This window comes from Streptomyces sp. NPDC103540, from assembly GCF_055584445.1.
Genome location: NZ_JBVJMA010000010.1, coordinates 109,917 through 220,205, shown reverse-complemented (window position 1 = coordinate 220,205; position 110,289 = coordinate 109,917). Strand labels below are relative to the sequence as shown.

Below are 110,289 nucleotides of genomic sequence, written 5' to 3'. Positions count from 1 at the left end.
CCAGCATGTCCGCGCACAGGTGCCCCACCGCCTGGAAGGCCCCGATGGGCCGGCCGAACTGCTCGCGCTCGCCGGCGTACCGCACCGCCATGTCCAGCGTCGCCAGCGCGCTCCCGACCTGGAGGGCCGCCGTGAGCAGGGCGCCCGCCTCCCGGTCCGCCGGCGCCGGGGCGCCCGCCTGCGCGTCCGCGGGCGCGACCGCGTACAGCGGCGTCAGCGGATCCGCCGAGCGAACCCGTTCGCCGGGCGGGAGCGGCCCGGGGGCCGTGCCCAACACCGCGTCGGCCTCGCCCAGGTGCGCGACCAGCGGCCCGTCCAGGTCGTGGGCCGTGACCACCACCGTCCCCTCGGCCGCGCCCGGGACCCGTCCGGCGGCCAGGTGGGTGGCCACCAGCGGGCCCGGCAGCAGCGCCCGCCCGGCCTCCTCGAAGACGAGGACGGCCTCCGGCAGCCCGAGCCCGACCCCGCCCGCCTCCTCCGGCAGCCGCAGGGAGAAGAGGCCGGCCGCGCCCAGCTCCCGCCACAGCTTCCGGTCCACGGCCCCGCCGGAGTCCAGGCCGGCCCGCAGCCCCTCGCGCCCGAAGCGGCCCGCCAGCAGGTCCCGTACGCCCGCCCGCAGGTCGAGCTGGTCGCGCGTCGGCTGGAAGTCCATGCCGCTCACCGCCCCTTCGGGAGGCCGAGGATCCGCTCGGCGACGATGTTCCGCTGGATCTGCGAGGTGCCCGCCGCGATCGTGTACGACAGGGACGAGAGGCGGTCGAGGACCCATTCCTCGTCCAACGCGAGGGAGTCCGCGCCCAGCACCTCGGCGGCGGCCTCGTAGAGCTCCTGGCGCGCGTGGGAGTAGGCCAGCTTGAAGACGCTGCCCCCGGTCCCGGGGACGCCGCCCGTGCGCTGCGCCTCGGCGACGTTCCACTGCGTGAGGCGCCACAGCGCGCCGAACTCTCCCGACAGGCGGCCCAGGCGGCGGCGGAGCACCGGGTCGTCCCAGCGGCCGTTGGCCCTGGCCGTGCGGGCGAGCGCGGCGAGGGTACGCCGGCAGGCGACGACCTCGCCGACGAAGGCGGTGCCGCGCTCGAAGGAGAGGGTGACCATGGTGACGCGCCAGCCGTCGTTCTCCTCCCCGACGCGGTTCGCGACGGGGACGCGGACCTCATCGAGGAACACCTCCGCGAACTCGGTGGAGCCGGCGAGGGTGCGCAGGGGCCGGACGGTGACGCCGGGCGCGTCCATCGGCAGGGCCAGCCAGGAGATGCCCCGGTGCCGGGGAGCCGTCGGGTCGGTGCGGACCAGCAGCTCGCACCAGTCGGCGACCTCGGCGTGCGAGGTCCAGATCTTGGATCCGGTGACCACGTAGTCGTCGCCGTCGCGGACGGCGCGCGTGCGCAGCGCGGCCAGGTCGGATCCGGCTTCGGGCTCGCTGAAGCCCTGGCACCAGACCTCGTCGCCGCGCAGGACGGGCGGCAGCCAGCGGGCGCGCTGTGCGGGCGTGCCCTCGGCGGCGATGGTCGGTCCGGCGTGCAGCAGGCCGACGAAGTTCGCGCCGACGTAGGGGGCTCCCGCGCGTTCGGTCTCCTCCAGGAAGATCAGGTGCTGGGTCGGGGTGGCGCCGCGCCCGCCGGCGTCGACCGGCCAGTGCAGGCCCGCGTAGCCGGCGTCGTGGAGCCGGCGCTGCCAGCCGGCGTCGTAGGCGCGCCGGCCGGGCCAGTCGTCGGGGGACGGTCGGGCGGGTAGCTCGGGGAGGACCTCGGCGAGCCAGGCGCGCAGCTCGGCCCGGAACTCCTCCTCCTCCTCGGTGTGGGTGAGGTCCATCAGCGGTCCCGGTCGAGGTCCAGGCCCAGCATGCGGATGGCGTTGCCGCGCATCAGCTTGTAGACGGTCTCGTCGTCGAGGCCCTTGACGTGGTCGAGGGCGACCTCCTTGGTGTGCGGGAACGTCGAGTCGACGTGCGGGTAGTCGGTCTCGAAGGTGGCGTTGTCGCGGCCGACCACGTCCAGCGAGGCGATGCCGTGCTTGTCGCGGAAGAAGCAGCAGAAGATCTGTCGGTAGTAGTACGAGGACGGCGGTTCGGGGATCAGGTCGCGGACCCCGCCCCAGGCGCGGTGTTCGCGCCACACGTCGTCGGCGCGTTCCAGGGCGTAGGGGATCCAGCCCATCTGCCCCTCGCTGTAGGCGAGTTTGAGCGTCGGGAACTTCACCAGGACCCCGCTGAAGAGGAAGTCCATCATCGAGGCCATCGCGTTGTTGAAGCTCAGGGCGGCCTGGACGGCGGGCGGGGCGTCCGGGGAGGCGGCGGGCATCTGGGAGGAGGAGCCGATGTGCATGTTGACGACGGTGCCGGTCTCCTGGCAGACGGCGAAGAAGGGGTCCCAGTGGCCGGAGTGGATGGAGGGCAGGCCGAGGTGGGTGGGGATCTCGGAGAAGGTGACGGCCCGGACGCCGCGGGCCGCGTTGCGGCGGATCTCGGCGACGGCGAGGTCGATGTCCCACAGGGGGATGATGCACAGGGGGATCAGCCGGCCGCCGCTGTCGCCGCACCATTCCTCGACCATCCAGTCGTTGTAGGCGCGGACGCAGGCGAGGGCGACCTCCTTGTCGCGGGCCTCGGCGAAGGTCTGGCCGCAGAAGCGCGGGAAGGTGGGGAAGCACAGCGAGGCCTCGACGTGGTTGAGGTCCATGTCGAGGAGGCGCGCCTTGGGGTCCCAGCAGCCGCGCCGCATCTCCTCGCGGGTGATGCCCTCCAGGGTCATGTCGTCGCGGTCGAAGCCGACGGCGGCGATGTTGCGCTTGTACGGGAACTTCAGGTCCTCGTAGATCCACCAGTCGGTCGGCGGGCCGTCGGGGTCCATGGAGATCACGTACTTGCCGCCGACGTACTCCAGCTCGCCGATGCCGGCGGTGAGGGGCTTGGGGCCGCGGTCGCGGTACCTGGCCGGCAGCCAGACGTCGAAGAGGTGGGCGGGCTCGATCACGTGGTCGTCGACGCTGATGATCCGAGGCAGTTCCATGGTCTCCCCAATCCGACCGCATCTGATGGGTCGTCAGAAACAAGCTAGCCCCGCCACCCCTGGACCGACAAGCGTCGGCGCCCTACGCTCTCCGCCTGATCTGACCAACCGTCAGCTGTGTGCATCGAGGGAGGACCGCGATGACGGACACCACGAACCGAGAAGGCCGGCCGCCGCTCCGCTGCGCGACCCTGTGGGAACTGGTCGCCCACCGGGCCGACCTCACCCCCGACGTCCCGGTGCTCATCGAGGCCGCCGACGACCCCGCCGACGACCGCACCCTGACCTTCGGCGCCCTGCGCGAGCGCGCCGAACGCGTCGCCGCCGGCCTCCACGACATGGGCGTGCGCCCCGGCACCGTCGTGGCCTGGCAGCTCCCGACCCGCATCGAGACCGTCCTGCTCTCCCTGGCCCTGGCCCGGATCGGGGCCGTCCAGTCCCCCGTCATCCCCTTCTACCGCGACCGCGAGGTCGGCTTCGCCCTGCGCGAGTCGAAGGCCGAGTTCTTCGCCGTCCCCGGCGTCTGGCGCGGCCACGACCACACCGCGATGGCCGAGCGCCTCGGCGCCCGCGGGGTCTTCGAGGCCTACGCCTCCCTCCCGGACGGCGACCCGACCGTCCTGCCCCCGCCCCCCGCCGACGGCACCGCCGTCCGCTGGATCTACTGGACCTCCGGGACCACCTCCGACCCCAAGGGCGTCCTGCACACCGACCGCTCACTGATCGCCGGCGGCTCCTGCCTCGCCGACGCCCTGCGCCTGACACCGGACGACGTCGGCTCCATGGCCTTCCCCTTCGCCCACATCGCCGGCCCCGACTACACGGTGATGCTGCTGCTGTACGGCTTCCCCGCGGTCCTCTTCGAGAGGTTCGCGATGCCGGACGCCCTCGCCGGCTACCGCCGCCACGGCGTCACCGTCGCCGGCGGCTCCACCGCCTTCTACTCGATGTTCCTCACCGAACAGCGCAAGGACCCCACCACCAAGCTCATACCGAGCCTGCGCCTCCTCGCCGGCGGCGGCGCCCCCAAACCGCCCGAGATCTACCACGCCGTCGTCCGCGAACTGGGTTGCCAGCTCACCCACGGCTACGGCATGACCGAGGTCCCCATGATCACCATGGGCTCCCCCGACGACACCCCCGAGAACCTCGCCACGACCGAGGGCCGCCCCCCGGCCGGCATGTCCATCCGCATCACCGCCCCCGACGGCTCCCCCCTGCCCCCGCACACCGACGGCGAGGTCAGACTGCGCGGCGAGGCCGTCTGCCGGGGCTACCTGAACCAGGACCCCTCGACCGAGGTCTTCGACTCCGACGGCTACCTGATCACCGGGGACCTCGGACACCTCACCACCGAAGGCCACCTCGTCCTCACCGGACGCGCCAAGGACGTGATCATCCGCAAGGGCGAGAACATCTCCGCGAAGGAGATCGAGGACCTCCTGCACGGTCTTCCCGGGGTCGGCGACGTCGCCGTCGTCGGCCTGCCCGATCCGGAACGCGGCGAACGGGTCTGCGCCGTCGTGGAACAGCCCGCCGGCGCCGCCCCGCTCACCCTGCCGCAACTGACCGCCCACCTGCGGGCGCAGGGGCTCTCCCCCCACAAGCTGCCCGAACAGCTCGAACTCGTCGACGCGCTGCCCCGCAACGAGGCCCTGCGCAAGGTCCTCAAGTACCGCCTGCGCGAACGGTACGCCTGACCCCGCGCGGGTCCGCGCGGGCACGGTCCGTGCCGGCACCGGTCCGGGTCCGATCCCGTACGGGTCCGCTCCCGCGCGGGGCGGACCCGTACCGGCGGGCTACAGCCGGCTCAGCGAGGCCGCCGCGAACAGCACGTCACGGATCGCCTCCCGGTCGCCGATCTGACCCGCCGCGGCCTCCTCCGGGGAGATGTGCCCGGCCGCCAACTGGCAGAACTCCAGCCCGTCCAGGGCCACCTCCGCCACCGTGTGCTCCCGCGAGGGCCGCGCCGCCGGCGAGTCCAGGGCGATGTCCCAACCACCGCCGCCCGCGCCCTCGATCTCCAGGTGCAGGGTCCGCCCCGGAGCCCCCGCCGCGACCAGCCCGCGCGCCGGCGCCGCCAGCCCGGCCCGTCGCCGCTGCGCGAGCGCGCCCGGCAGCAACCGCGCCGCGAGGTCGATCATCCGGTTCAGGTGCGGACCCGACGGCGGCTCGTACGGGTAGTCCACCGCGTCCGCGATGTCCCAGGCGTGCACCCAGCACTCGAAGGCCCGCTCCAGGAAGGCGTCCCCGAGCGGCAGCGCGAACGCACCGTAGTCCACGGCCAGTTCCGCCACGCCCCGGCCCGCGAAGGAGACCGTACGGACCAGGGTGTGCCCCTGCTCCCGCCACGGCGTGCGCACCCGTCGGGTCGGCGGGTGCGGCAACGAGCTCCAGAAGTGCTCCGTACGGTCCGTGGGCCCGCCCGGCGGCGCCTGCGGACCCAACGGATCGTCCAGGCCCAGCGCCGTCGCCACCAGCCCGTCCACCGTCATCAGGTGACCGATCACGCCCGCCACCGTGGTCCGGTGCGTACGCCGCTCCTCCTCCTCGAACCACTTCAGCCGGACCGGCGTGTGCCACTCGGAGTCCCCGAAGTCCCGCAGCAGCGCGTCGAGCCGCGCCGTCTCCGTGTCGTACGGGCTCGCCCACACCGGTACCGGGATCCGCGCCGGACGCTTGCCCAGGCAGTCCTCCAGCACCCGCGAGCGCAGCAGCGGCTTCAGGTCGAGGCTCTCCTCGGGGTGCAGCAGCCCCACCGCGTCCCGCAGCCGCAGGGCCTCCTCGGCGCAGGGCGCGCATTCGGTGAGGTGGTCCTCGACCGCCCGGGTCTCCTCGGCGGAGCAGGCGGCCAGCGCCCACGCGCCGAGCAGGGACTTCAGCACGGCGTGCGAGGGCGGCTCCGACACGGGCGTCGGAGGGGTCGCGGGCGTCGAGTCCGGCGCGGGCGGGGTCGGCGCGGGCGGGGTCGTCGGGGTCGGCGGCATCGGGGTGGTCGGCGGCGGCGCCAGGTCGTCGCCGGCCGCCCGGGGGCCCGGTATCCGCGCGGGACCGACCGGGGGCCGCTCGTACGCGTCGTCGGGGGTGTCTTCGGAAGGGCCGGTCATCGGGGCGTTCCATATCCGCTGGGGCCGTACCCGGGCGGCGCGTCGTCCTCCCGGGGAAGGAGGTTGGCGGTCGACAACAGCTGGAGGCCGAGCCGCAGCCTGCGCCGCGCCTCGTCCTCGCTGATCTTGAGGTCGGCGGCGGCCTGCCGGTAGTCACGGCGTTTGAAATAGGCCAGTTCCAGGGCGGCGCGCAGGGGCGCGGGCATCGAGGTGACGATGTAGTCGGCGCGGGCCGCCGCGTTGGCGCTGCGCACCTTCTGCTCGAGCTCCTCGCGCGAGCCCCGGCCCAGTTCGGCCTGGCGCAGCCGGGCGACGGCCTGGCCCTGGGTGATGCGGGCGACCCAGGAGCGCATGGAGCCCTGCTTGGGGTCGTAGGCGTCCGGGTTCTCCCAGATGTAGCCGAAGACCTCGCGGGTGATCCGGTCGGCGGCCTTCTCGTCGCCCAACACGCGGTGCGCCAGGCTGTGGACGAGCGACGCGAACCGGTCGTAGAGCTCGCCGAGCGCGGCGGCCTCCCCGCGGGCGAGGCGCTGCTGCATACGACGGTCCCAGCGCGGTGGAACATCCTTCGCCATCGTGCCCCCAGCCATGTGTCGACCCGTCGAATGTAGTCCGCACCCACCCTGACGCGCCTGTTTTGGCCGAACCTCACCCTTGAGGAGTGGCCGGCGTGCTAGTGCCTGTCGTCGAAATCCCGCCCGCCCCTTCCGGATCCTGCCCGACCCTCCGCGCCCGACAGGGCACTTCGGGCGCCGGCGCACGCACGGGCGGGCGCGCGTCCGCCCGGGGGAACACGCGTACGCGCCCCACCGCGCTCCCCGTGCGCGGGTTCGATGCGGCCACCTCTCCGACCACTTCGCTTAACGCGCAGGCCACGAAGGGCTTACGCTCCTGCCTGTCTTGAACTGCACCCCCACCGCAGCCCATCGCACACGTGAAGGCGGAACGCCGAACATGGACAGCGCAGAATACGAGCGCAAGATCGCCGCCCGATTCGCCACCTTCGACCAGGACGGGTCCGGCTATATCGACCGGGAGGACTTCAGTACCGCCGCGAGGGCCGTGCTGAGCGAATTCGCCACCGCCGCCCGGTCGGACAAGGGTCAGGCCGTCTTCAACGGCGCCGAGGCGTTCTGGCAGGGCATGGCCGGCATCGCCGACGTGGACGGGGACCAGCGGGTGTCCCGCGAGGAGTTCGTCACCGGCGCGGCGAAGCGGCTGCGGGACAACCCGCGGCGGTTCGCCGAGATCGCCCGGCCGTTCCTGGCGGCCGTGATCGCGGTGGCGGACGAGGACGGCCGCGGCACCACCCCGGCGGGCGCGGCCCGCGTCCTGCGCGTCCTGGGCACCCCGGCCGAGGTGGCCGGCCCGGTCGCGGCGGCGCTGGACACCGACGGCGACGGGCGCATCAGCGAGGACGAGATCCTCACCGCCTTCGCGGCGTACTGCGGGGTCGAGGCCCCGGACGCGTAACCGGTCCGCGCACGGTCCCGGGCGCGTACCCGGGCGCGTACCCGGGCGTGCCGGCGATCCCCACGCCCGACGGCCCGCCGGTCGCCGGCCCCGCGCCCGCCGGTCCGGGCCCGCCCGGTGTCCGGGCGGGCCGCACGGCGGGGCGGGCGTCAGGCGAAGACGACCGTGCGCGTGCCGTTGAGCAGGACGCGGTGCTCGCTGTGCCACTTCACCGCGCGGGCCAGCGCCTGGCACTCCACGTCACGGCCGATGGCGACCAGCTGGTCGGGCGTGACCTCGTGGCCGACGCGCTCGACCTCCTGCTCGATGATCGGGCCCTCGTCGAGGTCGGCCGTCACGTAGTGCGCCGTGGCGCCGATCAGCTTCACACCGCGCGCGTGGGCCTGGTGGTACGGCTTGGCACCCTTGAAGCTCGGGAGGAAGGAGTGGTGGATGTTGATGATCCGGCCGCTCAGTTCCTTGCACAGGGTGTCCGAGAGCACCTGCATGTAGCGGGCGAGGACGACGAGCTCGACGTCCCGCTCGCGCACCAGCTCCAGCAGCTGCCGCTCGGCCGCCGCCTTCGTGTCCTTGGTGACCGGAATGTGCACGAAGGGGATGTCGTACGAGCCGACCAGCTCGGAGAAGTCGGTGTGGTTCGAGACGACCGCCGCGATCTCCACGGGCAGCGCGCCGATCCGCGAGCGGAACAGCAGGTCGTTGAGGCAGTGTCCGAACTTCGAGACCATCAGCACGATCCGCATGCGCTCGTCGGAGCGGTGGATCTGCCAGTCCATCCTGAAGGAGTCGCCGATGGCGGCGAAGCTGGCGCGCAGCTTGTCCACGGTCACCGGGTCGTCCGCCGAGAAGTGGACGCGCATGAAGAAGAGCCCGGTGTCGTGGTCACCGAACTGCCTGCTGTCCTCGATGTTGCATCCGGTCATGAACAGGTAGCTGGACACCGCGTGCACGATGCCCTGCTTGTCCGGGCAAGAGAGGGTCAGGACGTACTGCTGCGGCTGGGGCCGCGGGTGGTCGCTCATGACCGCACAGCCTTTCACACCGCGCGGGTCACACCGCGCCGGTGAGGATCCGCAGGACGTCCACGGAGCGGGGGGCCTCGTCCGGGTCGTCGCCGTCCGCCGTCGCCATCCGTACGTGCGCCTCGCGGGCCGCGCGGACCGCCTCGGGCCAGGCGTGGTGTTCCAGGTACGCGGAGACGGGGGCGTCGGGTCCGACCTGGTGCAGGATGCGCAGCACCCGCAGCACGGCGACGTCGACGGTGGCGGCCTCCTGCGAGTCGCGGAAGATCGTGCCGACGTACTTCTCGGCGGACCAGCTGTCGAGCCAGGTGTCCTCGACGAGGCGGTACACGGCGTCGGTGACGTCGCCGTAGCCCTCCGCGCCGGTCAGCCAGACCTCTTCCTGGAACACCGGGTCGGAGAGCATGTGCAGCGCCGAGCGCACGTTCGCGCGCCAGCGCCACCACGGCATGTCGTTCAGGGGCATGCCGCCCATGGTGGTGGAGCGGCCGCCGCGGCGGGAAGAGTTCTTCGAACCTTGGGCGAATGTCACGCTTTCGATCGTACGTTCCCGATGGGAACGATCTTCAGGCACCCGCGCGCCGGGGCCCCCGCAATTCACCTGCACGTCACCGAATGTTGTGTACACCTCACTCTTCAGTTCCCCGGCGGGCGGAAGGGTCGGTGGACATGACCCATCGGCGACGCACAACTGCCTTCTCCCGCACCCTCCTTGCCACGGCACTGGGCGTCTGCCTCACCGCCGGGTGTGGGGTGTTCACCGGCGGCCCGGGGGCCTCCGGCGACACCCTCACGGTCATGACCTTCGCCCCCATCGACACGAAGGCCACCAACATGCCCGGAATGCCCGGCATGGCCAAGGCCTACGAGCGCTGGGTGAACGCCAACGGCGGCGTCGGCGGCCGCAAGCTCCGCGTCCTGACCTGCAACGAGAAGAACACCCCGACGGGCGCCGCGGACTGCGCGCGCAAGGCGATCGCCGAGAAGGCCGTCGCCGTCGTCGGCTCCTACAGCCAGCACGGACGTGCCTTCATGGCCCCGCTGGAGGCCGAGGGCATCCCCTTCATCGGCGGCTACGGGGTCTCCGCGGAGGAGTTCCAGAGCACGCTGTCCTACCCCGTCAACGGCGGCCAGCCCGCCCTCCTCGCGGGCTCCGGCCACCAGCTGGGCCGGGTCTGCGGCCAGGTCACCCTGGTCCGCCCCGACACCCTCGCCGGGGACTCCATGCCGGTGCTGCTGAACGCCGGCCTGAAGGCCAACAGGATCCCGGAGGCCAACGACGTACGGGCCGCCGAGGACGCCGCCGACCTCATGCCCCAGGCCCGCGAGGCCCTCGCCGGCCCGGCCGCGCCCGTCGCCGCCGCCGCCCCGAAGGAAACCCCGAAGGACCCCGCCAAGGATCCCGCCGCGAAGGACCCGTCCCCGGCGGCCAAGGACACGACGGCGCCCAAGGACGCGGCGAAGGACACCGCCAAGGACGCGCCGAAGGACGGCAGGAGCTGCGTGACGGCCGTGCTCGGCTCGCGCACCGAGACCTTCTTCGACGCGTTCCGCCGCACGAGCGAGAGCATGCGCCGCAACCCGCAGATCTCCTCCGTCCTGGGCAGCGTCAGCCAGTCCCTGGTCGACCGCACCGGCGGCAAGGAGAGCCCCTTCGAGGGCGCCTACGTCACCAGCTGGTACCCGGTGGCCGGCGACCCGCTGTGGGAGCCGATGCGCAAGGTCATCTCCGAGCAGGCCTTCGGCGACGACACCGTCGACGCCGACGACAGCGGCGCGCAGACCACCTGGATCGCGTACAGCGTGCTGAACGAGGTCGTGCGGCACTTCGGGAAGGACGAGGACGTCACCGCCCGCAAGCTCGCGCGGGAACTGAACCGGTCCGAGGGCGTCAAGACCGGCGGCCTCACCCCCGACCTGAGCTGGCGCTACCAGGACATGCGGGCCGTGGCCGGCTTCCCGCGCCTGGTCAACGGCCGGGTCACCTTCCAGGTCGTCCAGGCCGGCCGGCTCGTGGCCCAGCCCGGCGAGCAGCCCCAGGACATGATCTCGACCCTGGAGCAGGCCCCCCGCTCGACGTGACCGACGGGAGGCCGGGCCGACGGGAGGCCGGGCCGCCGGGAGGCCGGGCCGCCGGGAGGCCGGGCCGACGGGAGGCCGGGCCGACGGGAGGCCGGGCCGACGGGAGGCCGGGCCGACGGGAGGCCGGGCCGCCCGTCAGGCCTCGTAGCAGTCCTCGCGGGGCCGCTGGTGGCCCCCGGGGCCCTGCTCGAAGCCGAAGATCCGCCCGAACGCGGAGCGCATGCTCACAGCTGCGAGGTGTCCCGTCTGGTCAGGCCGTACTTGGCCGCGATCGTGTTCCACATCTTCGCCGCCTGCTCCTTCGCCTTGGTCGCCTCGCCGCTCGACCGGTTGCCGTCCGCCGCGTTGTCGGTCGGCTTGGCCTTGCCGTCCTTGCAGCCGCCCTTGTCGTCCACGTCCTCCGCCCAGGCCGCGTAGCTGTTGTCGGCGGCGGCCGAGGACCGCCAGGCCTTCGTCAGCGCCGCCGACAGCTTCACGTGGTCCGGGAGCTTGTCGACCTTGAGCTCCTGGAGCCGGGTCACCAGCTCCTGGCGCTGTCGGGCGGCGTCGCGCAGGTCCTGCGCCGCCTGGTCGAGGTTGTCGCACCCCTTGATGTCGTCCACGGCCTTGATCACCGACGCCCGGCTGTCGTTGCTGTCCGCGAGCAGCTTGTCGAGCTGGACGGCCTGCGGACGGGCCGGATCCGACGCCGCCGGGGCGTCGGCCGCGCCGGCCGCCGAACCGGACGAGGTCGAGGCGACCGGCGCCACCGCCCCCGGGTCGGTGTTCTGCGCCTTGCCGTCGCTGAGCAGGGCGCCCACCCCGAGCCCGGCCACGGCCAGCCCGAACACCCCGGCCGCGATGACGGCGGGCGGGATCCGGCGCGCGGGCGCGGGGCCCGGCGGGGGCTCGGCGGGCGCGTACCGCTGCGGGTGCGGCGGCTGCTGCGGGGGCTGGGACCGGCGGTTCGGCTGCGCGCGGCGCTGCGGGGGCGCCGGGGGCGGCGTCCGGCGCGGCGGGGCCGCCTCGTGGACGGGCGTGGGGTGCGGGGTGTGCCCGGCGCCGGTGTCGCCGGCGGAGTCCCGGAACAGCGCGTCGAACCCGTCCCCGACCGCGGGACCGCCGGACGCGGGCGGAACGGGCGGGACGTACTGCGTGGCCGCCTCGTGCGGGGCGGCCTGCCCCGGGGCCGCGAACGGCTGCGCGGGGCCGACCGGCCCGGCCGGGATCGGGGGGATGAGCTGCGTCGCCGCCTCCCCCGCGCCTGCCGGGACCGGCGGGATGTACTGCGTCGCCGCGTCGTGCGGACCGGCGGCCGGAACCGGCGGGATGTACTGCGTCGCCGCGTCGTGCGGACCGGCGGCCGGGACCGGCGGAATGTACTGCGTCGCCGCGTGCGCGGGGGCCTCGTACGACGGCGGGCCACCGACCGGACCACCGCCCGGGACCGGGGGTATGAGCTGCGTCGCCGCGTCATGCGGACCCGCCCCCGGGACCGGCGGGATGTACTGCGTCGCCGCGTCGTGCGGGCCGGCGGCCGAAACCGGCGGGATGTACTGCGTCGCCGCGTGCGCGGGGGCCTCGTACGACGGCGGGCCACCGACCGGGACCGGGGACATGTACTGCGTCGCCGCGTCGTGGACGGACGGCTGGGGCGGCGCGGCGTTCGGGTCGGCGGGGACCGGCGGGACGTACGGCGCCGCCCCGTCCGGCAGCGGCGGGTAGCCGTAGCCGTGCGGGGCGCCGGGGCCCTCGTGGCCCGCCGGCGGGTAGCCGTACGCGGGCCCGTTCGGGTCCTGCTGGTCGTACTGCGGGTCGTACTGGGGCGGTGGGTACGCGTACCCGGGGGGCGGCGGCCCGTTCTGCTCGGCGCCGGGTTCCCCGACGCCGGGCCGATGGACGCCCCCTTGTCCGTACTCGGTCACCGAGACTCCCTCTCGCCTTCTCCGACGGCCGCCGCGAACCCGCGCGGCCGACGGGTCACGCTACCCGGTCGCCCCGTGGACACGTCAGACCGGCTGAACCTCCAGCCGCGCCCCGAACTCGCGCACCGACGCCTCCTCCCGGTACGGCTCCAGGCGCGTCCGGAAGTCGTCCAGGTACTCCGCGCCCCGGCGCGAGCGCAGCGTGCCCAGCAGTTCGGCGGCCTTCGTCGCCGTGTGGCAGGCCTGCTCGACCTCCCGCCGCTGCACCTGCGACGAGGCCAGCAACAGCAGCCCGATCGCGCGCCGGCGCGCCTTCGTCTCGGGCAGGCCGCGCAACGCCTCCTCGGCGCGCCGGCCCGCCGCCTCGGCCTGGCCGAGGTCCCGGTGGCAGTGCGCCAGCTCGTCCGCCAGGTAGGCCTGGTCGAAGTGCCGGATCCACACCGGGTCGTCGCCGGACTCCGGCTCCGCCCGCTCCAGCGCCGTCACCGCCCGCCCGGACAGCACCGCCGTGGCCCGGCCGTCGCCCAGCAGCGCGTGCCCGCGCGCCTCGGCGGCGTAGAACATCGCCTCGACCCGGGGGGTGACCTGTCCGCGCGTGCCCTCCTGGGCGGCCCGCGCCAGCTGCGCGATCTCGCGCGGGTTGCCCAGCTCGGCGGCGAGGTGGCTCATGGACGCGGCGAGGACGTAGCCCCCGTACGCCCGGTCCCCGGCGGCCTGGGCCAAGCGCAGGGCCTGGATGTAGTAGCGCTGGGCGAGCCCCGGCTGCCCGGTGTCGACCGCCATGTACCCGGCCAGTTCCGTCAGCCGGGCGACGGCCGCGAACAGCGCGCGCCCGACCGGCTCCCGGTAGGAGCCGCCGATCAGGCCGGAGACGACCGAGTTGAGGTAGTGCACCACCACGGGCCGTACGTGCCCGCTGCCGAAGCGGTGGTCGAGCTCGGTCAGGGCCTGCGTGGTGGCCCGTACGGCCTCCACGTCGGACATCCCCACGCGCGCCCCGCCGCTGCGGGCCACCTGCGGGTCGGCCCCGGTGATCAGCCAGTCCCGGCTGGGCTCGACGAGCGCGGAGGCGGCCACGCTCGACCCGGACAGGAAGTCGCGGCGTCCGACGTCGCTGCGCCACAGCTCGCAGACCTGCTCGATGGCGCCGAGGACGGTCGGGGAGAACTGGAGGCCGACGCCCGAGGCCAGGTTCTTGCCGTTGGCCATGCCGATCTCGTCGATGGTGACGGTGCGGCCCAGTTTGCGGCCGAGGGCCTCGGCGATGATCCCGGGCGCCCGGCCGCGCGGCTGTTGCCCGCGCAGCCAACGGGCCACGGAGGTCTTGTCGTAGCGGAGATCGAGGCCGTGCTCGGCCCCGCACATGTTGACGCGCCGGGCGAGCCCGGCGTTGGAGCACCCGGCTTCCTGGATGAGCGCCTGCAGCCGTTCGTTCGGCTGACGGGCGACGAGAGGCCTGGCTGCCATTGAAAACCCCCTGAAGCCACGGGAGAGCGATGGAATGATCACTTCCCGCCTGAAGTGCGGAGAATCTTCCTCTCTGCGACGTGTCGTTACCCAACGACCGCGCCCCGGCCTCCTACGCGCCCCCACGCGTGCACCGGTGCGCCCCGTATGCAGGATCGATGCAGCGCCCACCGGCTGGTTTACGCCCGTAACCGACGGTGCACGGTGGAGTTGTGAAGGGCGTGGAAGAGACCATCGGAGTCACGGAGACCGCGCCCATCCCCCAGCAGCGCGGCGAGCAGCTGCTGGACCATGCCGTGCGGTACGTGGAAGAACGGCACTGGGACGTCTTCGCCGGTACGTGGCTGGAGCCCGGCGACGGCCGGGAGTTGTGCTCGTGCGGGGCGGTGGACTGCCCCGCCCCGGGCGCGCACCCGGCGGTGAAGGACTGGGCTTCGCTGGCGTCGGGCAGTGCCGTGGGGGTGCGCCGGATCTGGGGCAAGCACCCGCAGGCCTCGATCCTGTTGCCGACGGGGCGGACCTTCGACGCGCTGGACGTCCCGGACTCGGCCGGGTTCCTGGCGCTGGCGCGGCTGGAGCGGATGCAGCGCACCCTGGGCCCGGTCATGCTGACCCCCGACCACCGGATGCTCTTCTTCGTCCTGCCGGGCGCCGGGGTGAAGATGGCCGACCTGGTGCGCAGGTCGGGGTGGTCGCCGTCGCAGATCGATCTGGCGGCGCGCGGTGAGGGCGAGTACGTGGCGGCCCCTCCGACCCGGTTCGGCGGCCGGGGCCCGGTGCAGTGGGCGCGCAAGCCCACGCCCGCGAACCGTTGGCTGCCGGACACGGAGGAGCTGATCGACGCCCTCGCGTACGCGTGCGGCAGCGAGGCGGCCGCGGCCCGGGGCCGCCGCAAGCCCTGACCTCGCCCGCGACCCCCTGACGGCCCCTTCCCCCGCGGGGTCCTTCCCCCGACGGCCCCTCCCGCGCGGACCGCGACGCCCCTGCCGGCTCTTCCCGACTCCCCTTCCCCGCCGCCCACCTGCGCCTTCATGACATTCGTAACTACTGCCCCCGCGCCCCGACTCCTATGGTGAGCAGAGCAGGACCACGGGGAACAGGACGAAAGGCAGGCGCATGCCGAACCAGGGTGATGCGACGGGCGGGGCGACGAACGGTACGGACGCGGCGGGTGGCGCGCGATCCGCGCCGGCCGCCGCCGTACGGGTGGAAGGCCTCTGGAAGCGGTTCGGCGAGCAGATCGCCGTCGGGGGGATCGACCTGGAGCTGCCCGCGGGCAGGTTCATCGGACTGGTGGGGCCGAACGGCGCCGGCAAGACGACGACCCTGTCGATGGTGACCGGTCTGCTGCGTCCGGACATGGGCCGGGTGCTCGTCGCCGGGCACGACGTGTGGGCCGATCCGGTCGAGGTGAAGCGGCGCATCGGCGTCCTGCCCGAGGGGCTGCGCATGTTCGAGCGGCTCTCCGGACGTGAACTCCTCGGCTACATGGGCCGCTTGCGGGGGCTGCCGGGCGAGGAGACCGACAAGCGCGCCACGCAGCTCCTGGACGTGCTGGACCTCGCGGGCTCCCAGCACAAGCTGGTCGTCGACTACTCCACGGGCATGCGCAAGAAGATCGGCTTGGCGGCCGCGCTGCTGCACAACCCCGAAGTCCTCTTCCTCGACGAGCCGTTCGAGGGCGTCGACCCGGTGTCGGCGCAGACCATCCGCGGAGTGCTGGAACGTTACACCGCCTCCGGTGCGACCGTCGTGTTCTCCTCCCACGTCATGGAGCTCGTCGAGTCGCTGTGCGACTGGGTCGCCGTCATGGCCGCCGGGCAGATCCGCGCCGCGGGCCCGCTGGCCGACGTACGCGGCTCCGCGCCCTCCCTCCAGGCCGCGTTCCTGGAACTCGTCGGCGCCCGCGACCGGGCCGACGGCGACTCCCTCGACTGGCTGGGCGGCGCCCGATGAGTGCCGACGCCACCGCCACCGCCCCCGCCGCCACGACCGCCGCCGCGCCGCAGGTGGCGCTCACGCCGCTGTTCGTCCGGCTGAAGCTGTCCCTGATGCGCAACGGGCTGAAGGGCTCCTCGAAGCGCAAGGCCGTCTGGATCACCAGCCTGGTCTTCTCGCTCGTCATCAGCGCCTTCGCCACCCTGGGCCTGGCGCTGCTGCACGGGCACGACCGGGCGGGCACCGTCGTCGTGCTCCTCGCCGCGATCCTGGCGCTCGGCTGGGCCGTGATGCCGCTGTTCTTCCCCTCCGGGGACGAGACGCTCGACCCGAGCCGGCTCGTGATGCTCCCGCTGCGTCCGCGTCCGCTCGTACGGGCCCTGCTGGCCTCCTCGCTGGTCGGCATCGGCCCGGTGTTCACGCTGTGCCTGGCCATCGGCTCGGTCGCGGCCGTCGCGCGGGGCGCGGCGGGCGTGGTGGCGGCCCTGGTGGGCGCCCCGCTGCTGCTGCTGGGCTGCGTGGCCCTGGCCCGGGCCACGGCGACGGCGAACGTACGGCTGCTGTCCAGCCGCAAGGGGCGCGACCTCGCCCTGCTCAGCGGCCTGGTGATCGCGGTCGGCGCACAGCTGGCCAACTTCGCGAGCCAGCGCCTGTTCGAGACGGGCGGCCTCGCGCAGCTGGAGCCGGCCGAGGCGGTGCTGCGGTGGGTGCCGCCGGCGACGGCCGTCGGGATGGTCGACTCGGCGAGCGAGGGCGCGTACGGGGTGGCACTGGCCCAGCTGGCGCTGACGCTGGCGGGCCTGGCCGGGCTGCTGTGGTTCTGGGAGCGGAGCCTGACGAGCCTGATGGTCAACCCGGACGGTTCGACGATCGCCTCGGCCGCGCCGCGCGAGCAGCGGGGCGCGGGCGGTTCGTGGGGCTGGCTGCCCGCCGGTCGCACGGGCGCGGTGATGCAGCGGACGCTGCGGTACCTGGTGCGTGACCCGAAGACGAAGTCGGCCACGGTGACGGCGCTGGCGATCGGCCTGATCATCCCCGTCTTCAACGCCCTCCAGGGCACCGGTTCGGTGTACCTGGCGTGCTTCGGGGCGGGCATGCTCGGCATGCAGATGTACAACCAGTTCGGTCAGGACACCTCGGCGTTCTGGATGGTCGCGCAGACCATCTCGACCCCGCGCGACGCCTACGAGGAACTGCGGGCCCGCGCGCTCGCGCTGGCCCTGGTCACCGTCCCGTACACGGTGCTGGTCACGGTGGTGACGGCCGCCCTGGTGGGCCGGTGGGGCAGCTTCCCGTCCGCGCTCGGGCTGGCGCTGGCGCTGCTCGGCTCGATGCTGTGCACGGGCGCTTTGGCCTCGGCGCGCTTCGCGTACTCGATCCCGACGGACGGCGCCTTCAAGAACGTCGCCCCCGGGCAGGGTGGTCTGGCGTGGGCGGGCATCGGCCTCGGCATGCTGTTCTCGACGCTGATCAGCGCGCCGGTGATCGCGCTGACGGTCTGGCTGAGCCTGGCGGACGGCCTCGACGGGCTGCGCTGGATCGTGCTGCCGGTGGGCATCGCCTGGGGAACCCTGGCCCCCTGGGCGGGACTGCGGCTGGCGGCGCCGACGGTGGCCCGCAAGCTCCCGGAGATCCTGTACGCGGTCAGCAAGGGCTGAGGCCACGCGCCCGGACGGCCACGGGGCCGGTCGCCGCTCCCCTCGGGGAGCGGCGACCGGCCCTCTTCGCGTTCCCGGGGTCAGGAGGCGGTCGGCACGGAGGCGGTGAAGGCGGCCGGGACGGAGACGATGTCGGTCCAGGCGCGCTTGCCGGGTCCGAACTCGTCGGCGCTCATGGCCCGCTTGCGGCCGGCGACGACCTCCCAGACGGTGTTGTCGCCCGGGGAGAGGAGCATCGTGCCGTCGGCCGGGGCCGCCTTGTCCCGCGCGGTGGTCAGCCAGGCGCCAGGGACGGCCTCCAGCGGCCGCTTGTCGTAGCCGAGGCCGGTGAAGTCCGCGTGGGTCAGCGGGACGGCCTTGCCCCCGGCGGTGACGAAGACGGTCGCGTCGGCGCCCGAGACGTCCTTGACGATGGTGCCGTCGGGGATCCGCTTGGCGACGGAGGCGCCGAGCCAGGAGCCGGGGACGCCCATGAGCGGGCGCCGGTCGTAGCCGTGGGCCGTCCACTCCTCGGCGGAGATGTGCAGGGCGGAGCCGCCCACCATCACGTACCGGGCCGGGTCCCGGTCGTTCTGGTTCATGACGACGGTGCCGTTGCCGGGGGCCTTGGCGACGGCCGCCCGGAGCCATGCGCCGGGCACGCCCATGAGCATGCGCTCGTTGTACCGGTCGGCCGTCCACTCCTCGGCGGAGATGTGCAGCGCGGCGCCGTCGACCATCACGTAGCGGGCGGGGTCCTTGCCCGTCTGGTCCATCACCACGAGGCCGGAGGCCATGTCGCGCTGCCGGGCCTCGTTCAGCCAGGCGGACGGGACGCCCATGTCGCGGCGCTGGTCGTACCCCGCGGCGGTCCAGTCCTCGGCGCCGATCCGCAGGGCCGCGCCGTCGATCACCACGTAGCGGTCGGCGCCGCCGGCCTGGTCGTGGACGACGGTGCCCGCCGGCGGGGCACTGGCCAGGGAGCGGAAGGCCGCGTCGTCGATCGTCACGATCCGGCTCAGGTCGTACTTGCCGGGCGTGACGTCGGAGGCGGCCACCGGGACGCCCGCGCCCTCGATCATCACCTTGACGGCGGGGCCGGCGGGCGACTTCACGAGGGTGCCGGCGGCCAGCGAGGCCGGGTTCGGGTAGGAGGGGGCGTTGCTGCCGGCGGGCGAGATGTAGCCGCTGATCCGCTGACTGCCCCACGGGACCTGGCCCACGCGCCAACTGGACGTGCGGTTGGTGGTGACCCGGCCCTGACCGCCGCCCTGGTTGCCGCCGGTGAAGGTGACGGTGGTGCCGTCGAAGCCGGTCACGAGGGCCACGTGGTCGTCGGAGTAGCCGCCGCCGTAGTTGAAGACGACGGCGTCGCCGACGTGCGGGGTGGAGGAGAGCGTGCCGTTCCTCTCCCCGTACGTGTAGAAGGACAGGGCCAGGTCGCTGAGGGTGCCCAGGTTCCTGACGCCGTTGCGGGCCCAGACCCAGCCGGCGAAGTCGGCGCACCAGGCGTGGGCGGTGCGGCCGTTCACGCAGCTGCTGTTCTGGTTGGGGCCGCCCACGTAACCGCCGTGGGCGCAGGCGCCGTTGCCCTCCTCGCCGCGCGCGGTGGCGGCTATGGCTCCGCCGAGGGAGTCCGCGGCGGCGGGAGCGGCGGTGACCATCGTGAGGGCGGTCGCGGCCACGGCCGAGGTCGAGGCGAGGCGGATGGCGATCGTCTTGAGGCGGGACATGGCGGGGCTCCATGAGTGAGGTGTGAAGGGAAGGACGCGGGGCCCCGGGGGCTACTCCCAGGCGGTGGTGAACGAGCCGGCCGCGGCGGCCTGGGCGGAACGGGTGCGCAGCATGAAAGTGCCCTCCGGGGAACGCTGACGGGTGGTCGCCCCGGCGCCGCGTCCCGCGGTGACGCCTCGTCCGGTGGCTCCGGTCGGGCCCCCGCCCTTCCGGTGGTCCCAGCCTCGCCGTGGCTCAAAGGGGTCGGAAGGGCTTTCGGGTGGACGGAAACGGCCCTGGCCCGATCCGGCCGCCGGCTCCGGGGACGGCCCGCGCGAGCTCCGCGAGGTACGGCGCGAGGAGGGGGACCCCGACGCCGGTGACGTGCCAGCCGCGCAGGGCCCGTACGTCCCGCACGGCGCGCCGGCAGAGGGCCTCCGTACGCCGCTCCGCCTCGTCCAGGGTGTCGGCGAGGACGTACACGCCCACCACGGGGTCGGGCAGCGCGTACGGGTGCGCCGACACGTGCTCGACCGGTCCGTCCTCGTCCGCCTCGGCGAGGGCGCGGATCGAACCCGCCACGTCCGGGGCGAGTCGGGCAGCACCGAAGGGGGCGCGGACGCCCACGTGAACGAGGTACATGCGCCCCACTGTGGGGGTCTGACCGCCCCGGTCGAAGCCGCCGGTGTGGACGGTTGGGGCCCTGGCCGGAAGCGGCCGGCCGCTGGTCCACCCGATCACCGCGTGCGATGATGCGCTCACCTTGATCAAAGGTCACACGGGGGGAACCGCTGTGCTAGCCACACTTGGCCTCGACGCGACCACCGAGGCCGTCTACCGAGCGATGCTCGCGTACCCGCGCGAGGGGGTCAAAGCCCTCGCCGCACACCTCGACACGCCCGAGGACGACGTCCGCCGCGCCCTCGACACCCTCAGCGAACTGTCCCTGATCCGGCCGTCCTACGAACAGGCCGGGGAGCTGCGCGCCGTCTCGCCCGAGGTCGGCATGGAGATCCTGATGGCCCGCCAGCAGACCGAACTGGCGGCACAGCAACTGCGCATCGAGGCCTCGCGCGCGGCGGCGGCGCAGCTCATCGCCGAGTTCGCCGACCTCACGCCGGCGACCACCAGCCCTGGGGTCGACCAGCTCGTCGGCCTGGACGAGATCCGCAACCGGATCACGGCCCTGGCGCGCGGCGCGCAGACGGAGCTGATGACCTTCGCGCCGGGCGGTGGCCAGCACCCGCAGACCCTGGAGGCGTCGAAGCCGACCGACGAGGCGTTGCTGGGGCGGGGGATCCGGATGCGCTCGCTGTTCCAGGACAGCGTGCGCAACAGCCGGCCGAACGTGGCGTACGCGACGTGGCTGACCGAGCTGGGCGGCGAGGTGCGGACCTCCCCGGACCTGCCGACCCGGATGATGATCTTCGACCGTTCCACGGCGGTGATCCCGGTGAGCACCGACGACAGCGCCGCCGGAGCGGTGATCCTCACGGGGAACGGCACGCTGACCGCGCTGTGCGCGCTCTTCGAGAACGTGTGGTCGGGCGCGCGCCCGCTGGGCGTGGCGCAGGACCGCGCCGAGGGAGCGCTCACGGCGCAGGAGGCCACCGTGATCCGGCTGTTGGCGCAGGGCCTGACGGACGAGGCCATCGCCAAGCGCCTGGCGGTGTCCCCGCGCACGGCCCGCCGACTGGCGGGCGGCCTGATGGAACGTCTGGGCGCCGTGAGCCGCTTCGAGTTCGGGGTCCGCGCGGTCCAGCACGGCTGGCTGCCGAACAACCCCTAGGTCGTCCGGTCAGCTCGCGCGGAAGGAGCGGCGGTAGGCCGTCGGGGAGACGCCGATCGAGTCCGACAGGTGCCGGCGCAGGGAGACGGCCGTACCGAAGCCCGCGTGGGCGGCGACCTCGTCGACCGGCAGTTCCGTGGTCTCCAGCAGCCGCCGGGCGTGGTCCACGCGCCGCTGGGCCAGCCACTGCCCCGGCGGCATGCCGACCTCCTCCCCGAACCGCCGGCAGAAGGTCCGCACGCTCATCCGGGCGTGCCGCGCCAACTCCGTCAGGGACAGCGGCCGGTGGAGCCGCTCCAGGGCCCAGGCGCGGGTCGCCGCCGTCGTGGCGGCCTCCGGCTCCGGCATCGGGCTCTCGATGTACTGGGCCTGCCCGCCGGCCCGCCACGGCGGGACCACGCACAGCTTCGCCACCCGGTTGGCGATCTCGCTGCCGTGGTCGCGGCGCAGCAGGTGCAGGCACAGGTCGACCCCGGCGGCGACACCGGCCGCCGTCAGCACCCGCCCGTCGTCGACGAACAACACCTTCGCGTCGACCTCCACGCCCGGGAAGGCCCGTTGGAAGTCGGCGGCGGCGTTCCAGTGGGTGGTGGCGCGGCGGCCGTCGAGGAGACCGGCGGCGGCGAGGACGTAGGAGGCGGTGCAGATCGACACGATGCGGGCGTGCGGCGGCAGCAGTTCCAGGGCCCGGGCCAGTTCGGCGGGCAGCCAGTCGCGCTCCTCGCCGGTGGCACAGGTGAACGGCGGGATGACGAGCGTGTCCGCCGTGGCCAGGGCCTCGCGGCCGTGGGAGACGCCGACGGTGAAGTCGGCGCTCGTGGTCACCGGGCCGCCGTCGAGGCTGCACGTGAGGATCTCGTAGAGCGGCTCCCCGGCCGGGCCGGCGGCCGTGCCGAAGATCTTCGCGGGGATGCTCATCTCGAAGGGGTAGACGCCTTCGAGGGCCAGTACGACGACGCGGTGCACGGCAGGATCCTACTGGCAAGATCTGTTCCGTTGTCGGCGTTCTTGCCGCTCGTCCCCTCTGCCCCGATGCGGAAATCTGATCCTCGTCCGGGCCGCGAGGGCCCGCTGAGCAGGGGAAACGAACCATGGGCAAGACGATGCGCGCGATCGGCCAGGACACCTTCGGCGGGCCCGAGGTCCTGAAGGTCGTCGAGACCGAACGGCCCGGGCCCGCCGTCGCCGAGGTCCTCGTACGGGTCCACGCGGCCGGGGTGAACCCGACGGACTCCTGGCACCGGGCCACCGGCGGGTTGGCCGGCGAGATCGTCCCGCTCGGCTGGGACCTGTCCGGGGTGGTCGAGGCGGTCGGGCTCGGCGTCACCACCCTCTCCCCCGGCGACGAGGTGTTCGGCATGCCCCGCCACCCCGTCCCGGCGGGCACCTACGCCGAGTACGTCACCTCCCCCGCCCGGCACCTGGTGCGCAAGCCGGCCGCGCTGAGCCACGTGGAGGCGGCGGCCCTGCCGCTGGCCGCGCTCACCGCCTGGCAGGCGCTGGTGGACACCGCCGACGTGCGGCCCGGACAGCGGGTCCTCGTCCACGCGGCGGCCGGCGGCGTCGGCCACCTCGCCGTGCAGATCGCCAAGGCGCGCGGGGCCCACGTCATCGGGACCGCCCGCGCCGCCAAGCACGACCTGCTGCGCGCGTGGGGCGCGGACGAGGTCGTCGACTACACGCGCACGGAGTTCGAAACGGCGACCGCGCCGGTCGACGTCGTCCTCGACACGGTCGGCGGCGAGTACGGCCCCCGCTCCCTGAAGGCCCTGCGCCCCGGCGGGTTCCTGGTCTCCCTCGCCTCCCCCGCCGAGGCGCACCTCGCCGAACGGGCCCGCCCGCTCGGCCTGCGGGCCGCGTTCATGGCCGTGGAGGCCGACCCGGCGGGGATGCGGGAGATCGCGGCGCTGGTCGAGGCCGGCCGGCTGCGGCCCGCGATCGACACGGTGCTGCCGCTGGAGCGGGTGGCCGAGGCGCACGAGCGCGCCGACACCCGCCGCACCACCGGCAAGATCGTCCTGTCGCTGACCGACTGAACCGGCCGGCCCGGGCCGGCTACGTGGTCCAGCGCTGGGAGGCCTCGCCGGCGCAGCTCGTGGTGTTCAGGCCGCCGGCCATCGGCAGGTCGAGGCAGCCGCCGCTGAAGTCGTTGCGCAGGCCGCCGTCCGAGGTCCACCGCCACACCATCGAGTTGCCCTGCTCGCAGTCCCCGACGAAGACGGCCTGGCCCAGGAAGTTGGCGTACAGGCAGCCGCCGGACTGTTGGTTCCTCAGCTTGAAGCCGCCGTCGGAGCGGGGTTGCGCGGTCCAGCGCGCGCTGCCGTCCGCGCAGGAGCCGGAGTCCGAGGAGCCGTAGACCTGGGTGACGCACTCCCCGTTGTCGCCGTTGCGGAAGGTGTGCGTGCCGGAGGTGGGGCGGGACGGCGGGGCGGGCGGTTTCGGCGGGGCGGCCGTGGGCGGCGCCGGGTCGTTGCCACCGGAGGGCGTGCCTCCCGGGTTGCCGGCGCCGGCCCCCGCGCCGCCTCCCGCGCCGTTCTGTCGGCCGGGGTCGGTTCCGGGGCCCTGTCCGGGGGCGGGACCGTTGCCCGTGCCACCGGCCGCCGGGCCCTGGGCGCCGCCGCCGGCGCCCGCGTTCCCCTCGGGGGCCGGGCTTCGGCCCTGTCCCTGCGCCTGCCCCTGCGGCTGTCCCGGGCCGTCGGAGGGCGACCCCGAGGGGCTGCCGGACGGGGAGGGGGTCCCGGAGCCCGCCGCCGGGGTCGGGGCGGCCCGGTCCGGCGCGCCCGCGGAGGGGCTCGCGGGCGCGCCGGCCCGGAGCGGTCCGGTGTGCGGGAGGTTCTGGACGACGAGCGTGGTGCCGCCCGCGACCACGACGACGGGGACGACGGCGAGCAGGATCCGGGTCCGGCGGTCGTGGCGGCGCCGCTCGGGGCGCCGCGCGTCCGCGACGGCCCCGGCCGCGGGCTTCTCCGTGGCCTCCGGCGCCCCGTCGGCGGGCGGCGCCGCGTCCGGGGCGCCCGCGCCGCCGCCGAGGGGCAGGGTGGGGACGTCGAGGTCCTGGACGGTCGCGACGAACGCGGCCCGTTCGGCCAGCCGCCCGGCGAGGGCCTCCGGCCAGGCCGGGGCACCGGCCGGGGTCTCGGCCGGGGTCTCGGCCGGGGTCTCGGCCGGGGCATCGGGGGAGGCGCCGGAGGGGGCATCGGAGGGGCCTCGGCGGGCCGCGCGTTCGAGGAGTCCGGCGGCGGTGGGCCGGTCCGCGGGCTCCTTGGCGAGGCAGTCCGCGACGACCCCGGCCAGCTCCGGGTCCACCTCCCGCAGCGGCTCCAGGTCGGGTTCCTCGTGCACGATCCGGTACAGCACCCCGTGCCCGGACTCCTCGCCGAACGGCGGCCGGCCGCAGGCCGCGTACGCGAGGACGGAACCCAGGGCGAACACGTCCGTCGCGCCGCTCAGCGGGCGGCCCGAGGCCTGTTCGGGAGCCATGTAGGCGGGCGTGCCCACGACCATGCCGGTCCGGGTCAGTTGGCTCTGTTCGGCGGCGCGGGCCACGCCGAAGTCGATGAGGGTGACGCCGTCGGGGGTGAGCATGACGTTGGACGGCTTCAGGTCGCGGTGCACCATGTCGAGCGCGTGGACGGCCGCGAGGCCCGCCGCGGCCTCGCGGAGCAGCGACCACAGGGCGGGCGCGGGCAGGGGGCCCGCGTTCAGCTCGACCGCCTGCCGGAGCGTGAGCCCGGGGACGTACGCGGTGGCGAACCACGGCGGGCGCGCGGTGCGGTCGCCGGCGAGCAGCGGCGCGGTGGCCTGCGCGGGCAGCCGCGCGAGGTTGTCCAGTTCGTGCCCGAAGCGGCGCAGGAAGTCCTCGTCCTCACCGACGACGGAGGCCAGCAGCTGTTTCACCGCCACGTACCGGCCCTCGTGCACCCCGAGGTACACCCGCCCCATACCGCCGGATCCGAGCCTGCCCGCCAGCGGGATCGGCCCTATTCGGCGCGGATCGTCCGCCTCCAGCGGCTCGGCTCCGCTCCCCCTCAGTTCCCACACGTCAGCCTCGGCCTCGTCAGCGTCGCGGTCGGTCCCCGGTCGCTGCAAGGTACCCGATGGCCGCGGATCGGCAACGCCCGGATGGGCGGGCGGAATTGGCGACCCGTCACCGGTGGCGGGTTTTCGCCGGTGACGGGTCGCAGGTGCGGCGGATGCGCGGCGGGGGTTCAGTGGGTGGCGACCGTGATGCCCTCCAGGAACGGTTCGAGGGCCGCGCGCCAGGCGGCCGGTTGGTCGTAGTGGAGGTAGTGGCCGGCGTCGGGGATCTCGGCGTACTGGCCGGCGGGCAGGACGCGGACCATCTCCTGGGCCTCCGCGCGGCCCAGTTCGCCGTCCAGCCCGCGCACCACGAGGGTGGGGCAGCGGACCTGGGCCAGTTCCTCCCAGTGGGCGTCGTGCACCCACGTCTCGCGGGCCGTCAGCATCTGGTCGCGGGAGAACAGCGGGCGCCAGCCGTCCGGGGCCTCGTGCATGACCTCGGCGAAGAAGGCGCCGCGGCCCGGGTCGGGGCGCTCCACCCGGGGGTCGTCCTCCCCGAACCAGCGGCGGGCGGCGTCCTGGGTGGGGAAGGGCAGCGGCCAGCGGCGGAACCATTCCTCCCACTCCGCTTGCGAGGCCGCCCCCAGGGCGGAGGCCCGCATGTCGCAGATGACCAGGGCCCGGACCAGGTCGGGGCGGCGGGCGGCGAGCTGCCAGGCGGTGAGGGCGCCCATGGAGTGGCCCACGAGGATCACGGGGGCGAGGCCGAGCTGCTCGACGGCGGCCTCGGCATCGGCCACGAAGGCCTCGCGGCCCAGCGGGGTCGTGGCGTCGGGGCCCGGATCCGGGCCGGAGCCCGGTCCTCCGCCCGCGCGGGATCCCGACGCCGGACCGTAAACGGAACGGTGCCGGCGACCGCGGTCGGGGTCGAGGTCGGGGCGGTGCCCGGGACCGTGCCCGGGACGGGGGACGGAGTGGGGGCTGGGGGCGGGGTCGGGTCCGGAGTCCGCGCCGGCCTCCGGCCGGTCGCTGTGGCCGTGTCCGCGCTGGTCGAGGGCGACCACCCGGCGGTGCTCGCCGAGCCAGCGCGCGGTGTCGGCCCAGTGGAGGGCGCGGCCCATCAGGCCGTGGAGTAACAGGACGCCGGGGGTCCGGGGATCCTCCGGCGGTTCGCGGAATTCCCAGGCGGCCAAGCGGAGGCCGTCGGCCCCCGTCACATCGATGCGTCGTACCACCGCGGATGCACCCCCTTCGCTCCCGGCCAGACTATCGAACCCGCATTCGAAAACGGGCGTCTCGCCGACAACACCGCTCTTTCGAGTGACCTTGCTCAAGGATTGGCCGCCGCTGCCGATGGAGATCCTTTCAGCAGGGAGGCGGGCCGCTCGGGGAAGACGGTCCGAAGGGGATGACCTTGAGAGCTCGGGGCTCCAGGTCAACCAGGGGAGGACGGGTCCCGGCGCCGCGAGGCGCCGGGACCTTCCGTTTCCACCGTTCCACCCATGGCCGGCCCGGCGTCGACCGACGCCGGACGCGGGATCAGCGCTTGGCGACGAACACGTGCGAGGCGATCTCCGCGTCCAGTTCGGCCGCCTCACCGCCACTGCCGACCAGCACCCCGCCGGGGGACTCCGTCACGCTCACCACCGAACCGGGCTGTACGCCCGCCCGGCGCAGCGTGTACATCAACTGGGCGTCCGTCTGGATCGGCTCGCCGATCCGGCGGACGACCACCGTCTTGCCCTCGGTGCCCGGGTCCAGCTCGGACAGGCTGACCATGCCGTCCTCCAGGAACGGATCGGCCTCGGCCTTCTCGCCCAACTCCTCCAGGCCCGGGATCGGGTTCCCGTAGGGCGACTCGGTCGGGTGGCGCAGCAGCTCCAGCACGCGCCGCTCCACCGCCTCGCTCATCACGTGCTCCCAGCGGCAGGCCTCCGCGTGCACCTGCTCCCATTCCAGGCCGATCACGTCGACGAGGAGACACTCCGCGAGACGGTGCTTGCGCATGACGCGGGTGGCGAGCTTGCGGCCCTCGTCGGTCAGCTCCAGGTGCCGGTCACTGGCGACCGCCACCAGACCGTCGCGCTCCATGCGCGCGACCGTCTGGCTGACCGTCGGGCCGCTCTGGTCGAGCCGCTCGGCGATCCGGGCGCGCATGGGGACCACACCTTCCTCTTCCAGCTCCAGAATGGTGCGGAGATACATCTCCGTGGTGTCGATCAGTCCGGACATTCGTGCCCCTCGGATTGCGTGCGCTGGCCCTGCCCCCAATTCTGACGCATCGGGCCGACAACCGTCCCGCGCCGAGCGTCAAGGCATGTACGGGACATCTCCCCCCGCACCGACCCGGGCCGTCCGGCCCCCGCCGCCCGGGACCTCGGTCCGGGGATTGACGCCCGTATTGACACGCCCTTGGTCCAGACCGCACGGTGAGCGGCGGACACCACGACGCACCCCCACCGCACCGCATCTGGAAGGGCCTACGGCGTATGAGCGAGAGCAAGCTGGCCGGGCAGTTCTTCGACGCCGCCATCGGCCTGCTGGAGCGGGTCCGCGACGAGGAGGGCCCGCGGATCGCCGAGGCCGGAACGGCCATCGCCGAGGCCGTCGCCTCCGGGAACCGACTGTTCGCGTTCGGCGCCGGACACTCCTCGCTGCCCGCCCAGGACGTGGTCTACCGGGCCGGCGGCCTCGCGCTGATGAACTTCCTCGCCGTCCCCGGCACCGCCGGCGTCGACGTCATGCCGGCGACACTGGGCAGCGCCCTCGAGCGGGTCGACGGTCTGGCCGGAGCGGTTCTGGACAGCAGCCCCGCCTCGGACGGCGACGTACTGGTGATCATCTCCCTCTCGGGGCGCAACGCGCTGCCGGTCGAGATGGCCATGAACGCCCGCGCGATCGGGCTCAAGGTGATCGGCGTGACCTCCCTGGCGTACGCGACGGAGACCCGGTCGCGGCACGTCTCGGGCACCTACCTGAAGGACCACTGCGACATCGTCCTCGACAGCAAGATCGCGGTCGGTGACGCCGAGCTGACGGCCGACGGCATCGACGCCCCGTTCGCCCCCGCCTCCACGGTGGTCACCAGCGCGATCATGCAGGCGGTCATGGCGGCGGCGGCCGGCGAGCTCGCCGCGCGCGGCCTGGAGCCGCCGCTGCTGCGCTCGGGCAACGTGGACGGCGGCCACGAGTGGAACGGCCGCGTGATGCAGGAGTACGGCGACCGGATCTTCTTCCGGCACTGAGCGCTTCGCCCGCCCCACGACCGGCCCGCGGGAGACCCCGGACCGGCTACGCCGGGCGCCCCGCCAGGTCCAGGTCCGCGGCGACGCGGGCGGCGACCTCCTCCGCGTACAGCGCGTCCGCGCGCTCGAACGCAGGCCGGGAGGGGCCGCGCAGGAAGGTGAGCGTGCCCAGGGTCCGGCCGCGGCTGCGCAGTACCGTGCACAGGGCGTGCGCGGCCCCCGAAGGCCACCGTCGGGCGCGGGCCCACGCCTCGGCCGCCTCGCCGCCGGGGGCCCCGGGGGCGCTGGCGCGGACCGGGCCGATCCGGTCCAGGGCCTGGAGCGCCGGGTGCGCGCTCTCGTAGCGGACCGGGATCGCGCCGGGTCCGGGCAGGGTCAGCGTCCGTCCGGACGGTGAGGGCGTCGAGCGGACGAGGCGGCGCCCCGAGTCGGCCGCGAGTACGTCGACCAGCGCGTGGTCCGCGAAGCCGGCCAGCGCGTAGTCCAGGCGGACGGCGGCGGCCTCGGTCGGGTCCTCGCAGTCGGCGGCGGCCCGGCCGGCGCGGTGGAGCTGGTTGGCCCGGAAGCGCAGCTGCCCGGTGTCCAGTTCGGCCTGCCGGCCCTCGGTGACGTCCTGGAACAGCCAGCCGACCCCGAGCGGCACCGGCTCCTCGGCGAGCGGGGAGGCCAGGCGCAGGAACCCGGACCGCCAGCAGCGCCGCCGCACCCCCTCGGGGGTGCGCACGGACACCCACAGCTCCAGCGGGGCGGGCGGCGCGCCCTCGGCGAGGACGTGCTGGAGCGCGCCCTCCAGTTCCTCGACGCCCTGTTCCAGCAGGTCTCCGAGCGGCCGGCCGAGCAGCGCGGCGCGGCCGGCCCCGAAGGCGCGGGCGGCGTGGGTGTTGACGACGGCCGGGCGCAGGTCGACGTCGACGAGGACGACGCCCCAGGAGGCGTCGTCCATCAGCGCCTCGCTGAGGGCGATGGAGCGTTCGAGGTCGATCTGGGCGTGGACCTCGCTGAAGGCGCAGTACACGCCGGCCGGTTTCCCGTCGGCGCCCGGCACCCCGGCGGACTGGGTGCGCACGAGGACGCGGCCGCCGTCCTTGGTCAGCAGGGCGAACTCGTGGACCCGCCGGCCCGGGGCGTCCTGCGCCGCCATGAGCCGGTCCTGTACGTCGTCGGCGTCGGCGGGGCGCACCGCCCAGCCGGCGAACCCGTGGCGGCCCACGGCCTCGGCGGCGGACCAGCCGAGTATCCGCTCGGCCTCGCGGTTCCAGTGGGTGATCACGCCGTCGGCGTCGAACGCGCACAGGGCGGCGTCCATCCCGTCCAGCAGCGCTGCCAGCAGATCGTCGGTGGTCTCACCACGTCCGGAAGCACTCACCCGGCACCCCCCGCAGGTGTTCGCGTGTGCGGCACGTCAGATCATTCAACTGGAACGTGACGCACACCACACGCACTTCCCGGAATCGTCCCGGAATGTTCCGCGCGATGCCGGCCGGCGGCCCGCGGCGTCGTGCGCGCAGGTCGCCGCGGCGGCCGTCAGTCGGCGGTGACCAGCAGGACCATCGCGACCAGGAAGGCCACCACGATCCCCACCGTGCCCCACATCAACGCGGCGACCGTCCGCCGCTCGCGCGCCGCCTGCCGGTCCATGCGGCGCAGCGCCGGCGGGTCGGCCTCCCAGTCGGGGCCGCGCAGCTCCTCCCAGGCGGCGCGCAGGGCGTCGACCTCGCGCCGCACGTCCACGTGGTTGTCGTCCACGTACATGAGCCGGAGGCGGCGCCCGGTGGAGTCGTAGGCGTACGAGACCAGGTTCGGCCGGTTCCCGGCCATGGCGGCGCCCGGATGGGGCACGGCCCGGATGTCCTGGACGTCCTCCCAGGCCAGGCGGCGGCTGCCGGTGAAGCGGCGGACCCGGATCCCCTTGAGGTCGGCGGAGGTGGAGCAGCGCTTCGACGCCCACACCAGCCAGCCGAAGAAGATCAGGATCACGGCCATGACCAGGGCCTTCACCCCGCCGGGGGCGTCGTCGAGGTTCATGACGGACAGGGCGACGCCGGGTGTGCCGATGCCGACGGCGACGTAGACGGCGGTCATCTGTCGGGCGTGGACGCGGTACTCGCGCGGCAGAAGTCGTGCGCTCATGACACCCCTCCCCGACGGCCCCGGTGCGGGAGGGTCAGTGTAAGGAGTAACTCCCTTGAGAAACAGGGAAGTTGCAGGGCATTTCGGGAGGTCGAAATCCCGCCCCGATAAATCGGTTGAGGCGCTCCCGGGGCGGGCCTAGGCTCTGCCGTACACGAGAAGGGAGGTGGTTCCCGAAATGTACGGAAACCGGACGCGTGAGGTGGCTGCGGGCTAGGGCCCGTCGTCAGCAACGCACCCAGTGCGGTGCCAGGCGTAGTGCCCGGTACCAATCCCAAGCAGTCACCCGACCCGCGGGCTCGCCGGCACGTCCGGCCGGCTCCTCTCACTGCAGGAGAGGAACCCGAGCCCGCGGGTCGTCTGCGTTCCCGGCGCCGAGGCCGGGCCGAGGCCGATCGCGGCGCCGGCGTCCCGGCCCCGAGGGCCTACGGGCAGAGCCGCTCGACCCGCCACTCGCCGTCGTCCGCGACGTAGCGCAGCCGGTCGTGCAGGCGGTTCTCGTGCCCCTGCCAGAACTCCACCGCGTCGGGCACCACCCGCACCCCGCCCCACTCGGGCGGCACCGGCACCTGCTCCCCCTCGGGGTAGCGCTCCGCGAGCTCGGCGTAGCGGCGGTCCAGCTCCTCGCGCGAGCCGATCACCCGGGACTGCTCGCTCGCCCAGGCGCCCAGTTGCGAGCCGTGCGGGCGGGAGCGGAAGTAGGCGGCGGTCTCGTCGCGGCCGATCCGTTCGGCGGAGCCCGTGACGACGACCTGGCGGGCGACGGTGTGCCAGGGGAAGAGGAGCGAGACGAACGGGTTCTCGTCGATCTCCCGCACCTTGCGGGATCCGTAGTTGGTGAAGAAGACGAAGCCCCGGTCGTCGAACCGCTTCAGCAGCACCGTGCGGGAGCTGGGGCGTCCGGCGGCGTCGGCGGTCGAGACGATCATGGCGTTCGGTTCGAAGACGTGCGCGACGGCCGCCTGCCGGAACCAGCGGGCGAACTGCGCCATCGGGTCGTCCGCGAGGCCCTCCTCCAGGACGATCTCGGAGCGGTACTGCCTGCGCATGACGGCGGGGTCAAGGTCCTGATGGGTCACGCCGCCATCCTGCACCAGGACACCGGCGGCCGGTGTGCCGTATGTCACGCTTCCGAACCACAAGCGGAACGGACAAAATCTTGGGGCCGGTCCGAGGGGCCCCGCGAGGGTGACCATCGGCCGTGCCGGGCATCAACGGGGATGACCGCGCCGGACCGCGAATCACGCCGGGAGCCGCGCGTGTTCGCACTATCTGAGGAGCCGCCTGATGTCCGATTTCGTACCCGGACTCGAAGGGGTCGTCGCGTTCGAGACGGAGATCGCCGAGCCCGACAAGGAAGGCGGGTCGCTGCGCTACCGGGGGGTGGACATCGAAGACCTGGTCGGCCACGTCTCCTTCGGGAACGTGTGGGGCCTGCTGGTCGACGGAGCGTTCAACCCCGGCCTGCCGGCCGCCGAGCCCTTCCCGATCCCGGTGCACTCCGGCGACATCCGCGTCGACGTGCAGTCCGCGCTCGCCATGCTCGCCCCGGTCTGGGGCCTGAAACCGCTGCTCGACATCGACGAGGCCACCGCCCGCGACGACCTCGCGCGGGCCGCCGTCATGGCCCTGTCCTACGTCGCCCAGTCCGCACGCGGCCAGGGCCTGCCCATGGTCCCGCAGCGCGAGATCGACAAGGCCGACTCCGTCGTCGAGCGGTTCATGATCCGCTGGCGGGGCGAGCCCGACCCCAAGCACGTCAAGGCCGTGGACGCCTACTGGACCTCGGCCGCCGAGCACGGCATGAACGCCTCCACCTTCACCGCCCGCGTCATCGCCTCCACCGGCGCCGACGTGGCCGCCGCCCTGTCGGGCGCGGTCGGCGCGATGTCCGGCCCGCTGCACGGCGGCGCCCCCTCGCGCGTCCTCGGCATGATCGAGGAGATCGAGCGGACCGGCGACGCCGTCGCGTACGTGAAGAAGGCCCTGGACCAGGGCGAGCGCCTGATGGGCTTCGGCCACCGCGTGTACCGGGCCGAGGACCCGCGCGCCCGCGTCCTGCGCCGCACCGCGAAGGAGCTGGACGCCCCGCGCTACGAGGTGGCCGCCGCCCTGGAGAAGGCCGCGCTGGAGGAGCTGCACGCCCGCCGCCCCGACCGGGTCCTCGCCACGAACGTGGAGTTCTGGGCCGCGATCATGCTGGACTTCGCGGAGGTCCCGGCACACATGTTCACCTCCATGTTCAGCTGCGCCCGCACCGCCGGCTGGTCCGCGCACATCCTGGAGCAGAAGCGCACGGGCCGCCTGGTGCGCCCGTCGGCGCGCTACGTCGGCCCCGGCCGGCGCGACCCGCGCGACATCGAGGGCTACGCGGACATCGCCGCGACCGCCTGATCCGGCACGGTCCGCGCACGACCACGGGCGCCGCTCCCCGCACCGGGGGGCGGCGCCCCGTCGCGTCAGGCCAGCGCGGCGTCCAGGATCCGGGACCACTGGGCGACGACGCGGGCCCGGCGGGCCGTGTCGTCGGTGAGCACGTTGGCCAGGCCGAGGCCCCGGGCCATGTCGAGCAGGCCCTGCACGGTCTCCCGTACGCCGGGCACGGACTCGTCGGCGCCCAGCAGCTCGACGGCGATGCGGTGGGTCTCGCGGCCCACGCGGGCCTCCAGCTCGGTGACCTGCGGGCGCAGCTGGTCCTCGTTGGAGGCGGCCACCCACAGTTGCAGCGCGGCCCGGAAGAGGGCGCCCGTGTACAGGTCGACGAGCGCCTCGACCACGGCCGGGCGGGGTGCGGGCGCGGTGTGGAACAGCTCGCGCAGGGCGGTGGAGCGCTCCTCGGCGACGTATTCGACGGCGGCCGTGAAGAGGGCCTCGCGGGTCGGGAAGTGGTGCTGCGCGGCGCCCCGCGAGACGCCGGCGCGTTCGGCGACGACGCCGACGGTGGAGCCGGCCCAGCCGTGTTCGGCGAGGCAGGAGACGGCCGCCTCCAGGAGGTGGCGTCGGGTGACCCGGCTGCGGGCCTGCTTGGGGCCGGTCACCGTACCCATGCGGCGTCCCGGCGCTCGAAGCGGGCGGTGATGCCCTCGCGGGCCTCGTCGGAGGCGAAGAGGCGGGCGGACAGCTCGCCCAGGCGGGCGCCGTCGCGTTCCAGCGCCTCCCGTACCGGCGCGCTGACCAGGGCCTTCGTCTCGGCCAGGGCCTGCGGTGCGGCCTTGCGCAGGCCGGCGAGGACGGGCGCGAGGGCCTCGTCCACGTCCCCGTCGGTGTGCAGGGTGAGGAGTCCGACGCGGGCGGCCTCGGCGGCGTCGAAGGCCTCGGCGGTCAGCAGGTAGCGGGAGGCCGCGCGCGGGTCGAGGCGGGGCAGCAGCGGCATCGAGATCACGGCCGGGGCCAGGCCCAGGTGGGTCTCGGTGAAGGCGTACGTGGACGCGGGCCCGGCGGCGGCGATGTCGCAGGCGCCGAGCAGCCCGAGGCCGCCGGCCCGCACGTGTCCGGTGACGCGCGCGACGACGGGCTTGGGCAGCGTGACCACCTCGCGCAGCAGGGCGAGGAAGTCGGCGGGGTCGCACGGGGACTTCAGGTCGGCTCCGGCGCAGAAGGTGGTGCCGGTGTGCGTGAGGACGACGGCCCGGGCCCCGGGGTCCGCGCCGGCGGCGGCGAGAGCGGCGCGCAACTCGGCGACGAGGCCGGTGGAGAGCGCGTTGCGGTTCGCCGGGGAGTCGAGGGTGAGCGTGGTGACGCCGTTCGCCTGGCCGGCTTGTACGAGTGGGGGCATGTCTCCTCCGGAGGGCGGGGCGCGGGGCGGACGGGCGGCGGGCCGGGACGGGCGGGGTGGTGCGGGAGCGGGGTGACGCGGTGCGGGTGGTGCGGGTGCCGTCCAGGGCGGGTGCGGCGTGCGGCGCCCCCTTGTGGATCAGAGTGTGCAAGCGGCGCCGCCCGCCGCCAAATCCCGCCCCGCGCCCCGGCTCCTCCCCCGGCCCCTTCCCACCCCTCCCGGGTGCCCCTAGTAGGACTTGGGCAGGCCCAGCGTCTGGTGGGAGACGAAGTTGAGGATCATCTCGCGGCTGACCGGGGCGATGCGGGCGACCCTGGCCGCGGTGATCAGCGAGGCGAGTCCGTACTCGCGGGTGAGGCCGTTGCCGCCGAGGGTGTGGACCGCCTGGTCGACGGCGCGCACGCAGGCCTCGCCGGCGGCGTACTTGGCCATGTTGGCGGCCTCGCCCGCGCCGAGGTCGTCGCCGGCGTCGTAGAGGTGGGCGGCCTTGCGCATCATCAGGCGGGCCAGCTCCAGCTCGATGTGGGCCTGGGCCAGGGGGTGCGCGACGGCCTGGTGGGCGCCGATGGGCTCGCGCCACACCTGGCGGGTCTTGGCGTAGTCGACGGCGCGGGCGAGGGCGTGGCGGCCCATGCCGATGGCGAAGGCGGCCGTCATGATCCGTTCGGGGTTGAGGCCGGCGAAGAGTTGCAGCAGGCCCGCGTCCTCGTCGCCGACCAGCGCGTCGGCGGGCAGCCGCACGTCGTCGAGGACGAGCTCGAACTGTTTCTCCGCCGCCTGGAGTTCCATGTCGATCACGGTCCGGCCGAAGCCGGGGGCGTCGCGCGGGACGATGAACAGGCAGGGCTTGAGGCGTCCCGTGCGGGCGTCCTCGGTGCGTCCGACGATGAGGGTGGCGTCGGCGATGTCCACGCCCGAGATGAACACCTTGCGGCCGGTGAGGATCCAGTCGTCGCCGTCCCGGCGGGCGGTGGTGGTGATGCGGTGGGAGTTGGAGCCGGCGTCGGGTTCGGTGATGCCGAAGGCCATGGTGCGGCTGCCGTCGGCGAGGCCGGGCAGCCAGGCCCGCTTCTGGGCCTCGGTGCCGAAGCGGGCGATGACCGTGCCGCAGATGGCGGGCGAGACCACCATCATCAGCAGCGGGCAGCCGGCCGCGCCCAGTTCCTCCAGGACGAGGGAGAGTTCGGCGATGCCGCCGCCCCCGCCGCCGTACTCCTCGGGCAGGTTGACCCCGAGGTAGCCGAGCTTGGCGGCGTCCGCCCACAGCTCGTCGGGGTGACGGCCCTCGCGGGCGGTGCGGGCGAGGTACTCGCGCCCGTAGCGCTGCCCGAGGGCGGCGACGGCGGCGCGCAGGGCGCGGTGTTCCTCGGATTCGACTTCGACGGCGGCGGGGCTCATGACGGCGTTTCCTCCTGGACTACGGCGAGCAGGGCGCCGAACTCGACCGGGCGGCCGAGGGCGGCGTGGAGCGCGGTGAGCGTGCCGGAGGCCGGAGCGAGGATGCGGTGCTCCATCTTCATGGCCTCCAGCCAGAGCAGGGGCTGCCCGGCGGTGACGGCGACGCCGGGGGCGAGGCCCTCGGCGATCCGGACGACGGTGCCGGGCATGGGGGCGAGCAGGGAGCCCGGTTCGGTGCGGTCCCGGTGGTCGGGGAAGCGGGGCACGGGCACGAGGGTGTGGGAGCCGAGGACGGAGTCCACGTGGATCTCGGGGCGCCCGTCCGGCTCGTTCGTCCGATGTTTCACGTGGAACATCCGCCGGACGCCGTCGACTTCGAGCGTGACGAGCTCCCGCCGGGCCTCGACGACCCGGACGCCGGGGTGCTCGATCGGCCGGTGGCGGGCCTCGAACTCGGCGCCGTCCACGGTGTAGCGGCGGCTCTGGGGCGCGGAACGGAGGTTGCGCCAGCCGCCGAGGCGGGCGGCGAGGGGGGCGCCGGGCGCGGGGGCGGCCTCGGCGAGGGCGGCGGCGAGGACCGCCAGGGCGGGGTCGGGGCCGCCGGCCGTCAGGGTGGGCAGGTGGCGTTCGTAGAAGCCGGTGTCGAGCCGGGCGGCGGCGAAGTCGGGGTGGCGCAGGGAGCGTACGAGGAGGTCGCGGTTGGTGGTCAGGCCGTGGATCCGGGCCCGGGACAGGGCGTGGGCGAGGACGCGCACCGCCTCGGCGCGGGTGGGGGCGTGGGCGATGACCTTGGCCAGCATGGGGTCGTAGTGGACGCCGACGGTGTCCCCGGCGGTGAAGCCGGTGTCGACGCGGACGGCCCCGGGGATGTCGAGGGTGTGCAGGGTGCCGGTCTGGGGGCGCCACTGCCGGGCCGGGTCCTCGGCGTAGAGCCGGGCCTCGACGGCGTGGCCTGTCGCGGTCGGCGGTGTGGCGGGCAGCGCGGCGCCCTCGGCGATCCGCAGTTGCAGGGCGACGAGGTCGAGGTCGAAGACGGCCTCGGTGACGGGGTGTTCGACCTGGAGGCGGGTGTTCATCTCCAGGAAGTACGGGCGGCCGTCGTCCCCGACGAGGAATTCGACGGTGCCGGCCCCCCGGTAGGAGACGGCCCGGGCGGCGGCCACGGCGGCGGTGTGCAGCCGCTCGCGCAGTGCGGCGGGCAGGCCGGGGGCGGGTGCCTCCTCGATGACCTTCTGGTGGCGGCGTTGGAGGGAGCAGTCGCGGGTGCCGAGGGCCCAGACGGTGCCGTGGTCGTCGGCGAGGATCTGCACCTCGACGTGGCGGCCCCGCTCCACGTAGGGCTCGGCGAAGACCTCTCCGTCCCCGAAGGCGGACAGGGCCTCGGCACGGGCGGTGTCGAGGGCCTCCTTGAGGGAGTCGAGGTCGCGCACGATCCGCATGCCGCGCCCGCCGCCGCCGGCCGCGGCCTTGAGCAGCAGCGGCAGGTCGGCGGCCGTGGCGGCGGCCGGGTCCACGGGCTCCAGCAGGGGTACGCCGGCCGCCCGTACGAGGTCCTTGGCCCGGGTCTTGGAGGCCATGGCCTCGATGGCCTCGGGCGGCGGGCCGATCCAGACCAGGCCCGCGGCCAGGACGCGGCGGGCGAAGTCGGCGTTCTCGGAGAGGAAGCCGTACCCGGGGTGGACGGCGTCGGCGCCGGCGGCGCGGGCGGCCTCGACCAGCAGGTCGGCGCGCAGGTAGGTGTCGGCGGGGGCGGCGCCGGGCAGCCGGACGGCGGCGTCGGCCTCCCGGACGTGCAGGGAATCGGCGTCGGGGTCGGAGTGGACCGCGACGGTGTGCAGGCCCATCGCACGGGCGGTGCGGAAGACGCGGACGGCGATCTCGCCCCGGTTGGCGACGAGGAGGGAGGTCAGGGAGATCGGGTTCTTCGGGGTGGTCGGGTTCTTCGGGGTGGTCGGTTCGGTCGGGTTCATCGCGTTCGTCATGTGCGGGCTCACATCCGGAAGACGCCGAAGCCGCCGCGGGCGCCCTCGACGGGGGCGTTGTGGACGGCCGACAGGCACAGGCCGAGGACGGTACGGGTGTCGCGGGGGTCGATGACCCCGTCGTCGTACAGCCGCCCGGACAGGAACATCGGCAGGGACTCGGACTCGATCTGGGCCTCGACGAAGGCGCGCATCCCGGCGTCCTGTTCCTCGTCGTACGGGAGCCCCTTGGCGGCGGCCGACTGGCGGGAGACGATCGACAGCACGCCCGCGAGCTGCTGGGGGCCCATGACGGCGGACTTGGCGCTGGGCCAGGCGAAGAGGAAGCGGGGCTCGTAGGCCCGTCCGCACATGCCGTAGTGGCCGGCGCCGTAGGAGGCGCCGATGAGCACCGACAGGTGCGGGACGCGCGAGTTGGAGACGGCGTTGATCATCATGGAGCCGTGTTTGACGATGCCGCCCGCCTCGTACTCCCGGCCGACCATGTAGCCGGTGGTGTTATGGAGGAACAGGAGCGGGATGTCGCGCTGGTTGGCGAGCTGGATGAACTGGGCGGCCTTCTGCGATTCGGCGCTGAACAGCACCCCCTGGGCGTTGGCGAGGATGCCGACGGGATAGCCGTGCAGACGGGCCCAGCCGGTGACGAGACTGGTTCCGTAGAGCGGCTTGAACTCGTCGAAGTCGGAGCCGTCGACGATGCGGGCGATGACCTCGCGGGGGTCGAAGGGGGTCTTCAGGTCGGGCGGGACGATCCCGAGGAGTTCCTCCGGGTCGTACAGGGGCTCGGCGGCGGCCGGCGGCTCCGGGTGGGCCCTGCGGTGGTTGAGGCGGGCCACGATGCGGCGGGCCTGCCGGATCGCGTCGTGCTCGTCGAGGGCGTAGTGGTCGGCGAGTCCGGAGGTGCGGGCGTGCAGGTCGGCTCCGCCGAGGGACTCGTCGTCGCTCTCCTCGCCGGTGGCCATCCTCACGAGCGGCGGGCCACCGAGGAAGACCTTCGAGCGCTCCTTGATCATGACGGTGTGGTCGGACATCCCCGGGACGTACGCGCCGCCGGCGGTGGAGTTGCCGAAGACGACGGCGACGGTGGGGATGCCCTCGGCGGAGAGCCGGGTGAGGTCGCGGAAGATCGCGCCGCCGGGGATGAAGATCTCCTTCTGGGAGGGCAGGTCGGCGCCGCCGGACTCGACGAGGCTGACGACGGGCAGGCGGTTGCGCCGGGCGATCTCGTTGGCGCGCAGCGCCTTCCGCAGCGTCCAGGGGTTGCTGGCGCCGCCGCGGACGGTGGGGTCGTTGGCGGTGATCAGGCATGTGACGCCCTCGACGGTGCCGATGCCGGTGACCATCGAGGCACCGACGGGGTAGTCGCTGCCCCAGGCGGCGAGCGGGGACAGCTCCAGGAACGGGGTGTCGGGGTCGAGGAGCAGTTCGACGCGCTCGCGGGCGAGGAGCTTGCCGCGGGCGCGGTGACGGGCGGTGTACTTCTCCCCGCCGCCGGCGAGGGCCTTGGCGTGCTCGACGTCCAGGGCGGCGAGGCGCTCCAGGGCGGCGGAACGGGCCTTCGCGTGCTCCGGGTCGAGCGGGTCGACGGTGGTGGCGAGGCGGGTCATCGGGTCCCCTCCGGGGCGGACGGCGGCAGGAGGTGCGTCGGGATGTCGAGGCGGCGGGCGCGGAGCCATTCGCCGAGGGCCTTGGCCTGCGGGTCGAAGCGGTGGCCGGAGGCGACGCCGTCGCCGAGGATCCCGGTGACGGTGAAGTTGAGGGCGCCCAGGTGGGGCAGCTCGTGCCGGGTGACGGGCAGCGCGGCGGTCTCGGGCAGCAGGGCCCGCAGGGTCTCGACCGTCAGGGTGTCGCGCAGCCACGGCCAGGCCTCGTCGGTCCGGGCCCAGACGCCGATGTTGGCGTCCCCGCCCTTGTCGCCGCTGCGGGCGCCGACCACGGCCCCGAGCGGGGCCCGGGTGGTGGGCCCGCCTGCGCCGCGGGCCCCGGGACGGGCGGGGCCCGCCTCGGCGCAGGCCGCGCCGGACGCGGGGGCGGGGGCGGGCGCCGCGTCGGGCGCGCGGGCGGGGGTGGGGGCGGGGAGGGCCGCCGGATCGGATGCCGGGGCAGCCGCCGGGAGGGCCGCCGCGTCGGGCGAGGGGGCGGGCGCCACGGTGGTCGCGGGCTTCCCCGGCGCGGGCGACGGCGGCGGGGCGACGCGCAGGCGGGTGCCGTCGGGGAGGACCGCCGTGTGGGGGACCTCGGCGGCCGGGACGAGGGCCGAGGCGAACACCCCGTACGGCTGCGCCGGTCCGGGCGGGGAGGTGACGTGGAAGCCCGGGTAGCTGCCCAGGGCGAGTTCGACGGCCGCCGAGGTCAGGGCCCGGCCGACCGGTTCCGGGTCCGGGTCGCGGACCACCAGCCGCAGCAGGGCACTGGCGGCCTCCTGCGTGTCGGCGTCCTCGTGGTCGGTGCGGGCCAGCGTCCAGGTGTGGGAGGCCGCGCCCTCCAGCGGCCCGGCCATCTGCTCGCGCACCAGCGCGGCCTTGGCCTCGACGTCCAGGCCGGTCAGGACGAAGACGACCTCGTTGCGCCAGCCGCCGATCCGGGTCACGCCCACCTTGAGGGTGTCCGGCGGCGCCTCCCCCCGCACCCCGTCGATCCGTACCCGGTCCGGGCCGTCGGGTGTGAGGCGGACGGTGTCGAGGCGGGCGGTGACGTCGGGGCCCAGGTAGCGCGCGCCCTGCGTCTCGTACAGCAGTTGGGCGGTGACGGTGCCCGGGGTGACGGCGCCGCCGGTGCCCGGGTGCTTGGTGACGACCGCCGAGCCGTCCTCGTGGATCTCGGCGAGCGGGAAGCCGGGCCGGCGGACGTCGTGGTCGGTGAAGAAGGCGTAGTTGCCGCCGGTGGCCTGGGTCCCGCACTCCAGGACGTGCCCGGCGACGACCGCTCCCGCGAGCCGGTCGTACTCCTCGGGGCCCCAGTCGAACCACCAGGCGGCCGGGCCGCTGACCAGGGCCGCGTCCGTGACCCGGCCGGTGACGACCACGTCGGCGCCGGCCCGCAGGCAGGCCGTGATCCCGGCGCCGCCGAGGTAGGCGTTGGCGGTGAGCGCCCCCTGCCCCCAGGGCATCAGGTCGTCGCCCTCGACGTGGGCCACCGAGATCGGCAGGCCCGCCTTCGCGGCGAGTTCCCGTACGGCGCCGGCCAGGGCGGCCGGGTTGAGGCCACCCGCGTTCGTGACGATCCGCACGCCCCGCTCGTGCGCGAGTCCGAGCCCGTCCTCCAACTGCCGCAGGAAGGTCTTGGCGTAGCCGAGGTCCGGGTTCTTCAACCGGTCGCGGCCCAGGATGAGCAGGGTGAGTTCGGCGAGGTAGTCCCCGGTCAGCACGTCCAGCGGGCCGCCGGTCAGCATCTCGCGCAGCGCGCCGAGGCGGTCCCCGTAGAAGCCGGAGGCGTTGCCCACACGCAGCGGACGGCGGCTCACCGCGCGCCGCCCGCCGGGGCGCGGCCGGGGCCGGCGGGGCCCGCGAAGGCCTGGGCGATGTCGAGCCAGCGGTCGGCGTCGGGGCCGGTGGCGGTCAGCGCGAGGTCGCAGCGGTGGGCCCGGCGGGTGACCAGCAGGCAGAAGTCGAGGGCGGGCCCGGTGACGCGCCCTTCGGCGTCGGCCGGCCCGTACGCCCACGTGCCGGAGCCGTCGGGAGCGTCGAGTTCCACCCGGAACTCGCGCTCGGGCGGGGTCAGTCCGCGCAGGGCGTACGCGTAGTCGCGGGTGCGCGTCCCGATCCGCGCGACGTGCCGCAGCCGGGCGGTCGGGGCGCGGCGCACGCCGAGGGCGTCGGCGACGTCCTGGCCGTGCGCCCAGGTCTCCATGAGGCGGGCGCTCGCCATCGAGGCGGCCTTCATCGGGGGCCCGTACCAGGGGAACCGGGCGCCGGGCGGGGCCGCGGCGAGGGCCGCGTCGAGCGCGGCCCGGCCGGACCGCCAGCGGGCGAGCAGCTCGGCCGGTGCCAGGCGTACGCCTTCCTCGGCGCCCTCGTCGACGAAGGTGTCGGGGGCCTTGAGGGCCGCCAGGGCCATCTCGGCGAAACCCTCGGCGTCGGTGAGGGAGAGCAGCGCGGCCCGGTCGGTCCAGTGCAGGTGGGCGATCTGGTGGGCCACGCTCCACCCGCTCGCGGGGGTCGGCAGGGCCCAGTCGGGGCCGGGCAGCGCCCCGACGAGGAGGTCGAGTTCGAGGCTCTCGTCCCGGAGGTCGGTGAAGACGGCGACGGCGGACGGATCGGGCACGGTGGTGCTCCCCTCTCGGCGTGAGGGGAAGCCTGGCAGGGCCCCACAAAACAATCAAGCATGCTTGCATTATTTTTCGCCGCGTCTCCCGCACCCCTGCCGCCCCTTCCTTCGCTCCGTCAACATCCCTACAGCTCAGCTGTGTTGGCGGTGCGGATGCGGGGCGGGGGCGGGGCGGTCGCGGCGCGCGCACGTTGGCCGCTTCGCGCCAGTCCGGCCCACCGGCGCGGAGGGCCGCGGCCCCGGGGCGGCGCACGGTCCCTCCAGCGCGGCGGGCCCGCGCGGGGCGCGGAGCGGACGGGGCGGATCCGGCCGTCCCCGCGCGGACCACCGGGAAGGCCCCGCCGGCCGTGCGGATACTGGGGGCGCCGCGCGGTCGCAGCCGCAGTCGCAGCCACCGGCGCGGCCGCATCCGAACACGTCCGTGCCGACCGACGACGAGGATGAACCCGCCGTGGAACGAGCTGCCCCCTCCGGCCGGAGCGACCGGCCCGAACCCTCCCGCAGGCCCGCCCCGGGCGCCCGACCCGGACCCCCGACCCCGCCCGGCCCGCCCGTCCTGCCCGTCCTGCCCGCCGCCGCCCTCACCGCGTTCGCCGACGCCCTGGAGCGGGGCGGCGACCTCTCCGCACTGCCGCGCGAGCTCGCCGCCGTGGCCGAGGCGGCGCGCGCCGTCGCCGTCTTCGGCCGGGAGCGGGTCACCGGCGCCGGCGGGGACCGGCTGGACGCCGCGCTGTGGCGGCACTCCGACGCCGGGCCGCGCCCGGTGGTGGTGCTGCCCGCGCCCTGGAGCGACCTCGGCTGGGTGACGTACGCCGTCCAGGGGGCGCTGCTCGCGGCGCGCGGCTACGACGTGCTGGCCTACAGCCCGCGCGGCTTCGGCGCCTCCGAGGGGCAGGTCGACTTCGCGGGCCCCCTCGACGTGACCGACGCCCGGCGCGCCCTGGACCACCTGGCCGGGCGGGCGGCGGGCCGCGTGACCGGGGCGGGGTTCCTCGGGTTCTCGTACGGGGCCGGGATCGCCCAGTTCGCCGCCGCCCACGACGCCCGGGTGGACGCGGTGGCGGCCCTCGGCGGCTGGGGCGACCTCGGCGAGGTGCTCTACGAGAACGCCACCCGCCGCACCGCGGCCGTGCACGCGCTGCTCACGGGCGCCGTGCGGGCCCGGCTCTCGCCGCGCACGGAACGCGCCCTGGAGAACGTCCTGACCGGGCGGGAACGGGCCGCGACGCGGCAGTGGGCGGAGCGGCGTTCACCCGTCACCCACCTTAAGGAGTACGCCCGCAGCCGGGTGGCGGTGTTCCTCGCCCAGTCCTGGCAGGACCCCCTCTTCCCCGTCAACCAGACGCTGCGGTTCTTCGACGAGCTGACGGGCCCCAAGCGGCTCGACCTCACCGCCGACCGTCCCGCCGACGGGCCCGCCGGGGACGGCCCCGCCACCGCGGGGCTGCTGGGACGCCCGGACCGGGCCTGGACGGACGCGCACCGCTGGTTCGACCACCACCTGCGCGGCGTCGACAACGGCATCGACTCCGAGGGCCGGGTGGTCGGCGAGGTGACGGGGACCGGGCGCCTGGAGCACCGCCCCGGTTGGCCCACCTTCACGGGCCCGCTCCACCGCCTGTACCTGACGGGCGCCGGGGAACTGGCCGACGCGCCCGACCCGGGCTGGTCGGCACACGTGCTGTGCGGCGTGGACGCCCCCGACCCGACCGCGAGCCCCGCCGCGGACCCGACCGCGGACCCGACCGCGGGCCCGACCGCGGGCCCGACCGCGGGCCCGACCGCGGGCCCGGCCGCCCGTGCGGCCGCCGACCCGGCCTCCCGTGCGGCCGCCGAATCGCTTCGCCTCCCCTCCCCCGACCCGACCCCGCCCGACGCGCCCGCCCGGTGCGCCGGGGACCGGCGGAGCGGGGCCGTCTCCTGGGTCTCGGCCCCGCTCGCGGAGACCGCCCGGCTGCGCGGCGCCCCGCGCCTGCGCGTCACCTACCGGGCCGCGAACCCGGGCTCCAGCTTCGTCGCCCGACTGCTGGACCTGGCCCCGGACGGTTCCACGCGGCCGCTCACGCAGGCCCCGTACAGCGACCTCGACTCGCCGCCGGACAGCCTGGTGCCGGCGGACATCGTGCTCCAGGCCGTCGCGCACGACGTCCCGCGCGGGCACCGGCTGCTGCTGGTCCTGGCCGCCCGCGACGCCTTCCACGCGGACGCGAACCCGCCCCGCGCCACGCTGGCCTTCACCTCCCCCGAACCGACGCCGTCCCGCGTGGACCTGCCGGTCGACCCGTGGAGCACCGGGGCGGGCGCCTGACCCGGCGCGGTCGGGTGACGCGCCGGTGCCGTCAGGCGGGGGTCGGGCCCGGCTCCGCCGGCGCGCGTCCGCCGGTCTGGGAGCGCACCGCGCCCATGCTGGCCGCGATGACCAGGGCGATGGCGAGCGCGTCGAGCGTGGTCATCGCCTGGTTCAGGACCAGGAATCCCGCCGTGGCCGCGATGGCCGGCTCCAGGCTCATCAGGATCGCGAAGGTCGGGGCCGGCATCCGCCTCAGGGCGAGCAGTTCCAGGGTGTAGGGCAGGACGGACGACAGCACCGCCACCCCGAGGCCCAGCGCCAGCGTGCTCGGCACCACCAGGGCGGACCCGGCCTCGGCCAGGCCCAGCGGCAGGGAGACCACGGCCGCGACCGCCATCGCCAGCGCGAGGCCGTCCGCCTGCGGGAAGCGGCGGCCCGTACGGGCGCTGAAGACGATGTACGCCGCCCACATGGCGCCCGCGCCCAGCGCGTAGGCCGCGCCCAGCGGGTCGAGGCCGCCGAAGCCGGCGCCGCCGCCGTGCCCGGCCAGCAGCACCACTCCGCCGAGCGCCAGGCCCGCCCAGAGCAGGTTCACGAGCCGGCGCGAGACGATCACGGACAGGGCCAGCGGGCCGAGGACCTCCAGCGTCACGGCGGGGCCGAGCGGAATCCGGTCGATGGCCTGGTAGAACAGCCCGTTCATGCCGGCCATGGCCAGACCGAACGCGACCACCGTGCCCCAGTCGGCGCGCGTGTGCCCGCGCAGTCGGGGCCGGCACAGCAGGAGCAGGACCAGCGCGGCGGCCGCGAGGCGCAGGCTGACCACGCCCGCCGCCCCCACCCGGGGCATGACCATGACCGCGAGGGCGGCGCCGAACTGCACCGACACCCCGGCGGAGACCACGAGCGCCACGGGGCCGAACCGGGTCCGGAGGGACCCGACCGAGCCGGTCGGCGGGGTGGAGGGGGTGCCGGGCGCGGAGGCCTCGGCCACGGGGGCCGTGGTCGCGGGCGGCGATGTCGCGGGGGAGGTCGTCGGGGACGAGGAGGGGCCGTGCATGAATCCAGACTAAGCCGCATGTAAGGGCCATGCCCGCGTGTTTTGCCTTACATCGCCCTTGGGGGCCGCAACACCGACAACCCGGCACGCCCGCGCACCGCTCGTACGCCGCTCTCGCCGTGCTCGCGCGCCCGTCGCGTCTCACCGGGTGGACGCCCGTGAGAAGCCGGTCGCGGGACCCGATACGCTCCGCTCGTGGCCGAGATCCAGATTCCCGCTGACATCAAGCCCGCCGACGGACGCTTCGGCGCGGGCCCCTCCAAGGTGCGGACCGAGGCGCTGGACGCCCTCGCCGCCACCGGTACCTCCCTGCTCGGAACCTCCCACCGCCAGGCCCCGGTCAAGAACCTGGTCGGCTCGGTGCGTCAGGGACTCCGGGACCTCTTCTCCCTCCCCGAGGGCTACGAGGTGATCCTGGGCAACGGCGGCTCCACCGCCTTCTGGGACATCGCGACCGCCGGTCTCATCGAGCGGAAGTCGCAGCACCTCACCTTCGGCGAGTTCTCCTCCAAGTTCGCCAAGGCCGCGAAGCTCGCGCCGTGGCTGGACGAGCCCTCGGTGATCTCCTCCGAGCCGGGCACCCACCCCGAGCCGGTGGCCGAGGCGGGCGTGGACGTGTACGCGTACACCCACAACGAGACCTCCACGGGTGTCGCGGCGCCGATCAAGCGCGTCGCGGGCGCGGACGCCGGGTCGCTCGTCCTGGTGGACGCCACCTCCGGCGCCGGCGGCCTGCCGGTGGACATCACCGAGACCGACGTCTACTACTTCGCCCCGCAGAAGTCCTTCGCCTCCGACGGCGGCCTGTGGCTGGCGGCGTTCTCCCCGGCGGCCCTGGAGCGCGCGGCCCGCGTGCACGCCTCCGGCAGCCGGCACGTGCCCGAGTTCTTCTCGCTGCCGACGGCGATCGACAACTCGCTGAAGAACCAGACGTACAACACCCCGGCGCTGTCCACGCTCTTCCTGCTGGACCAGCAGCTGAAGTGGATGAACTCCCAGGGCGGCCTGGAGTTCACCACCGGCCGTACGGCGGCCAGCGCGCGCAACCTGTACGGCTGGGCCGAGGCCTCGAAGTACGCGAACCCCTTCGTCCAGGACGCCGACAAGCGCTCGGCGGTCATCGGCACGATCGACTTCTCGGACGAGATCGACGCCGCCGCCGTCGCCAAGGTGCTGCGCGCCAACGGCATCGTGGACACGGAGCCGTACCGCAAGCTGGGCCGCAACCAGCTGCGCATCGCCATGTTCCCGGCGATCGACCCGGCGGACGTGCAGGCGCTCACCGCGTGCGTCGACTACGTCATCGAGCAGCTCTGACACCCCTCGCCTGACGCCACCTCCCGCATCCCGCGGGAGGTGCCCGCGGAGCCCCCGGCGCCTCGTGCGCGCCGGGGGCTCCGGCGCGTGCGGGGTCACAGGGTGTGGGCGGTGATGTCGCCGTAGGCGGTGGTGGCGTGGATGTTCAGGGCCGCGCCGGAACCGGTGGTGTCGGTCAGGGCGTTGTGGACGCGGCCGTAGGAGGTGCCGGCGTCGAGGGCGGCCGAGACGCCCGCCGCCGCGCCGACGGTGATCGCACCGTGCCCGGTGCGCAGGTTCACCGTCCCGCGCACGGCCTCGGCGACGTGGAGGTCGCCGTGGCGGGTGGGGGTGACCGCATGGCGTCTCCCCCTTCTCCCGCCACGGGCGCCCCCCGGGACCTTCGTCCCAAAAATCGCGGCAAAGAGCCCGCAAACGGAACGTCCGGGCCGGGTGCGTGGCCTGCGGGTTCCCCGCTCGGGACCTTCGACCGGGGGGTGTTCCGGGCGCGGACCGCCCTGCAACCAAGCGCCCGGGATGTCGCTCATGTCTGGTGTGCCGGGAAGTGGTCCCGGCCCGTTCAGGAGGAGATCCCATGCGCAAGGCACTCACCCTCTCGGCGATCGTCCTGGCCTCGTCGATGGCCCTCGGCGGCACCGCCACCGCCTTCGCCGCCGACGGCACCCCGCCCGCCTCCCCGTCCCCCACGGCGAGCCCGAGCGGCACCCCCACCCCCAAGCCCACCCCGGCGCCGTCCACCCTGCGGCTCTCCAAGGACTTCGGCCACCCGGGCGACAAGGTCCTCGTCACGGTCAAGACGGCCGAGAAGGACGCCTCCGTCTCCTCGCTCGCTTTCGCCGGCGGCAAGGTCGAGCTCAAGGGCGACGGCAAGGGCACCTTCACCGGAACGGCGACCGTCGCCGCCGACGTCAAGACCGGCTACTACGGCGTCGACGCCTACGCGGGCGGCAAGAAGTTCGACACGGTGAAGTTCTCCACGGAGGCCAAGGACAACCCGGACGTCAAGCCCGTCACCCCCGTGAAGCCCGTGAAGCCCGTGAAGCCCGTGAAGCCCGTCCAGCCGGTGACCCCCCTGAAGCCGAGCGAGCACAAGACGCCCAAGGGCTCCGTCAACACCGGTCAGGCGCCCGCCGACCAGGCCCTCCCGAACCTCGATGTCTGAGTTCCGCCGCCACCGCCGGGGCACCGCCCCGGCGGCGGCCCCGACCCTCGCCCTCCTCCTGCTCTCCGGCCTGCTCTGCGGACTCGTCTCCGGATGCGGCGCCGCCTCCGCCGACGGCTCCCCCGCCGAGGCCTCCGGGAGCGCGACCGGCCAGAGCGCCCACGCCGTCTCCGCCCTGGCACCGTCCGTACCCGACCGCGTCGAGATCCCCGACATCTCCGTCGACGCCCCCCTCGACACCGTCGGACTGGATTCCCGGGGCGTCATGCGGGAGCCCGATTTCGCCAAACCCCAGGACGCCGCCTGGTACGAGGAGGGCCCCACCCCCGGCGAGCCCGGCGCCGCCGCGATCGTCGGCCACATGGACACCCCGCAGGCCCCCAAGGCCGTCTTCTTCGACCTCAAGAAGCTGACGAAGGGCGAGAAGATCGAGGTCCACCGCACCGACGGCACCACCGCCGTCTTCGCCGTCGACGAGGTCGACACCTTCAAGAAGGACGCCTTCCCGACGGACCGCGTCTACGGGGACACCCACGGGGCGGCCGAACTCCGCCTGATCACCTGCGGCGGGAACCTCACCGCGGACCGCCACTGGGACGCCAACGTCGTCGTGTTCGCGCACCTCACGGGCAAGGCGTAGCCACGCACGCGATACCTTCGAGGCGTTCGGGGTCCGCAGCAGGAGGCCCCGGACCCGGCACATCTTGGAGGCAGCGGCGTGAGCGTGCGAGTGACGGCGGCCCAGAGCGGCGTGGACCCCTTCGGCACGGCCCGGCTGCGGCGCGGGGTCCTCGACTCCTGGGGCTCGGGCCCGTCCCGGTTCCGCGAGGACGCCAACGCCGAGGAGGACCTGGCGCTCGGCGGCTACCGCGACCGCCTGGTCGTCGAGTTGGCGCAGAACGCCGCCGACGCCGCCGCCCGCGCCGGGGTCCCCGGCCGGCTGCGGCTGACGCTGCACGCCGCCGAGGACGGTCACGCGGTGCTCGCCGCGGCCAACACCGGCGCCCCGCTGGACGCCACGGGCGTGGAGTCGCTGTCCACCCTGCGCGCCTCCGCCAAGCGGGAGAACGACCAGGGGGCCGTCGGCCGCTTCGGCGTCGGCTTCGCGGCCGTCCTCGCCGTCTCCGACGAACCGGCGGTCCTCGGCCGGCACGGCGGCGTGCGCTGGTCCCTCGCCGAGGCCCGGGAGCTGGCCCGCGACGCCGCCGTGGGCAGCCCCGGACTCGGCGACGAACTGCGCCGCCGCGACGGCCACGTCCCGCTGCTGCGCCTGCCGTTGCCCGCCGAGGGCACCGCCCCCGACGGCTACGACACCGTCGTGGTCCTCCCGCTGCGCGACACCGCCGCCGAGGACCTCGCCGAACGCCTGCTGGACGGCGTCGACGACGCCCTGCTGTTGACCCTGCCCGGACTGCGCGAGGTCGTCGTGGAGACCCCGGCGAGCGGCTCCCGGACCCTCTACCGGCGCACCGAGGGCCCGTACACCGTCATCGAGGACTCCGCCTCCGGCACCCACCGCTGGCGCACCGTGCGCCACGAGGGCGCCATCGCCCCCGAACTCCTCGCCGACCGGCCCGTCGAGGAGCGGCTGCGCCCCACCTGGACCGTGACCTGGGCGGCGCCCGTGGACGCCGACGGGGCCCCCGAGCGTCCCCGCACCGCGCCCGTCGTGCACGCGCCGACCCCCACCGACGAGCCCCTGGGCATCCCCGCCCTGCTCATCGCCTCCCTGCCGCTGGACACCTCGCGCCGCCACCCCGCGCCGGGGCCGCTGACCGACTTCCTCGTCGAGCGCGCCGCCGAGGCGTACGCCGAACTCCTCGGCGCCTGGGACCCGGTGAGCACCGCCCTCGTCGACCTGGTGCCCGGCCCGCTCGGCAAGGGGGAGCTGGACGGGGCCCTGCGCGGCGCCGTCCTCGGTCGGCTGCCCCGCATCGGGTTCCTCGCGCCGGCCGCCCCCTCCGAGGACCACACCCGGCTGCGGCCCTTCGAGGCCGAGGTGGTGGAGGGCGCCGGCGCCGACACCGTACGGGTCCTCGCGGAGGTCCTGCCGACGCTGCTGCCCGCCGGGCTGGAGCGCCGCCCCGAGCTGCGCACCCTCGGGGTCGGTCGGCTGCCGCTCGGCGAGGCCATCGAGCGGATCGCCGGGATCGAGCGCACCCCGGAGTGGTGGCACCGGCTGTACGACACGTTGGCGGGCGTCGATCCCGACCGGCTGTCCGGGCTCCCGGTGCCGCTGGCCGACGGCCGCACCACCATCGGCCCCCGCCACGTCCTGCTGCCCTACGCCGACACCCCGACGAGCCTGGCCCGCCTCGGGCTGAAGGTGGCCCACCCGGAGGCCGCGCACCCGCTGCTGGAGAAGCTGGGGGCGCTGCCCGCCACCGCCCGGGCCGTGCTGACGACCCCGCAGATCCGGGCGGCCGTCGCCGCTTCCCTGGAGGCGGGCGAGGTGTGGGACGAGGACGCGGACTCCCTGGACGCGGAGGAGTTGGCCGAGGTCGTCCTGACCCTGGTGCGGGACGCGAACCTGGCCCCGGGCGACGAGCCCTGGTTGGGGGCGCTGGCCCTGCCCGACGAGGACGGCGAGCCCACCCCGGCCGGTGAACTGCTGCTGGCGGGCAGCGCGTTGGCCTCCGTACTGCGCGAGGACGAGATCCCGTACCTGGACGCGGAGCTGGCCGGGCGCTGGGACGCGGACACCCTCGCGGCCTGTGGCGTGCTGACCGCCTTCCAGCTGGTCCGCGCCACCGACGTGGTCCTCGACCCGGACGAGCTGGAGCCCCGCGAGGGGGACTTCGCCGAACCGGACGACGCCGGTCTGCTGGACGCGGTGGACGTGTGGTGCGAGGACCTCCTCGACCAGCTGCCGGACACCCCGGTGCCGCCGGTGGCCACCGAGCTGGTCGCCGTCCGCGATCTGGACCTGGTCGACGACGACTGCTGGCCGCAGGCCCTGGCGATGCTGGCCCGGCCGCCCTTCCGCGACGCCCTGACCCAGCCCGTGCGCGTCCTGCTGCCCGACGGCACGACGCGGTCGGTGCGCCCGTACACCGCCTGGTGGTTGCGCGACCACCCGGTGATCGACGGCCGTCGTCCGGCGGGTCTGCGGGCGGCCGGCGGGGATCCGCTGCTGGAGGGGCTGTACACGCCCGCGGACGCGACGGGGTTCGAGGACGCGCAGGTGCTGCACGCGCTCGGCGTACGCACCACCGTGGCGGCCCTGTTGGAGGAGCCCGGCGGGGCGGCCGAGCTGCTGGGGCGGCTCGCCGACCCGGACCGCGAGGTGAGCGCCCGCCGGCTGCACGGGCTCTACGGGGCGCTGGCGGACCTGGATCCGGAGCAGGTCACCCTGCCGGACGAGCTGCGGGCGGTGGTGGACGGCGAGGTGGTCGTCGTGGACGCGGCCGACGCGATCGTGGCCGACGCCCCGGACCTGCTGCCGCTGACCGGGGGGCTGGCCCTGCTGCCGGTCGCCCCGTCCCGCGCGGGCGACCTGGCGGACCTCTTCCAGGTCCGCCGCCTGTCGGGGACGGTCCCGGCGGAGGTGAGCACGCCGGGCGAGGAGCACGAGGTGCCGGAGTCCGTACGGATCCTGCTGGGCCCCGCGACCCCGGCGACGTACCTGGAGCACGAGGAACTGGTCGCGGGCGGCACCGAACTGGACTGGCGCCTCACCCCGGACGGCACCCTGCACGCGGCGACCCTGGAGGGCGTGGCGGCGGGTCTGGCCTGGTCGGCGGGCCAGTGGCCGCGCCGCTTCGAGGTGGCCGCGCTGCTGGAGGACCCCTCCCGCACGGCGGAACTGGCCCGCGACCGCTGGTTCGACTAGGACGGGACGGGACGGAAACGGAACGGGGCCGGCCCCGGGCAGGACGCCCGGGACCGGCCCCGTCGCGTCAGGCCGGGAACCTGCGGTCCACCCAGCGGAAGGTGACCTCGATCAGGGCGGCGGCGGCCGCGGCGATGCCCACGGCGATCCAGGGCATCGTCACGCCCTCCAGCTTCAGCTGGAAGAACTCCTGGAGCCAGGGGACGACGAGGACGATCAGGAAGGCGGCGCCCATCGCGCCGACGAGGCCGACGCGCCACCACGTGTAGGGGCGGGCGATGATCGCGAGGACCCACATCGAGGTGAGGAACAGGGTGAGCGTCGCCGCGCTGGTCTCGGCCTCGAGGGCGCCGGGGCCGCTGTAGTGGGCGCGGGCGACGAGGTAGGACACGAAGGTGGCGACGGCGGCGACGACCCCGCCGGGGATGGCGTAGCGCATGACCCGTTTCACGAAGTGGGGCCGGGCGCGTTCCTTGTTGGGGGCGAGGGCGAGGAAGAAGGCCGGGATGCCGATGGTGAGGGTGGACAGCAGCGTCAGGTGCCGGGGCAGGAACGGGTACTCGACCTGGGAGCAGACCACCAGGATGGCCAGGAGCACCGAGTAGACGGTCTTGGTGAGGAAGAGGGTCGCGACGCGGGTGATGTTGCCGATGACGCGGCGGCCCTCGGCCACCACCGAGGGCAGGGTGGCGAAGCTGTTGTTGAGGAGGACGATCTGCGCGACGGCGCGGGTGGCCTCGGAGCCCGATCCCATGGAGACGCCGATGTCGGCGTCCTTGAGGGCGAGGACGTCGTTGACGCCGTCGCCGGTCATGGCGACGGTGTGGCCGTTGGCCTGGAGGGCCGCGACCATGTCCCGCTTCTGCTGCGGGGTGACGCGGCCGAAGACGGCGTTCGCGTCGAGGACGGCCGCCATCTCGGCCTGGTCGGTGGGCAGCCGTCGGGCGTCGACGGTGTGCTGTGCGCCGGGCAGGCCGAGTTTGCCGGCGACCGCGCCGACGGAGACCGCGTTGTCGCCGGAGATGACCTTGGCCTTGACGTCCTGGTCCTCGAAGTAGCGCAGGGTGTCGGCGGCGTCGGGGCGCAGGCGCTGTTCGAGGACGACGAGGGCGGTGGGGCGGGCGCCGCCGGCCACTTCCGGGTCGTCGAGTTCGCGGGTGGAGCGGGCGAGGAGCAGGACGCGCAGCCCCTGTTCGTTGAGGGAGTCGATCTCCTCCAGGGCGGGGTCGCCGGCGGGCAGGAGCACGTCGGGGGCGCCGAGCAGCCAGGTGTTGTTCTCGCCGTCGCCCTCGCTGAAGCTGGCTCCGCTGTACTTGCGGGCGGAGGAGAAGGGCAGGGATTCGGTGCAGCGCCATTCGGCGCTGTCGGGGTAGGCGTCGATGATCGCCTGGAGGCTGGCGTTGGGGCGGGGGTCGGATTCGCCGAGGGCGCCGAGGACCTTCTGGACGTAGGCGGGGTCGGCGCCGCCGAGGGGGCGCAGCTCGGTGACGTCCATGCCGCCCTCGGTGAGGGTGCCGGTCTTGTCGAGGCAGACGACGTCGACGCGGGCGAGGCCCTCGATGGCGGGCAGTTCCTGGACCAGGCACTGTTTGCGGCCGAGGCGGATGACGCCGATGGCGAAGGCGACGGAGGTGAGGAGGACGAGGCCTTCGGGGATCATCGGGACGATGCCGCCGACGGTGCGGGCGATGGCGTCCTTGAGGTTGTTGTCCTTGACGACGAGCTGGCTGATGATCAGGCCGATGGAGGTCGGGATCATCATCCAGGTGACGTACTTGAGGATGGTGGAGATGCCGGAGCGCAGCTCGGAGTGGACGAGCGTGAAGCGGGAGGCCTCTTCGGCGAGCTGGGCGGCGTAGGCCTCGCGGCCGACCTTGGTGGCGGTGAAGGCGCCGCCGCCGGCGACGACGAAGGACCCGGACATGACGGGGTCGCCGGGCTTCTTCAGGACGGGGTCGGCCTCGCCGGTGAGCAGGGACTCGTCGATCTCCAGGCCGTCGGCCTCGCCGACGGTGCCGTCGACGACGACCTTGTCGCCGGGTCCGAGTTCGACGACGTCACCGAGGACGATCTCGGAGGTGGAGATCTCGGCGGTGGCCCCGTCGCGGCGGACGCTCGGTTTGGCCTCGCCGATGACGGCGAGGCCGTCGAGGGTCTTCTTGGCGCGCAGTTCCTGGATGATGCCGATTCCGGTGTTCGCGATGATCACGAAGCCGAAGAGGCTGTCCTGGATGGGGGCGACGATCAGCATGATCACCCACAGGACGCCGATGATCGCGTTGAAGCGGGTGAAGACGTTGCCGCGGACGATGTCGGCGGTGGAGCGCGAGGAGCGGACCGGGACGTCGTTGACCTCGCCGCGCGCGACGCGTTCGGCGACCTCGGCGGTGCTGAGGCCGCCCGGTTTGAAACGGGGGGCGGGCGGCTTCATCGGGTGGACGGGATCGAGCTCGGCTCCCGCGTCGATGGCGGCTCCGCCGGCCCGCTCGGGCCCGTCGTGGTCGATCTTCGCCCGCTGAGTCATGCTTCCGACGGTAAGGGCGGTTCGAACGCTTCACCCGTCGAGCGGTCGGAAGATCCGACTTCAGGATGAGCGGAATCGTCCCCCGGTAGGGGCACGTGGGCCCGGCGCCGTCGGGGGCGCGTGAGGGGGCGCCGTCAGGGGGTGGTGTCCGCCTCCCCGGCGGCCCGCTCGGCCGCCGCCCGCTCGGCCGGTGCGGCCGACTGCTCGGCCGCGTGCTCGGCCGCCGCCCGCTCGGCGGCGTGGCGCTTGAGCGCGGCGTCGCGGCCGCGGACGTACCAGATGCCGATCAGGCCGAGCCCGCCGCCGGCCGCGCAGGTCCACAGCCACCACAGCAGGTCCCGGTCCGCGAACCATCCGTAGAACGGGAGCTGGACGAGGAACAGGGCGAACCAGAGGATCGTGCCGCCGGTGATGGTGGCGACCACCGGACCCTCAAGGGGCTCGGGCGCCTCGTGCTGAGCAATCCACTTCGCCATGGCGTCCAGTCTAGGTGGCGCGAAATGGGGTCTACGCGCGGAGATGGACTGGCCTTCGTTCATGTGTTCATACTGAAACGGTTTGCCTACGGCCGGATTTCTTCGTACGAACCACTAAATCAACCAGTTTGAGGACCGCATGAGCACCTCGGCACCCGCCGCGGCCCCCACCAGCAGCCTGGACCGCTTCTTCAAGATCTCGCAGCGCGGCTCGACCGTGGCCCGCGAGGTCCGCGGAGGCTTCGCGACCTTCTTCGCGATGGCCTACATCATCGTGCTGAACCCGATCATCCTCGGCAGCGCGAAGGACATGTACGGCCACCAGCTCGACGGCGGCCAGCTCGTCACCGCCACCGTCCTGACGGCCGCGTTCACCACCCTCCTCATGGGTGTCATCGGCAACGTGCCGATCGCGCTGGCCGCCGGCCTCGGCGTCAACACCGTCGTCGCGCTCCAGCTCGCCCCGCGCATGAGCTGGCCCGACGCCATGGGCATGGTCGTCCTCGCCGGCTTCGTGGTGATGCTGCTGGTCGCCACCGGCCTGCGCGAGCGGGTCATGAACGCGGTCCCGGGAGGCCTGCGCAAGGGCATCGCGATCGGCATCGGCCTGTTCATCATGCTGATCGGCCTGGTCGACTCCGGCTTCGTCTCGCGCATCCCGGACGCCGCGCACACCACCGTCCCGCTCCAGCTCGGCGGCAACGGGCACCTCGACGGCTGGCCGGTGCTGGTCTTCGTGATCGGCGTCCTGCTCACGCTGGCCCTGCTCATCCGCAAGGTCCCCGGCGCGATCCTGATCTCCATCGTCGTGATGACCCTGGTCGCCGTCCTCGTCCAGGCCGTCAGCGACCTGCCCGACCAGGCCTGGGGCCTGACCGTCCCGCAGTGGCCGGGCAACCCGGTGGCCGCCCCCGACTTCGGGCTCGTCGGCCAGGTCAGCCTCTTCGGCGGCTTCGGCAAGGTCGGACTGCTGACGGGGATCCTGTTCGTCTTCACCGTCCTGCTGTCCTGCTTCTTCGACGCGATGGGCACGATCCTCGGCGTCGGCGACGAGGCCAAGCTGATCGACCAGGACGGCAACTTCCCCGGCATCAACAAGGTCCTGCTCATCGACGGCCTGGCCGTGGCCTCCGGCGGCGCCACCTCGTCCTCGGCCACCACCTGCTTCGTGGAGTCCACGGCGGGCGTCGGCGAGGGCGCCCGCACCGGCCTGGCCAACGTCGTCACCGGCGGCCTCTTCGCCGTGGCGCTGTTCCTCACGCCGCTGGCCACGATGGTCCCGTCGCAGGCCGCCACCCCCGCCCTCGTGGCGGTGGGCTTCCTGATCCTGGCCGGCTCCGTCAAGGACATCGACTGGAGCGACTTCACCATCGCCGTCCCGGCCTTCCTGGCCATGGTGATGATGCCGTTCACCTACTCGATCACCAACGGCATCGGCATCGGCTTCATCAGCTTCAGCGTGCTGCGCCTGGCGACGGGCCGGGGCCGCGAGGTCCCGGCCGCCATGTACGTCGTCTCGGCGGTCTTCGTCTTCTACTACGCGATGCCGGCCCTGGGCCTCACGTAGCGGTCCCGCCCGGAGAGCGGCCACGGGTACGCGCGCGAAAGCGCTACGTCAGCCCGTAGAACTTCTCCGTCTCGTCGACGGCGGCCTTGAACCGCTCGTCGAAATCGTCGCGAATGAGCGTCCGGACGACATAGTCCTGGACGCTCATTCCGCGTTTGGCGGCATGGTGCCGGAGCCGGTCCAACAGCTCCCCGTCTATGCGCATGCTCAGCACATGTGTCCCCATGCCCGACAGGGTCGGGCCACACGGTGCCGACGCGTGTCACTTTCCGCCGGCGGCTCACCCGTACGAGTGATGCGGGTCGGGACCGTAACCCGGTGGTACTTAGGAAAAGTAATGAGTTACTCTAAAGACATGCCTGACCTTTCCCATGGCGACGACGCTGCCGCCGTGAACGATCTCCGCTCCGCCGTCATGCGGCTGGGCCGACGCCTGAAGCACCAGCGCGTCGACGAATCGCTGAGCCCGACCGAGATGTCGGTCCTCGGCACCCTCGCCCGCTGCGGCCAGGCCACCCCCGGTGAGCTGGCCCGACGCGAGCACGTGCAGCCGCCCTCGATGACGCGCATCGTCGCGCTGTTGGAGGCCAAGGGCCTGGTCAGGCTGGAGCCGCACCCCGACGACCGCCGCCAGAAGGTGGTCAGCCAGACCGAGGTGGCCGAGGCGATGCTCGAAGAGAGCCGCCGCAAGCGCAACGCCTTCCTGGCCGGGCTCGCGGCAGAGCTCACCGAGGACGAATGGGCCAAGCTCCGCGAGGCCGCACCCGTCCTGGAGAAGCTCGCGCACTTGTAAGGAACGACGCCAGGAGGCGAACGCTTTTGAGTACGGGAACCGGAGCAGACTCCGCACCCGGCCATACATCCACCCCCACCACCCCCGTCGCGGCGGCGAGCCGGAACTCCATGTTCGGCTCGCTGAGGATCCGGAACTACCGGCTCTTCGCGACCGGCCAGGTCGTCTCGAACACGGGCACCTGGATGCAGCGCATCGCGCAGGACTGGCTGGTCCTCTCACTGACCGGCTCCGCTTCCGCCGTCGGCATCACCATCGCGCTGCAGTTCCTGCCGATGCTGCTGTTCGGCCTCTACGGAGGCGTACTCGCCGACCGGCTGCCCAAGCGACCGCTGCTGATCGCCACGCAGGCCGCCATGGGCCTCACCGGCGTCGCGCTCGCCGTCCTCACCCTGGCCGGGCACGTCCAGGTGTGGCACGTCTACCTCGCGGCCTTCCTGCTGGGCCTGGTCACCGTCGTCGACAACCCGGCGCGGCAGACGTTCGTGTCCGAGATGGTCGGTCCCGCGCAGGTCGCCAACGCGGTCAGCCTGAACTCCGCCAACTTCCAGTCCGCGCGGCTGGTCGGCCCGGCGATCGCCGGCGTGCTGATCACCGCCGTCGGATCCGGCTGGGCCTTCCTGCTGAACGGACTGTCCTTCGCCGCGCCCATCGCTGCGCTGCTGCTGATGCGCAGCCGCGAGCTGCACCCCGTCACCCCGCAGCCGCGGGCCAAGGGCCAGCTCCGGGAGGGCCTGCGCTACGTCGCGGGGCGGCCCGAGCTGGTCTGGCCGATCGTCCTGGTCGGCTTCATCGGCACCTTCGGGTTCAACTTCCCGATCTGGCTGTCCGCGTTCGTCAGCGACGTCTTCCACGGCGACGCGGGCACGTACGGGCTGTTCAACACCCTGATCGCGGCCGGCTCGCTGATCGGCGCGCTGCTCGCGGCCCGACGCGGCCACACCCGGCTGCGGCTGCTGGTCGCCGCCGCCGGACTGTTCTCCGTCCTGCTGCTGGCGACGGCGTTCGCGCCCGGCTTCTGGCTGTTCGCCGCGCTGCTCGTGCCCGTCGGCGTCTTCGGCCTGACCGTCAACGTCGTGGCGAACTCCAGCGTCCAGATGGCCACCGACCCCGAGATGCGCGGCCGGGTCATGGCGCTGTTCATGATGGTCTTCACCGGGGGGACCCCGCTCGGCGCCCCGCTCGTGGGCTGGATCACCGACACCTACGGGGCCCGCGTCGGCATGGCCTCCGGCGGGCTGATCTCCCTGGTGGCGGCGCTCGGCGTCGGCCTGGTGCTGTCGCGCGTCGGCAACCTGCGCCTGCGCGTCGGCCGCCACGGCGTCACGTTCGTCCCCTCCGCGCGGCCCCGCGAGCTCGCGACCGCCGCCTGACCGCCTGACCGCCTGGCGGCCTGGCGGCCTGGCGGCCTGGCGGCCGAAACCGGCCCCGTCCCCCTCGGGGGGCGGGGCCGGTCGGGCTATCGTCGGAGGATGAGGCTGTTCGCCGCGGTGCTGCCCCCGGCCGAGGCCCTCGGGGAACTGCGCACGGCCCTCGCCGCGCTGCCGGCCGACGCGGGGTTGCGCTGGACCGCCGAGGCCGGCCGACACTTCACGCTCGCCTTCATGGGCGAGGTCCGCGACGAGGTCCTGCCCGATCTGCACGCCCGGCTCGGGCGCGCCGCCTCCCGCACCGCCCCCTTCCCGCTGCGCCTGCGCGGCGCCGGCCACTTCGGCGCCCGCTCCCTGTGGGTCGGCGCCGCCGGCGACCTCGACGCCCTGCGGATGCTCGCCGAACGCGCCGACGCCGCCGCCCGCCGCGCCGGGGTCCCCATGGAGGGCCACCACCGTTACACCCCCCACGTCACCCTGGCCCGCGCCCGCGCCGGAGCCCACGCCGACCTCACCCCCTACCTCGACGGGCTCGCCGCCTTCGAAGGCGCCCGCTGGCGCGCGGAGCGCCTCAGCCTGGTCCGCAGCAACCTCCCCACCAGCGGGATCCCGGGCGAACGGCCCCGCTACGAGACCGTCGGCGACTGGCCCCTGACCGGCCGCTGACCGGGCCGCCGGCGCCGCTCCCCTTCCTCCTCCCGCCCCGCGCGGGCCGACGTTCCGGGACGGTTCACTCGGGCGTCGCCCGTACTTCGTGGCGCGGAATCCGGATTCCGGTGAAACAGAAGCAGTAGAGGCGATACCGGCATGCTCCCGGCGAGCACCCGCTCCCCTCCGCCCGCTGACGCAACCGCACGCACCGCCGGTCGCCCGCGCCACCTCGCGCGCGACCCGGAGTCCCTCCAGCCACCCTTGAAGGAGTTCCCGTGCCGCTCACCGAGCCCGCCGCGACCACCACCCTCCCGGCCCCCTCGCGCGTCGCCACCCGACGCCGACTGCTGATGTGCCGGCCGCGGCACTACGACGTCACGTACTCGATCAACCCGTGGATGCACCCGGAGAAGAGCACCGACACCGCCCTCGCCGTCCGCCAGTGGGAGCGGCTGCGCGACCTGTACCTCGAACTCGGCCACGTCGTGGAGGAGATCGAACCGGTCGACGGGCTGCCCGACATGGTGTTCGCCGCCAACGGCGCCACCGTCGTCGACGGCAAGGTGTACGGGGCCCGCTTCCGGCACGTCCAGCGCACCGCCGAGGGCCCCGCGTACCTCGACTGGTTCGCCCGCCGGGGCCACACCGAACTGCTGTGGCCCGAGTACGTCAACGAGGGCGAGGGCGACTTCCTCACCGTCGGCCGCCGGCTCCTGGCCGGCACCGGCTTCCGCACCGACCCGCGCTCGCACGCCGAGGCCCAGGAGTTCTTCGGGCTGCCCGTGACGAGCCTGACCCTCGTCGACCCGGCCTACTACCACCTGGACACGGCGCTCGCCGTGCTCGGCGACGACGAGGTCATGTACTACCCGGCCGCCTTCTCCGAGGGCAGCCGGTCGGTGCTCGCCACCCTGTTCCCCCACGCGATCCTCGCCACCGCCGAGGACGCCGCGGCCTTCGGGTTGAACGCCTTCTCCGACGGCCGCCACGTGCTGCTGCCGGAGGCGGCCACCGGCCTGAAGGCCCAGCTCAGCGCACGCGGCTTCGAGCCGATCGGAGTCGACCTCTCCGAACTCCTCAAGGCGGGCGGCAGCGTGAAGTGCTGCACCCTGGAGCTGCGCGAGCGCTGAGTCACCGCCAACGAAGTTTCCGGAAAGGACCGTTGTGACCTCTGCGACCGCGATCGCGGACAGCTACGCCCGTCTGATCGACCTCCTCGCGGGCTCGGGAGCCGACTACCGGCTGCTGCGCCACGCCCCGGAGGGGCGGACCGAACTCGCCAGCCTCCTGCGCGGCCACCCCCTCGAACAGGCGGCCAAGTGCATGGTCATCAGAGTGGCGCTGGGACGCAAGCAGCGCCGCTACGTGATCGCCGTGGTGCCCGGCCACCACCGGGTCGACCTGGACGCCGTACGGGACGAGTACGGCGGCACGAAGGCCTCCTTCGCCGTGCGCGAGGTCGCCGAACGCCTGACGGGCTGCGTCAGCGGTTCGATCATGCCGATCAGCTTCGACCCCACCGTGGAGGTGGTGGTCGACCCGGCGCTGCTGGAGCACGACGAGATCTGGTTCAACGCGGGCCGGCTCGACGAGTCGGTGGCCCTGGGCACCGCGAGCTACGTGGCCGTGGCCCGCCCGCGCGCCGCCCGGGTGGGCCGGGAAGCCGCCCTGGTGCCGGTGGGCGGCTGAGCCGGCGCCGGGGCCGCCCCCGCCCCGGCATGACGGAAGTCTCGCGGCCCCCGGCACGAGTGCCGGGGGCCGCCGCGTTAGTCTCGACGGGTGGACCCGAAGACCAGAAACCGTGTCATGGCCGGTGTGCTCGTGCTGATGTTCCTCGTCGTCGCCGTGGCGGCCGCCGTAGGCCAGTAGCCCCACCCGCCCCGGCCCGCTCCGGCGTACCCGGACCGACGGTCGGACCGCGGGCCTACCCCGTGCGCTCGACCCACGCGAAGGACGTACACCGGCGACGGAACCCCCGGTGCCCCGTCCGGCCCGTGTGGCTCATGCACGCCACATCCACCGCCGCCCCGTCGTCGCAGGCCGGCGCCTGCCAGTCGCAGCGCAGGCACTCGGCCTCGAAGGTCACGTCCGTCCCCGGATGCCGACCGATGCGGTGTTGCACGTACCGCAGCACCGAACGCGTCATCACGGCCTCCGATCCCGGTGAGGGTGGTTGCGGAGCTCCACGTCCGCGTCGGTCACGGCCGACAGGTCGCCCCGGCCCCGGGCCTCCCGCCGCTGCGCGACCAGGGCCCGGCACACCCCACACCCGTCCACCGGCCCCGGCGGCACGTTCGGCAAGGACAGGTACACCGGCCCCGACATCGTCGTCCGCGCTCTGTTCATGTCGTGTGCCTCCCGCCGGCTTCATCGGTGAGGACGATGGTCCACTCGCCGGTAAGCGGGATCTAGCCCGTTTCCCGTTCGCGCAAGAACCCGTCGCGGATCTCGGCGAGCCGTGCTCGCGTCGCGTCTCCGACGGTCGCCACCGAGGCGAAGCGCTCGTACTTGTCGTCGTACAGGGCGACATCCCTGGGATCGGTCACGATCACCTCGGCGTGTGTGGTCTCGACGGTCACCATGCGGTCGTCCCGAATGACGAAGGAGTGCCCGGGCACGTCGGTCTGCGGACGGTCCAGGGGGACGATGCGGACGTCCACGTTCGACAGGCGGGAGACGGAGGCGATGCGGTCAAGCTGTCCGGCCATCATCGCGGGTGGAAGGATGCGCCAGCGCAGCACGGGTTCCGTGATGACGAAGCGGAGCTGCTTGCCGGCGTCGTACAGCACCTGTTGACGCTCGATCCGAGCTCCGATGGTCCGGGCGAGCCGGTCCTCGCTCAGTCCCTTGCCCCGCAACACGGCCCGTGCGTATTCGGGTGTCTGCAACAGACCGGGGACCAGCGACGGCTGGAACAGCCGCAGGAGCCCCATCGAGGCTTCCAGCGCCCTGATCTCCTCCTGCTTCCGGTGGAAGCCCATCCGCCGGACCAGCCGCCACGCCGTCGCCTCCGTGGCCTGGGCCCGCGCCGCGGCCATGTACTCGGCCTTGACCCGCTCGGACACCTCCAAGGCCGTCAGGATGCGCTCCACGTCCACCACACCGGGCGCCACGTGGCCGTTCTCGATCTTCGACAGCTTGGCGGTGGACATGACGGCGCTGCGCGCGACGGCCTTGGCCTCCTTGCCGGATGCCCGCCGGAGCGCCCGCAGCGCCGATCCCAGTTCCGTTCTGTTCACCGGCCGTGCTTCGCCCACCATTCGGCAAACGGTTCGGCGTGCGTCAGCGCCGTGTCCCGGTAGCGCACGAACTCCGCCGCACGCGCGGCATCAAGGAAGTCCGGCACCCCTTCCAGTTGGTCGGCCGGCACCTCGCCCTGCACGAGAAGGGTGTCCCGGTCCGTCGCGTACAGCGTGGGGCAGTCCCCGTTCTCACAGGTCGTGACGAGCATCCTGACCTCCACGCGTTGCCCCCTCGGTACGACTGCCCTGCGTACCGCCCCATGCTCCCGAGGAGGACGAGGGCGGTGCAAGGGCGTGGAGTTTCCACAACGGGAAACGCCTCGGGCTGCCGCCGGCCGGTCGGTGGCGCACGGGGCCGGCCGGCAGGGCCGTCCGGAGGGCGGGCCGGTCTTGCCTGGAGTGGACTCGAAGCAGTTGGCTTGGGTCCCATGAAGTACACGCAGCTCGGACGCACCGGACTCAAGGTCAGCCGACTCGTTCTCGGCACGATGAACTTCGGTCCGCAGACAGACGAACCGACCAGTCACGGCATCCTGGACGCCGCCCTCGACGCGGGTCTGAATTTCGTGGACACGGCCAACGTGTATGGCTGGGGTGAGAACAAGGGCCGTACCGAGGAGATCATCGGCACCTGGTTCGCCCAGGGCGGCGGCCGGCGGGAGAAGACGGTCCTGGCCACCAAGGTCTACGGCTCGATGTCCCGCGAGGGGGACACCTGGCCCAACGAGGACCGGCTTTCGGCGCTGAACATCCGCCGGGCCGTCGAGGCCAGCCTCAAGCGGCTCCGGACCGACCACATCGACCTGTACCAGTTCCACCACATCGACCGCCGGACCCCCTTCGAGGAGATCTGGCAGGCCGTCGACGTGCTCATCCAACAGGGCAAGATCCTCTACGCCGGTTCCTCCAACTTCCCCGGCTACAAGATCGCCCAGGCCAACGAGACGGCCGCCCGCCGCGGCATGGTCGGCCTGGTCAGCGAGCAGTGCCTCTACAACCTCGCCGAGCGGCGCGCCGAGATGGAGGTCCTCCCGGCCGCGCAGGACTACGGCCTCGGGGTCATCCCCTGGTCCCCGCTGCACGGCGGCCTGCTCGGCGGGGTCATCAAGAAGGAGGTCGAGGGCGGCCGCCGCGCCTCCGGGCGCTCCGCGGACGCCCTGGCCAACAGCTCGGTACGGGCGCAGGTGCAGGCGTACGAGGACCTGCTGGACAAGCACGGCCTGGAGCCCGGCGAGACGGCGCTGGCCTGGCTGCTGACCCGGCCGGGCGTCACGGGCCCCATCGTCGGCCCGCGCACCGTCGAGCAGCTCCAGAGCGCGCTGCGGGCGCTGGAGCTGGAGCTGGGCGAGGAGGTGCTGGCCGGGCTGGACGAGGTCTTCCCCGGACCGGGACCCTCCCCGGAGGCCTTCGCCTGGTGAGCCGGTAGCCGTACGCACGGTGGTGGTCGTCTTCCCCGCGCCGCGGGCGGCGGCCACCACCCGAGCGGTCCGCCCCGCGCTACGGGCGGTAGGGGCCGCCGATGCCCCACGCCTGGTGCAGTACGGCGGCGAACTCGCCCGCCAGGCGGTGCTCCCCGGCGGCGTTGGGGTGGGTGCCGTCGTAGGTGTCGACGTGGATGTCGTAGCCCTGCGGGCGGGCGGCGAGCAGGATCGGCGAGGCGTCGGTGGTCAGGTCGGCCACGGTCTTGGCGAGGAGCTCGTTGAAGCGGGCCACCTCCGCCGCGAAGGGGGCGTCCTCCTCGGCCCGGACGTTCGCGATGACCGGCAGGAACACCATCCGCACCGCCGGCCGGGCCCCGCGCGCGGCCTCGACGAAGCGGCGGACGTTGACGGCGGTCTGGTCGGCCTTGGTGTAGAAGCCGAGGTCGATCAGGCCGAGGGAGACGAGCAGGACGTCGGGCCGGTGTTCGGCGACGGCGGGGCCGATCAGGGGCGCCATGTGCTGCCAGCCCTCGCCCCAGCCGGCCAGGTGCCGTCGGGCGGGCGCCGGGAAGTCGGGGGCGGCGTAGTCGTGGCTGTCGGCGCCGTCGGTCGCGGCGTCGTAGAGGCCGGTGCGCGGGCCGACGACGCGGTCGGCGGGGCCCAGGGTGGAGTCGAGGTGCCGCCACATCCGGTAGCGCCAGGTGTAGTCGCCGGCGCGTCCGATGGTCATGGAGTCGCCGACGAACATGAAACGCATCCGGTCATCATCGCGGATCACCCGACGGGCGCCGCTGTGATGCCGGACACTCCGCGCGGGCCGGCACGCTGGGGGGATGCGCCTGCTGCCCGTGCGGACCGTCACCGCCGCCCTCGTACCCGCCGCCCTCCTGCTCCCCCTGACGGCCGCCCCCGCGGCGGTGGCGGCCGAGACGCCCGGCGCGGCCGGGTTCACCATCACCGACCCGCGGATCAAGGAGTCGAGCGGGCTGGCGGCGAGCCGGCTGCACCCGGGCGTGTACTGGACGCACAACGACAGCGACGACGGCCCGTACGTGTACGCGGTGGACGGGGCGACCGGCCGGACGGTGGCCCGGCTCACCCTGACCGGGATCGGCACCCCGCGCGACGTGGAGGCGATCTCCCTGGGGCCGGACGGGCAGCTGTACGTGGGCGACATCGGCGACAACCGGGGCGGAACCTGGGACCACGTGTGGATCTACCGCTTCCCCGAGCCGAAGACGCTCGGCGACGCCACCGTGCGGGCCGAGCAGTTCACGGTGACGTACGCGGACGGCCCCCGCGACGCCGAGGCCCTGATGGTGCATCCGGTGACGGGCCGGGTGTACATCGCGAGCAAGAACGAACGCGGAGGCGGCCTGTACGAGGGCCCCGAGCGGCTCTCCGCCGACGGGCGCAACGTCTTCCGGCGGATCGGGGACGTGCCCTGGGTGACGGACGGGGCCTTCTCCCCGGACGGCACCCGGCTCACGCTGCGCGGCTACCTGACGGCCCGGACGTGGGCCTGGGCGGACGGCGGGATCCGGGGCGAGGGCGAGCGGGTGGGCGCGCCGTTCCAGGGGCAGGCCGAGTCGGTGACGTACAGCGCGGACGGGCGGACGCTGCTGTTCGGGGCGGAGGGCGCCGACAGCCGGGTCGTGGCGGTGCCCGTCGCCCCGGCCGGCGCCGACCCGTCCGCCGCCCCCTCCCCGGGGCGCTCCGGCGCCCCCGCTCCGGGCCCGGCGGGCGGCGCCGGCGCGGCCGGGCAGGGCGACGGCGGCTACGGCAAGGGGGCCCTGGTGCTGGTGGCGGGCACGCTCGTGGTGCTCGGGGCGAAGCGGCTGCTGCGGCGCCGCCCGAAGGACTGAACACCGGACGGCCCGCCCCCCCTTCCCGCAGGCCCCGCCCCGCCCCGTCCGCCCCGGAACCGCGGGCGGCCGGCCCGCGTCCCTGGCGACGGAACCGTCACGGGCGGGGTCACGGGCGAAGGGGGGCAAGGGAGATGAAGGTGCGGATGTCCTCGGCCGGCGTGCCCGCGCGGGACCGGCTCGGCTGGTTCACCGACATCATCGACCGCTCCCTCGCGCCGACGGCGATCCGCTGCGCCGACCCCGGCGCGTTCCGCGCCGACGCCGCCCTGCTGGACCTGGGCGCCGTACAGATCTCCACCTTCACCTACGGCGCGCTGCGGTCGAGCCGTACGCCCACCCTCATCCGGCGTTCCGATCCCGAGCAGTACCAACTGGCCCTGGTGACGGGCAGCCCGATGTGGATCTCGCAGCGGCGCGCCGATTCCGGGTCGGTCACCGGCGACCTCGTGCTGTGGGACACCTCCCACCCGTACGAGGCCGGCGCGCCCGAGGACGGCGGCACGGTCCGCGCCGTCGTCATGCAACTGCCCCGCACTTCGCTGCCGTTGCGGCCCGATCGGGTGGACCGGCTGCTCGCGCAGCGGATCCCCGCCTCGCGGGGCACGGGCGCGGTCCTGGCCCAGTTCCTCGACAACGTCGACGCGCACGCCGAGGGCTGCGGGGAGCGGGAGTTGGCCCGGCTGGGGCAGGCCGCGCTCGGGCTGGCGACGGCCTGCCTGGCCGAACGCCTCGACGCCTACGACGACCTGCCCGCCGAGGCCCGCGAAGAGGTCCTGCTGCGGCAGATCGACGCCTTCATCGACCACAACCTGGGCGATCCCGAGCTGACGCCCGGGGCGGTCGCGGCCCGCCACCACGTGTCGGTGCGCCGGCTCCACCAGCTCTTCCAGGGACGGCCCGAAGGGGTGGCGGCCACGATCCGCGGTCGCCGCCTGGAGGGCTGCCGGAGCGACCTGCTGCGGCCCGAACTGCGCGGCCGGGCGGTGCACGCCATCGCCGCGCGGTGGGGGTTCACCAGCGCGGCGGTCTTCAGCCGGGCCTTCCGCCAGGCGTACGGGACGAGCCCGTCGGAGCTGCGCCAGACGGCGGTGGCCGCGACGGGACGGGCCGCGGCGGGCCCGGACGCCCCCGGGCTGGTTGCCCGTCCAAACCTCCTGCGCTGAACGTCAACGATCGCTGCGCGCAGTGCACATGCGGGTGCTCCCCGCCGGTCTAAGATCTGTTTCCGGCCACCCGCGTTCGTCGCGGTGGCCGGTCATGACGCCCTGCGGGTCGACCGGGGTGCTCCGCGCACCCCTTCCGGTCCGTGCGACGACGCCGATCGGGTCCGGTCGTCGAGGGGATCCGCGTCGGCCACCGGTCCTCGCCGTTCACGGGGGTGACGACGGGGGCCCGCCGCGCGGATCCGTCCACCTCGCCCGACCGGGCCCACCGGTTCGGCCGCACCCGGCCGCCCGGCCCCCGTTCCCACCGCGCCTCCCGCCCCGCGGGCCGTGGCCGGGGGCGTCGCGGGCCGGGCGTCGGGCCGGGCGTCGGGCCGCGGCTCAGGAGTGGCCGAGGTCCGCCGGGGCGAGGTCCTCCACCGCGACGGAGCCGGCGTCGGCGGCCGGGCGGAGCGGGAACGCGTCCGCGGCCATCGAGTCGAGCACCGGCGGCGCGGGCCGCGGCGGCTTGGGCATGACGGCCGCCTCGGAGTGGCCGCCGCAGCCGTAGGACAGGGACACCAGACGGCCGTCGGCCGGACCGAACTCGTTCGCGCAGACACCGAAGGCCTGCCCCAGCGAGCCACCGATCGCGACGAGGAACCCGCAGGACACGCAGGAGGCGGGCGCCGCCTGCGCCATCGGGGTCTTGGCGCCGAAGGACTCGTCCCACCGGTCGGCCGCGCTGTGCAGCCCGTAGCGGGACAGCACGCGCGCCCGGCGCATGCCGAGCTCCTCGGCGACGGCCGTGATGGAGCCGCGGGCGGGCACGACGGCCCGGTCGGTGACCTCCGCGTCCTCGGCCTCGACCAGGTCGGCCATCTCGGTGGAGACCACCGAGTTCGGCGGCGGGGCGTCCTCGCCCGACCAGCCCGCCTCCAGGCGCAGGTCGTCGGCGTCGGTGGGCAGCAGGTCGCCCGGTCCCATGTCGCCGGGGCGCAGCCGCTCGCTCCACGGCACCCACTCGGGCGCCAGCAGGGCGTCGTCGCCGGGCAGCAGCACCGTTTCGTCGAGGGTGACGTTCTTGGCGCGGGAGGCGCGGGCCACGGTGACGGCCCAGCGCCAGCCGCGGTAGCCCGGTTCCTTGCACTCGAAGAAGTGCGTGACGACCCGGTCGCCCTCGGACACGACGGAGACGTGCTCGCCCACCACGCCGGGGTAGGCGGCCTCCTCGGCCGCCGCGCGGGCGAGCTCTACCGCCTCCACGCACAGCCGGTCGGGGGCGGGGGTACGCGGGGTACGGCTTCGCGTCGTCGCAGCACTCACAGGTCTCGTTCTCTCCTACGCCGTCTCACGAGTGCGCCGTCCGTACTGTCGTCCACAACGACCCGTCGGTCTCGTCCGTACGTAGCGCGGGCGGAGCGGACCAGAGGGCCGCGTCGACGTCCGCGCCCGATCGGCCTCGGGCACACCCCACTGAGATCCATTCTGCGGGATCCCGAAGAGGCGCGCGGCCAAGTGCAACCGCCGGTGGCGCGCTACGCACGCTACCTCCTCCGAAGCCTTCGGCCCACATGCGAGGTCCGATTCGCGGACAACGGACGACCCCTTCCGGGGCCCTGACGGGTCCATCGGGCCCCCGGGACATGCCGGGAGGGGTCCGGGAGGGGTCCCGGCGGGCCCCGTGGGGCACTATGGCCACGTGGCACCCGTACGGTCGTCCGCCGACGGCTCGGGACCGGCCAGGCGGGCCGGCCGGGCTGTCGGACGTGCCCTGCACCTCCCCTTCACCGGGACGGCGCGCGGGATCCGCAGGGCCACGCACGCCCACGGCGCCGGGGAATCGGGGCTGGGCCGGCTGATCGAACTGCACGCCATCAACGGCGCCGGCGATGTGATGATCACGGTGGCGTTGGCCTCGACGGTGTTCTTCTCCGTCCCCACGGACGAAGCACGCGGACGGGTGGCGCTCTACCTGGCCATCACCATGGCCCCCTTCACCCTGCTGGCCCCCGTGATCGGTCCGCTGCTCGACCGTCTGCCGCACGGACGACGGGCGGCGATGGCCGGCGCCATGCTGACGCGGGCCCTGCTGGCGCTGATGATGTCGGGCGCGGTCGCCACCGGCGGGCTGGAGCTGTACCCGGCGGCGCTGGGCGTCCTGGTGGCCTCGAAGGCCTACGGGGTGGTGCGCAGCGCGGTGGTGCCCCGACTCCTGCCGCCGACGTTCTCCCTCGTGAAGGCGAACTCGCGGGTCACCCTGGCCGGCCTGCTCGCCACGGGCGCCGCCGCGCCGGTGGGGGCCGGGCTGCACGCGATCGGGCCGCCGTGGCCGCTGTACGGGGCCTGCGCGATCTTCGTGTGGGGGACCTTCGCGGCGTTCCAGCTGCCGCACAAGGTGGACGACGCCAAGGGGGAACGGCGGGCGCGGCTGTCCACGCACGAGGCCCACTCGAAGCGGCCCGGACTGCGGACGGTGAGCCGCTCGGTGTTGTGCGGGCTGCTGGCGAACGCGTCGATGCGCGCCCTGTCCGGGTTCCTGATCTTCTTCCTGGCGTTCCTGCTGCGCGAGCACCCGCTGGGCGGGCAGAGCGCGGCGGTGTCGCTGGGCATCGTCGGCGTCGCGGCGGGGGTCGGCAACGCCTGCGGGACCGCGGTGGGCGCCTGGCTGCGGGCCAGGGCGCCGGAGGCGATCGTCGCCGCGGTGCTGTCGCTGACGCTCGCCGTGGCGATCCTGGCGACGCTGCTGTTCAGCGGGCTGTTCATGGCGGTGCTGGCGGCGACGGCGGGGTTCTGCCAGGCGCTGGCGAAGCTGTCGCTGGACGCGATGATCCAGCGGGACGTGCCCGAGGCGGTGCGGACGTCGGCGTTCGCCCGTTCGGAGACGCTGCTCCAGGTGGCGTGGGTGCTGGGCGGGGCCATCGGCATCGCGCTTCCCCTGAACGGGGTCCTGGGCATGGCGGTCGCCGCCGTCCTGGTCGCCCTCGGTACGACGATGGCCCTGCGCGGGTTCCTGACCTCCCCCCGCCACCCCCGCGGCTCCACCCGCCCCCGCGTGGCGTGAGCCCGTCGCCCCGGTCACGCGGGCGGCGCGGCCGGGACGCACCGAGGACCCCCGTGCGGCGGCTCGACCCGGTGGCCCGATAGCCTTCGGCTCATGACCGCACCGCTTTTCCCGGGTAGGGCCCGCCGCAGCGTCGCGGCCCTCGGAGCCGTGTCCGCCGGGCTCCTCCTCCTGTCCGCCTGCGACAAGCCGACGCCGCTCGCGACGGTGACCGTCGGCAGCTCCTCGGTGTCCTCGGAGGCCGAGTGCCGTCCCGAGGCCGGCAAGGACCTCGCGATGGACCGCCTCCAGGAGTGCCTGACCGGCCTCAAGGACGCCAAGACCGTCGAGTACGGCCGCGGCGACACGCTGCGCCTCGGTGTCGAGCCGGACGTCGTCGAGGACGGCAAGAAGTGGCAGGCCGTGCTCGACGGCCAGCCGATCACCGAGCCCTCCTCCAACACCTACCGCAGCTTCCAGGGCGCCGACGTCTTCGCGACCGGCGGCCAGGGCGAGGCCCCCGCCTCGAAGATGCTCGGCTTCGTCCAGGTCGGCGCGGACGGCAAGCCCCTCGCCGTCTGGTCCTTCAAGCTCAAGCTCAAGTAGCGAACCCCGCAGGCGAAGGCAGGCGAACCGTGCGCGCGCTCGTCGTGACCGCGGTGGCCGCGGAGGCCGACTCCGTGACCACCGGTCTCACCCCTCATCCGGACCCGGTCACGCCCGAGCCGCGCACCCTGCCCGGCGGCTACCTCATCAGCCGCAGGGACCTGCCCGGCCTCGCCGTCGACGTGCTCGTCGGCGGTGTCGGCCCGGCCGCCGCCGCGGCCGCCGCGGCCACCGCGCTCGCGCTGGCCGACTACTCGCTCGTCATCTCCGCCGGCATCGGCGGCGGGTTCGCGCCCGCCGCCCCGCTCGGCTCGCTCGTGGTCGCCGACGCGCTCGTCGCCGCCGACCTGGGGGCCCAGACCCCCGACGGTTTCCTCTCCGTGCAGGAGCTCGGCTTCGGCCGCGCCGTGCACCTGCCGCCCGCCGACCTCGCCGCCCGCGCCGCGGAGGCCACCGGGGCGCTCCTCGCACCGGTGCTGACCGTCTCCACCGTCACCGGCACCGCCGCGCGCGCCGCCGAACTCGCCGCCCGCCACCCGCTCGCCGGGGCCGAGGCGATGGAGGGCTTCGGGGTCGCGGAGGCCGCCGCCGCGCACGGGCTGCCCGTCCTGGAGGTCCGCGCCGTGTCCAACGCCGTCGGGCCGCGCGATCGGGACGCCTGGCGGATCGGGGAGGCGCTGGCGGCCCTGGCCGCCGGATTCGGGGCCCTGGGGCCCGTACTCGTCAACTGGGGAGAACGCCATGACCACCAGCAGCGCTGACGCCCGGCCGTTGGACATCGCCTACTCGCCCTGCCCGAACGACACCTTCGTCTTCGACGCGTGGGCGCACGGGCGGATCCCCGGGGCGCCCGCCCTGAACGTGACCTTCGCCGACATCGACCTCACCAACGGCATGGCCGAGCGCGGCGAGCTGGACGTGCTGAAGGTGTCCTACGCCGTCCTGCCGTGGGTCCTGGAGGAGTACGCGCTGCTGCCCTGCGGCGGGGCGCTGGGGCGCGGCTGCGGGCCGCTCGTGCTGACGCGCGAACCGGGCGTGGACCTGACGGGGAAGACGGTCGCGGTGCCGAGCGAACGCTCCACCGCCTACCTGCTGTTCCGACTGTGGGCCGCGGACGTCCTGCCCGACGGAGTCGGCGAGGTGGTCGTGCTGCCGTTCCACGAGATCATGCCGGCGGTGCGCGCCGGCCGGGTGGACGCCGGCCTGGTCATCCACGAGGCCCGGTTCACCTATCAGGACTACGGGCTGCACTGCCTGGCCGACATGGGCGAGCACTGGGAGTCCACCACCGGCCTGCCGATCCCGCTGGGCGCGATCATCGCGAAGCGCTCGCTGGGCGAAGGGACGCTGCGGGCGCTGGCCGAGTCGGCGCGCGCGTCGGTGCGGATGGCGTGGGCCGACCCGGAGGCCTCCCGGCCGTACGTGCGCGCGCACGCGCAGGAGCTGGACCCGGCCGTGGCCGACCAGCACATCGGCCTGTACGTCAACGAGTTCACCGCCGAGCTGGGCGACGACGGCTACGCGGCCGTCCGCGGGCTGCTGACCAGGGCCGCGGCCGAGGGCCTGGTTCCGGCCATCAAGCCGGACGCGCTGCGCTTCCCCTAGCGCCCGCGCACCACGCGACGGTGCCCCGCCGCTCCTTCGAGCGGCGGGGCACCGGTGCCTCGTGGGCGGGGCTCAGACGTCGAGCTGGTCGGCCACCGCGCGCAGCAGACCGGCGATCTTCGTGCCGTGCGCCTTGTCGGGGTAGCGGCCCCGCTCCAGCATCGGCGTGATGTTCTCCAGCAGGGTCGTGAGGTCCTGCACGATCGAGGCGAGCTCGTCGGGCTTGCGGCGCTGCGCGGCCGCGACCGAGGGCGCCGGATCCAGTACCGTCACCGAAAGTGCCTGGTCACCGCGCTGGCCCGCGACGACGCCGAACTCGACGCGCTGGCCGGGCTTGAGGGCGTCGACCCCGGCGGGGAGCACCGACGAGTGGACGAAGACGTCTCCGCCGTCGTCCCGGGAGAGAAAGCCGAAGCCCTTCTCGCTGTTGAACCACTTGACCTTGCCGGTAGGCACGTCCGTCCTCTGTCCTTGTGATCGTCGGGTCCGGTGGGCCGTTCGCATGCGGCTCCGGATAGCGGTGTGGCGGGTCAGCGACCCGCCTCCTCACAGGCTAATGGTCCAGAAACGGGTGACAAGTCGTTCCCCGGTCCTTCCCGGAGTGACCGCTTCGGCCAGGGAACTACCCTGGTGAGGTGACTGTTACTCCTCATTCCGACGAAGCGCGGCCCGGCGACGGACTCGTGAAGGCCGGCGGCATCGTGTTCATCGTGGGCGCGCTGGCGACGCTCGCGACGATGGCACCGTTGTTCCTGGGCACCGATCCCTTCCCGTCGTACGCGTGGGCCGTGTGCATGCTCATGGGCGTCGGCTTCGCCATCTCGGCGGCGGGCGTGCTGCGCTCGGCGGCGGCCCAGCGCCGGGCGGCGCGGGCCTCGCAGGCCTGACCCGCGGCGGCGCGGCCGCCCGGCCTTCCCGCCCGGCCTTCCCGCTAGGCGGCGCGGGCGGCGACGTAGTCGGCGAGCCAGGCCGGCAGCGCGGTGAGGTCGGCCAGCACCACGTCCGCGCCCGCCGCGCGCAGTTCGGGCTCCGGGCACGGCCCGGTCGGCACGACGACCGACAGCGCGCCGGCGGTCCGCGCACCGCGTACGTCGCCCACGTGGTCGCCGACGTAGACCTGCGCCTCGTACGCGCGCAGGGCCTGCGCCTTGGCCTCCGCCCACAGCCAACCGATGACGGCGTCGGGTTCGATGCCGAGGTGCGCCAGGTGCAGGCGGGCGTTCGGCTCGTGCTTGGCGGTGACCACGATGGCCCGGCCGCCGAGGGCCCGGACGGCCTCGATCGCCTCGCGGGCGCCGGGCATCGCGGGCGTCGGCTCGATGGCGTACGTGGGGTAGATCTCCCGGTAGCGATCGGCCATGGCCGGGATCTCCTCCGCCGGGAACCAGTACGCGAGCTCCTCGTCCAGCGGCGGCCCGAGGCGGGTCACGGCCGCGTCGGCGTCGATGAACGTACCGGTTTCGGCAGAAAGGGCCTGGTAGGCGGCCTTGATGCCGGGGCGCGAGTCGATGAGGGTCATGTCGAGGTCGAAGCCGACCGTCAGCTGCGCGGCGGGGGCGGACGCGGTGGGGTTGTCGGAACTCATGCGGCCATTGTGCCGAGCCGCCACGACGGCCCGGCAACGCGCCCGTGACCCCGCCCCGCCCACCGGTGGAACCCCCGACCTCACCGCCGGCCGCACCCGCGGCCGGGTGGCGACGGCCCGCCGCTTCCCCTCGACCCCACGGACCCGGGAAGACTCCGTGCCGCCGGGCGGCAGGGGGCACCTCCCGGCCCCCTGGGGCCGGGGGAGGGTCAGGCAAGATCCGGAAGAGACGGCCTAGCCGCGGGGGCGGGAGCGCCAGGCCAGGTACGCGGCGAGGGCCACGGCGGCGGTGCGGGTCAGGGCGGGCCACATGCCCTGGTACTCCGCTCCCAGCCGGTCGTCGGCGAGGGCCTCGCCCCACCGCCCGTCGGCCCGGCCCCACAGCCACACCAGCGCCACGGTGAACACCGCGCCGGGCACGCCGAAGACCGTCCACTTGCGTTCGCGCGGCCCGAGCACGCCGGAGGCCAACGCCGCGAGCCAGCCGACGAGGAGCACCATCCACGACCCGGTGGCGGCCCCGGCCAGGAGGGCCACCGCCACCAGCAGCAGGAACGCGTTCGGGCGGGCCCGCGGCGCGGCCCCCGCCACCGCCCCCGCCTCCGGCTCGGCCCCGGCCGCCTTTCGCTCGCGCCGCTCCCGCAGCGCCCGTACGAGGCGCCGCGCGGCCGAGGCCGACTTCGAGGCCGCCCCCGACTCCGCTTCCCTCCCCGGCTCGCGCTCCCCCTCCCGCTTCGGCCCGTCCGCGTCCTCGGCCCGGTCCTCGTCGAAGAGGTCGGGGAACTCGATGCCGCCCGCGAAGCCCTCCACCTGCGGCCCGGCGCCCCGGCCGCCGGCGGCGACCCGCCACCAGTCGGGCTCGCCCCGGTCGGAGTCGCCGAGTTCGTCGACGCCGGCGAGGTGCGGCGGGACGTTGACGGGGGCCGGAGCCGGAGCCGCCTTGGCGGCCCGGTCCGCGCGCCGCTGCTTCGGCACTGCCGGCACCGGTACGACGGCGGGCGCCGGCGCCTCCGTCCGACCCGCGGTGTCCACGACCTCCTCCGGCGTGCCGATCCGGTCCAGGATGAGCCGTACCGCCGCCGGAGTGTCCGGTTCGTACGTGGCACGCCGACGGTCGATCTCGTCCCGCAGACCGGCGACCAACCGCATCCGGTCGCCCGACGACAACTGCCGCCGGTGCGCCAAGTCCCCGACACGGCTCAGATATTCGTAGACCAGTTGGTCGCTCTCGATCCCCACGCCCCGGCTCCTCACGTACCGCCTGTCCCGAAGGTAGCGCGTGCGCCCGTGGAGCGGCCGCCGACGCAGCGGATACCGTGGACCGGATGGGGACCGGCCGACGACCGGCCGAAGTGACCAGGAGGCGACCACCGTGCCCGAGGCAAGCACCTCCGCCGCACCCGCTGCGGCGAACGCCCCGCGTTCCCTCGCCGAGGCGCTCCGCGCCCGCGACGACGTCGCGCTGGCCGCCCTCCTGCACGCCCGCCCGGACCTGCTGAACCCGGTGCCCGGGGACGTGACCCAGCTCGCCACGCGCGCCGGCACCCGCGCCTCGGTGGTGCGCGCCCTGGACCGCCTGGACCGGTTCGCGCTCCAGACGGCGGAGGCCCTCGCCGTGGCCCCGGACCCCTGCCCGTACCCGGTGTTGGAGTCGCTCCTGACGGGCGGTGAGGACGAGGAGGCCCGCGCCGCCCTGCCCCGCGCGCTGGGCACCCTGCGCGACCAGGCCCTGGTGTGGGGCGACGACGAGCGGCTGCGCCTGGTGCGCACCGCCCGGGAGCTGCTCGCCCCCTCGGCGCAGCGGCCGTCCCCGACCGGGCTGGGCCCGACCGTCGCGGAGGCCACGGCCGGGATGTCCCCGACCCGGGTCCAGGAGATCGTGGCGGCGGCCGGGCTGCCGGCGACGCACGACCCGGTGTCGGCGGTGGCCGCGCTGACGGGGCTGTTCACGGACCCGGAGCGGATGTCGGCGCTGCTCGACGAGGCCCCCGCGGAGGCCCACCAGGTGCTGGGCCGGCTGGTGTGGGGGCCGCCCTACGGGGAGGTGACCCCGAATCCGGCGGCTCCGGTGCGCTGGCTGCGCGACCGGGGCCTGTTGCTGCCCGCCTCGGCGCGGACGGTCGTCCTGCCCCGCGAGGTGGCCCTGCACCTGCGCGGCGGGTTCGCGCACCGTCGGACGGCTCCCCTCGCGCCGCCGGTCGGCGCGGACCGCGAGCACCGTCCACAGCTTGTGGACGCGAACGCCGCCGGGCAGGCCCTGGCCGCGGTGGGCGTCGTGGAGGAACTGGTCAAGTCCTGGGAGCACGCCGGGCCCGCCGTGCTGCGGGCGGGCGGGCTCGCCGTGCGCGACCTGAAGCGGACCGCCGCCACGCTGGACACCACCGAGCCGCAGGCGGCGTTCTGGATCGAGCTGGCGTACGCGGCCGGGCTCCTGGCGAGCGACGGGGAGGCCGACGAACGGTACGCGCCGACCCCCGCCTTCGACGACTGGACCGAACTCCCGCCCGCCCGCAGGTGGTCGGCGCTGGCCGCGGCCTGGCTGCCCGCCACCCGGACCGCCGGACTGGCCGGCGAGCAGGACGCCAAGGGCCGCACCCTGTCGGTGCTCGGAGCCGACCTGGACCGCTCCGCCGCCCCCGAGGTGCGGCGCCGGGTCCTGGACCTCCTCGCCGACCTGCCCGAGGGCGCCTCGCCGCAGCCCGAGGCGCTCCTCGAACGCCTCGCGTGGGAAAGGCCGTCGCGCGGTACGAGCGACCTGCGCGCCCGCCTCGCGCACTGGACGCTGACCGAGGCCGAGGTCCTCGGCGTCACCGGCCGGGGCGCGCTCAGCGCCTTCGGCCGGGCCCTGCTGGAGCACCGCGACCCGGCGCCGCTGCTGGCGCCGCTGCTGCCCGAACCGGTGGACCACGTCCTGCTCCAGGCCGACCTGACGGCGGTGGCCCCCGGCCCGCTGCGCCGGCCGCTCGGCGAGGTGCTGGCGGTGCTCGCGGACGTGGAGTCCAAGGGCGGGGCGACGGTGTACCGGTTCACGCCCGGTTCGGTACGCCGCGCCCTGGACGCCGGGCGCACCGCCTCCGACCTGCACGCCTTCCTCGCCGAGCACAGCCGCACCCCGGTGCCGCAGCCCCTCGCGTACCTGATCGACGACGTGGCGCGGCGGCACGGGCACCTGCGGGTCGGCGCGGCCTCCTCGTACGTGCGCTGCGACGACGACGCGATGCTGGGCGAGATCCTCGCCGACAAGCGGTCCGCCGGCCTGGGGCTGCGCCGGCTCGCGCCGACCGTGCTGGCGGCGCAGGCCGAACCGGGCGCGCTGCTCGACGGGTTGCGGGCGATGGGCTACGCGCCGGCGGCGGAGTCCCGTACCGGGGACGTGCTGGTGGCGCGGGCGGACGCGCACCGCACGCCGGCGCGCTCGGCGCCGGTGCCGGTCCCGGACGGGCCGCCGGTGCCGGACGCCACCCTGCTGGGGGCGGCGGTACGGGCGATCCGCGCGGGCGACCTGGCGGCGACGGCGGTCCGCAAGGAGCCGGCGCCCTCCGCCGACGGGACCCCGGCTCCGGCTCCGGGCGAACTTCCGCGCACCAGCGCGGCGGAGACCCTGGCGACGGTGCAGGCGGCGGCGCTGACGGGGTCGGCGGTGTGGATCGGGTACGTCAACGCCGAAGGGGCGGCGAGCCAGCGCGTCATCGCCCCGGTGCGGGTGGAGGGCGGCTTCGTCACGGGCTACGACCACACGGCGGACGAGGTGCGCACGTTCGCCCTGCACCGCATCACGGGCGTGGCGGAACTGGCGGAGGACCAGGTCTGAGGCCCGCCGGGGCGGCCCGGGCCCGGCGGAAAAAGGGTTCGCCGGCGACGACTTGGATGCGTCACCCTGACGACATGTCCGATCAGTACACCGCGACCACACCCACGATCACGTCCACGACCACGCCCACGACCCCGCTCTCCGCCGCGACCACCGCCGTGCCCACGCCCGACGGCCCCGACCCGGCCGCAGACCCGGCCGCCGAGCCGGTCCGCCGGATCCGGGCCGCGCACACGGCCGACACCGTGACCGTGTACCAGGCGTACTCCCCCGCCCTCGGTCTCCCGGCGGCCCGCGACGGACGCTTCCCGCCCGCCTGGAACCGCGAGCGGATGACGTGGATCAAGCCGTCGTTCCTGTGGATGATGTACCGCTGCGGCTGGGCGGCCAAGGCCGGCCAGGAGACCGTCCTGGCCGTCGAGATCACCCGCGCCGGCTTCGACTCGGCCCTCGCCGGGGCCTGCCTGTCCCACTACGCCCACCGCGTGCACGCCGACCGCGCCGCCTGGAAGGCGTCCGTGCGCGAGACCACGGCCCGCGTCCAGTGGGACCCGGAGCGCGACCTGCACCTGAGGCCGCTCCCGTACCGCTCGCTCCAGCTCGGCCTGTCGGGCCCCGACGCGCGGGCCTACGCCGACGCCTGGACGGTCTCCATCCGCGACGTCACCCCGCTGGCCCGGGAGATCAACGCCCTGGTCCGCGCCGGCGACACCGACGCGGCCCGGGCGCTGCTCCCGGTGGAGACCCCGTACCCGTCGGGCCCGCTGCCTCACCTGGACGCGTAGTCCACCAGCGCCGGGTCGAAGGGCCAGGCCCCGGCGAGCCAGTCGACGACGGCCCCGTACAGCTCGGCGTCGAGGTGGGCCCGGTCGGCGCGCACCCAGGAGCTGACCCGCACCCGCCCGGGGGTCTCCTTGCTCGGGTACACGTACAGGCAGCCGATGACCTCGGTCCCCGCCCCGCGCCCCTCCAGCACGCTGTACGTGAACCCGCGCCGGGCGGCGAAGTCCTCGGCGTGCCGCTCCAGGTCGGCGAGGTTGGCCTCGGCGCTCATCCCCTCCGGCGGCGGCCACCCCCCGCCGACGAAGCCGGGCGTGGCCCGGATGTGCGCGATGCTCCCGCTCCAGGCGGCCAGGTCCGCCTCGTTGTGCCGCGCGCCCAGCGGCTCCAGTCGGAAGGCGGCGGTCTCCGGCGGCGCGGGCGCCTCGAAGTCGGCGGGGACGAAGGACTGCTCGGGTTCGCTCATGCCCGGACCGTACGCGGGGCGCACGGCCCCCCTCCAACGCCTTTCCCCGGCCCGCGCCCGCCCCGCACCGACGGCCGCCCCGGGCGGACCCGCCCCCGTCACCCCCCGATAGGGCAGACTGGAGGTTTGGCCGCCCGCGTCCGGGCGGTCACATCACGCCGGAAAGGGAACTGCTGCGTGAACGGGCCCCTCATCGTCCAGAGCGACAAAACCCTCCTCCTCGAAGTCGACCACGAGCTCGCCGGGGCCGCCCGCCGCGCCATCGCGCCCTTCGCCGAGCTGGAGCGTGCCCCCGAGCACATCCACACCTACCGGATCACCCCGCTCGGCCTGTGGAACGCCCGCGCCGCCGGGCACGACGCCGAGCAGGTCGTCGACGCGCTCGTCGAGTTCTCCCGGTACCCCGTCCCGCACGCGCTGCTCGTCGACGTCGCCGAGACCATGGCCCGCTACGGCCGCCTCACCCTCTCCAAGCACCCCGTCCACGGACTCGTGCTGACCAGCACCGACCGGCCGGTGCTGGAGGAGATCCTGCGCTCCAAGCGGATCACCCCCCTCGTCGGCGCCCGCCTCGACGCCGACACCGTCGCCGTCCACCCCTCCGAGCGCGGGCAGATCAAGCAGACCCTGCTCAAGCTGGGCTGGCCCGCCGAGGACCTCGCCGGGTACGTCGACGGCGAGGCGCACCCGATCGAGCTGGAGGAGAACGGCTGGGCGCTGCGCCCCTACCAGGCGCAGGCGGTCGAGGGCTTCTGGCACGGCGGCTCCGGCGTGGTCGTCCTGCCGTGCGGCGCGGGCAAGACGCTGGTCGGCGCGGGGGCCATGGCGAAGGCCAAGGCGACCACGCTGATCCTGGTCACCAACACGGTCTCCGCCCGCCAGTGGAAGCACGAGCTGGTCAAGCGGACCTCGCTGACGGAGGAGGAGATCGGCGAGTACTCCGGCACCCGCAAGGAGATCCGGCCCGTCACCATCGCCACCTACCAGGTGCTGACGACCCGGCGGAAGGGCGTCTACCCGCACCTGGAGCTGTTCGACTCCCGCGACTGGGGGCTGATCCTCTACGACGAGGTCCACCTGCTGCCGGCGCCCGTGTTCAAGTTCACCGCCGACCTCCAGGCACGCCGCCGGCTCGGTCTGACCGCCACCCTCGTGCGGGAGGACGGCCGCGAGTCCGACGTGTTCTCCCTGATCGGGCCGAAGCGCTTCGACGCGCCGTGGAAGGAGATCGAGGCGCAGGGCTACATCGCGCCCGCCGACTGCGTCGAGGTCCGGGTCAACCTGACCGAGTCGGAGCGGCTCGCGTACGCGACCGCCGAGACGGAGGAGAAGTACCGCTTCTGTGCCACGACCGCGACGAAGCGGAAGGTCACGGAGGCGCTGGTGCGCAAGCACCGGGGCGAGCAGACCCTCGTCATCGGCCAGTACATCGACCAGCTCGACGAGTTGGGCGAGCACCTGGACGCGCCCGTCATCAAGGGCGAGACCTCCAACGCGCAGCGCGAGAAGCTCTTCGACGCCTTCCGCGAGGGCGAGATCAACGTGCTGGTCGTCTCGAAGGTCGCGAACTTCTCCATCGACCTGCCCGAGGCCACCGTCGCCATCCAGGTGTCGGGCACCTTCGGCTCCCGGCAGGAGGAGGCGCAGCGCCTCGGTCGCGTCCTGCGTCCGAAGGCCGACGGGCACGAGGCCCGCTTCTACTCGGTCGTCGCGCGCGACACCATCGACCAGGACTTCGCCGCGCACCGTCAGCGCTTCCTGGCCGAACAGGGCTACGCCTACCGGATCATGGACGCCGACGAGCTGCTGGCGGGCGACTGACGGTCCGCCGCCCGGGCCTCGACCGGCCCGGCCTCCCGCTCCCCGAGTGCCGGCCTCGGGGACGGGACCGGCACCGTACGCGGGCGCCCGCCCGGGCGCCCGCTCCGGCGCCGGTGCGGCAGGGCCGCCAGGGCCGTCACGAGCGGCGGTACGGCCCAGACCCACAGGTGGCACGGGTCCAGCAGGAGGGCGCCGCCGGTCTCGGGCAGGTGGCGGGACCAGAAGTCGGCGGAGGCCTGCGGCAGCACGATCAGGCCCAGCAGGGCGGTGCCCGTGAAGCCGGCCAGGGCGGTCAGACCGGCCCTGATCCGGCCGGTCAGGAGCAGGTACGGGATGAACACCGTCGGCGTCAGGGTGATGCCGGCGGCGGTGCCGAGGGCGAAGCCCTCGCCCAGCGCGCCGCGCGCCCGGCCCAGGTCCCAGACGGCGAGGCAGGCGAACGCCAGGTTGATCTGGGCGGGCAGCGGGTCCTGGAACAGCGGCTCCAGCCACAGCCCGGCGGTGGTCGCGGCGAGGACGGGCACCGGGCGGGCCCGCAGGCCCCCGAACCGGCAGGACAGCACGATCAGCAGGGCGAGCAGGCCGGCGTTGCCGAGGAGGAGCACGACCTTCAGTATTCCGGCGGGCAGCCAGGCGGCCGGGGTGAACAGGATCGCGGCGAACGGCGGATAGACGGCCGGGGGCCACCACCCGTGGGCGGACAGGGCCTGGACCGGCGCGTGCGCCGAGGGGACCCGCAGGGCGAGGCACAGCACGCCCGACAGCAGCAGCGCCCCCGTGACCGGCACTCCGAGCAGGGGCGACGGCGAGCGGAGCGGATCGGTGCTGCGGGTCACGCGCGTGACCCTAGTGGACGGGTGCGCGGGTGCCGGCGGTATCAGGCCACGGTCGCGGCGCGGCCCGTCACCTGCGTATGACGCCGGCGTCCTCGGCGTACTCGCCCAGCACGACGACGCTCACGGCGGTCGCCGCGAAGACCTTCGCGGCGCGCAGGACGTCGCCGAAACGGTGTCGGGAACGGGAATCGGAGGTGGCGGTGGCGCCGCTCGGGCGGCCGCCCCGCATCGGGGTGAAGGTTGCGGTGCTCATGAATCCATGGTGCGTTCTCCCGCCGTCCGGCACATCGCCCTCGGGACGGAACCGGCGGGCCCCCGGGGTCCTCCTCACGGCCCATGCCGACCCCTAGGGCCCTGCCTCAGGTCTGACACTCCCCGGTATGACACCCGTACGGGGGTCCCGGTACCGACGGACCGGCGACGACGGAAACCGTTCGCGCCGCCCCCGGCCGCCGGCTACAATCTCCGCTCTGCCGCCTCCCGCCGCACCACCGGGGAGAGCCGCCCACCGGACGGAAACCGGCGGGCTCCCGTTTCGCACACGTCAAGCTGGAGGCAGTTCCGTGCCCGCGCACGCCCCCGACACCCAGTCCCCGGACGCCCCCGCCGACCCCGCCGATCCGCTCGGTCGTGAACGGGCCCACCTGAGCGCCTCGCGCTCCGCCCTGCGCGCCATGCGCGAGGACGTCGAGGCCCTCGACATCCGCGACGTCACCGCGAACTGGGTCAACGCCGTCGTCCTCCAGGCGCAGATCGACGACCGCATCAAGGCGCTGGCCGACCTCTCCCACACCCCGCTCTTCTTCGGCCGCCTCGACTACCTGCACGCACCGGGCGCCGACCTGGCCGAGGGCGCGGAGGGCGAACAGTTCTACATCGGGCGCCGCCACGTCCACGACGCCGACGGCGACCCGATGGTCATCGACTGGCGCGCGCCGGTCTCCCAGCCGTTCTACCGCGCCTCCAAGGCCGACCCGCAGGACATCGGGCTGCGCCGCCGCTTCGGCTACACCGGCGGCGAGCTGACCGCGTACGAGGACGAGCACCTGTCCGACCCCGCCGAGTCGGCCGCCGTCAGCGCGCTCCTCCAGCGCGAGATCGAGCGGCCCCGCGTCGGTCCCATGCGCGACATCGTCGCGACGATCCAGCCCGAGCAGGACGAGATCGTCCGCTCCGGCCTGTCCGGCTCGGTCTGCGTCCAGGGCGGCCCCGGCACCGGGAAGACGGCCGTCGGCCTGCACCGCGTCGCCTACCTCCTGTACGCGCACCGCGAGCGCCTGGCCCGCACCGGAACCCTGGTCATCGGGCCGAACCGTTCCTTCCTCCACTACATCGAGCAGGTCCTGCCGGCCCTGGGCGAGCTGGAGGTCAAGCAGGCGACCGTCGACGACCTCGTCGCCCGCGACGGCCTGGAGGTGCGCGCCGTCGACGCCGCCGCGACCGCCGTGGTCAAGGGCGACGCCCGGATGGCGGAGGTGCTGCGCCGCGCCGTGCGCTCGCACGTCACCGAGCCGGCCGAGCCGCTGATGGTGGTGCGCGGCTCGCGCCGCTGGCGGGTGCCCGCGTACGAGATCGCGGAGATCGTCGAGGAGCTCCGGCGCCGCGACATCCGCTACGGCGCGGCCCGCGACGCCCTCCCGCAGCGCATCGCGCACACCGTCCTCGTACGGATGGAGCAGGCGGGCGAGGCGCCCGACGACCGGGTGCAGGACGCGGTGGCCCGCAACGCGGCCGTGAAGGCGGCCGTCAAGGCGATCTGGCCGCAGGTGGAGCCGGCAAAGCTGGTGCTGCGCCTGCTGTCGGACGCGGAGTTCCTCGCGGCGCACGCGGAGGGCGTCCTGACGCCGGACGAGCAGGCCCTGCTGCTGTGGCCGAAGCCGTTCCGGAGCGTGCGGTCCGCGAAGTGGTCGGCGGCCGACCTGGTCCTCATCGACGAGGCCCGTGACCTGGTGGAACGCACCCATTCCCTGGGCCACGTCGTGCTCGACGAGGCGCAGGACCTGTCCCCGATGCAGTACCGGGCGGTGGGCCGGCGCTGCACGACGGGCTCCGCGACGGTCCTGGGCGACCTCGCGCAGGGCACGACCCCGTGGGCCACCCGGGGCTGGGACGAGGCCCTGCGGCACCTGGGCAAGCCGGAGGCGGTCGTGGAGGAGCTCACGGCGGGCTTCCGCGTGCCGCGCGAGGTCATCGCGTACGCGTCCCGGCTGCTGCCGGCGATCTCCCCGGGGCTGGCCCCGGTCTCCTCGGTCCGCGAGACCCCGGGGTCCCTGGTGGTCACCCGGACCGACGACCTCACCGCGGCGGTGGTCGAGGCCTGCCGGGCCTCGCTGGCGCACGAGGGGTCGATCGGCCTGATCGCGGCGGACGCGCGGATCCCGGAGCTGGGCCGGGCCCTGGTGGAGGCGGGTCTGCCGTACCTGGCGCCCGGTGAGGAGACCACGGTGGAGTCGCGTCTGACGCTGGTGCCGGCGTCGCTGGCGAAGGGCCTGGAGTACGACTACGTGGTCCTGGACGAGCCGGCCGCAGTGGTCGCGGGCGAGCCCGACGAGCGCACGGGTCTGCGGCGCCTGTACGTCTGCCTCACCCGGGCCGTGTCGGGCCTCACGGCCCTGCACTCGTCCCCCCTCCCGCCCGCCCTGGCCTGACGCCCCACCCCCGCGACGGCGCCGGGGGCGGGCGGGAGGGGCCGGCTCACCGACCGGCGGCCCGGCCTCGCCGCCCCGCGGCCCGGCCTCGCCGCCCCGCGGCCCGGCCTCGCCGCCCCCGCCGGTCGGGCCGGCCCGGTCCGGTGCCGCGCGGGGCGCGAAGGCGCCCGGCGGCCCGGCCCCGCCCCGCCCCGCCCCGTCGGGGGGCGCTACGCGACCGGGGTCAGGAGCGCCTCGCGCCACTGGGCCACGGCGGAGGCCGAGACCGGGGCGCTCCAGCCGTCGGGGCGGGCCGCGCCGCCGATGTGGAAGGCGTCGATGCCCGCCGCCCGCAGCCGCGGCAGGTGGGCCAGGGTCAGGCCGCCGCCGACCAGGATGCGCGGCCCGTAGCCGGGCTCGGCGCCCCGGGCGGCCTCCGCGAGCAGGACCGGCAGGCCGTCGTCGACCCCGGCCGCGGACCCGGCGGTCAGGTAGGTGTCGAGGCCGGGCAGGTCGGCGAGGGCCTTGCGCAGCCCGTCGCGGTCGGCGGCCCGGTCGATCGCCCGGTGGAAGGTCCAGCGGCACCCGTCGAGCGCGGCGACCACCGCTTCGACGGCCGCGAGGTCCGGGGTCCCGTCCGGGTTCAGGAAGCCGAGGACGAACTCCTCGGCGCCCTCCGCGCGCAGTTCCCGCGCCACCGTCACCAGAGCGGTGACGTCACCCGCCGCGAACCCGTCCGTCCTGCGGAGCATCACGCGCAGCGGGATGTCGACGGCCGCCCGGATCGCCGCGAAGGTCTCGCGCGACGGCGTGAGTCCGTCGGCGGCCATGTCGGTGACCAGCTCAAGGCGGTCGGCCCCACCGGCCTGGGCCGCGACCGCGTCCTCCACGTCGAGGGCGATCACCTCCAGGAGCGCACGGTTGCTCATCAGTTGCCGTCCTTCGTTCCGGTTGTCCACGGGCAAGGGTCCAGTGGAAAAATAGGTCTAGTCCAATATCCAGAGTACGGGCCTCCGCCCGCGCTCCACCAGCACAATCACGCCACCCCCACAATGTGCGCATGAACACGGAGCCGACCCCGAGCGACACCACCGCCCTGCGCGCCCGCTGGCACGCCACCGCCACGGCCGCCGGCGCCGACCCCACCGCCGACCCCGCCCCCTACGCGGACCGCCTCCTCGCCGCCTGGGCGGAGCCCCAGCGCCGCTACCACACCACCACCCACCTGGCCGCCGTCCTGACCCACCTCGACGCCCTCGCCCCGCACGCCGCCGACCCGGCCGCCGTCGAGCTCGCGGCCTGGTTCCACGACGCCGTCTACCGCCCCGACCGCTCCGAGAACGAGGAACGCAGCGCCGCCCTCGCCGAGCGCGCCCTGCCCGAGCTGGGCATCGACCCCGCCCGCACCGCCGAGGTGGCCCGCCTGGTCCGGCTCACCGTCACCCACGACCCCGCCCCCGGCGACACCAACGGCGAGGCCCTGTGCGACGCCGACCTCGCCGTCCTCGCCGGCGCCCCGGACGCCTACGCCGCCTACGCCGCCGCCGTCCGGGCCGAGTACGGCTTCGTCCCCGACGAGGCCTTCCGCACCGGCCGCGCCGCCGTCCTGCGGCAGCTCCTGGCCCTGCCCCGCCTCTTCCGCACCCCCCACGGCGCCGCCCACTGGGAGGCCCCGGCCCGCGCCAACCTCGCCGCCGAACTCGCCGCCGGACTCGCCGCCGAATCCGCCGCGCCGACCTCCCCGGATTCACACGACTGACACACCCGGGGGAATTCGAACGCGTTCGCACCGGTTGGTGACAGTCATGCCCGCAGATGCCCCCCGCTCCCGCATGCCCGTCGCCGTCTACGTCCTCGGCCTGTCCGTCTTCGCACTCGGCACCAGCGAGTTCATGCTCTCCGGGCTGCTGCCGCCGATCGCCGAGGACATGGGCGTCAGCATCCCGCGGGCGGGCCTGCTCATATCCGCCTTCGCGATCGGCATGGTGATCGGCGCGCCGCTGCTGGCCGTGGCGACCCTGCGCCTGCCCCGCCGCACCACCCTGATCGCCCTGATCAGCCTCTTCGGCCTCGGGCAGGTCGCGGGCGCGCTGGCCCCCTCGTACGAGCTCCTCTTCGCCTCCCGCGTGGTCGCGGCCCTCGCCTGCGCCGGCTTCTGGGCCGTCGGCGCGGCCGTCGCCATCGCCATGGTCGACCAGGACCAGCGCGCCCGCGCCATGGCCGTCATGATCGGCGGCCTGTCCATCGCCAACGTCCTCGGCGTCCCGGCCGGCGCCTTCCTCGGCGAGCACCTGGGCTGGCGCTCCGCGTTCTGGTCGGTCGGCGCGGCCTCCGCCGTCGCCCTCGTCGGCATCCTCGCGCTGATCCCCCGCATCCCGCTCCCCGCCGAACGACCGACCCTCCGCCGCGAGCTGCGCATCTACGGCGACCGCCAGGTGTGGCTCGCGATCGGCATCACCGCCCTGGCCGCCGGCGGCGTCTTCTGCGCCTTCAGCTACCTGTCGCCGCTGCTCACGGACGTGGCCGGGCTGGACTCGAAGTGGGTCCCGTGGATCCTCGGACTCTTCGGGATCGGCGCGCTCGTCGGCACGACCATCGGCGGCCGGGTCGCCGACGCGCACCTGTTCGGCGTGATGATCTGGGGCATCACCGCCTCCACCGTCTTCCTGACCGTGCTCGCCCTGCTGGCCCCGCTCGCGGTCGCGGCGATCGCGCTGTCGTTCCTGCTGGGCGTCTCGGCCTTCTTCACCGCCCCCGCCCTCAACGCCCGCATGTTCAACGTGGCCGGCGCCGCCCCCACCCTGGCCGGCGCGACCACGACCGCCGCCTTCAACCTCGGCAACACCGGCGGCCCCTGGCTCGGCGGCACCGTCATCGACGCCGGCCTCGGCTTCTCCGCGACCGCCTGGGCGGGCGCCGCCATGACCGTCACCGCGATCGCCCTCGCCGTGATCGCCCTGCGCCTGGACCGGCGTACGCCGCCCCGCGCGACCCGCGTGGTCGCCTCCGGCGCCGCCGCGACCCCCGCCGAGGCGACCGCCCGCACCTGACCCCGACCCGCGCCCCGGCCCGCGGAACGGCCCCGGTCGCCGCCCCCGGCGGGCCTTCCTACGATGGGAAGGTCCGCTCGGGGATCCGGACAGCGCTCGGGGAGCATGCGTCAGAGGTGATCCCCCATGGGCCGGTACCGGACGCCCACCCTCCTCGCGGCCGCCACCCTGCTGCTCAGCGCCCTGTGCGCGGGACAGGCCCCCGCCGCCGCCCCGCCGGGCCGCGTCGACATCGACCCGGCGGTCGCCGAGCGCCTCGACGACGCCATCGAGGCCGCCATGCGCAGGGCCGCCATCCCCGGCGTCGGCGTCGGCCTGTGGGTCGACGGGGACGACTCCTACGTGCGCTCCTTCGGCACCGCCGACAAGGCCACCGGCGTCCCGATCAAGACCGACGCGCACACCCGCATCGGCAGCGTCACCAAGACCTTCACCGTCACCGCCGTGCTGCGCCTCGTCGACGAGGGGAAGGTACGGCTCGACGCGCCGATCTCCACCTACCTCGACGGGGTGCCCGGCGGCGAGCGGATCACCGTGCGCCAACTCGCCGAGATGCGCAGCGGCCTCTACGACTACACCGAGGACCCGCGCTGGCTGGCCGCCTACAAGGCCGACCCGCAGCGCTCCTGGACCCCCCGGGAACTGCTGGCCATCGCCTTCCGGCACCCGGCCGGCTTCCCGCCGGGCGCGCGCTGGGAGTACTCCAACACCAACACCGTGCTCCTCGGCCTGCTCGTCGAGAAGGTCGGCGGGCAGCCCCTGCACACCTACCTGGAGCAGCACGTCCTGCGGCCGGCCGGGCTCGACTCCACCTCGCTGCCGACCGGCGCGGAGATCCCCGACCCGCACGTGCACGGCTACACCAACTTCACCCCGGACGGCGCGACCGTCGACGCCTCCACCTGGAACCCCTCCTGGGCCTGGGCGGCCGGCGCGATGATCTCCACCATGGACGACCTGCGGGACTGGGTCCCGATCCTGGTCGGCGGGCGGCTGCCCGACGGCGGCCGGCTGCTGGAGCCGGGCACCCAGGCCCAGCGGCTGCGCGCGCTGCCCACCGGCTACCCGGACGTGGGCTACGGGCTCGGCATCGCCGACATCGACGGCTGGATCGGCCACAACGGCGAGCTGCCCGGCTACGAGACCGTCGCCGTCCGGCTCCCGCAGGAGCGCGCCACGCTGGTGATCGTGGTGAACTCCGACGTCGACGGGAGGTTCGGCAACCTCAGCTCCCTCATCGCCAACGCGGTCACCCGGATCGTGACCCCGGAGCACGTCTGGGCGCTCCCGGCGGCGGCCCAACCGAACGCCGTCCCGGAACCCTCCGCCCCGACGACCCCGAAACCGACCCCGGCCCCGGCCCCACCCGCGAGCCCGCCCGCGGCCCCGCCCGCCTAGGCGACCGGCCGGCCCTTCGGGCGGCGCAGTCCGGCCGCCGTCAGACGGCGGACCAGTTCCTTGCTGCCGACCTCCACCGCCCCCGCCGCCACCGCGTCCGCGTACCGGTGCGCGGGCACGTCGTAGTGGTCCCGTTCGAAGGCGCGCGCGGGGCAGCCGATGGACCCCGCGAAGGCGTGCAGTTCCTCGTACGAGACGTCGCTGACCAGGTGCGACCACATGCGGCCGTGCCCCGGCCAGGTCGGCGGGTCGATGTACACCGTCACCGGCGGCTCACCGACCGGGGTGCAGGACGGGACCGAGGGCGCCCACGGACGCCACCCGCACGCCCGCCTCCGAGCACACCCAGTGCGGGTCCGGGCCCAGTTCCGGCTCCACGTCCAGCGCGTGGGGGTCGCCGTGGCCGCACACCGGGCACAGCGGCCAGCGGCCGTACTTCTCCAGCAGGGCGTCCTGGACGTCCTGGGCGACGAGTCCGGCGAGGTAGTCGACCCCCTCGGGCCACTGCTCCACCCACCAGCGGCGGTGCGTGACCGAGTCCTCGACGAGGGAGACGACATCGGCGTCGGCGACCTCACCCGCGGCGAGATCGGCGAGAACGAGCGCACGGGCGACGTGCAGCGCCTGTTCCAGGGGGGTCGTGTGGTCCATGCGCTCATTGTGGACCCGGACTCTCCGGTAGCGAAGCGCCGCCCGTCGGGCCGGCGGGGCCGTCCAGGGCCACAAGTCCCCTTCCCCGGTTGCCTATGGCTCCTTGACCCGCCCCCGGCCCGAAAATAGATTTCAGACGTGAGCGAGAACGCGAAGGAAACTTTCCGCCCGGCGGACGGATCGCCCCCCGGGCCGACACCGGCACCGGCACCGGCCCCCGAACCGGCACCGGCCCCCGGCACCGGCACCGAGGCACCCCCCGCCCCCGCCGCCCTGCGGGCTCGCGTCCGCGCCCTCGGCCCCACCATGACCCGCACCGTGCGGGCCGTCGCCGAGACCGTCGCCTCCGACCCGGCCGGCTGCGCCCGCCTCACCGTCACCGGACTCGCCGAACGCACCGGCACCAGCGAGGCCACCGTCGTGCGCACCGCGCGCCTCCTCGGCTACCCCGGCTACCGCGACCTGCGCCTGGCCCTCGCCGCACTCGCCGCCCAGCAGGAATCAGGCGCCGCTCCCGCCGTCACGGTCGACATAGCCGTCGACGACCCCCTGGCCGAGGTCGTCGCCAAGCTCGCCCGCGAAGAGGCGCAGACCCTCGCCGACACCGCCGCCGGCCTGGACCTGACCCAGCTGGAAGCCGCCGTCGACGCCCTCGCGACCGCCCGCCGCATCGACATCTACGGCGTCGGCGCCTCCGGCCTCGTCGCCCGCGACCTCGCCCAGAAGCTCCTGCGCATCGGCCTGATCGCCCACGCCCACGACGACCCCCACCTCGCCGTCACCAACGCCGTCCTGCTGCGCCCCGGAGACGTGGCCGTCGCCGTCACCCACTCCGGCGGCACCGGCGACGTCATCGAGCCGCTGCGGCACGCCTTCGAACACGGCGCGACCACCCTCGCCCTCACCGCCCGCCCCGGCGCCCCCGTCACCCGCTACGCCGACCTGGTCCTGGCCACCTCCGCCGCCCGCGAGAGCCAACTGCGCCCGGCCGCCATGTCGAGCCGCACCAGCCAACTGCTGGTCGTCGACTGCCTCTTCGTCGGCGTCGCGCAGCGCACCTACGAGACCGCCGCCCCCGCCCTCGCCGCCTCCTACGAGGCCCTCGCCCCCCGCCACCGCACCACCGTCGGCCCCACCCGCACCACCGCCCGTCAGGAGCACCGCCCGTGACCGCCTACGCCGCCCTCCGCGCCCAGCTCGACACCCTCACCACCGAGGCCTTCCGCCCCGAACTCGCGGACGTCGACCGGCTCCCCACCCTGGAGATCGCCCGCCTCATGAACGCCGAGGACGCCACCGTCCCGGCCGCCGTCGCCGGGCAGCTGGACACCATCGCCGCCGCCGTCGACGGCATCGCCGCCCGCATGGCCCGGGGCGGCCGCCTCGTCTACGCGGGCGCCGGCACCGCCGGCCGGCTCGGCGTCCTCGACGCCAGCGAGTGCCCGCCCACCTTCAACACCGACCCCGCGCAGGTCGTCGGCCTGATCGCGGGCGGCCCCTCCGCCATGGTCAAGGCCGTCGAAGGCGCCGAGGACTCCCGCGAACTGGCCGCGGCCGACCTCACCGCCCTCGCGATCGGCCCCGACGACACCGTCGTCGGGGTCTCCGCCTCCGGCCGCACCCCGTACGCGATCGGCGCCGTCGAGTTCGCCCGCGGCCGCGGCGCCCTCACCGTCGGACTGTCCTGCAACTCCGGATCCGCCCTCGCCGCCGCCGCCGAACACGGCATCGAGGTCGTCGTCGGCCCCGAACTACTCACCGGCTCCACCCGCCTGAAGGCCGGCACCGCCCAGAAGCTCGTCCTGAACCTCATCTCGACGGTCACGATGATCCGCCTCGGCAAGACCTACGGGAACCTCATGGTCGACGTACGCGCCTCCAACGAGAAGCTGCGCGCCCGCTCCCGCCGCATCGTCTCCCTCGCCACCGGCGCCGACGACTCCGAGATCGAGGCCGCGCTCACCGCCACCGACGGCGAGGTCAAGAACGCCATCCTCGTCATCCTCGGCGGCGTCGACGGCCCCACCGCCGCCGCACTGCTCACCGCATCCGGCGGCCACCTGCGCGACGCCCTCGCCAAGGCCCTCTGACCCACCCGCACCACCCCCGCCCCGCACCACCGACGCAAGGCGACCCCATGTCCACTGACAAGAACCGCGCCACAGCCGCCGCGATCCTTCCTCTGGTCGGCGGCCCGGACAACATCACCTCCATCGCGCACTGCATGACCCGCCTGCGGATCGGCCTGCGCGACCGCTCCCTCGTCCGGGACGAGGCCCTCAAGGCCCTCCCGGCGGTCCTGGGCGTGGTGGAGGACGACACCTACCAGATCGTCCTCGGCCCGGGCACCGTCGCCCGCGTCACCCCCGAGTTCGAAGCCCTCGTCGCCGAAGGCCGCACGGCCGCCCCCACCGCCGACCCCGACCCGCACCGGTCGTCCGTCACCGCCGACGAACTCGCCGCGCAGGGAGCGGCGATGAAGGACGCGCAGAAGGCCCGCAACGCGACCCCGTTCAAACTGTTCCTGCGCCGCGTCGCGAACATCTTCGTCCCGCTGATCCCCGCCCTCATCGGCTGCGGCATCATCGCGGGTCTCAACGGCCTGCTCACCAACCTCGGCTGGTTGCCCACCCTCGTCCCCGCCCTCGCCGCCATCGCCTCCGGCTTCATGTCGCTCATCGCGGTGTTCGTCGGCTTCAACACGGCCAAGGAGTTCGGCGGGACGCCGATCCTCGGCGGCGCCGTCGCCGCGATCATCGTCTTCCCCGGCGTCGCGAAGATCGAGGTGTTCGGCGAACAGCTCTCACCCGGCCAGGGCGGCGTCCTCGGCGCGCTCGCCGCCGCGCTGCTCGCCGTCCACGTCGAGAAGTGGTGCCGCAGGTGGGTCCCCGAAGCCCTCGACGTGCTCGTCACCCCCACCCTGACCGTGCTCGTCTCCGGCCTCGTCACCCTCTTCGGGCTGATGTTCCTCGCCGGTGAGGTCTCCGCCGCCATCGGCGACTTCGCGAACTGGCTGCTGGCCACCGGCGGCGCCTTCGCCGGCCTCGTCCTCGGCGGACTGTTCCTGCCGCTGGTCATGCTGGGCCTGCACCAGGCCCTCATCCCCATCCACACCACCCTCATCGAACAGTCCGGCTACACCGTCCTGCTCCCGATCCTCGCCATGGCCGGCGCGGGCCAGGTGGGCGCGGCCATCGCCGTCTACTACCGCCTCCCGCGCAACGGCTCCCTGCGCACCACCATCAAGTCCGCGCTCCCCGCCGGCTTCCTCGGCGTCGGCGAACCGCTGATCTACGGGGTCTCCCTGCCGCTCGGCCGCCCCTTCGTCACCGCCTGCGTCGGCGGCGCCGCGGGCGGGGCCTTCGTCGGCCTGTTCAACCAGCTCGGCGTCGGCTTCGGCTCGACCGCCATCGGCCCCTCCGGCTGGGCCCTGTTCCCGCTGCTCGACGGCACCTCGGGCCTGGGCGCGACCCTCGCCATCTACGCGGGCGGCCTCGGCGTCGGCTACCTCGTCGGCTTCCTCGCCACCTACTTCTTCGGATTCACCCGACAGATGCTCACCGACCTGAACACCGACCCCCACCCCCCGGCCGACACCGGCACCGGCACGGGAACCACCGAGACGGCGAAGGAACCCGCCCTGGCCTGACCGACCGGCGACGAGAGTGCGAGGGTGCGAGGGGCTTCCCACCGGGGGAGCCCCTCGCTCCGGGTTCACGCCGCGGGCCCCGCCCCCGTCGCGGCCCTCAGGAAGCGCACCAGGTCCTCGGCGCTGTACCCCAGCTTCGGGCCCCGCTCGACCGCCATCAGCAGCAGCTGCCCCACGATCTCCGCGCCCCAGCCGTCCGGACCGTCCTGCGACCACTCCCACAGCTTCTCGATGCCCAGGTCCGTCATCAGCAGCCCGTGCCCGGCCCGGATCTCCCCGCAGGTCTGCGCCACCGCGTCCAGCAGCCGCCCACCCGGCCGCTCGCAGCGCAGCCCGAAGTACCCGCCGACCTCCTCCACCGCACAGCCCGTCGGCGGCCTCGCCTTGATCCCGTCGTAGCGGACGTGCTCGAAGCCCGGGTACTCCCCCGCCGGACAGTGCACCAGCGTGAACCGGTGCCAGCCCGGCGGCGGGGGCGGCTGCGGACGCCACGCCTTCGACCCGAACGCCTCGTGCACCAGCGCCGTCGCCTCGTCCGCCGACTCCGCGCTCCGGCTCTCCCGCCGCTCGCCGTCGTCCCCGACGGCCGTCCACACCGCCGCGCCGTCACCGTCGACGCCCTCGTCGCGCCGCACCCGCACCGACAGCCCGCTCCCGCCCCGCCGCCAACGGCCCCCCGCCGGCGCCGCCTCCAGCCCGCGCAGCTTCCATCCCAGCTCGAAGGCGAACTCCGCCGAGTCGATCCCCTCGGTCACGGGCACGCCCGCTCGTGCAGGACGGCGGCCAACCGCAGCGCCGTGTCGAGGTTGCAGCGCCCGAGGTCGACCAGCGGGAGCCCGTAGGTCCCCGCGGCGGACACCCCGTCCACCCCGAGCGAGGGGAACACCACGCCGACCCCGTCGAGGGCCTCTTTCAGCTGCCCCACCGCCTCCTCGGCCGCGCGGATCCGCTCTTTCGGAGTGAGCACCATGCCATGTCACCTTCCACTCTGAGTATTCAGCTTCTGCACACAGAGTGGCGATGGGGTGGCTGGCCTTTCAAGTGGGCCACCGCAGCAACCGCACATGTTGTACCGGGAGTTGTCATGCCAGGAAAGAACCTCGACCCCTCGTCCTCCCCCCGCGCCCTGCTCGGCGCCGAACTCCGCGTCGCCCGCGAACGGGCCGGCCTCAGCCAGCCGCACTCGGCGAACTGCTGTTCGTGAGCGGCTCGCACGTCGGCCAGATGGCCACCTGGAGGAAGTCCACCCACAGCGGCGGCGACGGCGGCGACTGCGTCGAGGTCTGTGACGCGCACCCCGACGTCGTCCCCGTCCGGGACTCCAAGGTCCCGGACGGCCCGCACGTGGTGTTCCACGCGCGGGCCTGGGGGGACTTCGTCAGGTCGCTCTGACGGGTCAGAGACCGCCGGTGAACAGGAGGCGGTTCGGGCTGCCCGAGCTCAGGAAGGACAGCCGGTCCTTCGTCGACTCGGTCAGCAGCGCGTTGAAGATCTCCTCCGGGTCCGCCTTCGGGTGCTTCTGCTTGAAGAGGACGGCGGCGCCCGTCACGTGCGGGGCGGCCATCGAGGTGCCGTTGAAGGACACCGAGCCGCCGCCGAGGCGGGCCGAGAGGATGTCCTGACCGGGGGCGTAGAGGTCGACGACGTTGCCGTAGTTCGAGAAGTTGGTCTCGTCGTCGTAGCGGTCGCTCGCGCCCACGGTCAGGACGCGCTCGGCCGAGGCCGGCGAGTAGTTCGCGGCGTTCTTCGCGTCGTTGCCCGCCGAGATGACCGGCAGCACGCCGGCCCGCGAGAGGTTGTTCGCCGCGTCGTTCACGGTCTGGGAGAAGCCGCCGCCCAGCGAGCCGTTCAGCACGGCGGGCTGCTTGGCGTTGCGCGCCACCCAGTCCAGGCCCGCGATGATGCCCGAGAACGAGCCCCGGTTGTCACAGCCGAGGACGCGGACGCTGACCAGGTTGACCTTCGTGGCCACGCCGTACGTCTTGCCGCCGACCGTGCCCGCGACGTGCGTGCCGTGGCCGTTGCAGTCCGCGCCACGACGGCCGTCGCCCATCGCGTCGAAGCCGAACGTGGCCCGGCCCCGGTACTCGTCGTGCTCGTAGTCGATGCCGCTGTCCAGGATGTACGCCGTCACCCCGGCGCCGCTGCCCTCGACGGTGAAGCCGCCGTCGAGGGGCAGGTCGCGCTGGTCGATGCGGTCCAGACCCCAGGCGTTGGCCGGGGCGCGGCCCGTCGCCGGGGCCTTCGGGACGGGCGGGGCGGACGCCGTCGCGTCCTGCTCGACGGACTTCACGCCCGAGGTCGTACGGAGCTTGTCCAGCTGGTGCGAGTTCAGGGCCACGGCGAAGCCGTTGATCGCCGCGCTGTAGACGAACGTCGGCTTCACCCCCAGTCTCTGCGCCAGCTTCGAGGGGTCGACGCCCTTGTGCAGGGTGACGATGTACTGGCCCGGCAGGCCGCCCGTCTCGGCGGTGTGCAGCGGGACGGGCGTGGGCTCCGGAGTGTCGGCGACGGCCGCACCACCGGCCAGGGCCGGACCGGCCGTGAGGAGGGTGGCGATGGCCAGACGGACGAACATGCGCATGACGGCAGCTCCCTGAAGCGGAAGGCGGAGAACGGTGGGGGGTGGGGCCGGCCGGGGCCGGGACGAGAGCCCCGCGGGACGGCCTCCCGGTGCATCGGTCACCCGGGGCCCCGGACTTGAAACGGCTCCGGCCACCTGGCCGAAGGGGGTGCACGGGGCCGGGTGGCGGCAGTCGGGCCATCAGCAGAATCGATCATGCACGTGGCGGGGCGCGCCACCGGGCCGGCTGCCCCCGCTCCGCCCGCCGCCCGCGCAGGTTCACCCGTACGGGCCGTGACCCGGCGGCCGGGCGAGGGAGCGCGCGCGGGTTCACCACCGCCCGCCCCCGCCGCGCCGCACGGGGTCGTTGACCGGCCCGGACGTGCGTGATGGCCTCGCCGTCATGCGCACCCGACCGAGCTGGGCCCTGCCGACGGCCGTCGCCGCCGCCGCACTGGCCGCCGTGGCCGTCCTGCCCGCCGCACAGGCGGCCGACGCCGCGACCACCGACACCGCCACCGCGCCCGCCGCGGTGGCGCCGGCGGACTGGCCGACGTACCTCGTCACCGTCCACGAAGCCCTCGACCCGGCGTCCGTCGCCGAGGCCTACGGGATCACCCCGGTGCACGTCTTCCGCACCGCCCTCAACGGCTTCGCCGCCCGGCTCTCCCCCGAGCAGGTCTCCGCGCTGCGCGCCGCGCCGATCGTGGAGTCCGTGGAGGAGGACGGCCCGGCGAGCGCGCTGGGCCCCGCCGTCTGAGCAGCCGTCCCACGAGCGTCCGACTTTCACTTGGCATGGACCAATGTGGGGCGGCACGGCGGAATGGCTCATACCCCGTCGCGGAGCGCCGCCTTCCCCCCGGAGCCGTTCCGAGGTCTCGCTCCGGCGCGGTCCGCCCGCCTGCCGCGACGGACCGAGGCACGTCCCCGCGCCTCCCCGCAAGGGGGCATCTGACCGGCGGACGCCTGGGGCGGGTGGGGCGACAGCCCCTAGCGTTTGCGACGCCCGGGAACACCGGGCCAGTCGTGAAGACGAGGGGACACGATTCCTATGCGCACGAGTGTGAAGATCGCGGCCACCGCCGCGGCCGGTCTGATGGCCGCCGTCGGCCTGTCCGGCACCTCCTCCGCCCAGAGCCCGCTCGACCAGACCATCGCCGCCCAGGCACAGCGGGCCGGCCTGAACGCGGCGCAGGTGGCGGCTCTTCAGGAACAGATGGACCGCCAGATGGCGCAGAACCCCGGCGGCCGGCAGATCGGCGTCAACCAGGTGGCCTGGCGCGACGGCAAGGCCGTCATGACCTGGCCGCTGCCCGGCGAGACGCGGGCCCGCGCCGTGAACGAGCCCGCCGCCGCGCTCGGTTCGCCGAACTGCGCCTACGCCTGGACCTGCCTGTACGAGCACGGCAACTTCGACGGCCGCCGGCTCACCTGGTCGGACTGCAACTTCGAGCACCTGGGCAACTGGGGCTTCACCGACAAGACCTCGTCCTGGCACAACAACCAGACCCGTGGGACCGTCACCCGTGTCTACAACTGGGTCGGGTACTGGCAGCAGCTGTGGGCCTCCACGGCCCCCTCGTCGAGCTCCTACGTCGGCGACGCGAACAACGACAAGGCCGACGGCATCCAGGTCTGCTGACCGGTGACGCCGGCGGGCCGCCCCGCGCGGCGGCCCGCCGGCGGTGACGGCGGTCGCGACACGGGCCGTGTCGCGACCGCCCGCGCCGGTCAGAGCCCGGCGCCGCCGGTGGCGTCGACGACGCGGCCGGTGACCCAGCGGCCGGCGTCCGAGGCGAGGAAGCCGACGATGTCGGCGATGTCCTCGGGCCTGCCGACGCGGCCCAGCGCGGCGAGGGACGCGGCGTGCTCCTGGGCCTGCGGGTTGCCGCGGAGCCAGCTCGCGTTGACGTCGGTGTCGACGATGCCGGGGGCGACGGAGTTGACGGTGATCCCGCGCGGGCCGAGGACCTTGGCGAGGTTCAGCGTCAGGTTGTCGAGGGCGCCCTTGGTGGGCCCGTAGGCGATGCTCTCGGGCATCGCGATACGGGCGGCCCCGCTGGAGACGTTGATGATCCGGCCGCCGTCGCGCAGCCGCTCCAGCCCCTCCTGCACCAGGAAGAAGGGGGCGCGGACGTTGACGGCGAAGACGAGGTCGAAGTCGTCCTCGGTGACCTGCCCGAGGGGAAGCGAGCGGCCGATGCCAGCGTTGTTGACGAGGATGTCGGCCGGTCCGAGCCCGAGCGCGTCGTACGCCTCCCACAGGGCGGCGGCGTCCCCGTGCCGGCCCAGCTCCGCCCGCAGCGCGTGGGCGCGGCCACCGCGGGCGGTGATCGTCTCGACGGTGTCGCGGGCCGCCGCCTCGTTTTCGGCGTACGTCAGCACGACGGTCACCCCGTCGGCCGCGAGCCGCTCGGCGACGGCCCGGCCGATGCCCCGGCTGCCGCCCGTGACCAGCGCGTTCTTGCTCATGATGGATCCCCCTGATTCAGTAACGATCACTACAGAAATAACCTAACACAAAGATCCACGACACCCTCGACGATCTGTCGACCCGTTCCCGAAGCGCCCGACGCCCGGAGCTACGCCCCGCCCGTCACGCCCCGCCCGTCAGGCCCCGCCCGTCACGCCCCGCGGGCCGACCGGGCCGCCGCCACGAAGGCCCGGATCAGCGCGGGGTCCTTCACCCCGCGTTCCCGCTCGACCCCGCTGGAGACGTCCACGCCCCACGCCCCGGTCACGGCGACGGCCTCGGCGACGTTGCCCGGGGTCAGCCCGCCGGCCAGCAGCCAACGCCCCTCGGGCGCGGTGAAGTCCGCCGAGCCCCAGTTCCACGGCTTGCCGGAGCCGGGGTCGGGCGCGTCGAGGAGCAACAGGTCCTCCCCGTACTCCCCGCACCGCTCCGCGCGCTCGGAGGTGGCCCGCAGCAGCGTCCGCCCTTCGGCGCGCAGCGCGGCGAAGTCCTCGGGCCCCTCCTCCCCGTGCAGCTGCACGCCCCGCACCCCGCTCTCCTCGGTCAGGCGCCGCACCTCCTCGACGGACTGGCCCCGGAACACCCCGACGGTCAGCACCCCCGGCGGCACCCGCCGCGCCAGTTCCCGCGCCGCGGCGACGTCGATGGTCCGGGGGCTCCCGGGCGCGAACACGAACCCGATGGCGTCCGCCCCGGCCTCCACCGCGACGTCGACGTCGTGCCCGGTCCGCAGCCCGCAGATCTTGACGTACAGCCCGCTCGTCTCACTCATGCCCCCGAGTCAACCAAACCCTCCTCTCCCCCGCCGATACGTCCCGCCCTGCGGGCACCGCGGGACCCCGCCGGTCCCGGCGAAAACCCCTCGGTCCGGGGCCCTGACACACCGCACAATGGCCGGATGGACGACAACGGGGTGCAGGTCACCACAGGCGGCGGGGACGCGGAGCTCGACACGCGGCTCGGCAAGGAGCTGGACGCCTTCAACCAGGCGGCGACCGCCGGGCACGAGCAGGCGGAGTTCACCGTGCGGATCACCGACGCGGACGGCGACCTCGTCGCCGGGCTGTCGGGGTGGAGCTGGGGGGACCGGGCCGGGATCGGGATGACCTGGGTCCGTGAGGACAGCCGGGGCGGCGGCTGGGGCGCGCGGCTCCTGGAGGCCGCGGAGGCCGAGGCCCGCCGGCGCGGCTGCGTGACGATCCTGGTGTCGTCCTTCACCTTCCAGGCGCCCGCCTTCTACGCCCGCCACGGCTACGAGGAGCAGGCCCGCGTGCCCGGGTTCCCCGCCGGCCACGAGGACGTGTACCTCCTCAAGCGGCTCTGACAGCGGGCCCGGACAACGCCCGAGGGCGGCACCCCGTGCGGGGTGCCGCCCTCGTTCGAGAACAGCCGATCAGCCGGGGGCCGATCAGAAGTCCATGTCACCGCCCGGCATGCCGCCCGGAGCGCCGGCAGCGGCCTTCTCCGGCTTGTCGGCGATGACGGCCTCGGTGGTCAGGAACAGCGCGGCGATGGACGCGGCGTTCTGCAGGGCGGAACGCGTGACCTTCGCCGGGTCGATGATGCCCTCGGCGATCATGTCGACGTACTCGCCGGACGCGGCGTTCAGGCCGTGACCGATCGGAAGGTTGCGCACCTTCTCCACGACGACGCCACCCTCGAGACCACCGTTGACGGCGATCTGCTTCAGCGGGGCCTCCAGGGCGAGCTTCACGGCGTTGGCGCCGGTCGCCTCGTCACCCGACAGCTCCAGCTTCTCGAAGACCGAGGAGGCCTGGAGCAGGGCCACGCCACCGCCGGCGACGATGCCCTCTTCGACGGCCGCCTTCGCGTTGCGAACGGCGTCCTCGATGCGGTGCTTGCGCTCCTTGAGCTCCACCTCGGTCGCGGCACCGGCCTTGATGACGGCCACGCCGCCGGCCAGCTTCGCGAGGCGCTCCTGGAGCTTCTCGCGGTCGTAGTCCGAGTCGGAGTTCTCGATCTCGGCGCGGATCTGGTTGACGCGACCCTGGACCTGGTCGCTGTCACCGGCACCGTCGACGATGGTGGTCTCGTCCTTGGTGATGACGACCTTGCGGGCGCGGCCGAGCAGGTCGAGACCGGCGTTCTCCAGCTTGAGGCCGACCTCCTCGGAGATGACCGTGCCGCCCGTGAGGATGGCGATGTCGCCGAGCATGGCCTTGCGACGGTCACCGAAGCCCGGGGCCTTGACGGCGACGGACTTGAAGGTGCCGCGGATCTTGTTGACGACCAGGGTCGACAGGGCCTCGCCCTCGACGTCCTCGGCGATGATCAGCAGCGGCTTGCCGGACTGCATGACCTTCTCCAGGAGCGGCAGCAGGTCCTTGACCGAGCCGATCTTGGAGTTGACGATCAGGATGTACGGGTCGTCCAGGGACGCCTCCATACGCTCCATGTCGGTGGCGAAGTACGCCGAGATGTAGCCCTTGTCGAAGCGCATGCCCTCGGTGAGCTCGAGCTCCAGACCGAAGGTCTGCGACTCCTCGACGGTGATGACGCCTTCCTTGCCGACCTTGTCCATGGCCTCGGCGATGAGCTCGCCGATCTGGGTGTCAGCGGCGGAGATCGAGGCGGTGGAGGCGATCTGCTCCTTGGTCTCGACGTCCTTGGCCTGGGACAGCAGGGCGGCGGAGACGGCCTCGACGGCCTTCTCGATACCACGCTTGAGGGCCATCGGGTTGGCGCCGGCGGCCACGTTGCGCAGGCCCTCGCGGACCAGCGCCTGGGCCAGCACGGTGGCGGTGGTCGTACCGTCGCCCGCGACGTCGTCCGTCTTCTTGGCGACTTCCTTGACCAGCTCGGCGCCGATCTTCTCGTACGGGTCCTCGAGCTCGATCTCCTTGGCGATGGAGACACCATCGTTGGTGATCGTGGGGGCGCCCCACTTCTTCTCAAGGACGACGTTGCGACCCTTGGGGCCAAGGGTGACCTTGACGGCGTCCGCGAGCTGGTTCATGCCACGCTCGAGACCGCGCCGGGCCTCCTCGTTGAACGAAATGATCTTGGCCATCTGAAGTGGTCCTCCCGGACAGGGGTGGATTGCTCCGGACCGCGCCCGCGCCCGCGACGGACGGCCTGCGACTCCGGCGGTTCCTTCCCGCCGGACCCTGCGGGCCTCACCGACCCGGTCCTCTTAGTAGCACTCTCACCCGGAGAGTGCTAACGCCAATGATTAGCACTCGACCCCCACGAGTGCAAGCGGCTTCGGGCAACACCACCGGCCGCGCGCCGTGACACGCCCGGGAACGCGCCGAGGGGCCCGCATCCCGTGTCCAGGATGTGGGCCCCTCGTACGTACGTATCGGTGGTCGAACGCGCTGGGACTCAGCCGGCCGCGAGCTTGACCATGTCCGCCTGCGGACCCTTCTGGCCCTGCGAGATCTCGAACTCGACCCGCTGGCCCTCTTCGAGGGTGCGATACCCGTCCATCTGGATGGCGCTGTAGTGGACGAACACATCCGCGCCACCGTCGACCGCGATGAAGCCGTAGCCCTTCTCCGCGTTGAACCACTTGACGGTGCCCTGAGCCATGCCTAACTCCCCTATTACTGGCCCTTGCGCAGGACCGCACTTCGCGGACCCGGGTCAGAACTTGCGCCGGAACGCCTCGACCGGGGCTGAATGTATCCGCACCGCTGCTGTCTGCAACAGGTCAATCCGACGAGAAATCTGGACACACGGAAACGTGGAAATAGAGTGAAAATCTGGCATATTCCAGGGCAACTCGGGCCTGACAATCCACGCCAAAGCCCCATAGCGCGCGCACATGTTGACTCAATGTCAACCCTCCCGCGGCCCGCTCATATGCGGCGGGCAAGAACAGCGGAGGGGACTTCCCCAACTCTACCGCGCCCAATCAAGCAGAATTGCCCCCTCCGCTTTCGGCGGAGGGGGCAATTCTGTTTCCCGTGCGAAACGCGTGGGGCGTCAGCAGCCGCCGGCCACGGCGGGAATGATCGACACGCCAGCGCCGTCGGGCGTCGCCGTCTGCAGGCCGCCCTCGAAGCGCACGTCGTCGTCGTTCACGTAGACGTTCACGAAGCGGCGCAGCTTGCCCTGGTCGTCCAGGACGCGCGCGGCGATGCCCGGGTGGTTCTTCTCCAGGGACTCGATGACCTCGGCGAGGGTCGCGCCCTCGGCCGGGACCTCGGCGACGCCGCCGGTGTAGGTGCGCAGGATGGTGGGGATGCGGACGTTGACGCTCATGGCGCTACTGCCTTTCCGGTAGTGCGGAGGAGAAGTGGTCAGGCCAGGCCGGCGGCGCGGAACGCGTCCAGGCTCGGGCGGATGGTGGCCGTCTGACCGCTGTCCGCGGCGACCGCCTCCAGGGTCTTCAGGCCGTCGCCGGTGTTCAGGACGACGGTCGTCAGCGACGGGTCGAGCTGCCCGTTCTCGATGAGCTTCTGCGTCACGCCGACGGTCACGCCGCCCGCGGTCTCGGCGAAGATGCCCTCGGTCTGCGCGAGGATCTTGATGGCCTCGACGACCTGCTCGTCGTTCACGTCCTCGACGAAGCCGCCGGTGCGGCGCGCGATGTCCAGGACGTACGGGCCGTCCGCCGGGTTGCCGATGGCCAGCGACTTGGCGATGGTGTTCGGCTTCTGCGGGCGGACCACGTCGTGACCGGCCTTGAAGGCGGTCGAGACCGGGGAGCAGCCCTCGGCCTGGGCACCGAAGATCTTGTACGGCCGGTCCTCGACCAGACCGAGCTTGATCAGCTCCTGGAGGCCCTTGTCGATCTTCGTCAGCTGGGAGCCGGAAGCGATCGGGATCACGATCTGGTCGGGCAGGCGCCAGCCGAGCTGCTCGCAGATCTCGTACGCCAGGGTCTTGGAGCCCTCGCCGTAGTAGGGGCGCAGGTTGACGTTGACGAAGCCCCAGCCCTCGCCGAGCGGGTCGCCGATGAGCTCGGAGCAGAAGCGGTTGACGTCGTCGTAGTTGCCCTCGATGCCGACCAGGTCGCCACCGTAGACACCGGCCATGACGACCTTGCCCTGCTCCAGGTCGTGCGGGATGAACACGCAGGACCGGAAGCCGGCGCGGGCGGCGGCGGCGCCGACGGCGCCGGCCAGGTTGCCCGTGGAGGAGCAGGAGAGGGTGGTGAAGCCGAAGGCGCGGGCGGCCTCGACGGCGATGGCCACGACGCGGTCCTTGAAGGAGTGCGTCGGGTTGCCGGAGTCGTCCTTGACGTACAGCTTTCCGGTGACGCCGAGCTCCTTGGCCAGGTTGGCCGCGTCCACGAGCTTGGTGAAGCCGGGGTTCAGGCTGGGCTTGGAGGCCACGTCCGCGGGGACGGGCAGCAGGGGGGCGTAGCGCCAGATGTTGTTCGGGCCGGCCTCGATGGCGGCGCGCAGGGCCTCGGGGTCACCGGTGGGCAGGTCGTAGGAGACTTCCAGCGGTCCGAAGCACTCGACGCACGCGAAGATCGGTCCGAGTTCGAAGCGGGTGCCGCACTCGCGACAGGAAAGACCGTTGGCGGGTCCGAGATCGACAGAGGTGGCGACAGTCTGTGCAGCCATGATGGCGAGGCCCTTTCTCCTCATCTTCCCCATGGCGCACTTCGCCATGAGACGGAATTGGCACCTTCCCTAGTCGGGGACCCCGCTGATGTCGCCGATGGCGATCGCGAGAACCGACTGGAGGGTTGCCGGGGCTTCAACGGGCCGTATCCCTCTGCCCCTCTGGATGAGCGGTATGGCGCCGGCTTCCGCGCTGGAGGGCGCGCCGGTGCGTTTGTGCGCGGGACCCCCGGCATGCGGTGGTCCTTCGCGTTGTTCAAGACTGTAACCGAAGGGCCGGGCGGTTGAGACAGCCGTCCGAACGGCGAGATGGATCACATTTCAGCCGAAAACACCGAGCGTCAGGGAGTACCGACAGTGCTGGATGAGGTGGAGCGCTGGCTGGCCGACCGCTCCTGGTCCGCCGCCGACCGACCGCTCGACCAGCTGATCGAGCGGAAACGGGCCACCGGGACGACGGTCAGCGTCGTGCTGCCCGCGCTCGACGAGGAGGCCACGGTCGGGCGGATCGTCGAGGTGATCCGGCGCGATCTGATGGACGGCCCGGACCTCCCGCTGGTGGACGAGCTGGTGGTCGTCGACTCCGGGTCCACCGACCGCACGGCGGAGGTGGCGGCGAAGGCCGGCGCCCGGGTGGTGCACCGGGACGCGATCCTGCCGAGGATCGAGGCGCTGCCCGGCAAGGGCGAGGTGCTGTGGCGTTCCCTGCTGGCGACCACCGGGGAGGTCGTCTGCTTCGTCGACGCCGACCTGCGCGACTTCTCGTCCGTCTTCGTCTCCGGGATCGTCGGGCCGCTGCTGACCGACCCCGAGGTGCAGTTCGTCAAGGCGATGTACGACCGCCCTCTGGGGGACGCCCCCGGCCAGGGCGGCCGGGTGACGGAGCTGGTGGCGCGCCCGCTGCTGAACCTGCACTGGCCCCGGCTGGCCGGTTTCGTGCAGCCGCTGGGCGGCGAGTACGCCGTGCGCCGCTCCCTGCTGGAACGGTTGCCCTTCCCCGTCGGCTACGGCGTCGAGCTGGGCCTGCTCGTGGACGCGCTGCACACCGCCGGGCTGGACGCGCTGGCCCAGGTGGACGTCGGCGTCCGGCTGCACCGGCACCAGGACGGGCAGGCGCTGGGCCGGATGGCCGCGGCGATCTACCGCACGGCGCAGCTGCGGCTCTCGCGCGGGCACCTGGTGCGGCCGGAGCTGACGCAGTTCGAGCGGGGGCCGGACGGGTTCGTCGCGCGGACCCACCCCGTGGACACGGAGGAGCGTCCACCGATGGTGGAGATCGCCGAGTACGCGGGGCGGCGCGTGGCCTGACCGCCGCGCGCCCCGGCCCGTGCCCCGGCTGGTCGCCGGACCGGCCCCGGCGCGTCACCGGCGCGGGCGCGGACCGGACCGGACCGGTGCACGCGGCGGGGGCGCGCCGCTCGGGCGCGGCCGGGTGCACGGAGCGGGGGCACGAGACGTACACGAGTTTGAGCGCGGGTGCCCCGGGCTAGGTTCGCGACATGGCTTCTCAGGTACTCGTCGCCGCCAACCGCGGCCCGCTCTCGTACGCCCTCGCCGCCGACGGCACGCTCACCGCCCGGCGCGGCGGGGGCGGTCTCGTCTCCGGCCTCTCCGCCGCGCTCGCCCGGCAGCCGGAGGCCCTGTGGATCTGCGCGGCCCTGTCCGACGCCGACCGCGAGGCGGTCCGGCGGGGGGTGGCCGAGCCGGGCGTGCGGATGCTGGACATCGATCCGGGGACCTACGACGACGCGTACAACGGCATCGCGAACTCGGTGCTGTGGTTCACCCACCACCACCTGTACGACGTGCCGCGCGAGCCGGTCTTCGACGCGGAGTTCCGGCGCCGCTGGGACTCCTACGTCGCCTACAACGACGCCTTCGCCCGCGCCCTGGCCGAGGAGGCCGCCGAGGGGGCGGCCGTCCTGGTGCAGGACTACCACCTGGCGCTGGTCCCGGGCGCCCTGCGCGCGCTGCGGCCCGACCTGCGGATCGCGCACTTCACGCACACCCCGTGGGCCTCGCCCGACTTCCTCGGGATGCTCCCGGACGACGTGCGCGCGCGGCTTGTGGAGGGGATGCTCGGCGCGGACGTGGTGGGCTTCCACACCGAGGCGTGGGCGGAGGCCTTCCGGGCCGGGGCGGGCGCGGCCGCCGCGGGCTCGAAGCCGGCGGTGTTCCCGCTGGGCGTGGACGGCGACGACCTGCGGGCGCTGGCGCACCGGCCGGAGGTGGACGAGAAGCTGGCGGCGCTGCGGGCGGAGGTGGGCGGGCGCAGGACGATCGTCCGCGTGGACCGCACCGAGCTGTCGAAGAACATCCTGCGCGGGCTGCTGGCCTACCGGGAGCTGCTCGTGACCCGGCCCGAGTGGCGCGAGCGGGTGGTGCACCTGGCGTCCGCCTACCCCTCGCGGCAGGACCTGGAGGTCTACCGCTCCTACACCGCGGCGGTGCGGGAGCTGGCGGCGGAGATCAACGAGGAGTTCGCCGTGCCCGGCTGGCAGCCGGTGCTGGTCTCGGTCGAGGACGACTTCGCGCGCTCGCTGGCCGCGTACCGGCTGGCGGACGTGGCCCTGGTCAACCCGGTGCGCGACGGGATGAACCTGGTCGCGAAGGAGATCCCGGTGGTGTCGGAGGCCGGTTGCGCGCTGGTCCTGTCCACGGGTGCGGGGGCGTACGAGGAACTGCGCGCGGACGCGCTGACCGTGAATCCGTACGACGTCTCGCGGACGGCGCAGGCCCTGCACGAGGCCCTGACGATGCCGGCCCCGGAGCGGGCGGAGCGGACGAAGCGGCTGGCGGCGGCGGCCACGGCGCTGCCGCCGGCGACCTGGTTCGAGGCGCAGCTGGCGGCGCTCGGGCGCTGAGCGCCGCGGGTGGGCGCCCGTCCTCGGGCGCCCACGGCGGGCGGCTCGGCGGGTGCCCGGGGCGGGCGGCTCGGCGGGTGCCCGGGGCGGGCGGCGTATCAGAGCGCGGCGGCCAGCGCGGCGAGGAGGGCGACGACCTCGGAGGGGCCGGACAGGACGAGGTCGGCGCGGGAGGCCAGTTCCGGGACCTCGGCGGAGCCGCTGCACACGAGCAGGCCGGGCAGGCCGTCGGCGCGGCGCTTCTCGACGGCGGAGTAGGCGGCGAGGTCGCCGAGGTCGTCGCCCGCGTAGAGGACGGCCTCGGCGCCGCGCTCCTGGAGGAACTCGGTCAGGGCGACGCCCTTGTCCATGCCGGGCGGGCGCAGTTCCAGGACGGCCCGGCCCGGCTCGACCATGAGCCCGTGGCGGGCGGCCAGCTCGGTGAGGGGTTCACGCAGGGCCGCGAAGGCCCCTTCGGGGTCCTGGGCGCGGCGGGTGTGGACGGCGAGCGCCCGGCCCTTCTCCTCGATCCAGGTGCCGCGCCAGGCGCCGATCGTGTCGAGGAAGCCGGGCAGTTCGGCGCGTACGGCGGCGACGCCCGGGTGTTCGGCGGGTGCGTGGACGATGCCGCTGACGGCGTCCCAGCGTTCGGCGCCGTAGTGGCCGAGGACCACGAGGTGTTCGAGGCCGGGTACTCCGGCGAAGCCCCCGTGGCGGACGGCGACGCCGGCGGGCCGGCCGGTGACGACGGCGACCGCGGCGACCTTCGGGGCCAGGGCGGCGAGCGCGGCGACGGCGTCGGGGTGGGCGCGGGCCTGGTCGGGGTCGGGGACGATGTCGGCGAGGGTGCCGTCGAAGTCGAGGGCGATCACGGCCCCGCGCGGTGCGCGGAGGAGGGCTTCGAGTCCCTCGCGGCCGGCCGCGGTGGTGGGCACGGGCATCGGCGGATCGTGCGGATGGCTCCCCATGCGTTCGACCCTACCGGGGTCGGGCGGGGACGCCCACCCCTTCTCAGCGGCGGGCCCGCCGGCCCTCGCGGATGCGCCGGAGGCGGTTGACGGTGCCCGGGGCGTGTTCGAGCGCGCGTGGATCGTCCATCAAGGCGTTGAGCAGCTGGTAGTACCGCACGGGGGTCAGGCCGAGGCCCTCGCGTATCGCCCGTTCCTTGGCGCCGGGGCCGGGCCAGGTACGGGCTTCGTACGCCAGTACGGCGGTCTCGACGGCGGTCAGCGCGGCGGGCCCGGGCGCTCCCGGCCCCGCTCCCGCCCCTGCCGCCGCTCCCGCCCCCGTCTCCGCTTCCTCGCGCCCGTCGTCCGTCATACGGCCAGATTAACGGCGGGCGCCGACAGCGCCGGCGGGGGCGGCGGGGGTCGGTTCAGCGGTCGCCGTCGGCCTTGCGGGCCTTGAGCGCGATCTCCTCCAGGACCTTCCCGGGGTTCCCGCCGGGCTGGACGACCTGTCCGATGTTCTGCTTCACGTCCTCGCTGACGCCGGCCCAGGACTTCTTGCCGACCGGGTACAGCTTGGAGTTCGGCAGGGCGGCGAGGAAGGTCTTCAGCTGGGCGGCGGAGCCGCCCGAACTGGCCTCCATGGCCCGGTAGCCACTGGTGGTGACCGGCAGGAGGTCGTACTTGTTGGTGAAGGCGGTCACGTTCTTCGCGGAGAAGAGGTGGTCCAGGAACTTCCCGGACTCCTTGCGGTGGCCGTTCTTGAAGGCCATGACCCAGTCGGCGACGCCCATCGCGGAGTGGTCGGTGCCGTCGACGGTGGGCGGCTGGACCATGCCGAACTTCACGCCCTTGCCGGCGGCCTGCTTGAGCAGCGTGGGGTGGCCGTTGAGCATGCCGACCTCGCCGCGCGTGAAGGCGTCGAAGGCGGCCTGGCGGTCCAGCTTGCCGGGCTCGACGGGGCCGGTCAGGCCCTGGCCGACCAGCTTGTCGCGCAGGAACTCGAAGGCCTTCACGTTCTCCGGGGAGTCGATCTGGTAGGCGTCCTCGTTGTCGGTGTAGCCACCGCCGCCGGAGAGCATCCACATCATCGACTCGGCCTGGGCCTCCTCGCGGCCCAGCGGCACGGCGAAGGGGGTGGGGACGCCGGCGGTCTTCAGCTTCTTGGCCGCCGCCTCCAGGTCCGCCCAGGTCTTCGGCTGCCAGGGCGCGGTGCTGTCCTTGGGTATGACGCCGGCGTCGCCGAGCAGCTTCTGGTTGTAGAAGAGCAGGCGGGTGCTGGCGACGAAGGGCATGCCGTACTGGACGCGCTTGACCTTGCCGGCGTCGGCCAGGGGCCCGAGGAAGTCGGCCTCGGTGGTGACGGAGAGCAGTTCGTCGGTGGTGTAGAGCTTGCCGGCCTCCGCGTAGTCGGCGTAGGCGCCGATCTGCGCGATGTCGGGGGCCTTGCCCTCCTTGACCATGGCGGCGACCTTGGCGTCGACCTCGGACCAGGAGTAGACGCTGACCTCGACGTGGACGTTCGGGTTGTCCTTCTCGAAGGACGCGGCGAGGTCCTTCCAGTAGCCGGCGGAGGAGTTCTGCGGATTGTCGCCGTAGTCGGCCGCCACGACCCGGAGGGTCACCTCGTTGTCCCCCGTGAGACCCGACACGGTTCCGCAACCGGTCAGCGTCACGGCGGTCAGGCACAGCACGGCCCCGGTGGCGGCCAGGCTCAGGTAACGGCCCTTCACGGTTCTCGATCCACCCCTTGTTGTACGTACGATTCGACGTAAGGTCTACACCACTTTGCCGTCGCCTCCACATCCGGAACGCCGTCACGCGCGGACTGTGTCCGGACCGTGTCCGGAGAGCGGTCCTGATTTGTATGGTCACTCAACAATTCCCCCCATTGGACTAGACCTTTCCCCGCCGAGCACGCGAGACTGTCCTCTGTGAAACCCGTGAAACACGTCATCGCCCTCGATGTGGGCGGCACCGGGATGAAGGCCGCCCTCATCGCCGGCGACGGCACCCTGCTGCACGAGGCACGCCGCGCCACCGGTCGCTCCCGGGGCGCGGAGGCCGTCGTCGAGACGATCCTCGACTTCGCCACCGAACTCCTCGAACTCGGCGCCGAACGCTTCGGGGCGACCGCCTCGGCCGCCGGCGTCGCCGTACCCGGCATCGTCGACGCCGAAGCGGGGATCGCCGTCTACGCGGCGAACCTCGGCTGGCGCGACGTACCGCTGCGCGACATGCTCAGCAGACGCCTCGGAGGCATCCCCGTGGCCCTCGGCCACGACGTGCGCACGGGCGGGCTCGCCGAAGGCCGCATCGGCGCCGGACAGGGCGCCGACCGTTTCCTCTTCGTCCCCCTCGGCACCGGCATCGCCGGCGCCATCGGGATCGCCGGCCTCATCGAGGCCGGCGCCCACGGCTACGCCGGCGAGATCGGGCACATCGTGGTCCGCCCCGGCGGACCCGAGTGCGGCTGCGGGCAGCGCGGCTGCCTGGAGACCCTCGCCTCCGCCTCCGCCGTCTCCCGCGCCTGGGCCGCCGCCTCCGGCGACCCCGAGGCGGACGCGGCGGACTGCGCCAAGGCCGTCGAGTCCGGCGACGCCCGGGCCCGCGAGGTGTGGCTGGCCGCCATCGGCGCGCTCGCCGACGGCCTCGTCACGGCGATCACCCTGCTGGACCCCCGCACGCTGATCATCGGTGGCGGGCTCGCCGAGGCGGGGGAAACCTTGTTCACACCACTACGGACGGCCGTCGAGGAACGCGTGACGTTCCAACGACTGCCCGAGATCGTTCCGGCGGCCCTCGGGGACACGGCCGGATGCCTGGGCGCAGGGCTGCTCGCCTGGGACCTACTCGCCACGGAGGTACCTGCCTGATGTCCGGAAGCGCACACAGCACCGTTCTCTCCGGCGCCAGGGTGGTGCTGCCCACCGGGACCGTCGCCAACGGCAGGGTCATCGTCGAGGGCGCCCGGATCGCCGGCAGCGCCCACGAGGGCGCCGACGTCGTCGACCTCTCGGGGCACTGGATCGTCCCCGGCTTCGTCGACATGCACAACCACGGCGGCGGCGGCGCCTCCTTCACCTCCGGCACCGCCGAGGAGGTCCTCCAGGGCGTCCGCACCCACCGCGAACACGGCACCACCACCCTCGTCGCCTCCACCGTCACCGGCGAACTCGACGAACTGGCCCGCCGCGCCGCCCTGCTCGCCGAACTGACGCAGGCGGGCGAGATCGCCGGCATCCACTTCGAGGGCCCCTTCATCAACGCCTGCCGCAAGGGCGCGCACAAGGAGGACCTGCTGCGCGACCCCGACCCGGCCGA

Annotated in this window: 102 protein-coding genes, 2 pseudogenes and 1 riboswitch (2 of these 105 running past the window's edge); of the genes and pseudogenes, 48 read left to right on the top strand and 56 right to left on the bottom strand. The window is 74.1% G+C overall.

All coding sequences use genetic code 11. The features are described from left to right. The 3 genes in view from ACZ6ZI_RS24855 to ACZ6ZI_RS24845 are tightly spaced (at most 5 nt apart) and all read right to left on the bottom strand, a layout consistent with a single transcriptional unit that may run on beyond the window. A protein-coding gene (locus ACZ6ZI_RS24855) for an acyl-CoA dehydrogenase family protein (protein WP_469524286.1) crosses the window boundary here: on the bottom strand, window positions 1-652 show its 5' portion. Its footprint begins 269 nt before the window's first position; the window shows 652 of its 921 coding nt (coding positions 1-652); its start codon is at window positions 650-652; its stop codon lies off the left edge, out of view. A gap of 5 nt (window positions 653-657) precedes the next feature. Beyond that, entirely contained in the window at window positions 658-1,812 is a 1,155-nt protein-coding gene (locus tag ACZ6ZI_RS24850; protein WP_469524284.1) for an acyl-CoA dehydrogenase, read from the bottom strand. Then, window positions 1,812-3,008 carry an amidohydrolase family protein gene (locus ACZ6ZI_RS24845; RefSeq protein WP_469524282.1) on the bottom strand — a complete coding sequence of 399 codons (1,197 nt, stop codon included), beginning with the start codon at window positions 3,006-3,008 and terminating at the stop codon, window positions 1,812-1,814. Before ACZ6ZI_RS24845 ends, ACZ6ZI_RS24850 begins: the two co-directional genes overlap by 1 nt. Before the next feature lie 140 nt (window positions 3,009-3,148). On the opposite strand from ACZ6ZI_RS24845, the gene ACZ6ZI_RS24840 reads away from it, so the two are divergent. Beyond that, on the top strand, window positions 3,149-4,708 hold the full coding sequence (locus ACZ6ZI_RS24840) for a class I adenylate-forming enzyme family protein (protein ID WP_469524280.1): 1,560 nt from the start codon (window positions 3,149-3,151) through the stop codon (window positions 4,706-4,708). 99 nt (window positions 4,709-4,807) lie between these two features. On the opposite strand, the gene ACZ6ZI_RS24835 is transcribed toward ACZ6ZI_RS24840, so the two are convergent. Then, entirely contained in the window at window positions 4,808-6,115 is a 1,308-nt protein-coding gene (locus tag ACZ6ZI_RS24835; protein WP_469524278.1) for a maleylpyruvate isomerase N-terminal domain-containing protein, read from the bottom strand. Then, complete coding sequence (locus tag ACZ6ZI_RS24830; RefSeq protein ID WP_363055427.1) at window positions 6,112-6,690, bottom strand: sigma-70 family RNA polymerase sigma factor; 579 nt, start codon at window positions 6,688-6,690, stop codon at window positions 6,112-6,114. Before ACZ6ZI_RS24830 ends, ACZ6ZI_RS24835 begins: the two co-directional genes overlap by 4 nt. 379 nt (window positions 6,691-7,069) lie before the next feature. Here ACZ6ZI_RS24830 and ACZ6ZI_RS24825 point away from each other — a divergent pair, with 379 nt between their 5' ends. Continuing rightward, window positions 7,070-7,588 carry an EF-hand domain-containing protein gene (locus ACZ6ZI_RS24825; RefSeq protein WP_363055428.1) on the top strand — a complete coding sequence of 173 codons (519 nt, stop codon included), beginning with the start codon at window positions 7,070-7,072 and terminating at the stop codon, window positions 7,586-7,588. Window positions 7,589-7,737: 149 nt separating this feature from the next. Here ACZ6ZI_RS24825 and purU read toward each other — a convergent pair whose 3' ends face one another. Together purU and ACZ6ZI_RS24815 are read right to left on the bottom strand one after the other, a co-directional pair. Further along, window positions 7,738-8,610, bottom strand: coding sequence for a formyltetrahydrofolate deformylase (gene purU, locus ACZ6ZI_RS24820; RefSeq protein WP_363055429.1), 873 nt, complete (start codon window positions 8,608-8,610; stop codon window positions 7,738-7,740). Window positions 8,611-8,638: 28 nt separating this feature from the next. Next, window positions 8,639-9,085, bottom strand: a complete 447-nt coding sequence (locus tag ACZ6ZI_RS24815) for an SCO4402 family protein (protein WP_469524463.1) — start codon at window positions 9,083-9,085, stop codon at window positions 8,639-8,641. Between the two features lie 194 nt (window positions 9,086-9,279). On the opposite strand from ACZ6ZI_RS24815, the gene ACZ6ZI_RS24810 reads away from it, so the two are divergent. Next, window positions 9,280-10,692, top strand: coding sequence for an ABC transporter substrate-binding protein (locus ACZ6ZI_RS24810; RefSeq protein WP_469524274.1), 1,413 nt, complete (start codon window positions 9,280-9,282; stop codon window positions 10,690-10,692). A gap of 224 nt (window positions 10,693-10,916) precedes the next feature. Here the strand turns inward: ACZ6ZI_RS24810 and ACZ6ZI_RS24805 are convergent, their stop codons facing one another. After that, window positions 10,917-12,596 carry a hypothetical protein gene (locus ACZ6ZI_RS24805; protein ID WP_469524273.1) on the bottom strand — a complete coding sequence of 560 codons (1,680 nt, stop codon included), beginning with the start codon at window positions 12,594-12,596 and terminating at the stop codon, window positions 10,917-10,919. Between the two features lie 84 nt (window positions 12,597-12,680). Continuing rightward, on the bottom strand, window positions 12,681-14,063 hold the full coding sequence (locus tag ACZ6ZI_RS24800) for a transcriptional regulator (RefSeq protein ID WP_363055433.1): 1,383 nt from the start codon (window positions 14,061-14,063) through the stop codon (window positions 12,681-12,683). Window positions 14,064-14,284: 221 nt separating this feature from the next. Between ACZ6ZI_RS24800 and ACZ6ZI_RS24795 the strand changes: the two genes are divergently transcribed. From ACZ6ZI_RS24795 to ACZ6ZI_RS24785, 3 genes are all read left to right on the top strand, one after another. Beyond that, on the top strand, window positions 14,285-14,965 hold the full coding sequence (locus tag ACZ6ZI_RS24795) for a bifunctional DNA primase/polymerase (RefSeq protein ID WP_469524270.1): 681 nt from the start codon (window positions 14,285-14,287) through the stop codon (window positions 14,963-14,965). Between the two features lie 214 nt (window positions 14,966-15,179). Further along, window positions 15,180-16,019 (top strand): ABC transporter ATP-binding protein, encoded by an 840-nt coding sequence (locus ACZ6ZI_RS24790; protein WP_469524267.1) that lies wholly within the window; start codon window positions 15,180-15,182, stop codon window positions 16,017-16,019. After that, window positions 16,016-17,659 carry a transporter gene (locus ACZ6ZI_RS24785; RefSeq protein WP_469524265.1) on the top strand — a complete coding sequence of 548 codons (1,644 nt, stop codon included), beginning with the start codon at window positions 16,016-16,018 and terminating at the stop codon, window positions 17,657-17,659. The genes ACZ6ZI_RS24790 and ACZ6ZI_RS24785 overlap by 4 nt, the downstream gene beginning before the upstream one ends. Window positions 17,660-17,739: 80 nt before the next feature. Here ACZ6ZI_RS24785 and ACZ6ZI_RS24780 read toward each other — a convergent pair whose 3' ends face one another. Both ACZ6ZI_RS24780 and ACZ6ZI_RS24775 read right to left on the bottom strand, forming a co-directional pair. Then, complete coding sequence (locus tag ACZ6ZI_RS24780) at window positions 17,740-19,371, bottom strand: CHAP domain-containing protein (RefSeq protein ID WP_469524263.1); 1,632 nt, start codon at window positions 19,369-19,371, stop codon at window positions 17,740-17,742. A 235-nt stretch (window positions 19,372-19,606) separates the two neighbouring features. Beyond that, window positions 19,607-19,993 (bottom strand): hypothetical protein, encoded by a 387-nt coding sequence (locus ACZ6ZI_RS24775; RefSeq protein ID WP_469524261.1) that lies wholly within the window; start codon window positions 19,991-19,993, stop codon window positions 19,607-19,609. A gap of 151 nt (window positions 19,994-20,144) precedes the next feature. Between ACZ6ZI_RS24775 and ACZ6ZI_RS24770 the strand changes: the two genes are divergently transcribed. Next, on the top strand, window positions 20,145-21,140 hold the full coding sequence (locus tag ACZ6ZI_RS24770) for a helix-turn-helix transcriptional regulator (protein ID WP_469524259.1): 996 nt from the start codon (window positions 20,145-20,147) through the stop codon (window positions 21,138-21,140). Window positions 21,141-21,149: 9 nt separating this feature from the next. Here the strand turns inward: ACZ6ZI_RS24770 and ACZ6ZI_RS24765 are convergent, their stop codons facing one another. Continuing rightward, the gene (locus ACZ6ZI_RS24765) at window positions 21,150-22,106 is read right to left on the bottom strand and encodes a GlxA family transcriptional regulator (RefSeq protein ID WP_469524257.1); all 957 of its coding nucleotides are present in this window, start codon (window positions 22,104-22,106) and stop codon (window positions 21,150-21,152) included. Between the two features lie 125 nt (window positions 22,107-22,231). On the opposite strand from ACZ6ZI_RS24765, the gene ACZ6ZI_RS24760 reads away from it, so the two are divergent. Beyond that, entirely contained in the window at window positions 22,232-23,176 is a 945-nt protein-coding gene (locus tag ACZ6ZI_RS24760; RefSeq protein ID WP_469524254.1) for an NADP-dependent oxidoreductase, read from the top strand. Between the two features lie 19 nt (window positions 23,177-23,195). Here the strand turns inward: ACZ6ZI_RS24760 and ACZ6ZI_RS24755 are convergent, their stop codons facing one another. From ACZ6ZI_RS24755 to ACZ6ZI_RS24745, 3 genes are all read right to left on the bottom strand, one after another. Next, window positions 23,196-25,181 (bottom strand): protein kinase domain-containing protein, encoded by a 1,986-nt coding sequence (locus tag ACZ6ZI_RS24755; protein WP_469524253.1) that lies wholly within the window; start codon window positions 25,179-25,181, stop codon window positions 23,196-23,198. A 167-nt stretch (window positions 25,182-25,348) separates the two neighbouring features. Beyond that, window positions 25,349-26,395 (bottom strand): alpha/beta fold hydrolase, encoded by a 1,047-nt coding sequence (locus ACZ6ZI_RS24750; protein WP_469524251.1) that lies wholly within the window; start codon window positions 26,393-26,395, stop codon window positions 25,349-25,351. 304 nt (window positions 26,396-26,699) lie between these two features. Further along, complete coding sequence (locus ACZ6ZI_RS24745; RefSeq protein ID WP_363055443.1) at window positions 26,700-27,392, bottom strand: metal-dependent transcriptional regulator; 693 nt, start codon at window positions 27,390-27,392, stop codon at window positions 26,700-26,702. Window positions 27,393-27,649: 257 nt separating this feature from the next. Here ACZ6ZI_RS24745 and ACZ6ZI_RS24740 point away from each other — a divergent pair, with 257 nt between their 5' ends. Next, the gene (locus ACZ6ZI_RS24740) at window positions 27,650-28,405 is read left to right on the top strand and encodes an SIS domain-containing protein (protein WP_363055444.1); all 756 of its coding nucleotides are present in this window, start codon (window positions 27,650-27,652) and stop codon (window positions 28,403-28,405) included. 46 nt (window positions 28,406-28,451) lie between these two features. Here ACZ6ZI_RS24740 and ACZ6ZI_RS24735 read toward each other — a convergent pair whose 3' ends face one another. From ACZ6ZI_RS24735 to pdxH, 3 genes are all read right to left on the bottom strand, one after another. Continuing rightward, window positions 28,452-29,771, bottom strand: a complete 1,320-nt coding sequence (locus ACZ6ZI_RS24735; RefSeq protein ID WP_469524248.1) for a PAS domain-containing protein — start codon at window positions 29,769-29,771, stop codon at window positions 28,452-28,454. A 158-nt stretch (window positions 29,772-29,929) separates the two neighbouring features. Then, window positions 29,930-30,535, bottom strand: coding sequence for a PH domain-containing protein (locus tag ACZ6ZI_RS24730; protein ID WP_469524246.1), 606 nt, complete (start codon window positions 30,533-30,535; stop codon window positions 29,930-29,932). A 425-nt stretch (window positions 30,536-30,960) separates the two neighbouring features. Continuing rightward, window positions 30,961-31,584, bottom strand: a complete 624-nt coding sequence (pdxH, locus tag ACZ6ZI_RS24725; protein ID WP_469524462.1) for a pyridoxamine 5'-phosphate oxidase — start codon at window positions 31,582-31,584, stop codon at window positions 30,961-30,963. A gap of 238 nt (window positions 31,585-31,822) precedes the next feature. Between pdxH and ACZ6ZI_RS24720 the strand changes: the two genes are divergently transcribed. Continuing rightward, window positions 31,823-32,929, top strand: a complete 1,107-nt coding sequence (locus tag ACZ6ZI_RS24720) for a citrate synthase 2 (RefSeq protein WP_469524244.1) — start codon at window positions 31,823-31,825, stop codon at window positions 32,927-32,929. A 65-nt stretch (window positions 32,930-32,994) separates the two neighbouring features. Here ACZ6ZI_RS24720 and ACZ6ZI_RS24715 read toward each other — a convergent pair whose 3' ends face one another. The 7 genes from ACZ6ZI_RS24715 to ACZ6ZI_RS24685 form a co-directional block, all read right to left on the bottom strand. Next, the gene (locus ACZ6ZI_RS24715; RefSeq protein ID WP_469524243.1) at window positions 32,995-33,582 is read right to left on the bottom strand and encodes a TetR/AcrR family transcriptional regulator; all 588 of its coding nucleotides are present in this window, start codon (window positions 33,580-33,582) and stop codon (window positions 32,995-32,997) included. Continuing rightward, window positions 33,570-34,310, bottom strand: a complete 741-nt coding sequence (locus ACZ6ZI_RS24710; RefSeq protein ID WP_469524241.1) for an enoyl-CoA hydratase family protein — start codon at window positions 34,308-34,310, stop codon at window positions 33,570-33,572. The genes ACZ6ZI_RS24715 and ACZ6ZI_RS24710 overlap by 13 nt, the downstream gene beginning before the upstream one ends. A gap of 228 nt (window positions 34,311-34,538) precedes the next feature. After that, a complete protein-coding gene (locus ACZ6ZI_RS24705) occupies window positions 34,539-35,708 on the bottom strand; it encodes an acyl-CoA dehydrogenase family protein (RefSeq protein WP_469524239.1) in 1,170 nt (389 codons plus the stop codon). Beyond that, window positions 35,705-37,678 (bottom strand): acetyl/propionyl/methylcrotonyl-CoA carboxylase subunit alpha, encoded by a 1,974-nt coding sequence (locus ACZ6ZI_RS24700; RefSeq protein ID WP_469524460.1) that lies wholly within the window; start codon window positions 37,676-37,678, stop codon window positions 35,705-35,707. The genes ACZ6ZI_RS24705 and ACZ6ZI_RS24700 overlap by 4 nt, the downstream gene beginning before the upstream one ends. Window positions 37,679-37,698: 20 nt before the next feature. Beyond that, entirely contained in the window at window positions 37,699-39,297 is a 1,599-nt protein-coding gene (locus tag ACZ6ZI_RS24695; protein WP_469524237.1) for an acyl-CoA carboxylase subunit beta, read from the bottom strand. Continuing rightward, complete coding sequence (locus tag ACZ6ZI_RS24690) at window positions 39,294-41,081, bottom strand: acyclic terpene utilization AtuA family protein (protein WP_469524458.1); 1,788 nt, start codon at window positions 41,079-41,081, stop codon at window positions 39,294-39,296. Before ACZ6ZI_RS24690 ends, ACZ6ZI_RS24695 begins: the two co-directional genes overlap by 4 nt. 68 nt (window positions 41,082-41,149) lie before the next feature. Continuing rightward, complete coding sequence (locus ACZ6ZI_RS24685) at window positions 41,150-41,953, bottom strand: TIGR03084 family metal-binding protein (protein ID WP_469524236.1); 804 nt, start codon at window positions 41,951-41,953, stop codon at window positions 41,150-41,152. A 454-nt stretch (window positions 41,954-42,407) separates the two neighbouring features. Between ACZ6ZI_RS24685 and ACZ6ZI_RS24680 the strand changes: the two genes are divergently transcribed. Further along, window positions 42,408-44,264, top strand: coding sequence for an alpha/beta fold hydrolase (locus tag ACZ6ZI_RS24680; protein WP_469524234.1), 1,857 nt, complete (start codon window positions 42,408-42,410; stop codon window positions 44,262-44,264). A gap of 31 nt (window positions 44,265-44,295) precedes the next feature. Here ACZ6ZI_RS24680 and ACZ6ZI_RS24675 read toward each other — a convergent pair whose 3' ends face one another. Beyond that, window positions 44,296-45,306 carry an EamA family transporter gene (locus tag ACZ6ZI_RS24675; RefSeq protein ID WP_469524232.1) on the bottom strand — a complete coding sequence of 337 codons (1,011 nt, stop codon included), beginning with the start codon at window positions 45,304-45,306 and terminating at the stop codon, window positions 44,296-44,298. 195 nt (window positions 45,307-45,501) lie between these two features. On the opposite strand from ACZ6ZI_RS24675, the gene serC reads away from it, so the two are divergent. Beyond that, window positions 45,502-46,623: a phosphoserine transaminase gene (gene serC, locus ACZ6ZI_RS24670; protein ID WP_363055457.1), complete on the top strand. Its 1,122-nt coding sequence runs from the start codon at window positions 45,502-45,504 to the stop codon at window positions 46,621-46,623. 95 nt (window positions 46,624-46,718) lie between these two features. On the opposite strand, the pseudogene ACZ6ZI_RS24665 reads toward serC, so the two are convergent. Then, window positions 46,719-46,949, bottom strand: a pseudogene (locus ACZ6ZI_RS24665) (DUF4097 family beta strand repeat-containing protein); the annotation flags it as partial. Between the two features lie 248 nt (window positions 46,950-47,197). Between ACZ6ZI_RS24665 and ACZ6ZI_RS24660 the strand changes: the two are divergent. From ACZ6ZI_RS24660 to ACZ6ZI_RS24650, 3 genes are all read left to right on the top strand, one after another. Next, the gene (locus tag ACZ6ZI_RS24660) at window positions 47,198-47,785 is read left to right on the top strand and encodes a hypothetical protein (protein ID WP_469524231.1); all 588 of its coding nucleotides are present in this window, start codon (window positions 47,198-47,200) and stop codon (window positions 47,783-47,785) included. Continuing rightward, entirely contained in the window at window positions 47,778-48,425 is a 648-nt protein-coding gene (locus ACZ6ZI_RS24655) for a class F sortase (RefSeq protein ID WP_469524229.1), read from the top strand. The genes ACZ6ZI_RS24660 and ACZ6ZI_RS24655 overlap by 8 nt, the downstream gene beginning before the upstream one ends. Window positions 48,426-48,503: 78 nt before the next feature. Further along, the gene (locus ACZ6ZI_RS24650; protein WP_363055460.1) at window positions 48,504-51,617 is read left to right on the top strand and encodes a sacsin N-terminal ATP-binding-like domain-containing protein; all 3,114 of its coding nucleotides are present in this window, start codon (window positions 48,504-48,506) and stop codon (window positions 51,615-51,617) included. 67 nt (window positions 51,618-51,684) lie between these two features. Here ACZ6ZI_RS24650 and ACZ6ZI_RS24645 read toward each other — a convergent pair whose 3' ends face one another. Next, a complete protein-coding gene (locus ACZ6ZI_RS24645; RefSeq protein WP_469524227.1) occupies window positions 51,685-54,141 on the bottom strand; it encodes a cation-translocating P-type ATPase in 2,457 nt (818 codons plus the stop codon). A gap of 134 nt (window positions 54,142-54,275) precedes the next feature. After that, window positions 54,276-54,617 carry a DUF2530 domain-containing protein gene (locus ACZ6ZI_RS24640; RefSeq protein WP_469524225.1) on the bottom strand — a complete coding sequence of 114 codons (342 nt, stop codon included), beginning with the start codon at window positions 54,615-54,617 and terminating at the stop codon, window positions 54,276-54,278. A gap of 139 nt (window positions 54,618-54,756) precedes the next feature. Here ACZ6ZI_RS24640 and ACZ6ZI_RS24635 point away from each other — a divergent pair, with 139 nt between their 5' ends. Further along, window positions 54,757-56,184 (top strand): NCS2 family permease, encoded by a 1,428-nt coding sequence (locus ACZ6ZI_RS24635; protein WP_469524223.1) that lies wholly within the window; start codon window positions 54,757-54,759, stop codon window positions 56,182-56,184. A 43-nt stretch (window positions 56,185-56,227) separates the two neighbouring features. Here the strand turns inward: ACZ6ZI_RS24635 and ACZ6ZI_RS24630 are convergent, their stop codons facing one another. Continuing rightward, a complete protein-coding gene (locus ACZ6ZI_RS24630) occupies window positions 56,228-56,410 on the bottom strand; it encodes a BrnA antitoxin family protein (RefSeq protein ID WP_249767154.1) in 183 nt (60 codons plus the stop codon). 129 nt (window positions 56,411-56,539) lie between these two features. Here ACZ6ZI_RS24630 and ACZ6ZI_RS24625 point away from each other — a divergent pair, with 129 nt between their 5' ends. From ACZ6ZI_RS24625 to ACZ6ZI_RS24605, 5 genes are all read left to right on the top strand, one after another. Further along, on the top strand, window positions 56,540-56,977 hold the full coding sequence (locus ACZ6ZI_RS24625; protein ID WP_249767153.1) for a MarR family winged helix-turn-helix transcriptional regulator: 438 nt from the start codon (window positions 56,540-56,542) through the stop codon (window positions 56,975-56,977). Between the two features lie 26 nt (window positions 56,978-57,003). Continuing rightward, window positions 57,004-58,350, top strand: a complete 1,347-nt coding sequence (locus ACZ6ZI_RS24620) for an MFS transporter (RefSeq protein ID WP_469524221.1) — start codon at window positions 57,004-57,006, stop codon at window positions 58,348-58,350. 99 nt (window positions 58,351-58,449) lie between these two features. Further along, a complete protein-coding gene (gene thpR / locus ACZ6ZI_RS24615) occupies window positions 58,450-59,013 on the top strand; it encodes an RNA 2',3'-cyclic phosphodiesterase (protein WP_469524219.1) in 564 nt (187 codons plus the stop codon). A 260-nt stretch (window positions 59,014-59,273) separates the two neighbouring features. After that, window positions 59,274-60,128 carry a dimethylargininase gene (gene ddaH / locus ACZ6ZI_RS24610; RefSeq protein ID WP_363055466.1) on the top strand — a complete coding sequence of 285 codons (855 nt, stop codon included), beginning with the start codon at window positions 59,274-59,276 and terminating at the stop codon, window positions 60,126-60,128. 34 nt (window positions 60,129-60,162) lie between these two features. Further along, the gene (locus ACZ6ZI_RS24605; RefSeq protein ID WP_363055467.1) at window positions 60,163-60,687 is read left to right on the top strand and encodes a YbaK/EbsC family protein; all 525 of its coding nucleotides are present in this window, start codon (window positions 60,163-60,165) and stop codon (window positions 60,685-60,687) included. A gap of 235 nt (window positions 60,688-60,922) precedes the next feature. Here the strand turns inward: ACZ6ZI_RS24605 and ACZ6ZI_RS24600 are convergent, their stop codons facing one another. The 3 genes from ACZ6ZI_RS24600 to ACZ6ZI_RS24590 all read right to left on the bottom strand — a co-directional run bounded on the left by ACZ6ZI_RS24600 (window position 60,923) and on the right by ACZ6ZI_RS24590 (window position 62,449). After that, window positions 60,923-61,144 (bottom strand): DUF7848 domain-containing protein, encoded by a 222-nt coding sequence (locus ACZ6ZI_RS24600; protein WP_363055468.1) that lies wholly within the window; start codon window positions 61,142-61,144, stop codon window positions 60,923-60,925. A gap of 262 nt (window positions 61,145-61,406) precedes the next feature. After that, a complete protein-coding gene (locus tag ACZ6ZI_RS24595) occupies window positions 61,407-62,237 on the bottom strand; it encodes a helix-turn-helix domain-containing protein (protein ID WP_469524217.1) in 831 nt (276 codons plus the stop codon). After that, complete coding sequence (locus tag ACZ6ZI_RS24590; protein WP_469524215.1) at window positions 62,234-62,449, bottom strand: hypothetical protein; 216 nt, start codon at window positions 62,447-62,449, stop codon at window positions 62,234-62,236. Before ACZ6ZI_RS24590 ends, ACZ6ZI_RS24595 begins: the two co-directional genes overlap by 4 nt. Before the next feature lie 219 nt (window positions 62,450-62,668). Between ACZ6ZI_RS24590 and ACZ6ZI_RS24585 the strand changes: the two genes are divergently transcribed. Next, complete coding sequence (locus tag ACZ6ZI_RS24585; RefSeq protein ID WP_469524214.1) at window positions 62,669-63,658, top strand: aldo/keto reductase; 990 nt, start codon at window positions 62,669-62,671, stop codon at window positions 63,656-63,658. A gap of 79 nt (window positions 63,659-63,737) precedes the next feature. Here ACZ6ZI_RS24585 and ACZ6ZI_RS24580 read toward each other — a convergent pair whose 3' ends face one another. Beyond that, window positions 63,738-64,418, bottom strand: a complete 681-nt coding sequence (locus ACZ6ZI_RS24580) for a GDSL-type esterase/lipase family protein (protein ID WP_469524212.1) — start codon at window positions 64,416-64,418, stop codon at window positions 63,738-63,740. Between the two features lie 76 nt (window positions 64,419-64,494). Between ACZ6ZI_RS24580 and ACZ6ZI_RS24575 the strand changes: the two genes are divergently transcribed. Next, window positions 64,495-65,526, top strand: a complete 1,032-nt coding sequence (locus ACZ6ZI_RS24575; RefSeq protein WP_469524210.1) for a WD40 repeat domain-containing protein — start codon at window positions 64,495-64,497, stop codon at window positions 65,524-65,526. A gap of 134 nt (window positions 65,527-65,660) precedes the next feature. Beyond that, complete coding sequence (locus ACZ6ZI_RS24570; RefSeq protein WP_469524209.1) at window positions 65,661-66,692, top strand: AraC-like ligand-binding domain-containing protein; 1,032 nt, start codon at window positions 65,661-65,663, stop codon at window positions 66,690-66,692. A gap of 381 nt (window positions 66,693-67,073) precedes the next feature. On the opposite strand, the gene ACZ6ZI_RS24565 is transcribed toward ACZ6ZI_RS24570, so the two are convergent. Beyond that, window positions 67,074-67,997 carry a DUF3027 domain-containing protein gene (locus ACZ6ZI_RS24565; protein ID WP_469524208.1) on the bottom strand — a complete coding sequence of 308 codons (924 nt, stop codon included), beginning with the start codon at window positions 67,995-67,997 and terminating at the stop codon, window positions 67,074-67,076. Window positions 67,998-68,355: 358 nt separating this feature from the next. Here ACZ6ZI_RS24565 and ACZ6ZI_RS24560 point away from each other — a divergent pair, with 358 nt between their 5' ends. The 4 genes from ACZ6ZI_RS24560 (at window position 68,356) to ACZ6ZI_RS24545 (ending at window position 71,925) form a co-directional block, all read left to right on the top strand. Then, window positions 68,356-69,735, top strand: a complete 1,380-nt coding sequence (locus ACZ6ZI_RS24560; RefSeq protein WP_469524207.1) for an MFS transporter — start codon at window positions 68,356-68,358, stop codon at window positions 69,733-69,735. A 93-nt stretch (window positions 69,736-69,828) separates the two neighbouring features. Further along, on the top strand, window positions 69,829-70,320 hold the full coding sequence (locus ACZ6ZI_RS24555) for a DUF2771 domain-containing protein (protein ID WP_363055479.1): 492 nt from the start codon (window positions 69,829-69,831) through the stop codon (window positions 70,318-70,320). A 29-nt stretch (window positions 70,321-70,349) separates the two neighbouring features. Further along, window positions 70,350-71,081 carry a futalosine hydrolase gene (locus ACZ6ZI_RS24550; protein ID WP_363055480.1) on the top strand — a complete coding sequence of 244 codons (732 nt, stop codon included), beginning with the start codon at window positions 70,350-70,352 and terminating at the stop codon, window positions 71,079-71,081. Beyond that, window positions 71,062-71,925 (top strand): 1,4-dihydroxy-6-naphthoate synthase, encoded by an 864-nt coding sequence (locus ACZ6ZI_RS24545; protein ID WP_469524205.1) that lies wholly within the window; start codon window positions 71,062-71,064, stop codon window positions 71,923-71,925. Before ACZ6ZI_RS24550 ends, ACZ6ZI_RS24545 begins: the two co-directional genes overlap by 20 nt. Window positions 71,926-71,997: 72 nt before the next feature. On the opposite strand, the gene ACZ6ZI_RS24540 is transcribed toward ACZ6ZI_RS24545, so the two are convergent. Next, window positions 71,998-72,381: a cold-shock protein gene (locus ACZ6ZI_RS24540; protein ID WP_037924790.1), complete on the bottom strand. Its 384-nt coding sequence runs from the start codon at window positions 72,379-72,381 to the stop codon at window positions 71,998-72,000. Window positions 72,382-72,560: 179 nt separating this feature from the next. Between ACZ6ZI_RS24540 and ACZ6ZI_RS24535 the strand changes: the two genes are divergently transcribed. Beyond that, on the top strand, window positions 72,561-72,812 hold the full coding sequence (locus ACZ6ZI_RS24535; RefSeq protein ID WP_363055483.1) for a hypothetical protein: 252 nt from the start codon (window positions 72,561-72,563) through the stop codon (window positions 72,810-72,812). Between the two features lie 44 nt (window positions 72,813-72,856). On the opposite strand, the gene ACZ6ZI_RS24530 is transcribed toward ACZ6ZI_RS24535, so the two are convergent. Both ACZ6ZI_RS24530 and ACZ6ZI_RS24525 read right to left on the bottom strand, forming a co-directional pair. After that, the gene (locus tag ACZ6ZI_RS24530) at window positions 72,857-73,510 is read right to left on the bottom strand and encodes an HAD family hydrolase (RefSeq protein WP_469524204.1); all 654 of its coding nucleotides are present in this window, start codon (window positions 73,508-73,510) and stop codon (window positions 72,857-72,859) included. Window positions 73,511-73,744: 234 nt separating this feature from the next. Then, complete coding sequence (locus tag ACZ6ZI_RS24525; RefSeq protein WP_469524202.1) at window positions 73,745-74,749, bottom strand: hypothetical protein; 1,005 nt, start codon at window positions 74,747-74,749, stop codon at window positions 73,745-73,747. A gap of 133 nt (window positions 74,750-74,882) precedes the next feature. On the opposite strand from ACZ6ZI_RS24525, the gene ACZ6ZI_RS24520 reads away from it, so the two are divergent. Beyond that, a complete protein-coding gene (locus ACZ6ZI_RS24520) occupies window positions 74,883-77,321 on the top strand; it encodes a helicase-associated domain-containing protein (protein ID WP_469524200.1) in 2,439 nt (812 codons plus the stop codon). A 74-nt stretch (window positions 77,322-77,395) separates the two neighbouring features. Next, complete coding sequence (locus ACZ6ZI_RS24515) at window positions 77,396-78,106, top strand: DUF4291 domain-containing protein (protein ID WP_469524199.1); 711 nt, start codon at window positions 77,396-77,398, stop codon at window positions 78,104-78,106. On the opposite strand, the gene ACZ6ZI_RS24510 is transcribed toward ACZ6ZI_RS24515, so the two are convergent. Further along, window positions 78,091-78,567 (bottom strand): N-acetyltransferase, encoded by a 477-nt coding sequence (locus ACZ6ZI_RS24510; protein WP_469524197.1) that lies wholly within the window; start codon window positions 78,565-78,567, stop codon window positions 78,091-78,093. The two genes, ACZ6ZI_RS24515 and ACZ6ZI_RS24510, sit on opposite strands and share 16 nt — an antisense overlap. Window positions 78,568-78,744: 177 nt before the next feature. Between ACZ6ZI_RS24510 and ACZ6ZI_RS24505 the strand changes: the two genes are divergently transcribed. Next, a complete protein-coding gene (locus ACZ6ZI_RS24505) occupies window positions 78,745-80,388 on the top strand; it encodes a DNA repair helicase XPB (RefSeq protein ID WP_363055489.1) in 1,644 nt (547 codons plus the stop codon). On the opposite strand, the gene ACZ6ZI_RS24500 is transcribed toward ACZ6ZI_RS24505, so the two are convergent. Next, window positions 80,346-81,224 carry a glycosyltransferase family 87 protein gene (locus ACZ6ZI_RS24500; RefSeq protein ID WP_469524196.1) on the bottom strand — a complete coding sequence of 293 codons (879 nt, stop codon included), beginning with the start codon at window positions 81,222-81,224 and terminating at the stop codon, window positions 80,346-80,348. The genes ACZ6ZI_RS24505 and ACZ6ZI_RS24500 overlap by 43 nt on opposite strands. Window positions 81,225-81,291: 67 nt before the next feature. Continuing rightward, window positions 81,292-81,477, bottom strand: coding sequence for a hypothetical protein (locus tag ACZ6ZI_RS24495; RefSeq protein WP_363055491.1), 186 nt, complete (start codon window positions 81,475-81,477; stop codon window positions 81,292-81,294). A gap of 421 nt (window positions 81,478-81,898) precedes the next feature. Here ACZ6ZI_RS24495 and ACZ6ZI_RS24490 point away from each other — a divergent pair, with 421 nt between their 5' ends. After that, window positions 81,899-83,872 (top strand): HelD family protein, encoded by a 1,974-nt coding sequence (locus tag ACZ6ZI_RS24490; protein WP_469524456.1) that lies wholly within the window; start codon window positions 81,899-81,901, stop codon window positions 83,870-83,872. A gap of 209 nt (window positions 83,873-84,081) precedes the next feature. Here the strand turns inward: ACZ6ZI_RS24490 and ACZ6ZI_RS24485 are convergent, their stop codons facing one another. Next, on the bottom strand, window positions 84,082-84,780 hold the full coding sequence (locus ACZ6ZI_RS24485; protein WP_469524194.1) for a copper homeostasis protein CutC: 699 nt from the start codon (window positions 84,778-84,780) through the stop codon (window positions 84,082-84,084). Between the two features lie 131 nt (window positions 84,781-84,911). Between ACZ6ZI_RS24485 and ACZ6ZI_RS24480 the strand changes: the two genes are divergently transcribed. The 3 genes from ACZ6ZI_RS24480 (at window position 84,912) to ACZ6ZI_RS24470 (ending at window position 88,299) form a co-directional block, all read left to right on the top strand. Continuing rightward, window positions 84,912-85,610 (top strand): HD domain-containing protein, encoded by a 699-nt coding sequence (locus ACZ6ZI_RS24480; RefSeq protein WP_469524193.1) that lies wholly within the window; start codon window positions 84,912-84,914, stop codon window positions 85,608-85,610. Window positions 85,611-85,683: 73 nt separating this feature from the next. Continuing rightward, on the top strand, window positions 85,684-86,901 hold the full coding sequence (locus ACZ6ZI_RS24475; protein WP_363055606.1) for a Cmx/CmrA family chloramphenicol efflux MFS transporter: 1,218 nt from the start codon (window positions 85,684-85,686) through the stop codon (window positions 86,899-86,901). 126 nt (window positions 86,902-87,027) lie between these two features. Continuing rightward, window positions 87,028-88,299 (top strand): serine hydrolase domain-containing protein, encoded by a 1,272-nt coding sequence (locus ACZ6ZI_RS24470; protein ID WP_469524191.1) that lies wholly within the window; start codon window positions 87,028-87,030, stop codon window positions 88,297-88,299. Here the strand turns inward: ACZ6ZI_RS24470 and ACZ6ZI_RS24465 are convergent. Then, the gene (locus ACZ6ZI_RS24465; protein WP_363055496.1) at window positions 88,296-88,565 is read right to left on the bottom strand and encodes a DUF4031 domain-containing protein; all 270 of its coding nucleotides are present in this window, start codon (window positions 88,563-88,565) and stop codon (window positions 88,296-88,298) included. The two genes, ACZ6ZI_RS24470 and ACZ6ZI_RS24465, sit on opposite strands and share 4 nt — an antisense overlap. 7 nt (window positions 88,566-88,572) lie before the next feature. After that, window positions 88,573-88,950, bottom strand: coding sequence for a hypothetical protein (locus ACZ6ZI_RS24460; RefSeq protein ID WP_363055497.1), 378 nt, complete (start codon window positions 88,948-88,950; stop codon window positions 88,573-88,575). A 138-nt stretch (window positions 88,951-89,088) separates the two neighbouring features. Between ACZ6ZI_RS24460 and ACZ6ZI_RS24455 the strand changes: the two genes are divergently transcribed. The 3 genes from ACZ6ZI_RS24455 to ACZ6ZI_RS24445 are packed head-to-tail and all read left to right on the top strand — an operon-like array spanning window position 89,089 to window position 92,599. Further along, complete coding sequence (locus tag ACZ6ZI_RS24455; RefSeq protein ID WP_469524188.1) at window positions 89,089-90,120, top strand: MurR/RpiR family transcriptional regulator; 1,032 nt, start codon at window positions 89,089-89,091, stop codon at window positions 90,118-90,120. Beyond that, window positions 90,117-91,040, top strand: a complete 924-nt coding sequence (gene murQ, locus ACZ6ZI_RS24450) for an N-acetylmuramic acid 6-phosphate etherase (protein ID WP_469524186.1) — start codon at window positions 90,117-90,119, stop codon at window positions 91,038-91,040. Before ACZ6ZI_RS24455 ends, murQ begins: the two co-directional genes overlap by 4 nt. 47 nt (window positions 91,041-91,087) lie before the next feature. Next, on the top strand, window positions 91,088-92,599 hold the full coding sequence (locus ACZ6ZI_RS24445; RefSeq protein ID WP_469524185.1) for a PTS transporter subunit EIIC: 1,512 nt from the start codon (window positions 91,088-91,090) through the stop codon (window positions 92,597-92,599). A gap of 65 nt (window positions 92,600-92,664) precedes the next feature. On the opposite strand, the gene ACZ6ZI_RS24440 is transcribed toward ACZ6ZI_RS24445, so the two are convergent. Both ACZ6ZI_RS24440 and ACZ6ZI_RS24435 read right to left on the bottom strand, forming a co-directional pair. Then, the gene (locus tag ACZ6ZI_RS24440) at window positions 92,665-93,360 is read right to left on the bottom strand and encodes a hypothetical protein (protein WP_469524183.1); all 696 of its coding nucleotides are present in this window, start codon (window positions 93,358-93,360) and stop codon (window positions 92,665-92,667) included. Further along, window positions 93,351-93,569, bottom strand: a complete 219-nt coding sequence (locus ACZ6ZI_RS24435; protein ID WP_363055501.1) for a hypothetical protein — start codon at window positions 93,567-93,569, stop codon at window positions 93,351-93,353. The genes ACZ6ZI_RS24440 and ACZ6ZI_RS24435 overlap by 10 nt, the downstream gene beginning before the upstream one ends. Window positions 93,570-93,683: 114 nt before the next feature. Between ACZ6ZI_RS24435 and ACZ6ZI_RS24430 the strand changes: the two are divergent. Continuing rightward, window positions 93,684-93,826 (top strand): annotated as a pseudogene (locus ACZ6ZI_RS24430) (helix-turn-helix domain-containing protein); the annotation flags it as partial. Continuing rightward, window positions 93,824-93,991, top strand: coding sequence for a DUF397 domain-containing protein (locus tag ACZ6ZI_RS24425; protein WP_469524454.1), 168 nt, complete (start codon window positions 93,824-93,826; stop codon window positions 93,989-93,991). The pseudogene ACZ6ZI_RS24430 and the gene ACZ6ZI_RS24425, both read left to right, overlap by 3 nt. 4 nt (window positions 93,992-93,995) lie before the next feature. On the opposite strand, the gene ACZ6ZI_RS24420 is transcribed toward ACZ6ZI_RS24425, so the two are convergent. After that, on the bottom strand, window positions 93,996-95,183 hold the full coding sequence (locus ACZ6ZI_RS24420) for a S8 family peptidase (RefSeq protein WP_469524181.1): 1,188 nt from the start codon (window positions 95,181-95,183) through the stop codon (window positions 93,996-93,998). Between the two features lie 382 nt (window positions 95,184-95,565). Between ACZ6ZI_RS24420 and ACZ6ZI_RS24415 the strand changes: the two genes are divergently transcribed. Beyond that, on the top strand, window positions 95,566-95,922 hold the full coding sequence (locus ACZ6ZI_RS24415; protein WP_469524179.1) for a protease inhibitor I9 family protein: 357 nt from the start codon (window positions 95,566-95,568) through the stop codon (window positions 95,920-95,922). 291 nt (window positions 95,923-96,213) lie between these two features. Then, window positions 96,214-96,804: a peptidase inhibitor family I36 protein gene (locus tag ACZ6ZI_RS24410; protein WP_469524177.1), complete on the top strand. Its 591-nt coding sequence runs from the start codon at window positions 96,214-96,216 to the stop codon at window positions 96,802-96,804. Between the two features lie 89 nt (window positions 96,805-96,893). Here the strand turns inward: ACZ6ZI_RS24410 and ACZ6ZI_RS24405 are convergent, their stop codons facing one another. Both ACZ6ZI_RS24405 and ACZ6ZI_RS24400 read right to left on the bottom strand, forming a co-directional pair. Beyond that, entirely contained in the window at window positions 96,894-97,634 is a 741-nt protein-coding gene (locus ACZ6ZI_RS24405) for an SDR family NAD(P)-dependent oxidoreductase (RefSeq protein ID WP_469524175.1), read from the bottom strand. 152 nt (window positions 97,635-97,786) lie between these two features. Then, window positions 97,787-98,407, bottom strand: a complete 621-nt coding sequence (locus ACZ6ZI_RS24400; protein WP_469524174.1) for a phosphoribosylanthranilate isomerase — start codon at window positions 98,405-98,407, stop codon at window positions 97,787-97,789. Between the two features lie 126 nt (window positions 98,408-98,533). On the opposite strand from ACZ6ZI_RS24400, the gene ACZ6ZI_RS24395 reads away from it, so the two are divergent. Continuing rightward, window positions 98,534-98,959 (top strand): GNAT family N-acetyltransferase, encoded by a 426-nt coding sequence (locus ACZ6ZI_RS24395; RefSeq protein WP_469524173.1) that lies wholly within the window; start codon window positions 98,534-98,536, stop codon window positions 98,957-98,959. Window positions 98,960-99,043: 84 nt separating this feature from the next. Here ACZ6ZI_RS24395 and groL read toward each other — a convergent pair whose 3' ends face one another. The 4 genes from groL to thrC all read right to left on the bottom strand — a co-directional run bounded on the left by groL (window position 99,044) and on the right by thrC (window position 103,175). Further along, window positions 99,044-100,666, bottom strand: coding sequence for a chaperonin GroEL (gene groL, locus ACZ6ZI_RS24390; protein WP_363055509.1), 1,623 nt, complete (start codon window positions 100,664-100,666; stop codon window positions 99,044-99,046). A 314-nt stretch (window positions 100,667-100,980) separates the two neighbouring features. Further along, complete coding sequence (locus ACZ6ZI_RS24385; RefSeq protein WP_008743607.1) at window positions 100,981-101,187, bottom strand: cold-shock protein; 207 nt, start codon at window positions 101,185-101,187, stop codon at window positions 100,981-100,983. A 396-nt stretch (window positions 101,188-101,583) separates the two neighbouring features. Continuing rightward, window positions 101,584-101,862: a MoaD/ThiS family protein gene (locus ACZ6ZI_RS24380; protein WP_249767117.1), complete on the bottom strand. Its 279-nt coding sequence runs from the start codon at window positions 101,860-101,862 to the stop codon at window positions 101,584-101,586. A gap of 38 nt (window positions 101,863-101,900) precedes the next feature. Then, on the bottom strand, window positions 101,901-103,175 hold the full coding sequence (thrC, locus tag ACZ6ZI_RS24375) for a threonine synthase (RefSeq protein WP_469524172.1): 1,275 nt from the start codon (window positions 103,173-103,175) through the stop codon (window positions 101,901-101,903). A gap of 17 nt (window positions 103,176-103,192) precedes the next feature. Beyond that, window positions 103,193-103,348: riboswitch (SAM riboswitch) on the bottom strand. 184 nt (window positions 103,349-103,532) lie between these two features. Here thrC and ACZ6ZI_RS24370 point away from each other — a divergent pair. After that, window positions 103,533-104,483, top strand: a complete 951-nt coding sequence (locus ACZ6ZI_RS24370) for a glucosyl-3-phosphoglycerate synthase (RefSeq protein WP_469524171.1) — start codon at window positions 103,533-103,535, stop codon at window positions 104,481-104,483. A 191-nt stretch (window positions 104,484-104,674) separates the two neighbouring features. Continuing rightward, window positions 104,675-106,039: an alpha,alpha-trehalose-phosphate synthase (UDP-forming) gene (locus tag ACZ6ZI_RS24365; protein WP_469524170.1), complete on the top strand. Its 1,365-nt coding sequence runs from the start codon at window positions 104,675-104,677 to the stop codon at window positions 106,037-106,039. Between the two features lie 98 nt (window positions 106,040-106,137). Here ACZ6ZI_RS24365 and otsB read toward each other — a convergent pair whose 3' ends face one another. Genes otsB through ACZ6ZI_RS24350 form a run of 3 tightly spaced genes read right to left on the bottom strand, consistent with a single transcriptional unit; the run spans window position 106,138 to window position 108,698 of the window. Then, entirely contained in the window at window positions 106,138-106,986 is an 849-nt protein-coding gene (gene otsB, locus ACZ6ZI_RS24360; RefSeq protein WP_469524168.1) for a trehalose-phosphatase, read from the bottom strand. Between the two features lie 43 nt (window positions 106,987-107,029). Further along, window positions 107,030-107,338 carry a DUF3263 domain-containing protein gene (locus ACZ6ZI_RS24355; RefSeq protein ID WP_469524166.1) on the bottom strand — a complete coding sequence of 103 codons (309 nt, stop codon included), beginning with the start codon at window positions 107,336-107,338 and terminating at the stop codon, window positions 107,030-107,032. Window positions 107,339-107,393: 55 nt separating this feature from the next. Beyond that, window positions 107,394-108,698, bottom strand: coding sequence for an ABC transporter substrate-binding protein (locus ACZ6ZI_RS24350; protein ID WP_469524164.1), 1,305 nt, complete (start codon window positions 108,696-108,698; stop codon window positions 107,394-107,396). A 210-nt stretch (window positions 108,699-108,908) separates the two neighbouring features. Here ACZ6ZI_RS24350 and ACZ6ZI_RS24345 point away from each other — a divergent pair, with 210 nt between their 5' ends. Next, the gene (locus ACZ6ZI_RS24345) at window positions 108,909-109,841 is read left to right on the top strand and encodes an ROK family protein (protein ID WP_469524453.1); all 933 of its coding nucleotides are present in this window, start codon (window positions 108,909-108,911) and stop codon (window positions 109,839-109,841) included. Then, window positions 109,841-110,289, top strand: partial view of an N-acetylglucosamine-6-phosphate deacetylase gene (gene nagA / locus ACZ6ZI_RS24340; RefSeq protein ID WP_469524162.1) — the 5' end (the start) only. The gene runs 703 nt beyond the window's last position; the window shows 449 of its 1,152 coding nt (coding positions 1-449); it begins with the start codon at window positions 109,841-109,843; its stop codon lies off the right edge, out of view. Before ACZ6ZI_RS24345 ends, nagA begins: the two co-directional genes overlap by 1 nt.

What these genes read in the sequence shown, in the direction of transcription:
- ACZ6ZI_RS24850 (WP_469524284.1), bottom strand. Translation starts at nt 1,812, where the DNA reads ATGGACCTCACCCACACCGAGGAGGAGGAGGAGTTCCGGGCCGAGCTG.
- ACZ6ZI_RS24845 (WP_469524282.1), bottom strand. Translation starts at nt 3,008, where the DNA reads ATGGAACTGCCTCGGATCATCAGCGTCGACGACCACGTGATCGAGCCC.
- ACZ6ZI_RS24840 (WP_469524280.1), top strand. Translation starts at nt 3,149, where the DNA reads ATGACGGACACCACGAACCGAGAAGGCCGGCCGCCGCTCCGCTGCGCG.
- ACZ6ZI_RS24835 (WP_469524278.1), bottom strand. Translation starts at nt 6,115, where the DNA reads ATGACCGGCCCTTCCGAAGACACCCCCGACGACGCGTACGAGCGGCCC.
- ACZ6ZI_RS24830 (WP_363055427.1), bottom strand. Translation starts at nt 6,690, where the DNA reads ATGGCGAAGGATGTTCCACCGCGCTGGGACCGTCGTATGCAGCAGCGC.
- ACZ6ZI_RS24825 (WP_363055428.1), top strand. Translation starts at nt 7,070, where the DNA reads ATGGACAGCGCAGAATACGAGCGCAAGATCGCCGCCCGATTCGCCACC.
- purU (WP_363055429.1), bottom strand. Translation starts at nt 8,610, where the DNA reads ATGAGCGACCACCCGCGGCCCCAGCCGCAGCAGTACGTCCTGACCCTC.
- ACZ6ZI_RS24815 (WP_469524463.1), bottom strand. Translation starts at nt 9,085, where the DNA reads ATGGGCGGCATGCCCCTGAACGACATGCCGTGGTGGCGCTGGCGCGCG.
- ACZ6ZI_RS24810 (WP_469524274.1), top strand. Translation starts at nt 9,280, where the DNA reads ATGACCCATCGGCGACGCACAACTGCCTTCTCCCGCACCCTCCTTGCC.
- ACZ6ZI_RS24800 (WP_363055433.1), bottom strand. Translation starts at nt 14,063, where the DNA reads ATGGCAGCCAGGCCTCTCGTCGCCCGTCAGCCGAACGAACGGCTGCAG.
- ACZ6ZI_RS24790 (WP_469524267.1), top strand. Translation starts at nt 15,180, where the DNA reads ATGCCGAACCAGGGTGATGCGACGGGCGGGGCGACGAACGGTACGGAC.
- ACZ6ZI_RS24785 (WP_469524265.1), top strand. Translation starts at nt 16,016, where the DNA reads ATGAGTGCCGACGCCACCGCCACCGCCCCCGCCGCCACGACCGCCGCC.
- ACZ6ZI_RS24780 (WP_469524263.1), bottom strand. Translation starts at nt 19,371, where the DNA reads ATGTCCCGCCTCAAGACGATCGCCATCCGCCTCGCCTCGACCTCGGCC.
- ACZ6ZI_RS24775 (WP_469524261.1), bottom strand. Translation starts at nt 19,993, where the DNA reads ATGTACCTCGTTCACGTGGGCGTCCGCGCCCCCTTCGGTGCTGCCCGA.
- ACZ6ZI_RS24760 (WP_469524254.1), top strand. Translation starts at nt 22,232, where the DNA reads ATGGGCAAGACGATGCGCGCGATCGGCCAGGACACCTTCGGCGGGCCC.
- ACZ6ZI_RS24745 (WP_363055443.1), bottom strand. Translation starts at nt 27,392, where the DNA reads ATGTCCGGACTGATCGACACCACGGAGATGTATCTCCGCACCATTCTG.
- ACZ6ZI_RS24740 (WP_363055444.1), top strand. Translation starts at nt 27,650, where the DNA reads ATGAGCGAGAGCAAGCTGGCCGGGCAGTTCTTCGACGCCGCCATCGGC.
- ACZ6ZI_RS24730 (WP_469524246.1), bottom strand. Translation starts at nt 30,535, where the DNA reads ATGAGCGCACGACTTCTGCCGCGCGAGTACCGCGTCCACGCCCGACAG.
- pdxH (WP_469524462.1), bottom strand. Translation starts at nt 31,584, where the DNA reads ATGCGCAGGCAGTACCGCTCCGAGATCGTCCTGGAGGAGGGCCTCGCG.
- ACZ6ZI_RS24720 (WP_469524244.1), top strand. Translation starts at nt 31,823, where the DNA reads ATGTCCGATTTCGTACCCGGACTCGAAGGGGTCGTCGCGTTCGAGACG.
- ACZ6ZI_RS24715 (WP_469524243.1), bottom strand. Translation starts at nt 33,582, where the DNA reads ATGGGTACGGTGACCGGCCCCAAGCAGGCCCGCAGCCGGGTCACCCGA.
- ACZ6ZI_RS24710 (WP_469524241.1), bottom strand. Translation starts at nt 34,310, where the DNA reads ATGCCCCCACTCGTACAAGCCGGCCAGGCGAACGGCGTCACCACGCTC.
- ACZ6ZI_RS24705 (WP_469524239.1), bottom strand. Translation starts at nt 35,708, where the DNA reads ATGAGCCCCGCCGCCGTCGAAGTCGAATCCGAGGAACACCGCGCCCTG.
- ACZ6ZI_RS24700 (WP_469524460.1), bottom strand. Translation starts at nt 37,678, where the DNA reads ATGAACCCGACCGAACCGACCACCCCGAAGAACCCGACCACCCCGAAG.
- ACZ6ZI_RS24695 (WP_469524237.1), bottom strand. Translation starts at nt 39,297, where the DNA reads ATGACCCGCCTCGCCACCACCGTCGACCCGCTCGACCCGGAGCACGCG.
- ACZ6ZI_RS24690 (WP_469524458.1), bottom strand. Translation starts at nt 41,081, where the DNA reads ATGCTGACCGGCGGCCCGCTGGACGTGCTGACCGGGGACTACCTCGCC.
- ACZ6ZI_RS24675 (WP_469524232.1), bottom strand. Translation starts at nt 45,306, where the DNA reads ATGCACGGCCCCTCCTCGTCCCCGACGACCTCCCCCGCGACATCGCCG.
- ACZ6ZI_RS24660 (WP_469524231.1), top strand. Translation starts at nt 47,198, where the DNA reads ATGCGCAAGGCACTCACCCTCTCGGCGATCGTCCTGGCCTCGTCGATG.
- ACZ6ZI_RS24655 (WP_469524229.1), top strand. Translation starts at nt 47,778, where the DNA reads ATGTCTGAGTTCCGCCGCCACCGCCGGGGCACCGCCCCGGCGGCGGCC.
- ACZ6ZI_RS24645 (WP_469524227.1), bottom strand. Translation starts at nt 54,141, where the DNA reads ATGACTCAGCGGGCGAAGATCGACCACGACGGGCCCGAGCGGGCCGGC.
- ACZ6ZI_RS24640 (WP_469524225.1), bottom strand. Translation starts at nt 54,617, where the DNA reads ATGGCGAAGTGGATTGCTCAGCACGAGGCGCCCGAGCCCCTTGAGGGT.
- ACZ6ZI_RS24635 (WP_469524223.1), top strand. Translation starts at nt 54,757, where the DNA reads ATGAGCACCTCGGCACCCGCCGCGGCCCCCACCAGCAGCCTGGACCGC.
- ACZ6ZI_RS24630 (WP_249767154.1), bottom strand. Translation starts at nt 56,410, where the DNA reads ATGGGGACACATGTGCTGAGCATGCGCATAGACGGGGAGCTGTTGGAC.
- ACZ6ZI_RS24625 (WP_249767153.1), top strand. Translation starts at nt 56,540, where the DNA reads ATGCCTGACCTTTCCCATGGCGACGACGCTGCCGCCGTGAACGATCTC.
- thpR (WP_469524219.1), top strand. Translation starts at nt 58,450, where the DNA reads ATGAGGCTGTTCGCCGCGGTGCTGCCCCCGGCCGAGGCCCTCGGGGAA.
- ACZ6ZI_RS24600 (WP_363055468.1), bottom strand. Translation starts at nt 61,144, where the DNA reads ATGACGCGTTCGGTGCTGCGGTACGTGCAACACCGCATCGGTCGGCAT.
- ACZ6ZI_RS24590 (WP_469524215.1), bottom strand. Translation starts at nt 62,449, where the DNA reads ATGCTCGTCACGACCTGTGAGAACGGGGACTGCCCCACGCTGTACGCG.
- ACZ6ZI_RS24585 (WP_469524214.1), top strand. Translation starts at nt 62,669, where the DNA reads ATGAAGTACACGCAGCTCGGACGCACCGGACTCAAGGTCAGCCGACTC.
- ACZ6ZI_RS24580 (WP_469524212.1), bottom strand. Translation starts at nt 64,418, where the DNA reads ATGCGTTTCATGTTCGTCGGCGACTCCATGACCATCGGACGCGCCGGC.
- ACZ6ZI_RS24575 (WP_469524210.1), top strand. Translation starts at nt 64,495, where the DNA reads ATGCGCCTGCTGCCCGTGCGGACCGTCACCGCCGCCCTCGTACCCGCC.
- ACZ6ZI_RS24570 (WP_469524209.1), top strand. Translation starts at nt 65,661, where the DNA reads ATGAAGGTGCGGATGTCCTCGGCCGGCGTGCCCGCGCGGGACCGGCTC.
- ACZ6ZI_RS24555 (WP_363055479.1), top strand. Translation starts at nt 69,829, where the DNA reads ATGACCGCACCGCTTTTCCCGGGTAGGGCCCGCCGCAGCGTCGCGGCC.
- ACZ6ZI_RS24545 (WP_469524205.1), top strand. Translation starts at nt 71,062, where the DNA reads ATGACCACCAGCAGCGCTGACGCCCGGCCGTTGGACATCGCCTACTCG.
- ACZ6ZI_RS24530 (WP_469524204.1), bottom strand. Translation starts at nt 73,510, where the DNA reads ATGAGTTCCGACAACCCCACCGCGTCCGCCCCCGCCGCGCAGCTGACG.
- ACZ6ZI_RS24515 (WP_469524199.1), top strand. Translation starts at nt 77,396, where the DNA reads ATGTCCGATCAGTACACCGCGACCACACCCACGATCACGTCCACGACC.
- ACZ6ZI_RS24510 (WP_469524197.1), bottom strand. Translation starts at nt 78,567, where the DNA reads ATGAGCGAACCCGAGCAGTCCTTCGTCCCCGCCGACTTCGAGGCGCCC.
- ACZ6ZI_RS24495 (WP_363055491.1), bottom strand. Translation starts at nt 81,477, where the DNA reads ATGAGCACCGCAACCTTCACCCCGATGCGGGGCGGCCGCCCGAGCGGC.
- ACZ6ZI_RS24490 (WP_469524456.1), top strand. Translation starts at nt 81,899, where the DNA reads ATGCGCGAGGACGTCGAGGCCCTCGACATCCGCGACGTCACCGCGAAC.
- ACZ6ZI_RS24485 (WP_469524194.1), bottom strand. Translation starts at nt 84,780, where the DNA reads ATGAGCAACCGTGCGCTCCTGGAGGTGATCGCCCTCGACGTGGAGGAC.
- ACZ6ZI_RS24480 (WP_469524193.1), top strand. Translation starts at nt 84,912, where the DNA reads ATGAACACGGAGCCGACCCCGAGCGACACCACCGCCCTGCGCGCCCGC.
- ACZ6ZI_RS24475 (WP_363055606.1), top strand. Translation starts at nt 85,684, where the DNA reads ATGCCCGTCGCCGTCTACGTCCTCGGCCTGTCCGTCTTCGCACTCGGC.
- ACZ6ZI_RS24470 (WP_469524191.1), top strand. Translation starts at nt 87,028, where the DNA reads ATGGGCCGGTACCGGACGCCCACCCTCCTCGCGGCCGCCACCCTGCTG.
- ACZ6ZI_RS24460 (WP_363055497.1), bottom strand. Translation starts at nt 88,950, where the DNA reads ATGGACCACACGACCCCCCTGGAACAGGCGCTGCACGTCGCCCGTGCG.
- ACZ6ZI_RS24445 (WP_469524185.1), top strand. Translation starts at nt 91,088, where the DNA reads ATGTCCACTGACAAGAACCGCGCCACAGCCGCCGCGATCCTTCCTCTG.
- ACZ6ZI_RS24435 (WP_363055501.1), bottom strand. Translation starts at nt 93,569, where the DNA reads ATGGTGCTCACTCCGAAAGAGCGGATCCGCGCGGCCGAGGAGGCGGTG.
- ACZ6ZI_RS24425 (WP_469524454.1), top strand. Translation starts at nt 93,824, where the DNA reads ATGGCCACCTGGAGGAAGTCCACCCACAGCGGCGGCGACGGCGGCGAC.
- ACZ6ZI_RS24420 (WP_469524181.1), bottom strand. Translation starts at nt 95,183, where the DNA reads ATGCGCATGTTCGTCCGTCTGGCCATCGCCACCCTCCTCACGGCCGGT.
- ACZ6ZI_RS24415 (WP_469524179.1), top strand. Translation starts at nt 95,566, where the DNA reads ATGCGCACCCGACCGAGCTGGGCCCTGCCGACGGCCGTCGCCGCCGCC.
- ACZ6ZI_RS24410 (WP_469524177.1), top strand. Translation starts at nt 96,214, where the DNA reads ATGCGCACGAGTGTGAAGATCGCGGCCACCGCCGCGGCCGGTCTGATG.
- ACZ6ZI_RS24405 (WP_469524175.1), bottom strand. Translation starts at nt 97,634, where the DNA reads ATGAGCAAGAACGCGCTGGTCACGGGCGGCAGCCGGGGCATCGGCCGG.
- ACZ6ZI_RS24400 (WP_469524174.1), bottom strand. Translation starts at nt 98,407, where the DNA reads ATGAGTGAGACGAGCGGGCTGTACGTCAAGATCTGCGGGCTGCGGACC.
- ACZ6ZI_RS24395 (WP_469524173.1), top strand. Translation starts at nt 98,534, where the DNA reads ATGGACGACAACGGGGTGCAGGTCACCACAGGCGGCGGGGACGCGGAG.
- groL (WP_363055509.1), bottom strand. Translation starts at nt 100,666, where the DNA reads ATGGCCAAGATCATTTCGTTCAACGAGGAGGCCCGGCGCGGTCTCGAG.
- ACZ6ZI_RS24385 (WP_008743607.1), bottom strand. Translation starts at nt 101,187, where the DNA reads ATGGCTCAGGGCACCGTCAAGTGGTTCAACGCGGAGAAGGGCTACGGC.
- ACZ6ZI_RS24380 (WP_249767117.1), bottom strand. Translation starts at nt 101,862, where the DNA reads ATGAGCGTCAACGTCCGCATCCCCACCATCCTGCGCACCTACACCGGC.
- thrC (WP_469524172.1), bottom strand. Translation starts at nt 103,175, where the DNA reads ATGGCTGCACAGACTGTCGCCACCTCTGTCGATCTCGGACCCGCCAAC.
- ACZ6ZI_RS24365 (WP_469524170.1), top strand. Translation starts at nt 104,675, where the DNA reads ATGGCTTCTCAGGTACTCGTCGCCGCCAACCGCGGCCCGCTCTCGTAC.
- otsB (WP_469524168.1), bottom strand. Translation starts at nt 106,986, where the DNA reads ATGGGGAGCCATCCGCACGATCCGCCGATGCCCGTGCCCACCACCGCG.
- ACZ6ZI_RS24355 (WP_469524166.1), bottom strand. Translation starts at nt 107,338, where the DNA reads ATGACGGACGACGGGCGCGAGGAAGCGGAGACGGGGGCGGGAGCGGCG.